Source organism: Pleionea sediminis (genome assembly GCF_007570825.1).
In the GTDB taxonomy this organism is placed as follows: domain Bacteria; phylum Pseudomonadota; class Gammaproteobacteria; order Enterobacterales; family Kangiellaceae; genus Pleionea; species Pleionea sediminis.
On the sequence record NZ_SUNB01000004.1, the window covers coordinates 115,344 to 230,686 of the forward strand.

The following is a 115,343-nucleotide window of genomic DNA, read 5'->3' on the forward strand; positions in this document are numbered from 1 at the left end:
AAAACTTCGTGGTGTTCGAGCTGAGCCTTTACATGCGGGAAAAGTTAATATTCATTTTTCGAACTTATCTATGTCAGAAAAATTCAAATTAATCTCTGCAGTGGAGAATATTGAAGTCATTCCTCAGATTAAAGCTCGTGTTGTTATTAATGAGCGCACAGGAACTATAGTTGCAGGTGGCCAGGTAAAGATTTCTGATGTCACTATTTCACATGGCGATTTAAAGCTCGTAGTCAATACGAAATATCAAGTATCTCAGCCTTTCTTTATTGGCCGTGCAAATAATGGTGTAAATACTCAGGTAATTCCTGATACTGAAATTGAAGTTAAAGAAAAAATAGCTTCTTCTGTCGATGTTGAGAATGGTGCGAATGTCTCAAAGTTGGTCGAGAGTCTTCAGTCTCTCGAAGTGTCTACACGCGATATTATTATTATCTTACAAAGTATTAAACGTGCTGGTGCATTGCACGCCGAACTAATCGTTGAATAAGGAGTTGCAATGGAAATTAATGAGATAACAGCATCGGTTTCGAAAGCATTAACTGCCTTGGAACATATGCAAAGAACGACAGCTTTAAATATTCAAAATGCGGGAAATGATCTTGCTGTTTCACGGAGTTTTGATATTTCCGAAATCTTGTCGGCGGTGAACTCAGCCGAATCCGCAAAGTCTGCAACTGACGTTATGAACATTGTGGAGTCGCGTACCGTTACGACCAATCAAACAGTTCAGTTAGATCAAGAAGTCGTTACTTCTAGTCAGGTTTCTGGAAGATATACGACTTTGATCGAAAGTTATAACCGTCACCTGGCGTTGTACCAGTTGGCATTGGGCAAAGGTAAGTAAGATGGCTGAGTCGATTAGTGAAATTGCCAAATTGGGCATGAATTACCAGATGCTCGTATCTGAAATGGCTTCCAAAAAGATCGCGATGGCTAATGTCCCTGTTTCTCCAGAAGTGGCAAATTCGTCTGAGTTTAAAGCATTGTTGGGTGCATCGGAATCAAATACGGATTCTATGAAAACCAAACAAGTTCATGAGCCAGATAATCCAATGGCTGATGATAAGGGCATGGTAACTTATTTAGATATCGATGTTGCTTCTGAGTTTGTGAAGATGACTTTAGCAAAGCGGGCATATGAAGCCAATATTCGTATTTACAATAATGCGTCCAATATGAAGTCGAAAGCATTAGAAATAGGAAAGTAAAATGATAGAGCCGATCAGCGCGATAAGTGCAATAGGAAATTTAGTTGAGACGTCTAGTGTAACAACTGAAAATAATGTTGGTGAGCTATTCATCGAAAAGTTGAGTGAAGTTGATGAAACGATCAATGCTGCAGAAAGCAATCTCAACGCACTGGCATCGGGTGAAAGTATTTCAACGCATGAGCTTATGCTGTCAATGGAAAAGGCCAAGATGCAACTTGGAATGATAGTTGAAGTAAGAAATAAGCTCGTTGAGGCTTATCAAGAAATCACGAGAATTCAAATTTAGGAAGCTTCATGAGTACTAAAAACGTTACATTAATAAGCTTAATAGCTGCTTTGATTTTGGGCACTGTGTTTGCTTATTGGTATTTTCTGTCCGATCAAAAAGAAACATTAGTGTCTTCGTTGTCTGAAAAACAACAAGAAAGTGTTATTCGCTTTTTAGACAGTCAAGGTGTCGGCTATTCGAGTAATGAAAATGGTGAGATTCTAGTCGATCCTTCCATCATTCCTCTTTTACGAATGGAACTGGCCGAAAAAGGTGTTATTCAATCGGATCGTGTTGGCTTTGAAATCTTTACCGAGTCAGATTATGGAATGACCGAATTTGCACAAAAAGTTAATTTTCAGCGAGCTCTACAAGGCGAACTAGAGAAATCGATTATTACTATTGAAGGAGTTACTTCAGCACGAGTCCATATTGTATTGCCCAAAAAGGGAACTCTATTTAATAAAGATCAAAATGCAGCTGCTTCTGTACTGGTTCACTTAGAACCTGGATTTGCTTTGAATCGATCATCCATTAATGGAATTCAATATTTGGTTTCAAGTGCGGTTGATGAGTTATCTAAAGAAGATGTTACTGTGGTAAATAAAGAAGGAAAAGTTTTATCACAATCCGATGCATTAATGATGGATGAAGATGCCGACAGCTCTTTGAAAGGCGAAATAGAAGAGCTACTGTCACAATGGTTTGACAAAGACTCATTCAAAGTATCTCTTAATGTAGTGACGAATATCGATAAGAGAGAGAAATCAGTTGAGACGGTGTCTCCAGATGGAAAGGTATTTGTTACTTATGCAAAAGAATCTAAATCCGGTGGTTCTGCAAAGGTAAAAGGTGATGCTAACTCGACAACAGAGAAAAAGTATACCTATAGCAAAGAAATTGAAAAAATTGAATTTGCGCGTGGAAAGATTGAACGCATTAACTGCGCAATTATTATTAATGACTCTTTATCTGAAAATCAAAAGCAAGCGATATTTGATTTGGTTGCGGCAGCAATAGGCTATCAAGAAGAGCGAGGAGATACGCTCAAAATTAGTACATCGATTAAAGATATCATGCCTGAGCAACCGCCAAAGTCTGAGCCGGTTTTTGAGACGACCAGCGATAACAATACGCTAGTAATGGAGACTGATACTCCACCGCAAGAGATTCGTTCAGTCGGAATGGAAACGACTGAAGCATTAATTAATGAATATCAAAATTACTTAGTCGCTGTTGTTGCTGCAATTGTAATTATGATTCTGATTATTCTTGGTCAACTTATTGCCGGATTCAGAAGGTCTCGGAATGAGCAAAAAGCAACTTCAGAGTTAAAGAAATGGTTAGAGAGTGCATCATGACTCCAATTACGACACAGAGGTTGAAGGCTATTATTGCTGCTCGCTTATATTTAGGTGATGCAGTGGAGCAAAGTGAGATTGAAAGGCTTTTGAACGAAGAGGAGCTAGGTCATTTCAACATGGTGTTGGCCAACAATGAATTAACTCAATCTCTACGAACTATGAGTATGAAATCAATTTTAGACCTTGTGTCAACAAGCAGTAACAATACGAATTTATCTAATGAAAAAGTAACATCTAATATTTATGAATTATCGGATGTTAAAAGCTCAGACAGTCAGCTAGCTTCAAACACGCTAGAACTCATTAGTCAAATACGAGCAAGGTAAGGCTTAGCATATGTCATCTAATGGTAAACGCATTCTAGATATACCTGGTATGTCAAATGAAGTTTCTATTTCTGAAAAGGAAGCGGTAACTTCAGCGCCAGTGAGAAGTGAACTTGAACTTTTAAAAGAGAAGTTTGAGTCGGAACTGGCGTTAGCTAAGAAAAAGGCATTTGATGAGGGCTATTCTTCAGGAATAGAAGAAGGTAAGAAGCTCGGTGTTGAAGAGTTTCTAGCGAATAATGAATTAGAAGAATCAAATGTTATAAGCAGTTATCAAGAAAAATCGTCTGCTTTGACTGAGGCAATCAGTCAACTCACCGAATATTCATCATCGTTAAAAACTACTATTGAAACTATCAGCCAGTCATCGGATGAACGGGCTATCGCCATCGTTAGTCGTATTATTAAAGATTTGTATCTTGAAAAAGTCTACTCAGAAGAAGCTTTAAAAACTATGGTTGAAGGTGTTGGTAAAGATTTTGGTTTAGAAGGTTCAAGTGTCGTTTTATGCGGGAAAGGCGTGATAGAAAAGGTTGACGATACATCAAAGCTCTTTCAATTAGACTCTCGATTAGGCGAATTTGATATTGAAATTAAGACCGAACACCAGAGCTTTTTAATTAATTATGAAAAGTATCTCAAAGAGTTAGTTCGGATTTTAGGCGGTTAATGATCATGACTAATCTTGACGCTAAATTATCAAACTTACAATTGGTCCGGGAAATTGGTCGAGTTGAGCGATTCGTGGGCACTATTATTGAAGTTTCTGGTCTTTTCGCTAGCGTCGGGGATTTTTGTTCCATTTTAACTAAAAGTGGCCAGCAAATTAATGCTGAAGTGGTAGCGTTTAGAGACAATAAATTGCAACTGATGCCCTATAGTAGAGTAACTGGAATTTCCTTTGGTGATGAGGTTATAAAACATCTGACTCGAGCTGATATACCTGTTTCTGATGGTTTATTAGGCCGAGTTGTTGATCCGTTTATGACGCCTTTGGATAATATTGGCAAAATAGAAGCCGATGACAGAGTACCACTATTTCCAGAAGCCAGTAATCCACTCAACAAGAGTCGAGTTACAAAGCAGTTGCGGACCTCGGTGACCTTACTTGATAGTGCTTTGCCCATCGGTGAAGGACAGCGTGTAGGTATTTTTGCAGGTAGCGGTGTTGGAAAAAGTACGCTGTTTAAAGTTTTAGCGCAAAAAATGGAAGCGGATATACGTATTGTTGTCATGATTGGCGAGCGAGGAAGAGAAGTCGCCGAACTCGTAGAGGATTTCAAAAAATCTGGCGCGATGGATTCTACTATCATTATTGCCGCAAGTGCGGACCAACCCGCCTTAACGCGTTCTCATGCTCTGTTCGCTGCGACTTCAATTGCAGAGTATTTTGCGGCAAAAGATAAAAAAGTTCTTTTACTTGCTGATTCGATCACACGTCATGCATTGGCACAACGTGAAGTGGGATTAGCTGTTGGTGAACCACCTGCACTCCGTGGCTTTCCCCCTTCTGTTTTTGCACAGCTTCCATCGCTTGTAGAACGAGCTGGTAATTTCGAAAAGGGCAGCATTACCGCTATCTACACTGTTTTAGTAGAGGGCGACGATTTAGAAGAACCGGTTTCAGATAATATGCGTGCAATTTTGGATGGCCATATTGTTTTATCAAGAAAACTATCTGATAAAGGTATTTATCCGTCAATTGATATTTTGAAAAGTCGTAGTCGAACTATGGAAAATATGTTCGATAAATTGCAGTCTGGTCAGGCCGAAAAGGTACGTACCATCGTTTCGAATTATGAATCCGTTAAGGATTATATTGAAATTAGTGGTTATAAAACCGGTGTTGATGAAAGCTTAGATAGAAAAGTAAAGGATTATAATAGTTACATCGAGTGGATGACGAAAAACGACGGGTTTTATGAAGGCAACGTAGAGGTGTTGCGATGAGCAAGCTTCAAGAGTTCTTAGAACAGAGTCGAGTTGCTAAAAGTGCTCTTCAATCATTTGACCTTGAAGAGAAACGACTTATGTCACGGCTTTCTGAATTAGAACAGAAATATCAAGAAACCCTGAAGCGACAAGAAAACTCAATGAAAAAGCTAGACGAATTATCTCAATCGATACTTGATGCTGACAGGCAACGCAGTGCATCAGAGATGCAAGCGCTGCAGCTATTATATTCCGATCAATTAACCCACTATCACGACTTAAAACATCAAGTTGGCGAGCTAAACAATCATATTGAAGCTACGAAAACAAATTATGTATCCAACCGAAAAAAAATTGATACTTACTTTGATAAGAAGCGAATCACAGATCGTAAAATTACGCTGCTTCGTGATGAGAAATTTCAGTTAGATAACAGTGCAGCTTTTAATAAAGGTAATGCCAATGTCTGATTTATTATTGTTGCTTCAATCCGGAGCGAGCCAATCAAATACACTGCTAAAGAATGATTTTTCAAATAATGAACAATCGTCGTTTGATTTTTCGAAACTATTTAGTAGTGATTCAAGTGACCTTCAGTCTAACTTTGATCGTGCAAAGCAAGAAGCTGTTGACAGAGAGAAACAGGATGTGGTCACGACAGAGTTGTTTTTGAATGGTCGCAATACGGTTCAAGAAAGTAAAGATAATACTCTAGAGGAAGATATTCAATTTATAGAACAAGTTCGAACTGCTAAAAAGCTAGATCTTTCAAAAAGCTCATTTGAATCATTTATGAATTCAAACTCTACAGAACGTAGATTTTGTGAGAATGTTGAGGCATCATTATCGCCGAAAGTATTAACGATACCTGAAGTATATTACGCATCAATTGCTAGCGGTAAGATGGTATTTTCGAGTCAAGATTATGCATTAAACTTAAACGAAAAGAATACAAGCATTGTAGAAAATGCGGTGAGGTCTGAGCTTGTAAAGGGGAATGCATCTTTTGGACTGAAACAGGGGCCTTCCGTCGTAAACCGAGTAATTAAAAGTGACTTACAGCAGTCTTTAAACAATATTTCTTCTAATGTATATCAATCAAGTACTAACGATGTTTATGCAAAGGATGACGAGCGGCAGCGCTGGGTTCAAAATAACAGTACGCATTACAATATCGATGAGTATCAACGCAGAAACTTAATGATTTTAGAAAATAATCAGCAACTCAAGCTTTACTATAGAGATTATGGCTTTAAAGGCGATTTAAACCAATTAAAGTCAGATCTAACAAATTATTTTTTTAAACAGTCTCCCATTATGTCCATTAAAGTCAATGGCCAAGATATTTTGTAGGTGAAATTATGGAAATCGAAGCAATAGGTCGCCCCAATTCTACGACTGGGAATCAACAACAAACATCCTCTATTTCACAAGAAGAATTTATCGAGCTCTTCTTGGCACAATTGTCTTTCCAGGATCCTTTAGAGCCAATGGATAACAGTGAATTCTTAGCCCAGTTAGCTCAGTTTTCCAGTATTGCACAAATGGCAGAAAATGGAGAAGTACTTGAGAGCATCGCATATATTAATAATGCATCTCAAGGTGCGTCGTTGTTAGACAAAACCGTCGAAGTTCAAACGCCGTCGGGTTTATTATCAATGCAAGTTACAGCTGTGAACTTTACTCAAAGCGGCCTTCGAGTTGAAGGAACAACGTTAAGTGATGGCAGTATTGTTCGAGATATCAAGTTTTCACAGATCGTGAAGATAAATAATAACTAGGAGTGACTATGTTACAATCATTTTTCAATGGCCTCTCTGGCATGATTACTTTTTCTCACGGTCTTGATTCTGTGAGTAATAATATCGCAAATATGAACACACTGGGTTATCGCGGTTCAGATACTTTCTACAGCGCTCTGAACAGCGGCAATAGCTTTGCCGGTGTTAGAGCTGGTGGAGACTTTGTCAACACTACGGCAGGTGAAATTAGTGAAACAGGTAATGCAACGGACTTAGCCGTTCAAGGTAATGGATACTTCATTTTACGTAACGAAGGCGAAGTGTTTTTTACTCGAGCGGGTAATTTTAATTTTGACGACGATGGATTTCTAGTTGATCGAGCTACAGGTTATCGAGTGGCGGCTTTGGATGAGTTTGGCAATCTTACTGATATAAACATCGATGGTATGCGCCAATTAATGCCAGAAGTAACAACGCAAGTTAACTTCAGCGGTGATTTATCACGTGCGAGTCAGACTGGTGAAGCAACTGTCACCGTATTCAATTCTTTAGGTGAAGAATTAGAGTTAACGTTCGATTTCACTAACAATACTGCGAATACGCCTGGCAGTTGGTTAGTTTCAATTAAAGATGAGAACGACGTTGAGGTGGGAACGGGTGAAATACGTTTTAATGATGATGGAAGCCCACAAGCATCCTTCAATCAATTCGATATTACCATTCCCGGCTTAAATAATGGAACAGCGAATACCCCATTGGATCTAACCTTATATTTTGGTGAAGAAGGGACTTTAGCAGCAACAACTTCACTTAGTACAACGACCACAACTTCCAGTATTAATGCTAACATCGAAGATGGACGCGGCGTCGAAGGCTTAGTAGCGCTTAGTTTTAATGATAAAGGTGAAATGAACTTACTTTATTCAAATGGTGATACCGAAACGCCTTACCGAATAGCTCTTGCTACCTTTAATAATGAATCGTCCTTAATATATTCTGAAGGCAGCTTATATAAGGCACCTTCAAATATTGATGTCGAATATGGCCATGCTGATGATGGAGCATTTGGTACAATCGCAGGCGAGAGCCTAGAAAGTTCAAACGTAGATTTAGTCAGAGAATTTGCTGAGATGATAATCATTCAGCGAGGTTATCAAGCAAGTTCCAGAGCGATGAATATCGCTAATCAATTGGTCGAACAATTGTATGACAATACGAGAGGTTAGGTGTGTCTAAACCTTTCGTAAATTATTTGGCATTCAAAAAGTGCTCTATTGAATCGAGTGCTCTGGATTCAAAGAGTTATTTAATTGAATGGGCGGCTAATTGGTTCCGCAAAGATGTATCAGAATATATTAATACTGATTCTCTAAGCTTAACCTCACTAGAAAATATCCAAAGTAACTTGCACTTAATTAAGTGTGGCGACTGTGTCGTTGGCAGTATCAACGTAGATCAACTGCTTCATGTGGCTTTGGGTGACGAAGTGGTTTTATCAGAGCCTGACCAAGATGAGTTTGTTAAAAGAGTTTTGAGTCAGTTGGTTAGCTCATGTTTTTATGACGGAAACGTGAATGAAAGTATTGAACTATTATCTGTGGATGACTCTACTTGCGAATTGCTCAAAGATATTCAAATGACGACTCTATTATTCAATCAAGAGTTTGTATTGGGATTATGGGGTCAACGGTTTAGTTATGAGCATTCGAGTTTTGTCGAGTCATTAAATAAACTACCAGCTGATATGGGGCTTGATAATTCAAGAACAGTCGCATGTAACATTAAAAATGTGTTTGTTAAAGCATCGAGCCTGTCAAACTTAAAAAAAGATGACGTAGTTTGGACAAATGCTAAGTTAACTGATCGGTTCGCATTGATGATAGGCGAACACGTTATTGCTGACGGATACCTTGCTCGTATGGGTGAGAAAAAATCTGTCGTATTAAAGTAGGTGATAAGTATGGATAAAATTGAATTAAAAGAAGTTTCTGAAAACGATTTTGAGAAAAGCTTGGATAATGCCGCTGATTTAACCGATGAGATTCTTAATGACTTGGAAGTATCAATTGATGTATTAATCGGAGCAAAAAACATTAAAGTCTCAGAGCTCAAAGACCTCAAAATCGGTAATGTTTTAAAGTTGGATACAAAAGTTAGTGAGCCGGTGAAGTTAGTTTACAACGGAAAAATATTCGCAGTTGGAGAGTTGGTTACTGATGGCGAACATATTGGTATAAAAATATTACAGAGTGCATCTGAGTAATCAAATGGAAGAATTAGACCTTCGAGCTACAGAGCCTGCATTTGGGGCAACTTGGTTTATCGTTGTTGGGCTTTTGCTTGCGATATTTATTTATTTGAAGTTTGCTAATAAAGAGCTTCTTCAGAGATTTATTGCAAATAATAAGAAAGATGAACGATATGATATGCAAACTGTTAGTCAGCTTCATGATGCAAAGGTGATTAAAGTAACTGTCGAAGGGAAAGAAACCTTTATATATTCAGACTCTAAAACCTCATTTGAAATGAAGTTTAAAAATGCTGTTAATCAAAAGGAAATTGAGGTTGTAGATAGCGCTACGAATGAGGATAAAGACAATGTCTGATCCAATGCAGATACTTATTCTTGTTACAAGCTTATCGTTTATACCGCTTTTGGTTGTAGCAGCAACAACATTTACTCGGTTCGTTATTGTTTTTTCAATGCTTCGGTTCGCTCTTGGATTGCAGCAAACGCCTCCGAATTTGGTTATTATCACGCTTTCTGTTTTTCTCAGTATTTTCGTTATGAAAGATCCGTTAAATGAGCTTTATTCCGAAACGATAACGCCTTACATTGCGAAAGAACTGTCTGCCGAAGATGCTTTTCAAAAGGGTTCTCTTACCTTAACCAAGTTTATGGTCACACAAACGAAAGAGGAAGATCTTGCGCTCTTTGTAAAGTTGTCTGATTCGCAAATGCCAAAGACCGTTGAAGAAGTGGAGTTTACTCAAATTATTCCCGCGTTTCTCTTAAGCGAATTGAGAACAGCATTTAAAATCGGTTTTATGATCTTTTTACCGTTTTTGTTGGTTGATTTAGTTGTTTCGAGTGTTCTTATGTCACTTGGTATGATTATGTTACCGCCGGTCACAATCTCATTACCCATTAAAATTATGTTATTTGTATTAATCGATGGATGGAACCTGGTTGTTCAGTCTCTAATTAGTAGTGTGCGTTTTTAGATCATGGTAGAGGAACAACTCTGGATTCAGTTCGAAGAAGCACCAACAAATGAAAATATGACTTTGTTGTATCAGTTTTATAAAGAATGGGTCGATCAAGAAGCGAAGAATCTATTTTTTGCCCTAGGGTTATCAAATGTTGAACTTGATGATGTTTTACAGATCGCCCGAGTTGCCATAATTGATGCCATCAATAAATTCGATATTCATCGCTCAAGTCAATTTAAGATGTATGCGCGAATAAGAATTAAGGGTGAGATTATTAACAAACTCCAAGCTTACTCCGAAGAACAAGCCATGCTCCGCTCAGTCATCAAGCAATCGAAATCTGAGATGATAAAGGGCAAAGAAAATGACTTATTTAACTCAATCATCAAGGTCGTCATTGCCCACACTCAAAATATCTTGTACTACGATTATTTCAATCAAATTAAGCAGGCTAATCCACGTGTGGAGTGGGCAAAAGAGGCGGAGGAACTTCAACTTGCCTTAGAGCGTGGCTTGAATAAACTGACCAACAATGAGCGATCAGTGATTGAACTCATTTACTTTTACGGCTTAGCCTATAACTCGATTGCTGACAATTTAGGTATGACAAAAAGTCGGGTCTCTCAGTTGGCCAAATCAGGCTTACAAAAGCTCGAGCAATATTTTTCAGTCGTCATTCCCGAATATACTTCCTTTTAATACAGCTTTTCTTTAATCGAGTATTTTTCCATATAAATACTGTGTTTAGAAATTTCTAACTTTCTCTCAAAATCTATTATTCTAAGCAAATCTCATTAAGAGAATTGAGAATATCCTCAATAGTTGGAGATATTGTCAGCCTGACAGGCATAACCCACTGAAATATTTGGATAAAGATACCTGTGACTTTTCTTGCTTAATTTTCAAAATATCCTATCTAAACCTGACTTTAGCCAATTTTCTGCTATATAAAAGATATATAAAAAAATACTTTGGGACTTTGACTTCAAGAATGGGAACAAAAACGTCGGTCAGTTGTGGTGAGCAACTAAACATTCAGCACGTTGAGGGTTTAAAAGATCGTTTAATTAAAGCTCTCGATAAAGAACCCGAGTACTGCACTCTAAACGTCAGCAAAGTAGAGAAAGTCGACTCTGCCGGGCTCCAACTCCTCTATGCTTTTTTAAAAGAGTCAGACAAGAGAAAAATTAATATTCATTGGCAAAACCCAAGCGAAGCTTTCCTTACGAGTGTTGCATTATTGGGCTTATCTGAAGAGTTAAAGTTACAAGACTGATTGGAGATAATTAATGACTAAGATTTTAGCCGTAGATGACTCGAGCTCTATGAGACAGATGGTTACTTTTACTCTTAAAAGTGCAGGTTTCGATGTGGATGAAGCTTCGGATGGTCAAGAAGCTCTTCAGGCTGCAAAGTCTTGCAAGTACGATGTTGTTATTTCCGATGTCAATATGCCGAACATGGATGGAATTACGCTCGTCAAAAACCTACGCCAGTTGCCTGATTACAAATTTACACCAATATTAATGTTAACGACTGAATCAACGGGCGATAAAAAGTCGGAAGGCAAGCAGGCTGGAGCAACAGGATGGATCGTAAAGCCTTTTAATCCTGATCAACTTCTGACAACCGTTAAGCGTGTAATGGGTTAATAGCAATAAATGATGGAATGAATTATGAGTATCGATATTAGCCAATTTCATCAGGTTTTCTTTGAAGAAAGTATGGAAGGCCTCGATGTTATGGAACAGTCATTGTTAGAGCTCGACCCAGAGAGTGTCGACTCGGAATCAATCAATACCATATTTCGTGCTGCACATTCCATCAAAGGAGGGAGCGCTACATTCAAGTTTGACGAAGTTGCTTCATTCACTCATATATTGGAAACGTTACTGGATGAAATGAGGAATGGTGATCGTCCCGTGACGGCACAAGCGGTTGATCTCCTGTTGAAGTCGGTTGACTGCTTAAGATCGATGTTTAACCTGCTGCAGAACGAAGAGCCTATCGACGATAATCTCTACCAAGATATAGCCAAACAATTACAAGCAATGACAGAGCAAAGCGGCAATGACGTGCAAATTCAGAGTGACAACTCAGAACAGTCTACTATTGATTCATCCAGTAGTGAGTTAAGTCGAGACAGCGAATTGAATTGTTGGTCCATTAAATTTGTACCTGAGCCACAAATATTGCGCACGGGTAATGAGCCGATTCGTATGTTTCGTGAATTGGAAACGTTAGGAGAGTTATCGGTTAAAGCTAAAGTAGAAAAAGTGCCCGGTATTCTTGAACTTGAAGAGGACGCTTGTTTTCTTAGTTGGGACTTAATGCTTCAAACAGAAAGCTCGAAGGAGATAATTGAAGAAATCTTTGAATGGGTACTTGATGAATGTACTCTGTCGATTGAACAAATCTCTCAGTCTGTTTCGTCCTCCAAAGATGAGGCACCCACACCTACTATTCAACAAATGACGAAGCCTTCATTAGACAAATTTGAAGATAGCAGACCCTTTAAGGATGATGAATCCATAGCAGTAAAATCAGATACTGCCCAAATAAAATCAACCTCTACAACTATTGTTAAAACTGAGGATGGGCAAAATGATAAACCGGGTAAGCCGGTAAATTCAGCTGCCAGTTCAATTCGAGTCAGTATTAATAAAGTTGATAATCTCATTAATCAAGTGGGTGAATTAGTTATTACTCAGTCAATGCTCGGTCAGATGGGTGAAACATTTAATGAGTCTATGATCGATCGATTAAAAGAAGGTTTGAGTCAACTGGAGCAAAATACGAGAGAGTTGCAAGAAAGTGTTATGCAGATTCGAATGTTGCCAATTAGTTTTGTATTTAGTCGCTTTCCTAGAATGATGCGAGATTTAAGTGGTCGTTTAAATAAAAAAATTGAACTCGTCATAAAAGGCGAGTCAACTGAACTCGACAAAACAGTCATGGAGCAAATCGGCGACCCGCTGGTTCACTTGGTTCGAAATTCTGCGGATCATGGCATTGAAATGCCTGAGAAAAGAGTTGCTGTTGGCAAACCTGAATTCGGGACCGTTACTTTAGATGCTTATCACGAAGGCGGGAATATTGTTATAAGAATCGAAGATGATGGCGCGGGTATCAATACTGAACGAATCAGGGAAAAAGCACTACAAAGAGGCATTATCCATCAAGATGCTGAGCTCAGTAAAGATCAGATTAATCACTTAATATTTGAGCCCGGTTTTTCTACGGCTGATGTGATTTCTGATGTATCAGGGCGTGGTGTGGGTATGGATGTTGTTAAGAAAAATATCATTTCATTGGGCGGAACAGTTGATATTGAATCAGAGTATGGTGTAGGAAGTTCATTCATCATACGGTTGCCATTAACATTAGCGATTCTCGATGGCCAATTAGTTCGAGTTGGTGATCAGATTTACATTGTTCCGTTGACCTCCATTATTGAATCGATGCAGTTGAAAACCAAAGATCTTGTTAGCGTTGCTGGTAATATGGAAGTTTTTAAATTAAGAGATGAGCATATTCCTCTAGTTCGATTGTATGAGAGTTTCAACATTAAAGCTGATTCCCAGAATGATCAGACCTCAACCGTCGTCGTCGTTGAAGGCGGAGGAACAAAAATTGGCTTGATGGTAGATGAGTTACTATCACAGCAGCAAGTCGTTATTAAAAGTCTTGAGTCGAACTTCGTCGCTATAGAGGGAATTTCTGGCGCAACTATTCTAGGTGATGGAAAAGTCGCATTAATCTTAGATGTCTCAGGAATGGTAAGTCGAAGTACCAGAGCAAAATCTAAAAGAGGTGTGAAGGCCGCATGAGTCAACAGTTACAACCCCTCGAGACTGAAGATTTGACAGAAACAGACGATGTTTTCCATACACAGTCTGATTCGGATAATCAGTTTTTAAGTTTTGAGCTCGATCAAGAATATTATTGCGTCGATATTTTATCGGTTTCTGAAATTCGAGGTTGGTCGACGCCTACAATATTACCGAATTCTTTGGAATATATAAAAGGAGTTATCAATATACGAGGCAACATTATTCCGGTAATCGACCTTCGAATTAAATTGGGGTTAGAACCCCAAGAGTACAATAAAGAAACTGTCGTTATAATTCTCAATGTTATGCAAAAGTCAAATCAAAAAACTATAGGGATTGTTGTCGATTCTGTATCGGACGTTTTTAATTGCTCTGATGATGATATTAAACCTCCTCCAGAAACCATGCAAAACATTAACACTGCTTTCATACGCGGTTTATGCGATACCAATGAGTTGGTAACCGTAGTGTTGGATGTTGAAAAGTTACTCGATTTAAATCCTGTACAAGAATACTACCAGAGCTTATGAAGGTCGCTATGATCAAGTCATTAGATAATCATCAATATTTATCATTCCTCATCGAAGAAGAAGAGTATTGCGTGAATATACTTACGGTTCAAGAAATAAGAGGTTGGGAAAAGACTAAACCGATTCCTAACTCACCCAGTTATGTTAAAGGTGTTGTAAACCTGAGAGGCAATGTTATACCTATCGTTGATTTAAGGCTCAGATTTGGTGTGCAACAGCAAGAGTATACGGCAACAACGGTAGTTATTTACTTGCGAGTCCAAACAAGCAGTAAGCAACAAGTTATCGGTGTGGTCGTTGATGCCGTTTCTGAAGTTTATACCATCGAGCCGAATGAATTAAAACCTTGTCCAGAGTTTATCGGTGCAGTCGATGTCCAGTATTTGGATGCGATTGCTGTCGTAAATGAAAGCATGGTTGCAGTCATTAATATGGATAAAGTTTTTGATATTCGAGAACTCCAACAACTCGCAGTAGCTTAATTAAAATATTCCAGGAGACATCAATGTTAGCAAGTTTATTTGGAAATACAGCACAAAAAGACAAAGGCAATTACATCGATGATATGAAAGCTGCTTTAGTTGATTTAACAACGGTTAAATTAATGATCGCTGATCTCGATGGTAATATTTTATATTGTAACGCTTCGGTTGAAGAAATGCTGCGAGAACATGAAAAAACCATTCAACAAGCTCTACCCTCGTTTGATGTCAGTCGTATCGTTGGTAGTAATTTTGACTCTTATCATAAAAATCCTTCACATCAACGCTCGATATTATCCAATCCCGATCGATTGCCCTATCAGAGTGAAATTACTGTCGCAGGATTAAGTTTCCGATTAACTGCATTTGCATTAAGAGATGGACAAGGTGCTCATATCGGCAATGCCGTTCAGTGGGAAGATATTACTGAAGAGAAGAAGAACCAGATCGCGATTGGTCGGCTAACCTCTACGGTCGATAATGCGACGGTGAATATAATGATGGCTGATAATGACTTCAATATTACTTATATGAACCCATCTCTTATCAAAATGTTAAAAGTTCGAGAACATGCCTTGCAGTCTGTGTTTCCAGGATTCAGCGTAGATAATTTGATTGGTCGAAGTATCGATGTGTTTCATAAAAATCCAGCGCATCAAAGAGGGATTTTGTCAGATACTTCAAGGCTTCCTTTTAGCTCTAAAATTAATGTGGCCGGAATAGAGTTTAAACTAACCGCCTTTGCGCTAAATGATAAACATGGCAATCGATTAGGTAGTTGTGTCCAGTGGGAAGATTTAATGTCGGATCCCGATTTTGCAAATTTCAAAGGTCAAATTGATGCAATGGGAAAATCGACAGCTGTTATCGAGTTCAATATGGATGGTACGATAATAGAGGCTAACGATAACTTCTTAAATGCCATGGGGTACTCGCTCGATGAAATAAAAGGTCGTCATCACAGTATGTTTGTTGAAGATGAGTATAGAACTAGCCATGAATACAAAATGTTTTGGGAGCAACTCAATCGAGGACAATACGCAACTGGTGAATATAAACGTATAGGCAAAGGTGGTAAAGAGGTGTGGATACAAGCATCTTATAATCCTATTTTGGATATGCATGGAACTGCATTTAAAGTAGTCAAGTACGCTAGCGATGTGACGCCTAGAAAAAGAGCCGTTGAATTAATAAAAGAATCCTTAAAGTCTTTATCGGAAGGTGACCTAACGAATACGATTAGTGAGAATGTCGATGAAGATTTTATCGAGTTGAAAGAAGCGATGAATCAAACATTGGATAATTTGCAAACTATGGTGTCATCGATTGTTGAAGCTTCTGGAAACATTTCTAGCTCAGCAAAAGAAATTTCTCAAGGAAATGCTGACTTAAGTCAAAGAACCGAAGAGCAAGCATCAAGTCTTGAAGAAACAGCTTCAAGTATGGAAGAGCTAACGACAACAGTGCAGAAAAACGCTGAATCGTCAAAAGAAGCGAATCAGCTATCTATCACTGCAAAGAATTTAGCAGAAGAGGGAGGTGAGGTTGTTGGTCAAACGGTTAATGCTATGACGGAGATTGAAGCTGCTTCGAAAAAAATATCCGACATCATTGGTGTTATTGATGAGATTGCTTTCCAAACAAATTTATTGGCCTTAAATGCATCTGTTGAGGCGGCTCGAGCCGGTGACCAAGGTCGAGGTTTTGCGGTCGTTGCTTCTGAGGTCAGAAATCTGGCGCAACGAAGCGCTGGCGCCGCTAAAGAAATTAAAGAGTTAATCAAAGATAGTGTGACCAAGGTTGCTGATGGTTCTCGATTAGTTGATCAATCAGGTAAGACTCTGGCATCCATTATCGAAGCTGTCTCTAACGTGTCCAGTATCACAAGTAGTATCGATAATGCATCGCAGGAGCAAGCTTCAGGGATAATGCAAGTTAATGAAGCTGTGACACAAATGGATGAAATGACGCAGCAAAACGCGGCCCTTGTTGAGCAGGCTGCTGCATCAGCAGAGTCTCTAGAAGAGTTGGCTGCAAATCTGCTGGAACGGATGTCATTCTTTAATACTGGCAGTGAGGAAGTTACAAGTCGACCCATTAAATCTCCCATGAAGCGAGGAAGTGCAGCAAAACGACCCGCAAAGCCTATTCTCGACGATGATGATGAATGGGAAGAGTTTTAACTTCATAGGTCTGTAGTAATGACTAAGGAGTTTTCCTTTACTCGTAACGACTTTCAACAAGTGCGCAAAATTGTCGGTCAAACGGCGGGTATCAATCTCGGCGAACACAAGTACGAAATGGTGTATGGTCGTTTGGCGCGTCGATTAAGATCGACCGGGATTAAAAAGGTCAGTGATTATCTGGCCTTTATGCAGGATGATCCTGAAGAAAATATTCAGTTCATTAATGCAATAACAACTAACCTCACCTATTTTTTCAGAGAAAGCCATCACTTTGATTTTTTGAGCAGCACAGTGATCGATTCAGTTGTAAAAACGCACTCGAATGACAAGCGGGTGAGGATTTGGAGTGCTGGCTGCAGTACTGGCGAAGAGCCCTACAGTATCGCATGGTCAATGAGGCTTTTTCGGAAAAAATACGAAAGTTGGGACTTTAAAATATTAGCGACCGACTTAGATACAGCGGTTCTCAATACTGCGCGACAGGGAATTTATGGCGAAGAACGAATACAGAAATTGGATAAATCAATCATTAGTAAGCTGTTTTCTTCAGTGGGCTCAGGTCGATATCAAGTTAAAAGTCAATTTAGAAAAGATATTTTTTATAAAAAATTAAATCTAATGAATAGTAACTGGCCAATGAAAGGTAAGTTTGATGTGATCTTTTGTCGCAATGTATTAATTTACTTTGATCGCCCAACTCAGCAAAAGCTAATTGAAAAGTTTCGGCAAAATCTGCATCAAAATGGTTATTTGATTTTAGGACACTCAGAATCTATTGGAAGCCAGTTGAAAAACTTTCAACCCATTGGACGAACCATATTTCAAAAGCGGTAACTGAATGAGAAGCATGAACACACAAGATGTCCCAGAGGTTTTGCCAGGATTTGAAAATATAAATCGTTACTTTGATAAAGTTAATCAAAAGTTTTCCGCAAAAATAAAGCCTGGAGAATACTATGTGACGCGTAATGAAGAGTTAATTGTAACGGTTCTTGGTTCCTGTGTGTCTGCTTGTATTAGAGATAAAGTGAATCTTATTGGTGGGATGAACCATTTTATGTTACCTATTACTCCAGATATTGCAAAAACACCGATAAGCGTTACCAGTCAAACGGCTCGCTACGGTAATTTTGCTATGGAGTTTTTAATAAACAATATCATTAGAAATGGTGGTGAACGTCGTTTTCTCGAAGTTAAATTGTTTGGTGGATCTCGTATCATTCGACAGATGTCAGATATTGGTCAGAAAAATATCGAGTTTATTCAGCAGTACGTAAAATCAGAAGCTTTGAAAGTTTTGGCTAAAGACTTGGGAGGCACAAGCCCACGTAAAGTTGTTTACGACCCTATTTCTGGAATGGTTCGTATCAAGCGATTAAAAAATCTTCATAACGATACGATTGTCGAACGTGAAACAACTTACCTACACAATATAGAAAAAACCTCTAATCAAGGTGATGTGGAGCTATTTGATTAATGAAAAAAATCAGAGTTCTTATTGTCGATGATTCTGCCTTAATTCGATTGTTATTATCCGAAATATTATCGCAAGATAAAAGCATTAATATTGTGGGAACTGCGAGTGATCCTTATGAAGCTCGAGAAAAAATAAAAAAAACACATCCTGATGTCATTACGCTTGATGTCGAGATGCCTCGCATGGATGGTTTAACATTTTTATCCAATTTAATGCGATTAAGGCCCATGCCTGTGGTTATGATTTCTACCTTAACTCAAAAAGGGGCTGATGTAACTTTAAGAGCATTAGAGTTAGGCGCTTTCGATTTTGTCTGTAAACCATCGACACAGATCAAAGAAACACTAACGGAGTACAGTCAGGAGATTATAGAAAAAGTTAAAGCCGCAGCTCACTCCAATATCTCTTCAGCTGCATTGACTATTCCCAATAAACCTACAGCCGCGATTAAACAACAGAGTCAACAATTTGAGTTAATTGCGATAGGCGCTTCTACTGGTGGAACAGAGGCAATTAAAAACGTTGTTAGTGCGTTACCGACGGGACTACCGCCCATTGTAATCGCTCAACATATTCCTGATGTTTTTTCTACGTCTTACGCAAAGCGACTCGACTCCCTAACAGAGTTAACTGTTTTGGAAGTAAGGTCTACTCAAGAGCTTAAGCAGAGCCACGTATACATAGCGCCAGGTGACGACCACTTGCTGGTAACTAAACGGCAGGGGAAACTTTTTGGTTCGATAGAGAAAACTGAACTGGTTAATCGTCATCGACCCAGTGTCGACGTGCTTTTCGATTCTGTGGTAAAAGCGACTGGGAAAAAAACCTTGGGAATCATACTGACAGGAATGGGAGCTGATGGAGCTGCTGGTTTAAAAAATATAAAATTAGCAGGTGGTATTACTCTCGCGCAAGATGAAGCATCCAGTGTTGTTTGGGGTATGCCGGGAGCGGCAGTAAAAATGGATGCCGCTACCAAAGTATTACCCTTACAAAAAATTCCGCAAGCAATCGTGCGCTTTATATCAAGCGACTAAAACAATTTTATTAACTTTCTGTCGGTAATCCAGCTTTGAACCAACTAACGTATCCCCCATCAACGGAAATGCAATGCTGAAATCCCATTTCTCCTAATGATTGAGCAGCGAGAGCAGAGCGTCCTCCAGACTGGCAATACAAATATATAGTTTCTTCGTTTAAACCATTTGGGAATTTTTCCTGAACGGCAGGGTGCCCAGATATTTGAAATTCGAGTACACCACGTGGAATATTGATCGCACCTGGTATGTGTCCTTGGGCGTATTCCCCAGGTTCTCGAACATCGATAACCAGTTTATTTTCCAGTCCGCGTTCATTGAGCTCGTTCATATTAATTTCTTTAACTTTTGACTTTGCCTGCTTAACAAGATCTTGAGCTGTTTTCATATTTTCACCAATAATCAATAGGTTACAAGGGTTGTTTAAACTAAAATGTTAAATTAATTATACGTTAATAGAGAGATATAATTCTACAAATTGTCTTGTATTTTAGCACTTTCTAATATAAAATTTATTTAAATTAGAAATGTCTAATGTAGCATAGAGACAAGAATTCGATGAAAGATAAAATCATACATTTTTCAATCAATCGCGCCAAACAAGTTTATTGGTTAATTGCTTTGGTCACTTTCAGTTTGACGGCATTTATTCCTCTTATTCAAATTGATACTGACCCTGAGAATATGTTGCCAAACGATCAGCCGGATCGTGTTTTTCATAACTCGGTAAAAGAAGAATTTAGACTACACGACATGATTGTTGTCGGTGTGGTTAATGAAAACAGTATTTACAACCCTGAATCACTTAAAGCGATAGATCAGCTCACTCAATATATTTTGACCATTGAAGGGGTGATTCAGCCAGATTTAATGTCATTAAGTGTGGTTGATAACATCACACAAGTGGATAGGGGAACCATTCGTTTTGATTGGTTAATGAAAAACCCGCCAGAATCGAAAGAAAAAGCGCTGCAAATAAAATCGGATGTTAAAAGGTTACCGCTTTTATTAGATACATTGGTGTCTAACGATGATAAAGCTGCGTCGATCTATGTTCCAATACAGGATAAAGATGAAAGTTACCGCATTTCTCAAGAAATAAATTCTTATCTCCAAACAATAAATAGTCAAGATGCGTTTCATATTACAGGATTACCTGTGGCCGAAGATACCTTTGGATTTGAAATGTTCGTACAAATGGGTATTTCTGCGCCTATGGCGGCGGCGATGATTTTTATTTTGATGTTTTTATTCTTTCGGAATTTAACTTTTGTAATCGCACCGATGATTGTGGCGATGGCAACAGTACTTGCCACTATGGGACTATTAATTGCTTTTGGTTTCACCGTTCATATTATGAGTTCAATGATTGCAATTTTTTTGATGCCAATTGCCGTCGTCGATTCCGTTCATATTATGTCGGAATTTGCCGACCGCTATAAACCCGGGTTAGAAGTAAAAAAAGTCATAGAGGAGGTTGTCGGGCATTTATTTCGTCCCATGTTATTTACCTCTATTACGTCAACAGTGGGATTTCTATCGTTAAGTCTGACACCAATACCTCCGGTACAAATATTCGGTGCGTTTGTTGGATTTGGAATTTTGCTAGCGTTCATCTGGACAATTTTGTTTATGCCTGCCTACATTTCAAGGATGTCAGAAAAGCAGTTATTGGCGCTACAAACTCAAATACACAAACATGAATCGGCTGATACACGCTTAAGTCGCACTCTCAAACGGTTAGGAAGATTTTCAGTCGGCTTCTCTAAGTCTATAGTATTACTTTTTATTGGCGTTGTGATTGTCAGTTGGTATGGCATTCAAAAGATAGAAATTAATGATAATCCGGTTCGTTGGTTCAAAGAAGAACATCGTATTCGAGTTGCCGATAAGGTTTTGAACGAACACTTTGCGGGGACCTACAATGCGTTTCTGGTTCTTTCAATGAAAGATCCTGAGTCTCAGAAATCACAGTTAACCCAAATTTTAAAAGAACAAATAACAAACTTATCAGAATCGAAAGAAAAAGATGAGTTGGTAGAAAAGCTCAGTTCGGATGTTAGTATCCAAGAATTGGTCATTGACATTGACAACGCTCTGTTTGAAGCAAATGCTGCCGATCAAAAAATTTACGAAAACCTATTATTATTGATAGAAAAATATCAGTCCAATATCAACTATTTTACGCAGCCTGAAACTTTAGAATATGTTGAATCTTTGCAAGAACATCTAATGCAAACCGGATTGATTGGTAAAGTAAACTCATTAACCGACCTGATTAAAACAGTAAACAGACAGCTATACAGCGGCCAAGCAATAGACTTTCGCTTACCTGATTCACAGAATGGAATTGCTCAAGCTTTGATACAGTTTCAATCATCTCATCGCCCACAGGATCTTTGGCATCTGGTGACTCCCGATTATCAGAAAACGGTTTTATGGTTACAGCTTACTAGTGGCGATAATCAAGCAATGAACCAAGTCATGACCGAGGTCGATCAATTTATTGAACAAAAGCCGTTACCTGAACAAATGGAATTTCGTTGGGCAGGAAAGACCTATATCAATGTCGTTTGGCAAGAAGCCATGGTTTCTGGGATGTTAGATAGTTTAATCGGCGCGTTTATTGTTGTTTTGGTTATGATGATTATTCTATTTCGTTCAATCAGTTTTGGTGTTTTGGCCATGCTGCCATTATCGATAACGATTACTTTTATCTATGGTGTCATTGGTTGGATCGGTAAAGATTATGATATGCCAATTGCGGTATTGTCTGCTCTAACACTTGGTTTATCAGTTGATTTTGCGATTCACTTTATTGAACGCGCACGAGCGTTATTTGATCAAACGGGTGATTTTAAACAGATGATAGGATTAATGTTTGATGAACCTGGACGGGCAATTTCACGTAATGCGATTGTTATCGCAGTAGGATTTACACCTTTACTATTGGCACCCTTGGTTCCATACATTACCGTTGGTGTCTTTCTCGCAACCATTATGGCAGCTTCTGCGTTAGTCACATTATTAATGTTACCGGCAGCGATGAATTTGCTAAAAGCCTTTATTTTTAAACCTTAATTGACGAGGAATAACAATGAAGTATTTTGATTCAAAAATTTTAAAACCGGTGCAACGATTGTTTAAAGTGGTTGTAATTGGTTTAAGTTTACTAGGGTGGTCATTTGCGATTGCTGAGCCAAAAGACGTCTCTGAGATTATTGAGAAAGCAAATTTAGCCTCCTATTATGCTGGTGCTGATGGTCGAACTGATGCACGAATGAAAATCGTCGATAGTCAGGATAGAGCGCAATATAGACAGTTTGTGATTGTACGAAAAGATAACTCCGATGGGGGCGAGCAACAGTATCTGGTTGTTTTTTCAAGACCTGCTGATGTTCGTGACACCGTATTTCTGGTTCATAAAAAGCCGACAAGTGATGATGATCGGTGGTTATATTTACCTGGACTTGATTTAGTAAAACGAATATCGGCCGGTGATAAACGTACCAGCTTTGTTGGTTCCCATTTTTTCTATGAAGATGTATCAGGTCGCTCTCCACAACTGGATAAGCATGAGTTAGTTAAAGAAGATAACGACTATTTCTATTTAAAACATTTTCCGAAGCAACCGGAAACGGTTGAGTTTAGTTTTTACGAATCGAAAATTAGTAAGTCAACGTATTTACCGATGCGAGTTACTTATTTTGATACAAATAAACAACCATTGCGCACCATGGAGGTTAATGAGGTTGAGACGGTAGAAGGATATCCAACGGTTACCGAGTCTAAAATCACGGACCATAAATTAAACGGATATACCATAATGCAATTTCGATTCATGAATTATGACTTATCCATTCCTGAATCTGTGTTTACCGAGCGCAGTCTACGTAATCCTCCAGAAGAATGGCTAAAGCGGACAAATCAATGAAGCTACCATTGATATCCTTTTCCTTCGTCGGTTTTCTGTTGCTAGCTTCACTGTCCATTCAGAGTCGAGAACAGCAGGAGGTTAATTCAGAGGAGTGGGGTGAGAATGATTGGGGAGACACTTGGGAAGCCGATAAGAGCACTAATTTACACGGCTTTGCTGAGTTAGCGACGTCACAGCTTATTGCAAGTTCAAATAACGAGAACAGTCAGCCACTGGAAGAAGTTCGATTGCAATTATCATGGGATGATAAAATCGGTTCCGTTGATGTCGCGGTAATTGCCGATGTTTGGCACGATCAAGTGATTGACGATACCAACGGCGATTTTCGCGAAGCAAATTTTGCTTGGACTATGGGTGAATCTACGGATGTAAAGATTGGTCGGCAAATATTAACCTGGGGTGTTGGTGACCTGATCTTTATTAACGATTTATTCCCCAAAGACTGGGTATCGTTTTTAACAGGGCGAGATGATGAATATTTAAAATCACCATCGGATGCCTTACGAATGATTTGGTATGGAGATTCATTGAACTTGGACTTGGTGTTGGTTCCAGAGTTTGAGTCAGATAAGTATTTAAATGGCGAAAAGCTCAGTTTCTATATACCGTCTCTGGGTATTGGAAAACCGGACTCACCTTTCAGTGCTGTCCGACCAACTCATTCGGATTATGAAGTCTCTCTGCGATTGTTTGGGACGGTTGATGGAACTGAGTGGGGTATTTATAGCTATCGTGGTTTTTATAAAAGTCCAGAAACGTTTAGTGAATCAGGTCAGCTAACTTTTTCTCGCCTAAATGTTATTGGTGCCAGTTTACGTCAGTCGATATTTTCGGGAATTGGTAAGTTTGAAATTGGACACTATGAAAGTATCGACGACAACAAGGGCACGCTATCGAATATACCTAACAGTCAGTGGCGATTGCTTTTGGGTTATGAGCAAGAGTTAATTAAAAACTTGTCAGGTGCATTTCAATTCTACGTCGAGAAAACGGAGAATTATGATGCACTAATATCGAATAGTTTAGCGCCAGACATTGAGCCCAACGAATGGCATAAAGTTTTAACTTCACGACTAACTTTTCAAGCACTACAACAAAATTTAGTTTCATCTTTTTTTGTGTTTTATTCACCCGATGATTCAGATTGGCATGTTCGAATGAAATCGGATTATCGAATAAACGATGCCTGGAAAATTTCGGGAGGCATTTACTGGTTCGAAGGCGAAGATGAATTTACCTTCTGGTCTCAGTTTCAGGAAAACTCTTCAGCATGGATACGACTAAGATATCAATTTTAATGCATGAGTTAATTGAGGAGTCTACAATGATTCATAAACAACGATTATCACTTGAAAAAACGCTCGATGCCTTTGCGGGCTTCATGGTACTTGTGTCTGTTTCTTTAACAGTTTGGGTACATCCCAACTTCATTTGGTTTACCGTTTTTATTGGCGCAAATTTATTGCAACAATCTTTCACGGGCTTTTGTCCTGCTAGCATTATAATGCATCGAGTATTTCACATTAAATCTGAACGAGAGCTGCTGGAAAAAGAATTTAGAGCCACTCAGTCGGCTCCGCAATAAATTCCATGTAAGGTATTTATAATGACTGAGGCAGGGCCATCGGCGAGAGAGTAAAAAATTGTTTGCGACTCTCGTCGAGTCACCACGAGTCGATCATTTCTTAAAATAGCTAAATGTTGTGAGAGAGCCGATTGGGAAATCTTAATTTGTTCATTGATATCGGTGACAGAGAGCTCTTTTTCATTGAGTAAGCATAATATTTGCAAGCGAGTTTCATTGCTCAGTGCTTTCAGTAAACGACTGGCTTCACTAGCATGTTGCTTTAGCTGCGTCATCTTTTCCATTGGTTTTTACCAATAACTTCTATAATTAATCTTTTGCGGTATCTGTTAATAGTTTACCATAATATTATAATTTAACTAATTTAGTTTGAGCTAATATTTTATTGGGAGCCTAACGTTAACTATGCGCTATCACATAGAATCTTTTCATCATCGGCCAACAGGTACTTTGAGCCATATTCTTGTTTGCGCCCATTCAAAACAGTGCGCAATTATTGATCCTTGCTATGACTTCGATATATTCAGTGGTCGGATTGGCACTGATTCAGCCGATAAGCTGGTTCGATACGTACAGGGCAATAACCTGGAATGTCAGTGGATTCTTGAAACACACGCTCATGCTGATCATTTGACGAGTGCACAATGGATTAAGAAGCAAGTTGGCGGAAAAATTGCTATAGGTGAGGGGATACAAAAGGTACAACTTCATTTTAGAGAAGTCTTTGGGCTGAGCGACTCATTTCCCACTGATGGTCGTCAATTTGATTATCTGTTCAAAGATCAAGAGGAATTTGTACTTGGGGAACTATCAATCAAAGTTATCGCCACACCGGGACATACAAACGACAGTGTAAGTTATCAAGTTGAAGATAGCGTGTTTGTTGGTGATACCGTATTTGCCCCTCATCGTGGCAGTGCACGTTGTGATTTTCCTGGCGGCGATGCAGCAACGCTCTATCAATCGATTCAAAAAATATTTGATATCGGGGAAAGTACGCATTTGTATTTGTGCCACGATTATCCTGGTGAGAATGAGCCACCAGTCATTTGTGTCACGGTAGCTGATCAAATAGAAAGCAATGTTCAAATATCGAGATACGTTTCATTGGAGGAATACGTTAAAAAGAGAACGCAAAGAGATTCGGGTCTTGCAATTCCTAAGCTTTTATACCCTTCAATTCAAGTTAATATTAATGCAGGTCATTTACCTGAGCCAAATAATGACGGACGTCAGTATTTGAAAATACCGATTAAATTTTAAACTAATTGTATATTTCAAAAGTTGGGTGACATTCATTTTTTTATAGCTTTTCGCTCTTTAAAGTGAAAGTGTGGCGTTCAATAAGGCTATTACTGTCAATAATTTACGTTGAAAAATTGCTAAATTTAACGGCAGGACTTAAACTTAAGGAGTAATGTCCTTTTCATATTCTAATTAATCTAATTTTCAGGTCGGAACCTAGAATATATGCTAACGAGTCACGAATTTATGGTCGCTAATAAAAAGCGGCGTAAGAACGACAATAATCAAAAAAATAAAAAACAGCATCAAGGTGGCAATGAGTTTTTCTCTCAAGGCCAGTACGATGACAATCGTGGAAATCGTCAACCAGGCCATAATAAAAACAGAAATACCCAAAGTGGTCAGGGACAACAACAGCAATTCCAAAAACCGCAGCATCAACAAGAGTATGATAATGGTTACGTTCCAGAAGTTGAGGAAGGTAAAGTGTATGAAGGTATCGTACAAAACTATTATCGAGAAAAAGGTTATGGTTTTATTCGTTGTGAAAGTTTCAAAGTCCCCGCTTTTTTTCACTATTCAGAAATTCAATTAGATGGATTTAAATATCTTATTAAGCAGCAAAAAGTTGAATTTAAAGCTCGTGTTTCTGATGAAGGTAAACTTCAAGCTTACGAAGTTAATCCAACCGAATTAGCGCCTACCCAAAAACGCCAAATTTTCAACAAAGATAAATCTGATAAAAAAGATTAGCGCTCAGTAAAGTAGTAGAGCGCCTTCCAATATCTGGACTTTCAAGTTAAAACTTATTATATTTGGCTAACCAAATATAATAAGTTTTAACTTGTGGAACACCATACTTTTTTTAAATGCTTATCAGAACCTGTAAGATTAAGAATCTTAGTCTTGTTGCATCATTTTAATGATTCATGTGTTTGTGAACTCGTAGAAGCTCTTAATCTGCCACAAAGTGTTGTTTCACGGCATCTCGCTTATCTTAAAAAGCATGAACTTATAATTGCTTATCGCTCATCTCAATGGATGTATTACCATTTAAATATTAAACATAAGTTATACAAAACTCTGGTTTTTTATTTAGATGAATTTGGTAAATCAGAATTTAAACACGATATTATCGCAATGAAACAAGTTGTACCTATTTGTGAATAAAAAAACTTGAGGATGACAAATGAAAATTCGAGTCGGTATTAATGGTTTTGGAAGAATGGGGCGATTAACTTTTCGTGCCGCTTGGGGAAATGATTTATTCGATGTTGTTGCCATTAATGATCCAGCCGGAAATGCGGAAACTTTATCGCATTTATTAAATTTTGACTCCGTTCATGGCACTTGGCACAAGAATGCGACTTTTAATGGGCAGACGATGATCGTAGACGATCACAAGATTAGTTGTACGCAAAATAAGCGTATTGAAGAAACGGATTGGTCACAATGCGACCTGGTTATAGAAGCTTCTGGTGTTATGAAAACAACTGAGTTGCTTAATCAATATTTTGCGCAAGGTGTAAAAAAAGTTGTTGTAACGGCTCCAGTCAAAGAAGAAGGCGTTTTAAATATCGTTATGGGCGTCAATGATGACCTGTACGATGGTACGCAGAAAATAATTACTGCTGCGTCGTGTACGACAAATTGTTTGGCACCGGTTGTAAAAGTTATTCAAGAAAAACTCGGAATTCGTCACGGATCGATGACAACTATTCATGACATTACGAATACCCAAACGATATTGGATGCACCGCATAAAGACCTTCGTCGAGCGAGGGCGTGCGGCATGAGTTTAATTCCAACGACGACTGGAAGTGCCACAGCCATTACGCACATATTTCCCGAATTAAAAGGTAAGCTGAATGGACATGCCGTGCGCGTTCCTTTAGCGAATGCATCGATAACCGATTGCGTTTTTGAAGTGGAAAACAAGACGACCAGTGAGCAAGTTAATCAATGGTTAAAAGAGGCTTCTGAAAAAGAGTTAAAGGGTATTTTGGGTTATGAAGAGCGCCCACTGGTATCGATTGATTATCGAACCGATCCAAGAAGTGCGGTTGTTGACGCGCTTTCAACCATGGTAATCAATGATACACAAGTGAAATTATATCTTTGGTACGATAATGAATGGGGCTACGCCAATAGAACGGCAGAATTAGTCTTAAAAGTCATCCGACAAGGAATTTAATGAACAATGGCTGTTAGCAGTGCGATTAAACAGTATTTAATCGTTACTTTTAATTACTGGGCGTTTACTCTTACTGACGGCGCTCTAAGAATGCTGGTTGTCTTGCATTTTCATAACTTAGGTTACAGCGCACTCGAAGTGGCTATGCTGTTTTTATTTTACGAGTTTTTTGGTGTAGTTACTAATCTGCTAGGAGGCTATCTAGGCGCTCGTATTGGTTTAAATAAAACCATGAATATCGGCCTTTTTCTACAGATTGTCGCTTTATCAATGTTGCTCGTTCCGACAGAGTATCTAGTCGTTATATGGGTTATGTCAGCTCAAGCCGTTTCTGGAATTGCGAAAGATCTAAATAAGATGAGTGCTAAAAGTGCGATTAAAACATTTGTTAGCCCTGAAGAGTCAAAACACTCATCCAAATTATATCGCTGGGTCGCTGCTTTAACTGGATCTAAAAATGCACTCAAAGGTGTCGGTTTTTTTCTCGGTGGGTTTTTGTTAACTACCTTGGGTTTTCATAACGCAATCAGCATTATGGCAATCATGCTTTTTATTATCTGGATATTGAGTTTAGTACTGTTAAAGAAGGACTTAGGCAAAGCAAAGTCAAAACCGAAGTTTAAACAATTGTTCTCAAAAAGCCGAGCTATCAATGTCTTGTCAGCGGCACGCTTTTTCTTATTTGCTTCTCGTGATGTTTGGTTTGTGGTTGCTTTGCCTGTTTATTTTTCCACGCAATTGAATTGGTCACATACTGAAATCGGAAGTTTCTTTGCCGTATGGATTATTGGATATGGTATCGTCCAAGCATTGGCGCCCAAAATAACCCATCGAAGATTAGAAGTAAGTAACGAATTTGACTCTGATAAAAAGGCTTTTCTGTGGGTATTACCGCTAATGATAATTCCTGGATCGCTTGCATTTATCTTGAATACTCAGCCGTCTTCTTCTTGGGTTTTAACAATAGGACTAATTACTTTTGCCATTTTCTTTGCGATTAATTCAGCATTGCACAGCTTTTTAATTGTTCATCACGCAAGCGACGAGGGCATCTCGTTAGATGTTGGTTTTTATTACATGGCCAATGCGGCAGGTCGATTGATAGGCACGGTTCTTTCAGGAATTGCCTATCAAGTCTACGGTTTAACGGCGTGTCTATGGATCTCTTTTGCTTTCTTACTAGCGACAATGATCATTACACTCGACTTACCTTCTAGCAAGTCTGAAGTCAAGTGCAACTAGGTGTTATCTATTCTTCTTTGGGCCAAACGTAAGCAACGATAGTGCATTCAATTGATTGATTATCGTTCACATATTTTGATTTCATAGAAATGATAGCAGGATCTTTCTCGGTTGATTCGCTCGCAATAGATTCCTTCAGTTCTCTAATGCATTCATCCTCTGCAAGCTTCTTACTGGCATAATCATTAATTAACACTTGTTTGGATAGATTGCGTTTTGTACCACCTTTATACTCATGATACACTGATTTTCCAGCGTCAATTGAATCTCTAATCGCATTATCGGGTACAACTTTAAATTGTACACAGCCGGCTAAACTAAATGACAATAGTATTAAACCAATCACTCTCATTTGAGTCACTCCTTATTTCATATTAGATGGGGCAAGAGATAATGGTCTCCACAAGGAATCTCATTCTCCATCTTGGCACCGCTTATTTTAGCTCATTATTCGATAGAAATAATGATAAATCCATCTAGGAAAAGTCAAATTCATTACAACCTTTCAATCTAACATATTGGATGGCTCTGGCTTGATCAACGAAAAACGTCAAATCACATTTCCAAATTGAAATCTTTCCGCCAGAACAGCCAATATCATCCGACCACACAGCCTTAACACAGTCTATAGGTGAGCGATAGGTTTGTAACCTTGAGCATATATACAAACTATTTCCGTCTTCCATTTTAACTTTTCTGTCCGGCGAAATAGGCGTGCTTACAATGCACTCCGATATATTACGTCCTTCCTATTTAGCTTCTTTTTTCAGACGCGGCTTTTTGATTGTTAAATGGTTTGCTTCCAACCATTAAACTACAGCCTGTAGTTAAGCTTATGCTAGCCAGTATTATAATATATCTTTTTATAATTTTAATTCTCTTGAATATTACTAGAACATGGCGGTACTTCGCTGGGTTAAGTCGACTTGTATAGATGTTTTGACTCGTACAAAACTATAAATATAAGTTGCCGAAAAACCGCGCTATTCCTGATTTATTATTCGTTAAATTTGTGAGAATATCAATTTGCTATGATGTGAATATTTCCCATGACTACATCTAATTAATCTAATTTGATTAAGTATTTATTCATGGGATGCATATTTTACAAAAAGGGAGCTTGTTTTTTAGTCAGGTTTTTATCGTGTAAAATAACGTATAAAGATTATTAAAGTTATTAGTTGTATATGTGAGTATAGATAATCTTATTGCATGTCTTCCATGAGCATATCTAAATAATCATTTATATGAATGCGTCCATTAAACTCTTGTGAAAATTGTAACTTTAACTGTTCAAAGAACTGTCGCATATAAGAATGTTGTTCTTCTTTTTCTGGTAACTGAATGTCACCCGCAATGATACGCGCAATATAATTAGCTTGCGTAGTGACAACTGGTGGCACAGGACCAATAGGTTGAAGATAGCCGCAGAAATACAGGTGGTTGTGATCCATGTTGGATATGAACTTATAGTTTCGATTCACATCAAACTCTAAATCTTTTAGAAAAGGTAAACTAACTTTATAACCGGTCGAGAAAATAATATGATCAAATTTTTCATGGCTATCGTCAGTAAAGGTAGTTTCATAATTCTCTAATTTTTTAATTGCGGGGCGAAACCGAATCATTCCGCTCGCTGTTTTATCAAAGATATCTTGAGAAATGGGTAAACGACCGTCTAATAATCTTTGAGATGGGGAAGGGATTCCATAGCTTTCTTGTTTTCCGTTTATTAATTTGATCACGAACTCAAGATATCGGCTTTGAAGTTTTCTCGGAAATTTCTTAATAATATTTAAATAAATAGCACTGTAAGGTTTGCCCATTAAAAACTTTGGAATGATAAAAGGCATATTTCTCACAGAAACTTTAACATCATTAGCGACATTTGCTAAATCACAGGCAATCTGAATGGCCGAACTGCCTGAGCCAACGACAAGAACCTTTTGGTCTTTGAACGGAGCCGGAGCACGATATTCTGACGAATGTATATAATTTCCCATATAACTCTTAACGTATTCTTGAGGAATGTATCCATTAGAGTAAAAGCCTGCACAGACGATAACATGTTCGAAAATTTGTTCAGTTTCATCATTCGTTGATACACACCAGCTTCCGTTCTCTAACTTCTGTAATGATTTAACTTCAGTGTTAAACTTGATATGTTGGTATAAACCGAACTCATCACTTGTTTCTTGTAAGTAGTTAAAGTAACCACTTCTATGGGCAAAATGGCGACCTTTAATATCAACTTTTCGAAAAGGGTAAACCATCACTTTATTTGAGTGATTTAAAGTACAGTTTTGGTATACAGAAGGATTATCTAAATCAGGGCTATAATTCCAGATTCCACCGACACAGTTGCTTTTTTCAAAACACACAAAGTCAATGTTGTATTTTTTTAGCATGACACAGCATGCAAGGCCGGAAACACCTGCTCCAATGACACATACTTTCAAAGAGTTTCTCCAGCCATCTAAGTTGATAATCCAATAGAAAAATAATTACTGTACTTTTTCGAATCCGCCTCGTTTACTACCCGCGGCCAAACGCTCTCCATAGAGTTGCTTAAAACTCTCGTGTAAAGGACGATTATTGTAAGTAGACACCCATGCTCGTAATAAATGGCGCTTTTCATCGCCTTCTTGATCAACGTAACTATCTCTCGAATGATAAATAACATGATTGTTGACCATCATTAAATCACCGGGCTCAAGACGGAACTTAATATGAAAATCCTCTTGAGATGCTAATTTTTGAATACGGTCGATGCCGTCGATAGCTTTAGGTTCAAGAGTTTTTCCAATCGCATCGTAGGTCGCCTTAATATAACTGCCCAGTAAAAAGCTCGAGAAATATCCTGACTCTTGGGTAAAAACAGGGATATCAATAAGGTGATTCATTCCGTCAGGCTTTAATGGTGTTTGATGATTTATCTTAAAGCATTGCTTTAGCGCCGCTAACTCCTCAGGAAAGTCTTTCTGCATTGCTTCGAAAATAGCTATTGAACTGACCACTCGACTATCACCACCTTGTTTAGCATTGTGTAAACACAAAAGCCCTGCCATATCACTTAGATCAGTATGAAATTCAAGATGAGCATTCGTTTGGTAAGGTCGATTATTGGTTTGCTTCTGAGTTTGATTATCTTTAATACCTTTGTTAATGACGTCATCGATCGTGACATTAACATCTTTAACATGAGAGATAAAATCACCAATATTGTTTTGGTAAAGTATATGACCAAAATAGGTTAAGAAATTCAAGTAAGTAGCTTCTGTCTTATCGATATCTTTCATTATCGGAAAGTTTTTTAGTATCACGACGCCGCAACCATTTTCTATTTTATTTGTAATGGCATCTACTTTTAACTGTAACTCCGAGTCCAAAGAAGGCATTTTATTTTCTAAATTAAAACTACCAATCTCCAAAAGCTGATCGTAAAATCGATGAGGTAATTCAGCGTAAATATCATTTTTGTTGAATTTACGTGCTTGCCAGGATTTGTTCATGATTTTTCCTAGTCTTAGTTAATGGGGAAAATTCCAGTTGCATCACCATAGAATGCACCATCATTAAACATAAAATCACCAGAAAAAAACAAATTACCTTTTTTGATTTTTTTTGACGTTAGTTCAAGAGTGAACTTGATATCTCTTGATGAAATCATTTTACGATAATGCATCATGTTTTGAGTGATATAGATCTCTTTCGTTTTTTCTTCTAGGTTATAGTCAAGATGAATTAATATAATTGCAGATTGTTGAAAGAGTATTTGTGCGGCAACAGCAGATAGGTGAAAGCTATTGTCGGTACTTGGGTAATAGTCTGTTACACGAAAGTCAATTTCAATAAAGCCAGATTTGTGTTTGACTGAATTTAATTTAAAAAAATCTTGGCGAAAACCATCGGTCAAATAAGAAGAAGTTAGCTTTGAAAATCGGTTTTCTGGAATTATTTCAAGTGACGGACAAGATAGCTGCTCGTCAAGCAACTTAGCAGTTGTGTCTAACATGATATGACCTGTTTTATTATTATTATTTACAGCGCAATATCATCAAATTTTTTAAAATGATATTAAGCAAAAGTCTGGACCAACCAGTTTTCCAGTTTATTGTTGTTCTGTCAATAAAGAGTTCTACTCTATGATTTAAATGAGATATTGAAAATTGTAGAAATAGAACATCCAGCAAAGTATTAAGCGTATGCTTAATACTTAAGTTAGTAGAAGCGACAATGTAAAAACATCAATTAAAAAGAAGCAGAAGCTACTAATTACAATTAATTAGTAGCTTCATTTAATGTATTAATTATTTAAAGTTGTCTGAGTTAACAGTCGTGAGTTTCTTTTATTTTGACAACATTACTTTTTTTAGGTGGGAAGGTGGGTTCAAAGTCACCCAGCTCAATTGCCTCATTAATCTTATTTAATAAGTCGACATCCATCACACCATAGATCTCATGGAAGCTATTGATCACAAAATAAACGCTTTGGTAAATATCAATCCGATAGGGCGTTCTTAATGCGGTCATTAAGTCAAATGGTTTTCTTTCTGGTTTTGCGTTTTCCAGGCTATAGGGCGTTTCCCCGATAGATGATAAGATACCGGCTCCATAAATACGTAATCCTTCAGTTTTTTGAATTAAACCAAACTCTACCGTAAACCAAAACAATCGAGCGAGGTATACACGTTCTTTTTTAGACGCATGTAAGCCCAGTTTTCCATAGTTCTCAACAAACTTTGCAAACACAGGATCGGTCAGAAGTGGACAATGACCAAAAATTTCATGAAAAATATCCGGCTCTTGTAAGTAATCCAATTCTTCTGGTGTACGAATAAAGGTCGCTGCAGGAAATCGTTTCGAAGCTAATAACTCGAAAAATTCATCAAACGGAATGAGTGCAGGTACTGCAGCAACTTCCCAACCGGTTGCTTTTTTAAGCGCGCGATTCACGTCAGGTAATTGCGGAATTGAATCGCGACTTAAACCGAGAATATCCAGACCTTGCATATATTCATCGCAAGCTCTATTTTTGATAACCTCCATTTGTCGGTCGTATAGTGTCTTCCAGGTTTGATCTTCGATTGGTGTGTAATCAATAAAACCTGAATCATTCGGTGTTTTTGCAACGTATGCTGTACTCATTGATTAAACCTCCGCAAACTCTTGTTGGTGCAACCATTCTGCCTGCTTGGGTGCGCGTTTTGTTTTAGACCAATCTTCTAACATTTCCCATTTTACTGCATCGAGTTTTGCCATCATTTCGTCACTGGCAGTTACCGTTGTTAACTCAAGACGATGACCATTAGGGTCAAAAAAGTAAATCGATTGAATAATTTCGTGGTTGGTTGGCCCGACAACTTCAATACCTTGTGTTTCAAGAGCGCGTTTGGCATTGAAAAGAGCTTCTCTATCGGATACCTGAAGGGCGATATGTTGAACCCATTCAGGTGTGTTTTCGTCGCGTCCCATTTCGGGTGAGTTGGGCAATTCAAAGAAAGCTAAGATATTACCTTGTCCGGCATCAAGAAAGACATGCATATAAGGGTCCGGTTCTTTAGTTGACGGCACGCGATCTTCAGCAATTGCCAAAATAAAGTCCATGTTGAGGACTTTGTTGTAGAACTCCACGGTTTCTTTGGCGTCTTTACAGCGATAGGCAACATGATGAATTTTTTCTATGGATATAGTCATAATTACAAGACACCACGTTTTTGCTGATCGCGTTCAATTGACTCGAACAGTGCCTGAAAATTTCCCTCACCAAAGCCTTGATTGTTTTGGCGCTGAATTATTTCAATAAAAATGGGACCGAAAAGATTTTTCGTAAATATTTGAAGTAGGTAAGAGTTTTCATCACCATCGACTAATACTTGATGATCTTGAATTCGTTGGTGATCTTCGGTCACATTGGGAACACGGTCAAAAATGGTTTCATAATAATCATCGTGTATATCTAGCGTATCGATGACTGAGTGATCAATTTTATCGAGAGAGTCGAGAATATCATCGGTTTCAAAAGCAATATGCTGTACGCCCGGCCCATTATATTCGCGAAGATACTCATCAATTTGATTGCGATCGTCTCCTTTACCTTCATTAATAGGAATGCAAAAACTGCCATCAGGAGAACGTAGAGCATAAGATAATAGGGCGGTTTCTTTGCCTTTAATATCAAAATAACGCACTTCGGTAAAACCAAAGACCTTTTTATAAAACTCTGACCATTGTTCCATGGTTCCTTTGTATACGTTGTTGGTTAGATGATCGATTCGTTTAAAGCCTTTATCTTCGACAACAACAGCTTCATCCAGTGTTTCAAAATCGTCGGAATAGATGGAACCCTTGGCACCAAACTTATCAATGAAGTAGATTATCGAATCACCAATGCCGTAAATGGCAGGATATGGGAGATCTTTGTCACTATCGCTTACCGATTTAGCGCCACGTTCGACGGCAATATTCAATGCGTTAGTTGCATCGTCAACTCGCCAGCCCATTGAACAAATGGCAGGACCGTGAGATTTTGCGAAGGCCGCAGAGAAGCCCTGCTTTTCTTCGTTGAGTAAAAAGTGAATGTCATGTTGATTGTAGTAATAGATATCTTTGGTTTTGTGCTTTTTTAATTTGGAAAAGCCAAAAGCGGTAAATACATTGTGCATAAAGTCTGAGTCGGGACTGGCAAATTCAGTAAATTCAATGCCTCTTAGCCCTAAATAATTTTCCGTAGTCATAGCCTTCTACCTTTTGCAGAATATCGTTATGTTATCTTTAACAAGAAAGGTATCGGTTACAGGGATGCTTTATATTGATTTGGATCAACCAAGTGTTGTGAAAGAGCACAGACCAGTCTCTCTCACCAGAATTTCACCATGTTTTGGACCGAATATTCGTTAAATCAGTGAGATACAAAGGTATTATCATCTGTTTTCTACTCAAAAGCTCTCCGCCGAGAGTGGTAAGTTCATTGACGTGATTAGCCAATTTTTGTGTTTGCTGACGCGTCTAACCGAGAATTCTACCCTCTGTCTTCAATGGTTAGACAACGCGCCAAATAAAACCTTTATAGGTAAACCGTAGAACCTTTAGCAGGAACCTCGACGTTCAAGTTTAATGTTTGCTTTAATTTGGATTGTAAGACTTGGAGAGCATTACTCTCACCATGCACTAGAAATATCGGTGGCTTATTTTGAAAATGACTGGCCCATTTAACGAGTTGGGTTTGGCCGGCATGAGCAGAAAATCCACCGAGCGTATGGATTTGGGCTTTCACGGCAATCATTTGTCCAAAAAGTTTAATACGGTCGACGCCATTAACCAGTATGCGTCCCAAAGTGCCATGCGCCTGATAACCGACAAACACCAGGTGATTGCTGGAGTCCCATAAACGATGTTTCAAATGGTGACGAATTCGACCACCTGTACACATTCCGCTACCGGCGATAATTAAGCACAAGTGTTTCTCTTCATTGATTGCAATTGAATCTTCAACGTTACTAATAATATTTAAATTCGGTAAAAAATTAATTAAGTTGCTGTTCTGCATTTCCTTCATACAGGCAACGTCTAAAGGATCAAACTGAGACTGATTTTGCGCATAAAATTCAGTGACCGACTTTGCCATTGGGCTATCTAAATAAACTTTCCAGTGTTTGAGCAATCCTTCAGCATGAAGTTGTCCCAATTTAAATATCAATTCTTGAGTGCGACCAACAGCAAATGCAGGCACCAGAATATTGCCCCCTTGACGTTCAGCTTGCTTAATAATGTCTCGCAACTCCTGCAACGTTTGATCGCTGTCCTTATGATCGCGATCGCCGTAGGTGCCTTCCATCAGTACCCAATCGGCATTATGAATAACATCCGGATCACGCATTAACACGGTATCGTCATTACCCAGGTCGCCAGAAAAAACTAAAGTGCGATCGCCATCATCGTCGTGTAATATCAATGAAACAATCGCTGAGCCTAGAATATGCCCGGCATTATCAAAACGAAACGTAAACGCTGAATTAATGGGGTGAGTTTGATAGTAGGGTATCGCATCACATAAAGACAATGTCTTGTGAACATCATCCATATCATATTCTGGTGTCAGCAATGTCTCACCAGCTCTTATTCTTCGCTTGTTTTCGTTCTCGATATCTCTCAAATATAACTTGCAAGAATCTTCCAATAAAATTCTCAATAAGCCGAGAGTCCCTGCCGTACAATAAATTGGACCCTTAAATCCTGCAGCAACTAAACGCGGTAATTGGCCTGAGTGATCCAAATGCGCGTGAGACAAAATGACTGCATCAATCTCGCTTGGTTCAAATGGGAAAGGTTCACTGGGGTCATAATCATTATCTCTCCGATCTTGTTTCATCCCACAGTCAAGTAAAATGTTCTTACCTTTGTGCGCGACGCGGTGGCAAGATCCGGTAACTTCTTTCGCTGCACCAAAAAGCGTTAAATGCGTAGTAGGAATTGAGTAGACCATCAGTAAGCTCCAAATACAGATCTTTGGTATCGAGGGTTGTGGTATTAGCGAAAACAGACACCAAACCTGCTAAAACATCTTTTGTTAATTAATCGTTCAATAAATATAAGCTTTATTTAATATCAAACACGACTTCGCATATTGAAATATGATTCGACTTAATAATAGCAAATATCCAAAGAGTCATAAGACTTAAAATTAAGTCTGTTATTATCCCTTATATTACATTATCTTATTCCATTAGTGCTTTAAATAATCTCTTAATTAATGGTAACTTTTTAGGGCAATTCATTTTGAATGAGATGCATCATCAAACGCTTGGCTTAACTACAGCAGAAGCAGAAAAGCGATTAGCCAAATACGGACCTAATGAGCTACCAAAGCCGTCGCCTCCTGGACTAATTTTTTTATTCTTAAAGCAGTTTAAAAGTCCTTTTATTTATGTCTTGTTAATCGCTGCGATAGTGTCCTTTGCGCTAGCTCAAACACTCAATGGAATTTTTATTCTTGCGGTATTGTTGTTAAATGCGTCGATAGGTTGTGTTCAGGAGTTCTCCGCAGAAAAGGCAGCACAAGCACTCAATGCCTTAGTCCCTCAACAATCGAATGTCATTCGCGATGGTCACGTATTAAAACTAAACTCTAGCGACATCGTGGTGGGTGATATTGTTTCTCTTGCCTCTGGCGATGCTATTCCTGCAGATGGTCAATTGCAGACAAGTGACAATTTGTCCGTTAATGAATCATTGTTGACCGGAGAGTCCATTGAGGTTGAAAAAAATACAGAACCGAAGGGATCTGAGAGAGCTTTGTCTAACTCAGATAGGCAGCAAGTCACAAAGAATGATAACTCAAAACAAACAACTACCAATCGATGCTATGCCGCGACGTCGGTCGTTCGTGGTCGTGGGCTGCTTGAAATAACCCATACCGGCCAACATACTGAAATCGGTAAAATTGCTACTGCAGTTACAAGTTCTGGTATGGCAAAGCCGCCACTACTTCAACGGATCGAACGTTTTACATTGCGCGTTACTTTTTTTACTTTAGCCGTAATTGCACTCATTTTTATTATTACGTTGAGTCGTGGCGAAGCATTATCTCAGGTTTTTTTCTTAGGCGTCGCCTTAGCGGTTTCGGCGATCCCAGAAGGTTTACCGGCTGCGATTACCGTGGCATTAGCTATTGGCATGCGACGTATGGCAAGACAAAATGTCATTGTGCGCTCTTTACTCGCTGTGGAAAGCCTTGGCTCTTGTACCTACATAGCATCCGATAAAACAGGTACATTGACAGTTAATGATATGACGATTCAATCGATTGTATTGCCTGGCGGTAATAAGTTTTCAGTAACTGGCGAGGGCTTTGATTTAGATGGTTCGATAGATTCAGAAAGTAGCAAACAATCGTCTTCTGATGCTGACTGGAAAACCATTAATCTTTTATGCCAAGTTGGTGTATTGAGTAATGAAGCTGAGCTTTACTTAAAAGACAATGAGTGGCATGCGGAAGGCGATCAAGTCGATATTGCTTTCTTAATCCTTTATAACAAACTCGGTCAATCACATATCGAATTTGAGCAAAGTTCAAAGCTAATATCCCGAATTCCTTATGAGTCAGCCAAAGCTTATAGTGCCGCGCTTCATCAATTAAGTGATGGATATTGTTTGTCAGTAAAGGGGAGTGCAGAAAAAGTTCTTTCAATGTCTAAATTATCTGACACAGAAGATGAAGAAATAAAACAACAAGTTCATGACTTGGCAGAGCAAGGTTATCGAGTTTTGGCGTTAGCAACAAAACAGCTATCGAAGCGTCCGGATGAGATAGATCAAGAACTCGATCAGTTAAACTTCTTAGGTATTGTCGGAATTATTGATCCAGAAAGGAAAGAAGCTTTAGCCGCTGTAGAAGCCTGTCACGAAGCCGGCATTCAAGTTGCAATGGTAACAGGCGACCATCCTGTTACTGCTCAGGCAATTGCTAAAAAATTGCACATTCAAAGTCACGATGAGAAGGTTGTCACTGGTGATCAGATACAAAATCTAAAACTTTCTGACCCAGAAGCTCTAGCCAAAGCGATTAGAACAACGCATACATTTGCACGTGTTAAACCGCTTGAGAAACAAATCATCGTTGAAGAATTGCAAAAGCAAGGTCACTTTGTCGCTGTAACCGGCGATGGTGTTAATGATGCTCCAGCTTTGAAAACTGCACATGTTGGCATTGCCATGGGCAAACGCGGAACTGATGTTGCTCGAGAAAGTTCTGATCTGATCTTAACGGACGACAATTTTTCTTCCATCGTTAAGGGAATCATCCAGGGACGCATTGTTTACGCCAATATTCGAAAAGTCGTGTTCCTTTTAATATCAACCGGAGCGGCAGAAATTTTACTTTTTATTTTGAGTTTGCTGGCCGGCTTACCGCTTCCTCTGTTTCCAATTCAGTTACTTTGGCTTAACTTAGTTACGAACGGTGTACAAGATGTTGCACTTGCTTTTGAACCTGCTGAAGGTGATGAACTCAAGCGAAAACCAAGAGATCCTAAAGAATCGATATTTAATCGAATAATGATTGAACGAGTCGTTGTTAATGCTCTATTTATGGGATCAATAGCCTTCCTGCTGTTTTCATTAAGCTTATCTTATGGTTTGTCTGAAAATGAAGCTCGAAATTTAACGTTATTGCTTATGGTGTTATTCGAAAACATACACGCATTGAATAGCCGCTCTGAGACTCAATCTTTATTCCGGATGCCTTTTTTTAGTAACCCGTTACTCATTGCCGGAATTCTAATTTCTCAAAGTATTCATATACTGTCACTTTACTCAGAAACAATGCAAAAATTACTGGGCGTTATGCCCGTTACTTTAAATGAGTGGATGACTTTGGCGTCCATTGCCTTAGTGTTGTTTGCCGTTGACGAATTACACAAGTGGTTTCACAGACGTAAAACATCGATTCTTTAAGAGAGCCAATTTAAAAGAATTTCGACATTGTTTATTCCTTGCTAATGACATTGCTGGAAATTCAAGCACCTTAAAATCCTACGATAAAGATTACTCCGAATTTTTATGCGTTCTAACTCGCGATTAACACGCGTCTTGTCCACAAACACATTTTATCTAGTGTCTATACAACCGAATAATTTTTGATTATCAATCATACAGATAAGAATGATCATTAATCAGTTAATAGGAAATATTTGTGACATATTACCAATATCTCATTATCGGTATAAACAATTTGCGCATCTCGTTGGACTATTAAGAATAAGTAATTTGTGAATTGATTAATTAAATTTTCTTTTTGGAATTTAATCTGCGTAAAATTTATACAAAGGATAATTAATGACTGCTTTAATCACCGCTCAAGGTCTGGGATTTTTTGATTCTTCTTTAAACATCATTGGACAAAATGGTGTTCTTGGCAACGGAAGCCTGGGCCAAAATGGCGAACAACTTTATGTCAATGCGGCGACGGGAAATTTACTGGTGCAACGACAAGATGAAATCTTGGTTGGTCAGGGATTAGATACTCGCGTTGTTCGCACCTACAACAGCAAAGGTTTGTTCAACGACGATAACAAAGACAATTGGCGTCTTAACCTCGAAAAGTCTCTTTCGTTTAGTGGTGTGAACAATCAAGCGGGCGGCACGATTACTCGTCTGGGCGGCGACGGCAGTCAAACAGTCTATACCTACAATGAAGATAAGGGTCACTATGAATCGACGGCGGGTAGCGGTGCCCACGACAGCATTCGTTGGGACGATGAAAACGAGCAATGGATTTGGCAGAACGGCAGCTCACAAGTTGAAGAAGTTTACGGTGCCGATGGTCGCATCCAAGCCATGCGTGATCCCGATGGCAACACCACCACTTATGGTTACACCGATGCATTAATTACCACCATTACACAATCCGATGGTCAAGTTACCACATTAAATTACGACGGCGATGAATTACAGTCCATTGAAACTTTAAAAGACGGTCAGGTGAAAAGTCGCGTCAGTTACGATTATGACGATGCCGGACGATTAGACACCGTCACCGTGGATATCACGTCAAGTATTGACAACGAAACTCAATCATACGAAACGTCTTACACCTATTTCGATAACAATAATATTAAAAGTATCACTCAGAGTGATGGCTCACAGGTGTCGTTCACTTACGTTGAACGCGACGGTCAGTTTTTTGTGAAAACCGTAACCGACGGTGAAAACAATACAACCACTTACAATTATTACAACGATGCCGATGGTGATGGTAATTGGACTCGCAACAGCAATGACAACGGTCGTTATACCGAAGTTATTAATCCTGACGGTGAAGCCACACGAGTGTATTACGATCCGCAAGGCTATTTAACGCGTGTTGAAAGTCCCGCGGTTGACGGTCAAACCTTAGTCACTCGTTACGGTTACGATGGCGATGGCAATTTAATCTGGACCGTTAATCCCGATAATATTCAAACCGATTTTGATTATGATGCTAACGGCAATCAAATTTTAAGTCGTGATGGAGAAGGGAACACCGTCCGCCGTGATTTTTCGGAAGATAATAAACTCATTCGCGAGACGGTTTATCGGGTGGCCGATCCGGATGCGATGAATCAAGGTGAGGCTCCTAGCGATGGCGTCAGTACCTATTTTGTGTACGACGATGAAGGTCATTTACGTTTTACCGTCAACACCGAAGGCGGTGTAAGTGAAAAACGCTACACCACTCTGGGTCAGGTCGAACAGCAATGGGTATTTACTCAATCGACTTTCAACGGAGCGCTTTCGTTAGATAATGTGAGTAACCTTGAAGCGTTAACCACTTGGTCAGACAACCTGACCAATAAATCGAACAGTCAATTAACCACCTTTGAATACACGGCGTTTGGTCAACTGGAACGCACAACCACCTGGCATAAAGTCAAAGCCGACGGTAGTGGGGATGACTCGGATGTTAAACACTACGCCACGACACAATTTGTTTATGATCGTCATGGCCAGCTGTTAAAACAAATCACACCGCGCGGTGTGGCGACCGCGCAAGAAGGCGATTTTGAAACCAGTTACGTCTACGACGGTCTGGGCCGCGTGCGGCAAACCATCGATGCCAAAGGCAATGCGTTTACCACCGAGTACGATGACGCCAACTCCACCGTGATGAGTCATAACGGTTTGGGCATGATCACCAGCAGCGTGTACGACAATGCCGGTCGCTTACTCAGTGTCACTCAGCGCGGTAACGAAAACCGTTTACTAGGACAAACCACCTATTCTTACGACGCCAACGGTCGCATCACCTCCGAAACCGATGCGCACGGTTTCCGCACCTATTTTTTCTACGACACCGTTGGCCGCAAAAAATATTCTGTCGATCGCTTTGGCGCGGTGACCGAATGGCGTTATAACAATCGGTCACAGGTGGAAGAAAAAATCCATTATGCGAATACCGTTAGCGACACCTCGAGCTGGTTTGATAACGACACGCTCACCGTAACACTCACGACCGAAGCCTTTGAAGCGGCCGAGACGGGATTTAAACCGGCGGCCGATGCCGAACTCGACCGTAAAGTGATTAATACGTACGATAATGCGGGGCGTTTAATCAGCACCTTTGATGGTGCGATGACTACCACGCAAACTTACGACGGTGCTGGCCAACTGATTAAAGTTGAGCAAAGTGGCGCCGACGGGTCGCGTGTTAATCGCATGTTTTTCGATGACAACGGGCGAGAGTTAGGCACGCTCGATGCCGAAGGGTATTTAATTCAAAACCGGTACGATGCGGCCGGCCAACTCACTCAACAAATCCGTTACCACCAGGCGACCGACGAGAGCTTACGAGCTGAAGGCAATTGGGATGAATTACTGTCGAGCATCGAATCGGCGGCGGAATACGACAGTAACCAAAACATTCATCGCTTTAATTTCTACAACAATTCCGGTCAATTGGTGGGTACCGTTAACGGTGAAGGTTATTTAACGGAGCACCAGTACAACAAAGACGGTCAGAAAATAAAAACCATCGCTTACGCTGAGCGAGTAACCGTTGATGACAATACCACTTGGCAAACTCTGTCCATCACCGACAGTGAACAAGACCAGGTCAGCGAATGGGTGTACAACGCCTTAGGCCAGGTGATTGAAACCATTGATCCACAAAATAATGTCAAGCGCATGACGTATGACACCGCGGGTAACCTGGTTAAAGTCGAGCTTGCCGAAAAAACCGGTACCGGTGAAGTGCGTTATCAGTACAACCGTTACGACGAAGCGGGACGCGTGATTGGTAAACTCGATTCGAACGTCTCAACGGCATTGGGCGGTGAGGCCACCGTTACTGATATTGACAATGCGTTACTCACCGAAGGCACCAAAACGGTTTACGATAATGGCGGCCGCTTAACGCAAACGATAAACGCTTTTGGCGACAAAACCTGGTTCTTCTACAACGACCGCGGTCAATTGACGTATACCGTCAATGCTGAAGGCGGTGTGACTCAAAACGACTACAACGCCTTCGGTGATATTGAAAAATCACGTCAATACGTTAATACCATCGATACGACCAATTTACAGGGCGGTCACGACAGTGAAATGAAAGCCTTGGCAGAGCAAGGCGTTTTAAGTATTGATAACACGCTCGATACGGTTACCGAATTTACCTTCAACCGTCGCGGTTTATTGCGAGACACCTTACGTCAAATTATTAACTCCCAAGGTCAAGTGGATAACTGGCAAACGCGCAATGTGTACAACACCTGGGGCGAATTAAAAACCAAGCACAGCGACATTGATGAGACCAGTAATATTGAATCGGGTAATCACGTTCTGACGCAATCGTTCGACTACGATAAGCGCGGATTAAAAACCAAAACCACCGCCGATGTGGGCGGCATTAATCGCTCTACCGAAATCAAATACGATGCCTTTGGTCGTGCTGAAACTTTCATTGATGCACTGGGGAATGAAACCACCACCACTTACGACAAACTCGGCCGTGAAATCGTTGTGACCAATGCCTTGGATCACTCCGTCTCCACCACCTACGATGCGTTCGATCGGGTATTGACGAAAACCGATGCGAACAACACGACGACCCGTTATTCTTATGACGATGCCGCGCGCACCATGACGGTGACTTATCCGGGCGGCGTGCAAACGGTCACCACCACCAATGAATTTGGTGAAACGGTTAAAGTCATTAATGGTGAAGGGGAAGTCACGCAATACGAGTACGACGATAATGGTCAGCTGTTAAAAACCATTAACGCCTTAGGTCACGAAACGGAAAGTCAATACGACAAAGGCCGGCTTAAATTCAGCATTGATGCCGACGGGCGGAAAACGGAATACACCTACGACAAAGTGGGACGCGTATTCCAACAGATTGTTGATCCGGACAATCTGCGTATCATTTCTGAAAACTATTACGACGGCAAAGGGCAGACCGTTTGGACGAAAGACGCTGAAGGCGTTTATACCAAAACCGAATTCGATACGCTGGGTCAAGTCAAACGAGTGATTGTTGATCCGTCGCAAATTGATGCGTCGGTCTTTAAAACCGGCGATGCCGAAGCGCAAAAGCAAGCCTATGAAACCATTGGCGCGAATGAAGTCGCGCATTTAAATTTAGTGACTGAATATGCGTATGATGCGCAAGGCAATCAAGTCACGGTGACGGAAGGCGCCAGCAGTGATAATCCCAAAGTGACTCAATATGAGTACGATGCGCTAGGTCAACTTAAATTGAAAACCGTTGATCCAGAAGGTATACATTCAACAACATCCTACCATTATGATGAGCAAGGGAATCTTCTCAGTCAAAAAGACGCTCATAATAAGAAAAGCTACTTCGTCTACGATGAATTAAACCGAGTTATTTATACAGTTAATAAAAAAGGTTTCGTTACCGAAAAGATTTATAATGACAACGGTCAACTTATTGAAGAACGTCTCTATGACAACCCTATCAATGAAATGCAAGAGCGCCGTCCTGTCAATACGTTGGATTACATCACACGGGAAGCTATTGAGGCACAATTACAAACGGCTGAAAGAATTAATATCCAGGAAAATTTTGACGATAGCAACCTGAACGATTTCATTATCGACGGGAATAATGTATTCGCTGTAGAAAATGGAAAACTTGTATTCCATCACAACACAACCACGACTGAACCAGAATCTTTTAAAAGCAAAGAACCTCTTCAGTTCGCGCACGAGTTAACAACATCTTTCGAGATAACCGTCGGTGATGATACTCAAAACACCTATTTTTATGGCGGGCTTTTTAATAATCCAGAATCGACTGAGTCTGGTATGCACCGACAAAGTGTACTTATTGAATATGGTCAAATTAAATTAGTCAGCATTTTTGGAAATCAATTTGATACCAAAACGGTGGGGCGCATAGAAGCAAATTCAACCTATATCATTGAATTTGATACGTCATCTGATTTTTCAACTTTATACATCCATAAAAAGGGTGAGCCGAGAGATGGACAGCAAAGTTTAACAGTTGGTGTCGATGATGAAGAATGGGGAGATACTTACTTCGAAATACTATCTAATCCAGGTGTGCGTTCTTATGCTCCGATTGAGATAGATAACCTCTCAATTCAATCATCTAAAAATTACAGTCAGACGCAATACATTTATAACTCAAGAGGCCAAAAACAATTTATTGTGAATGCCGAAGGGTATGCTATTGAAAATGTGTTTGATGTTAACGGCAAAGTGATAGCGACTCATAACTATCAGGATAAGAATGCTATCCAGTCTTTAGTATGGGACGAGAATAGTGGCTTCAAATCTAACTCTAATCGCATTGAAAAAATATCTGGTGGAGAAGGATGGCAAGATATTGTGTTATCTGAAAACACAATTGAGAATGGTTCTGGAAGCTTGCGTTTCAGAGCTCCTAATGGCACTGAGAGCAACCGTTTTATTTCTGGTTTGACAACCAACAGTGATGGTTCATACGAGGACATTCAGTTTGGTCTTCAAATTAACGGAGACTCGCTGAGTGTTTTTGAATCCGGTTCTAATGTGCATACATCGAATATAGAGTTTAGTGACTCAACTGAATTTCAAATTCTGATAGAAGGTGATTTGGTAATTTACCAGTACAGAAACCTTGGACAGCAAACATTCACAACCTTCTACACATCTTCTCCGACAGACGTAAATAGCTTTGCGAATTATCGTGCGGGGGTTGCTATATTCAACGAGGGAGTAGTGCTTGAAGATATTGTGTTTAGTGATCATACCGATACTATTAGCACTCAATACTTCTATGATGAACTTGGTAGAAAAGTTTATACCATCGATGCGGGTGGATATTTAAGTCAATCTATCTTTGATAACTCAGGAAACGTCATTGAAACGCGTTCATATGATATTAATATACCCAACTATATAAATAGCAAAGAGCTTATCGATGCGTTTATTGGTTCAAACCAACAAGGAAGCGTTAGTAGTTTTGAACAACTGGAATCATTATCTTTTGTCAGTGGTACTTCATTCAGTTATCAGCTTCCTCAACTACTGGGAGGAACAGAAACCTCTGGCCCTATTAGCTATGCGATATCTGGATTGCCGGCTAGTATAGCGTTTGATTCTTTTTCGCATCGTCTCACTGGGCAGCCTTCAACAGCACACGAGGGACACTACGCACTAACAATATCCGCGTTTGATACAGCTGGAAACTCAACGACAAAAACTGTTTCATTAATTATAAAAAGTCCTGAGACGGAAGATTTCAACTACCATAAAAATCAATTTTTATATGATGCTTCTGGAAGACAACGCTTTAGTGTCAATTCACAAGGTAATATTACTGAGTCTATTTACAATGATCGCGGACAAGTTACCGAGACTAAAAAATATCGAAATCTGGCTCGATTCAATCTAATCGACAGCTTGAAAGCAGAGAACAAGCCACTAACCGCAGAATCTCTACAAGAAAAACTGAACTCTATGAGAGGGAGAGTCAAACTTTCAGTAAGCGCCTATGCTGTTTTTGATAGTGCGGGAAGAGAGCGTTTTAAAATAAATCACTTAGGTCATGTTACCGAAAATATTTTCGATAAATTAGGCCGAGTTATTAAAACAACCGTTTACGAACAACCCATTTCGAATATTTCATCAAACGCGAAAACAGAATCGTCTATTAAGTCGGCCCTCGACTCAACAGGAGCAAGAAGTAGCTACTTTATCTATGACTCGAAAGGGCAACTTAGGTATACCGTCGATGCCAAAAAGTACGTATCCGAGAGCATATACGATGCTAAAGGCAACGTCACAGACTCTATTGATTATGATAATGCTTACACAGGCTCACTTAACTTAAATGACCTAACTGAAGATAACTTTGCGCAAATTTATAACTTACAAAGTTTATCCGCGAATGACCGTCACAGCCGAACTGTATATGATGACCTAGGTAATGTCGAAAGGGTTTATGATGCCGAAAATAAACAACTTTTCGATCTTTATACCTACGACGCAAACAATAATGTTTTAACCCACACAAATAAAAAAGGTCACACCTGGGAATATGCCTATGACAGACTTGGCAATTTAATTGAAGAATTGTCACCCGAGGACAGATTTTATGTGACTTCCTCTATGGGATATTCGCAAGAAGCAAACACTCGGCTTATAAAACGCATGACTTTTGATGCATTCGGAAACGTACTAACAAAGTCTGAAGGCTATGTTGACGCTGAGTTTATACAAGATCTTGGCGTTTATAATGCTGACACGAGTGAAATGCGCACGACAACTTATCAATACGATGAATTGGGTCGTCAAACATCCGTCATACACCCTGCCATTCGCAAGTCTAATGGTACTTACAAGAGTTTATTTACAGAAACAACCTATGATGCTTTTGGCAATGCTGTGGTTAATAAAGACGCTGCTGGCAATTACAGTTACCGTGTTTATGATTCTATGAGTCGAGAGCGTTTTGCGGTAGATTCCGAAGGGTTTGTCACTGAGTATCTTTACAATGCACTCGGTAATCAAAGTGATGTTATACGCTACTCTAAACGTCTCAGTGATTTTGAAAGTCGTGAGGGTAAAGCCTACTCAGAAGAAGAGTTAGTGGCTTACTTTGAAACCAACGTAGACAATAATAAGCGTACGATCAGAAAGTCTTACGATTCGCTTAACCGCTTGATTAATATTTCGCAGCCTGAGGTGCTAGTTTTTGATCCAGCGACAGGAGAGGAGACATTACAAACACCGCAAACAAAGTATATTTATAATGCTTTTGGCGACCTTATAAAAGAAGGTATTTATCTCGGTAATAACGAGTGGAGTGAAACTCATTATTTCTACAATAAGCTTGGACAGAAAACTGGAATCGTCAACGCCTTAGGCCACTATACGGAAACTCAATTTAACGAGTTTGGTGACGTCGAACGTACCATTGAATATGCGAAAACCGTTAACTTTGATAGTGAAGGAAACCCTCAAGTCGATAACAACGGTAAACCGATTGTTGAGCTTAACCGTGTTGGCCAAGATAACTTTTCTGCTTCTTTAGGTACCGACCGCATAAAGTCATTTGAATATAATGCACTGGGTCAAGTTACCAAAGAGTTTGTCGAGACAATAGAATACAGCTCGGCCAATATTAATTTGGAAGTCCCGAATAAGTTTACGCAATCTAAAGCTTTGATAAAGGAAACGGGATACGATGAGTTAGGCAATATTCTGACCGTTAAACAAGGCGATAGTGTCCTAAAAACTGAATATAACGTTCTCGGACATGCCATTGCTGGTTCAGAACAAGCGATTGAACGCCTTACTGGAACTGAAGTCGTCGACATTAAAGGCAATCAAGGTGTTAGAAATTCTGGTATCGATCCCGATCTGGGATTAAGAGATTCGGAAGCGAGCGAGTCAAAAAAGGGTGCTTATACATCGTTTCATACTGATGTATTTGGCAATGTGTTATCAGAACGCCGTTATTTTTATGGCATTAGTGAAAGTGGTAATGTAACTAAAAGTAATCAGGATATTACTACTCTGTATCGTTACGACGTTCTTGGCAATAAAACGAGCGAGACAGATGGCGAAGGCCATACCACACGTTATTTACATGACGACCTTGGTCGAGTTATTGAAATACAAAAACTCTATAAAAATGCTCAGGAAACTAAAACCTACCTGTCAAAAACAACCTATGCGTACGATCGTAACGGTCAACAATTGCATACCGAAATCCACCTTGATAATAACGGTGACCGAAGCTCAGTTGGAACCTCTTATGATAATCAGTTGGATTTTTCTGCGACAGAAAACCAAATAAGTGCAGTTGCTTACAATGCGTTTGGAGAGGTCATCGCAAAAGGTGACAGAAAGTACGATCCTGATTCAGAAGAATCATATGAAGCATACGTTGCTAGTTTAGAAGAACACTTTGAATACGATGCTAATGGACGACTTAAAAGATCTGTTGCCGGTGATAATGAACATAATACGGGTACCATAACAACCGATTATTTTTACGATTTAAATGGAATGACACTCAAAGAGGTGACCAGCGATAAAGGCGAGAAAACTTATGAGTATGATATTTTAGGTCGTAAGCAAAAAGAAGTTCTACACGGTTATATTAAAACGTTTAATTTGGATGAAGGCCAGGATCCTTTCGAAGTAAAGCCAGAAATTAGCTACCAATACGATCGTTGGGGCAATGTTATTCAGAGAACGGATGCGGAAAATAATATCTATCGTTATGAATACAATCACCAAAATCAGTTAACAAAGGAATTTAAGCCGCTTGCCAAAGCCTACGATAAAGATGGCGCGGCGATCTTAGATGATGACGGTTTATTCCGTGCAGTGACTGAAAACTTTTACGATTTACAAGGACGATTGATTGCGACTTCCGAGCGCACACAACTTGGTTGGAACACTCGCTATAAAATATACAATTCATACAATCAAGTCATTACAGAAGTGGATGCCGAGAAAGCGCAAACTCACTACGCTTACGATGTGTTGGGTCGAATGATCGCCAAGGAAAATGCACTTGGTTATGTTCAAACCTTTGAATACGATAAAAACGATCAGCTCGTTAAGATGGGTGATATTCGCGTTAAAACAATTGATGGACAGGAAGAAGCTTATAATCAGGAGCTGGTAAAGTACGATTACAATGCGCTAGGCAATCAAACCAAAGCTCAGTTTTCACACAGTTTGGATGCTTTTGGCAATGTCATTTGGGCAACAACTTATACCGATTATGATGTCCGCGGTAATGTTATCAAGAAACAAAGTGCCGAGGTAACTAATAATATCGACGGTGACTCGATGATTGAGGGAACAACGGTTTATTCACACTTCGATTCCAAAGGCCGTAAAGATTGGGAAAGAAATGGATTGTGGGGAACAGATGCATCGACTCCTGCCAATCCCGGCAATACGAACTTAAATGAGCATCGTTGGACTTATGACTACTTTGGTCGAGCGGTAACTTACAACAATTTAGGCGGTACGGACTTTACCTATGTCTACAATGACAAAGGACAAATGATTCGTAAAGTCAGAACCAGCGAGAAAGACGTTACTCGCATTGATGTAAATAATAATGAGGTGTACGCTCATGGTATTGAGTACACCTATTATGATAATGGATCGCTAAAATCCATTATCGATAAAGATACCAAAAATTACAGTTACTATGGTTACAATAAAAATGGCCAGCGTGACTATGAACGTACCGAAGGATTTGATGCGCAAAATAAGCGATTCGATTTAGAAACGATAACAAAGTATGACTCGTTAGGTCGATTCGAACAGGTTCAAACCATTGATCGCTTGCAAACCGTTACTTATACAAGTCCTATCGATGGCACTTCGCGAACGACTAATGTCGTTAAGATGCGCGTTGACTACAAATACGACGAAGTTGGTAATCGTCGTGCCATGCAAGTTGCGAGTAAATTTGCTTATAATGCGGAAGATCCCGTTAATGCCGCTCCAATTGCACAATCGAATAGCCAAAGTTATACAATTAATGAGCCATTGAATGGTCTTTTTTCTACGGGCAATAATCCTCACATTATCGGTAATAATATTTTTAACGATGAAGATATTAGTCAAGGTTATTCGCTCACGTATTCAGCTGAAGTGGCTTACGGTCGTTGGGTAAGAGAACAGACTGATCCAAATGATCCAAGAGAACCACAAAGAGAGTACGAAGAATTTGACGAACTTAGAGGTTTCGTATGGCGTGAAATCGGTTATAAAGCGATTCCCGACTGGATGCGATTGGAAGTTAACAACAATCGATTTGAGTTACACATCGATGATATGCCTGAAGGTACCTCTAGTTATGGAGGTCTCGGGAGTCGTATCGGCAATCCTACCGATCAGGGGTCAACGGAAAATCCAGGACAATTTAAAATTCGACTCAATGCTCAAGATCGTTTTGGTCGTCGAGGCTATAGTTATTTTTTCGTTAATGTAAACCCTTATCAAAATAAACGCCCGAGTGTTAATCCAATTCAAGATATTTCCTTGTATGAAGGAACGTCAGATTCTTTTGATTTAGCAACTCAGTTCAGCGATGTTGAAAACGATGCTTTGACTTTTTCTGCTCAAGCATTCAATAGTTCAGGACAGTTGGTTGAGTTACCCAATTGGATAACTTTGAGTTCTACAGGTGAATTGCAAATCGTTAATGCAAAAGCATTAAACAATCAAGACAGAAGTGTTCGCATAAAAATTACGGCCACTGAAACAAGTACTAGTGAAAGTTATTCCGTTAGTGACGAATTTGTTGTTAATGTTATTGCTCAAAATGACGCGCCAGAGATAGACGAGGGAATTACCGATCAGTCAAATATTCATGCTGAAATTGGTGAGTTTTTTGAGTTTTATATTCCCGAGGATGCATTTAAAGATGTTAATGGTGACGATTTAGAATATGAGATTTCAGGGTTACCACTAAACCTTCAATTTAATGCTGAAACGAAACGTATTTACGGAACACCTACCTTAGCAGAAGAGGGACTGTATAACGTTAAGGTCACTGTAAAAGATCCGTCCGGTTTATCGGCAACGGATGAGTTTTTTATAAGCGTTAATAATACGCCTTTAGCGCAAGGGACACTCAATGATCGCTCTTATGAGGCCACACGAGAGTTTCACTTTAATATCCGAACTCCGTTTAGCGATCCCAATGGAGACACGCTTGTTTATGAAGCTAAACAACGCGTTGAATTTGATATACCTATTGATGACGATGGTGAAATCGAGCCATTTGATGATCGCTTTACTCCATTAAACCAACCGTTAAATTTTCCAAACAACGAAAGTGGCTCTTTCATAACGGATATTCCAGATTGGATGGAGTTTGATCAACAGTCAGGCGTATTCTCTGGAAGTGCGCCAACATCTGCCGCTGGCGAGACGTTTAATATACGTGTTCGAGCATTCGATGGTTATCGAACATCGCCATGGCGTGAGTTTGAATTTTCAATTACGCCTTATGTGAATCAGCGACCAACGGCCGGCAATTTATCGAATAAAATCATCGATGAAGGCGATGCACTGAATTATCAAATTAATAAAAGTCTCTTTAACGACGCGGATGGCGATACGTTAACTTACAGCGTCTATCAGATCGTCAACGGACAACAACGTCCAATTCCAAGTTGGATGACACAATCGGAAAACAGCGATCGCATTCTATTAGGAGGTTCTTTAACAGGTATTACGCACGATCAAAATTATCGACTGCGTGTTGTTGCTACAGAAGTTGGGACCGACGAATCCTATTCGGTTGCCAAAGACTTTACGATTACAGTGATTGCCGATAACGACGCTCCCATTGTGAGTAATCCTCCAACTGCGCCCTACACGGTACTGGCCGATGAAACAAGAATTCTTAATTTACCGGATGATTTATTTACCGATCCAAATAGCGATGCATTAACCATTACTGTCGATAATAAACCCAGCTGGATTACTTTTGATGCTGCCAATATGAGACTCACAGCAAACGCTCCTGCGTCTCAAGTGGGTGCTCATACGGTAACATTACGCGCAACAGATCCAGAAGGCGCTTTCGTTACACAAACCATCAACATCAACGTTAATCGCTTACCAATCGTCACAGGATCTTGGCCGACGTCACAAACCCGTGAAGTGGAACGTTTCTACTCCTTTAATGTAGCCAATTTATTTTCTGATCCCGATGGTCATGCACTGACGTTTTCTGCGCAAGAACAAGTGACGATAGACATTCCAGGTGATGATTTTGAAGATGACCCTCGATTTGGTGAACCGGTTCGTGAAACAAATTTCCCTTCCGGTCCTGGAGAAACAGTCACTTTCTATCGTGATCTGCCTGATTGGTTAAATATAACGGAAACCGGTGTTATCAGCGGAACACCGCCGACGAATCTTGAAAATACAAGTTTAACGATTCGTGTTGCGGTTAACGATGGATTTTCGACTATTTATCGAGAATACGATCTAAACCTAACACCTTATATTAATCAGCGTCCAACCGCAGGCAACCTAGGTAACCGAACGATAGGCGAAGGTGACACACTTAATTATCAAATTAATAAAAATCTATTTAATGACGCCGATGGCGATACGTTAACTTACAGCGTTTATCACATCGTTAATGGACAGCAGCGCGCTATTCCGGGATGGATGACTCAATCGGAAAATAGCGATCGCATTTTATTAGGAGGTTCTTTAGCAGGGATCACGCAGGATCAAAGTTATCGACTTCGCGTTGTCGCAACTGAAGTAGGCACCGACGAAACTTATTCGGTTTCTGAAGACTTTTATATCAATGTGATTGCTGATAATGATGCGCCTATCGTAAGTAACGCTCCATCAGCGCCTTATACGGTACTGGCCGATGAAACACGAGTTATTAATTTACCGGATGATTTATTTACCGATCCAAATAGCGATGCGTTAACGATTACTGTCGATAATAAACCCAGCTGGATCACTTTTGATGCTGCCAATATGAGACTCACAGCAAACGCTCCTTCGTCTCAAGTGGGTGCCCATACGGTAACATTACGTGCAACGGATCCAGAAGGCGCCTTCGTTACACAAACCATTAACATCAACGTTAATCGCTTACCAATCGTCACAGGATCTTGGCCGACGTCACAAACCCGTGAAGTGGAACGTTTCTACTCCTTTAATGTAGCCAATTTATTTTCTGATCCCGATGGTCATGCACTGACGTTTTCTGCGCAAGAAAAAGCCGAGATAGAAATTCCCGGTGATGATTTTGAAGACGACCCGCGCTATGGTGAACCGGTTCGAGAGCCAAGTTTTCCTTCCGGTCCCGGCGAAACGGTAACTTTTTATCGTGACCTACCAAGTTGGTTAACGATGACGGAAGCAGGTGTGTTAAGTGGAACACCTCCAACGGGTACTCAAAACTCGACGCTTACGATTCGCGTTCAAGTGAGTGATGGTTACTCTATGGTTCAACGCGAGTTTGATCTCAATCTAACACCCTATGTTAATCAGCGACCAACGGCTGGCAACTTATCGAATAGAACGATCGGTGAAGGCGATGCGCTGAATTATCAAATCAATAAAAGTCTCTTTAACGATGCCGATGGTGATGCGCTGACTTATAACGTGTACCACATTGTTAATGGACAGCAGCGAGCTATTCCTGGCTGGATGACGCAATCCGAAAATGGTGATCGCATCTTATTGGGCGGTTCATTGACCGGTATTACGCAAGATCAAAGCTATCGAATACGCGTTGTTGCCACCGAAGTTGGCACCGACGAAACTTATTCGGTCGCGGAAGATTTTTATATTAATGTCACTGCCGATAATGATGCGCCGGTTGTGAATACTGCACCTGCATCCAGTTATACAGCACAAGTCGGACAATTCTTTGATCTGGATTTGCCGCAAGATACCTTTACCGATGTGAATGGCGATTCACTTTCATACACGGTTGATGGCAAGCCTTCATGGTTGAATTTTAATGCCGATCAATTGCGTTTTACTGGTACGCCATCCGCGGGCCAACTTGGCACCTACACGTTAATTCTGCGGGCGACCGATCCTGACGGTGCTTCAGTTTCGCACAGCTTTGATATTCATGTGAATCGTGCACCAATACAGTCAGGTAATTGGCCATCGACTCGCTCTACCCAAGTTCAAAGATCCTTTGCCTTTAATTTGGGCGCAGCATTCAGTGATCCGGACGGTCACAGTTTAAGTTTCTCTGCTCAAGAGGAAGTCACTGTCGAAATACCCGTCGATGATCTAGACAACGAAAGAGATTATGGCGAACCAATGGAACCGCAGTTTCCATCAGGTCCAGGCGAGACCTTTACTTTCTATCGTGATTTACCGAGTTGGTTAAATTTAAGTGCTGGAGGCGTACTCAGTGGAACGCCGCCAACGAATGTTCAAAACACAACGATAACGGTTCGTTTACAAGTAACGGATGGTTACTCAACCATTGCTCGTTCATTCGATTTAAATTTAACGCCTTACGTTAATGTGGGTCCTGTGGTTAGCCGTCCACTTGCTGATCAAGGTGTGCAAGAAACTCGAAGTGGCACTTATACCTTCCCATCGAATGCATTCACCGACAGCGATGGACATTCACTCAGTTACTCAGCTCGACTAACTAACGGCAATGCATTGCCCAGTTGGATGACGTTTAATGCATCGACACGTACGTTCTCGTTTGCACCAGGTTATGGTAATCAAGGCAGCTACGACATTCGTGTCACCGCGAATGACGGCAATGGTGGAACGGTTGACGATGTTTTCCGTTTAAATGTGACTGAAGGACCGAATCGTGCGCCTTACATAAACAGTGCATTACCCAATCAAACGGCACAAGAAAGTGTGTTGCGCAGTTTCAATTTTTCCAGCACAGCTTTCCGCGATCCCGATGGTCATTCACTAACTTACAGTGCGAGATTATCCAATGGATCATCGTTACCAAGCTGGATTGGTTTTAATGCGAGCACACGGCAATTTACAGTGAATCCAGCCTACGGTCACCAAGGTAATTACGACATTCGCGTGACGGCCAGTGATGGTCGCGGTGGCTCTGTATCAGATGTATTCCGCTTAACTGTAGCAAAAGGTCCTAATAGAAATCCTGTTGCTGGCAATATACCAACACAATCGATTAATGAAGGACAAGCGCTTAACTACACGTTAGCCTCCAGCTTGTTTACCGATCCTGATGGTGATGCGTTAAGTTATACCGCTTATCGAATTGTCAACGGTCAACAACAAGACTTACCCAGTTGGCTGTCGTTTAATTCGTCAACACGAACTTTCAGTGGTACACGTACCGGTATAACCCGGGACGAAAATTATGTGATCCGAGTGGTTGCTCAAGAAACGTCGACATCACAACGTTACTCGGCGTCTGATGATTTTACGTTAAGAGTGTTTGCCAACAATGATGCGCCAGTCGTCAATAATTCTCCTGCGTCCAGTTATACGGCGCGAGTAGGGCAAGCGTTTAATTTGGATTTACCACAAGATACGTTCACCGATGTCAATGGCGATGCGTTAACGTATTCGGTCACGGGTAAACCCTCATGGTTAAGTTTTACTGCGAACCAATTGCGATTTACGGGCACGCCATCCGCAAGCCATGTCGGTTCATCGACCATTACCTTGCGTGCGACCGATCCCGATGGTGCTTACGTAACAAAAAGCTTTGTGCTTCACGTTAATCGTCCGCCAGAATTAACGGGCAGCTGGCCTTCAACACGCGCTACACAAGTGCAGCGTTCGTTCGCATTTAACCTGGGCTCTGCTTTTAGTGATCCGGACGGTCATACTTTAAGTTTCTCTGCGCAAGAGGAAGTCACTGTCGAAATACCTGTTGATGACTTAGACAACGAAAGAGAGTATGGCGAACCAATGGAACCGCAGTTTCCATCAGGGCCGGGAGAAACCGTTACTTTCTATCGTGATTTACCCAGTTGGTTAAACTTGAGTGCCGGAGGTGTACTCAGCGGTACGCCGCCAACGAATGTTCAAAACACAACGATAACTGTTCGCTTACAAGTAACCGATGGTTATTCAACCATTGCAAGATCGTTCGATTTGAATTTAACACCTTACGTAAATGTGGGTCCGGTCGTAAGTCGATCGCTTGCCGATCAAAGTGTGCAGGAAACTCGAACTGGTACTTATACCTTCCCATCGAACGCATTTACCGACAGCGATGGTCACTCACTCAGTTATTCGGCACGCTTGAATAACGGTAGTGCGTTACCCAGTTGGATCAGCTTTAATGCATCGACCCGAACATTCTCCTTTGCACCGGGCTACGGTAATCAAGGCAGTTATGACATTCGCGTTACTGCGAATGATGGCAATGGCGGTACCGTAGCGGATGTTTTCCGACTAAGCGTTTCGCAAGGTCCAAATCGTGCACCATACGTTAACAGCGCATTACCCAATCAATCGGCACAAGAAAGTATCAGTCGAAGCTTTAGTTTCTCCAGCACGGCTTTCCGCGATCCCGATGGTAATCCGTTAACCTACAGTGCTCGCTTATCCAATGGGTCATCATTACCAAGTTGGATCAATTTTAATGCGAGCACGCGACAATTTACGGTGAATCCAGCGTATGGTCATCAGGGTAGTTACGATATTCGAGTGACGGCTAGCGATGGTCGCGGAGGATCTGTAGCTGATGTGTTCCGTTTAACGGTCGCAAAAGGTCCTAATAGAAATCCGGTTGCTGGCAACATACCAACACAATCGATTAATGAAGGGCAGACGCTTAACTACACGTTAGCCTCCAGCTTGTTTACCGATCCCGATGGCGATGCGTTATCGTATTCGGCTTATCGAATTGTCAACGGACAACAACAATCGTTGCCTAGTTGGTTGTCATTTAATGCGTCGACACGAACTTTCAGTGGCACGCGCACAGGCATCACTCGTGACGAAACTTATACCATTCGAGTCATCGCACGTGAAACATCAACATCGCAACGATACTCAGCGTCTGATGATTTTACGTTACGTGTATTTGCCAACAATGATGCGCCGGTTGTCAATAATCCTCCGGCGTCCAGTTATACAGCACGAGTAGGGCAAGCGTTTAATTTGGATTTGCCGCAAAACACATTTACTGATGCCAATGGTGACGCATTAACGTATTCGGTCACGGGTAAACCTTCGTGGTTAAGTTTTACTGCGAGCCAATTGCGCTTTAGCGGTACACCGTCGGCAAGCCAAGTAGGATCATCGACGATCACACTTCGCGCCACAGATCCCGATGGCGCCTACGTAACAAAAAGCTTTGTGCTTCACGTTAATCGTCCGCCAGAATTAACGGGCAGCTGGCCATCGACGCGATCTACACAAGTACAGCGTTCGTTCGCCTTTAACTTGGGTTCTGCGTTTAGTGATCCAGATGGACACGCTTTAAGTTTCACAGCTAAAGAAGTGGTGACCGTAGAAATTCCTGGTGATGACTTTGAAGAAGATCCACGATTTGGTGAACCGATGGAACCGAGTTTCCCATCGGCGACCGGCGAAACCGTTACCTTCCTTCGTGACTTACCGAGTTGGTTAAACTTAAGTGCGGGCGGCGTGTTGAGTGGTACTCCACCAACGAATGTACAGAACACCACGATGACCATTCAGTTACTGGTCTCCGATGGTTATTCGTCAATATTCAGAGCCTTTAATTTAAGTCTACGTCCATATCAAAATGTAGCGCCGGTAGTGAGTCGTGCGTTAGCCGATCAAAGTGTTCAAGAAACACAAAGTAGCACTTATACCTTCCCATCGAGTGCATTTACCGACAGCGATGGTCACTCACTCAGCTATTCGGCACGCTTGAATAATGGAAGTGCGTTACCCAGTTGGATCAGCTTTAATGCATCGACACGTACGTTCTCGTTTGCGCCGGGTTATGGTAATCAAGGCAGTTACGACATTCGCGTTACTGCGAATGATGGCAATGGTGGTACGGTTGCCGATGTTTTCCGGTTAAGTGTTTCACAAGGACCGAATCGTCCACCTTACGTAAACAGTCCATTACCCAATCAGTCCGCTCAAGAAAATGTGAGTCGCAGCTTTAGTTTCTCCAGCACCGCATTCCGTGATCCTGATGGCAATCCGTTAACTTACAGCGCGAGTCTATCGAACGGCTCTCGGCTACCAAGCTGGATTACTTTTAATGCGAGCACGCGTCAATTTACGGTAAATCCCGCGTATGGCAATCGAGGTAATTACGATATTCGCGTGACGGCGAATGATGGTCGCGGCAGTACCATTTTTGATGTCTTTAGGTTATCTGTTGCACCGGGGGCAAATCGTTCTCCAATTGTCAGTTCAGCGATACCGAATCGAAGTGCACAGAAAACGGTTTATTGGAGTTACACGGTTTCGAGTAATACCTTTACCGATCCCGATGGCGATAGCTTAACCTATTCAGCACAATACAAAACGCCTGGTCGTTGGATCGATCTTGGTGATTTTGGAGAGCGTGTTTGGGTAGATGGATTTTGGAGCAATGAATTACCGTCTTGGTTAAGTTTTAATGCGTCAACTCGTAGATTTACCGGAACGCCGCCCAGTAGTGCGCCTTCCAGTATTGAATTAAGAGTTGTCGCTAGAGATCCATCAAATGCTGCAGCTTACGAAGACTTTACATTGTCTATTGGTGCTGCACCGAATTCTGCACCTCGAGTAAACGCAGCAATACCCGATCGTGTCGGTTATCGTGGACAGTCATTTAATTATAGCTTTCCATCCAATACTTTTACTGACGCCAATGGAGATCGTTTAACTTACTCCGCGCGACAAAGTAATGGAAATGCGTTACCGAGTTGGCTTTCTTTTAATAGCCTTACTAGAACTTTTTCTGGTACTCCGCCGACAACGGGAACTTACTATATTTCAGTGACGGCTTCCGATGGCCGAGGCGGCTCAGTAACCGATACATTCCGATTAACAGTGAATCAACCGGTGAATCAACCGCCTGTTTTAAATCGCGAATTGCTCGATATGTTCGGCATGCAGCGTAATAATTTCTTATATCGGATACCCGACAATGCTTTTACGGATCCAAATGGGGACTCTTTAACCTATTCAGCGAAACAATCGAATGGTGCAGCCTTACCATCTTGGTTGAGCTTTAATGCTTCAACGCGAGTGTTCTCAGGAACGCCATACATCACTGGTACTTGGTATATTCGAATTACGGCGAGTGATGGCAAAGGAGGCAGTGCGTCCGATGTCGTTCAACTGCGAATCATTCGTAACTTTGAAGATCCAACAGGTCCATTCGAACCAGGTGGTCCACAAATACCATTCAACATCGCAAAGACTTCGACATTGCAGCGAACGTCAGCTTCGCCTGAAATGTTACGCAGTGCTACTTCGTTCCAACCAATGACGTTGTCGGCTTCATCGGTGTCATCAAAAGATGAAACTTTACAAACAACTCGAGATGTTAAACGCTTGGATCAAGTGAACAAAAGTTTGAGACGAATCGATACGCGATTTACAAGAATGAATTTGAGTTCAGTGCGTAAATCTTTCGACACGAATCGAACAAAAGTGAATGCTTCGGACACAGGAGATTTGGTATCACTGTCGAAAAAATTAGAAACTACTGCGAATAGAAATGACATGCGCGGTTTCTACAGCACATTAGATGAATTTTCGTCACGATTACCAACAGAATCTACCGATACGTCACTCGCGAAGAGCGCTGTTTCAATTCAACCTATGGCGAAAAGTTTGACCAGTAGCAGCGATCCGATGACCTACGCATCGACAGCTGCAGCAACCACTGACACTCCACGGTATGCAGTTGAATTTACTGAAACAGACACGATTGGTATCGAGCCTAACGATAATATCTGGGCGCGAAATCGATATGAAGAATATGAAGATCGATGGAACGACATCATTCCACAAACGGTGGGACAAGTTAAAAATTATTGGTATCAATACGATAAAGAAAATCGTGTCACACTGGCCGAAGGTATCCGAAGTTATAACAACGGTAACCATGAGGTTAAAATTACGAAAAACCAAGGTAGTTTACTGAAGTACGATGCTTTGGGTAATCAAGTGATGCGAGTGTTTGGCGCAGACGATGCATTCCGAGCTGAAAAATACGAGTACAACTCACGCGGTGAATTGCTGGGTGTTTATCAAGAGTATAAGGAAATTACCGGCAGTAATTACAAGCGTGAATTTAGCGACACCGATTGGCTGAATGAAAACATTCGCAATAATTATTACAGTGATGATTCTAAATGGCAGTTAAGTCAAAGTCGTACGTATGACGTTGCCGGACGAGTGGTTAATCAAGCAACATACTATACGGACGAGTCTTCAAAAGTTATCGGCGTAAGAGCTTATGGTGGACGAACCACATTATATGCCGACGCTTATGGAATTAAAAAAGAAGAGCAGGTTACAGCCTACGATCTCGATGGCCGTGTGAAAAAAGTTGTCAACAAAGGCTTCGATAAAAATTATTGGGGCGATGTCTTTGATCGAAATAACAACAGCGACAGTGTTGATAACAGTGAGGCTAAAACGAAAGTTGATGATGCACATTATTATGATTTATCACAGGTTCTGTACAACGCTGGTTCCTATGATAAAGCAGGTAATCTTTCAAGTTATCAATATGAAAAGCTCCGAAAAGGAGAAGGAGACGAAGAACATAAGTCGCAATATGTTTTAACTTACACTTATCAATACTCAAGTTTTGATAGTTATAAAGTTCGTCATGTAAAGGGTAAAGGTGACACAACCGATCACAAAGATGGCAATACTTTTATTACGTTTGATAAGAACGGTAATAAGAAATCCATTCGAGAAACTCATGCGACAAAATTAACTGACGATCAATATCGCTATTTCCGTTACAACGGCGAGGGTCAGATCGTCTATAAGATGTGGGGTGAATTGGAAGATGGCGAACTCGTTACTGATGAAGACGAGAGCAATGTACGCCATTACTTTTATGCTAATGGTAAACAGCTCGGTTCTATCGATGGTGATGGCGGTATTCATTTCGACGAACAAGCGGCTTATAAATTAGTTAGCCCTCAAGCGGCTTCAAGTAAAAGCAGTTATTCAGTCCGTGACGGCGATACGTTACGCTCGATTGCGCAAATGGTGTATGGCAGTTCCACTATGTGGTACGTCATCGCCGATGCCAATGGTTTATCCGATGACGCAGCAGTCTTGCAAAGTGGACAAACGCTTGTACTGCCATCTGTTAATAGTTCAGCAAATGATGCCGATGCCTTTAAACCCTACAATGCAGGTGAAATAGAGGGTTCATTACAGCCAGCTGTTCCACTTATTCCACCACCGAAAGATGATGGCTGTGGAATTATCGGCCAAATCATAATGATCGTCATCGTCGTTGTGGTTACCGCTTACCTAGGCCCAATTGCAGCTAATGCACTAGGTACTTTCGGTGGATACGCTGTTGCCGGATTTGTCGGTAGCGTTGCTAGCCAAGTCGCGGGTAATGCCATGGGAATTGTTGATGGCATAGATTTCAAGCAAGCCGCTGTTGCAGGACTTACAGCCGGAGCTGGAGCCGCTATATCTGAAGGTCTTCAGGGAATGAAAGCCTTTAAAGAGATGCAAACCGCAGCCAAGATGCTAGCGGCTGGTATCTCTGTACCAGTCGGTGTTGCTGCTAATAAGCTATTAGGTCAACCCGCCTCGTTCCAGTGGTCCAATGTTGCTATGGCGATGATTGGCGCCGGTCTAAATGCTGAAACTGATATATCGAGCCAGGTAAGCGACACATGGTGGGCGCCATTTGCGGAAGCCGGAATGAGTATTGTACGAAGTGGAATTACCCACACCATTCGGAAAGGTATTTACAAAGAGGGCAAATGGGATACCGCGAGTGTGGTGGCTGATGCCTTTGGTAATGCTTTTGGTAATTCGGCAGCGGGCTATTTAAAAGCGCAAGCCGTCCCTGCTGAAATTCGTAAGCTCGGTTCTTCAGCCATAGATGCTTATTGGCAAGCTGAAGTTAAAGGTGCTGACCCTGCGACTGCACGTCAGACAGCTATAGATACCGCCTATAAATCTGAACGCTTTAAAGGTGCTGCTGTTGATTTAATGTGGGAAGACAATTTCAATGACAATTGGGATAAATCGTTTGGCTTGTCATTCGATCAAAATTTATTTGATGTGTCGTTTGAGAGTTCTTCAGCCACAGATGTCGCTGATACCTCTGAAGTCTCTCAAGCAAACACAGAAGGAACCGTAGAAGGCAACACTTCAGTCGAAGAATCAAAGGAAGTTGAGGCGGTGCCGGTACCAGTACCAGCTGAGGATACTGTAAGTACGGATCCTATTAATCAACAGGTTGGTGCGGGAATATTAAGTAATGAACTTTCGATGGAGGACATACATCATCGAGTTCGTTCTTTGGCTGGATCAGAAAGATCTTCTAGTGAGATTCCTGAATATCTCCGTATTATTGATCAAGATGCTTATGATTACTTACAAGGTTCGTATGGTGGTAGAAAGAGTTATAAGGAATTTGAAGCACTAGAGAATCTACGAGGAGAGCTAAGAGATGCGAGAGCATTATCTGGAGAGGAAAGTGGTACTCTCTTAGTCAAATTTAATAAGGATGTCAGTAACTTCCAGAAACTAGATGATATTCTAAAAGTTACCGGTGGATATTTTAGTCCTGAAACTGCTGCAGACTTGATCGATCAAATTAACAGCGGCGCATCTACTATAAATGTAGCTAGAGCTCGTGGCGAGTCGGAGCTATATTATGATCACTTGAAGTCAAATGATTCCAACAGACAGTCATTATTTGATATTCGCAACTATCATAAAAATGCAACCGCAAGTACCATTGATTTAGCGGTAAGTCGGTATGATGCGAGTGTACTTCACAATGATGCAGCGCTACCAATGCAGCTAGACCTAAGCGACGAAGTAGGAGTCAATCGAGCTGTCGATAGCGCCATAAATACAGCATTTCTTGTTGCAGGAATAGGAGATATAGCATTATTACCATTAGCATTAATGAGAGCTCCTGCTACACAAGTAACTAGAGGATTTGTTAGTGGAGATCCTGGTGCATTGAGATCTATCGTGAAAGGAGCAAAAGCAGGAAATACGTCAAAAATCGGTGAACTCGAAATAATCAAAGAGCTTAGAGCTCGAGGACAAAATGTTCATGTTATAAATGACCAGTTACCTTTAAGAAAAGAGCAGGGCAGGTATCATGAATTTTTCTTTGGAGGAGAAAGACCGTTATCTCATGAATTAGCTGATGGAATAGCGGGAGAGGTAAAAACTCCGGTAGGAGTACCTTTAAAGGAAAATGCTGTGTTTAATCATGCAGACAAAGCTGCACATAAGCAACTTCAGCCAGATGGTGGAGTTTTGTTTTTCAATTTGAAACATACAGAAACTAATCAAGCTCAACTTGATTGGCTTCAAACAATACTAAGGACTGGCGATGGTATTGATCGTCCACTTCCTCAGAATGTAAATGTAGAATTTGTACAATAAAGGATAAATTTTTATGAGCTATGATGTTGCTATTTTTTTTAATTCGAGTGAATCGAAAATTAATAATGTTAAAGATCAGTTAGCGAATATATTTGGAATACCATTTGATTCAGATGAAGAGCCTGAGGCTCGAGTTTTTGGCCTTGAATTCTATTTGAGTAAGAGGAAAAGCTATCTAAAAGATGAAGAAGGAATGAAGTTTTCCGACTATAGTTTTCAATTAGAAATTACTTCTAGAATAGCTGGAACGGATATAATTCATCCAATTGGCTTTATGATTGCGGAAACGTTATCAGCAAATACAAATGATAGCGTTATGTTCTGCTTATCTTCAGTTGAAATTTTGGGAGCTGTTTTCAAAAATGGAAAAATAATAAATGACAAGATGTCAAATCTTAATGAGGTAATTGGTAATTCTCGTTGGAATTATTCTCGCAATAATTAACAGCTAGTATTTCCTAGGATCATTTAAGCCAAATAAAGTGTAATAACTAGTGTCTTAGACCTTATTTGGCTTTTTCTCAGTTCTAAAGCTCATCAATTGAATTTTTAGAAGAATTCTGGTAATAATTCACATCTTTTTATTATTGAGATTTTCGTCACAGTCTATATATTGTTGGCGGAAATCTCTTGATCAAAAGTATGAAAAATATGCAATTACTAAGATTACTTTCAATAGTTGGGCTTATTTTAGTCCTTTCTAGCTGTAAAAGTGACTCTTCCGATGGTTCTGAGCCGCCAATAGTCGAGGAAGGTGACTTTGATGTCATTTATGTCACGGTTAAGCTCGAGGGAATGCCTGAGTTATTCGCAACAACGGATACAGTAAATTCAAATAAAACTGAATTAAAAATTTATTTTGATATCAATGAAGATAATGTCATATCTAAAGGCGATTTGACGATCGATTTGCGTCCAATTCTTTTCACAACCAATGGCGATTATCGGCTTGAGGCAAATTTAACTCGAGTCTACTTGCAAGATGATATTGACGAAATCCTTGAAAAGGGACTTCAGTTTGAAGTTGCCGATAACGAGATAACTTTTATTGTTGGTAAGGCATGGAGTGAGCAATTAGAATATTTTTCTTCGAACACACAATTAAGCGCGCAAATTTTTTACTGGGATGAAAATGACGTACAATCGAGCGATTACCTGCCCGCATATCGTCGGTTTACTCAAGTCAATAATAATTTAATTATTAAAGATGATCTTCGAGATTATGAAGGTAATGCCTCAATAATTGATATTCAAGAAATACGAATCGATTATTTATAATATTGTTTTGAATTTAGTCTAAAAACCTGACCTCAAATAAATTCAAAATACTAATTTTTAGTATGAGAAGGATTTCATACAGAATATTTAACAGGGACAATTATTTATCTAATTTAAGGATCAACAATGAGAAGCAAACTTGTTGCAGGCGTTCTGCCTTTTGTATTTGCTATGGCGTCACAGTCTTCTATGGCTGGAATAGACTGCCAAATTCCGAAGCAAGCGTTGAATAATGATGTAAAAGTTGAAGTAAAACGCAGTTTTCCAACTTACCCAACATTTCCCTCTTTTCCAAATCCGGGTTGTGATTTTGACCCCCCCATTGAGCCTCCTATCGAACCACCAGGAGATAATGATGACGGAACTATTAGTTACTCTGGCGTGACCATTCATCAAAATATCTCTGGAGCACTTGATAAGCCTGTTATCCTTGTTGAAGGATTCGATCCGATGAATCAAACTTCGGCCACTGAACTTTATAATCAGATGCCATATTACCTTAAAGAAAACCTTCGTAATTCTGGTCGTGATGTTATAACCGTATCTTTTAATGATAATGGAGACAGTTTGCGCACTAATGCGAACCATTTAAAAACTCTAATTAACTGGGTAAACGCTCAAAAAGAAGGGAATCATAGTAATGCCGTTTTTGGCTTAAGTATGGGTGGTGTTGTATCACGAATTGCTCTTAAGGAAATGGAAAATGCAGGCGTCGATCATCAAACAGGACTGTATATTTCTTTTGACTCACCTCACCGTGGCGCTTATGTTCCTAGTGACATAAAGCCAACACTGAATCGTATGTTGGAAAAAATATCTAAATACGTTCCATCTTCTTCAGATAAGAATGAAGCAAAGAGAATGTTACGGAACTCCCTTAAGCTTGTGGATTCTCCCGCGGCACGTGAAATGTTGGTAACAAGTGGCTATTCAAGTCCATTTTATGCGTACCTAGATTCCTTAGGATATCCTAATAATACGGTGCGCGTTGCTTATTCCATGGGATCAGAAAGTGGTTACGACAATGGTCATAGCGATGATCCAACAAATGATCTAATGCGTTTTCGCATCGAAGTCTATCAATTTCAAAACTATCGATTTACGGTGGAAACAGGTGACTGTTATTTGCCCTGTGACCGTTTAAATGGGCATTACGTGAACAACGCAGGAAGTACAAGAGATGTGGTTAGATACATGGACGAACAAATTAGTCTTCATGATAAGGCATCTGTCATTGATTATGATCGATACGAAATTGATCGTAGGGACACGGGTTTTATACCCGTGTACAGTGCACTTGATATGAAACACATTGCATTAAGTACACCTTATTCAGACTCATTGCAAAAACATTCGCCTTTTGATGTAATCCATTTTATTAACAACCAAAACCTTCGTCATGATGAAACAGGTATTCGCTATGCTATAGGTAAAAGTATCAGTTCTATCACTAATTTACTGAATACCTATCATATTGATTCACCTATTATGCCTTCACGGGAAGATAAAGTAGCACCTTTGCCTAGCGTAGCTAATGTAGAATCACAATGGTTGATCTCTGGTACCAATACAATCAGTTGGTCACGAGTTCCAGGAGCAACTCATTATCAAATGTTTTTTAATAACTATACGTATCCGGTAAAAACATTGACCGCTACAACCACTCGAATTCAGGTGGGTTCGGATACTGAAGTAAAAGTGCGCGCTTGTAACGAAACTATGTGTAGCTATCCATCATCTACAACGGCTTATTACAGGCCTAATTCGACTCATTTCTAAAAACTCAAAAGAGCCGGTATATTACTGGCTCTTTAATTCATAGTACTTGCGACCAGAATTAAGTTGAATTCTGTTCTATACTAGACACTTTAATTCTCTCTATTTTTCAAACAAACGCTTAGTTGTTCTATGAATAAATTATCTATCACAATATTGTTTTTACTTACGATAACGGGTTGCAGTTATCAAATGAAGAACCTAACGTACGGAGATATGAAATCTGTACCCAAAGATCACGGCTTGGTCGTAATTGGTGTTAAATCAAATACCTATTTTCAAGAAGTTATTATTGCTGGGCCAAAAACGACGAAAATCGATCGAGCATTGTTAAAACAGGCTGATCCTTACATTCTCGTTTCTTTACCAGCAGGTAATTATGAGTTCAGTACAATTAATCTCAACAAAAATTTTTACATTAACTTAAATTTCAGCGAATCAACCGTGGATTGGACTTTCGATATCAAACCAGGTGTTATAACTTATGTTGGCGACTTTGTTGTAACCAGTCGAGCGAAATATCGCTATTATTCAAGGTTGGTAAACAATTCTTCGGCTGCGCTGCAGTATTTAGAAGAAAAGCACCCAAAAATACTTGAAGAAAACCAGCTGGTTTATGCCGGTACCGATAAAGATTACTTTTTTCCCTACATTTCCAAGTTAAAAGGAGATGCTAAGTGAAACAGTTTATTTTAATTCTTATCGTTTCGTTATTCTTTGCGTTGCCAAGCTATTCAGGACAATACATTGCCAGCAAAGATATTTTCTCTTCTGCTAATTACCACTCATTTAAAATCAATCCAAAAGGGAACTTGATAGTCGGACAAATGAATTTAGATGGCTTTAATTCGTTAATTGTTTTCCGAGTCAGTGACTTAAATGCGATGGAAGTTTTTGCCATTCCTGAGCTTGGCAATACCATTAACGGATTTGATTGGATAGACGATGACTCTCTTTACGTGTCTTTTCGCTTAAAAGGCGATCTTAGACCGCTTCGTATTTTGAATCTAAAAGATGTGACGGGCGAGATCGATCTTGATTTATTTGACTTGCAATTAACTGGCTATATCGTCGACGCATTACCCAAACATTCGGATCGAATTCTTTTTGCTAAAAGTCATTATGATGGCGAGGGTTATTCGCTTTATAACCTCGACTTGACTCAGTTTGAGGATAAAAGTCGATCTAAGCAAGTTGCTTATGCGCGATCAATTGTTAACGAAGGACTAAGTCGACAATTCGGTGATGCTTATCGATTCGTTGTCGATGAGAACAAGGAGTTATCATTTGTTCATGAACTTTCAGATGATGAAAGTACCTTTCATTACTTTGATAAAGAAAGGAATGAGTGGCTCGAAATTTATTCTATAAGCAAGGAGTCCGAATCTTCGAAGTCAAATAATGATGAATACGAAAGTCTTGTCTATCGTCCATTAGCGGGTATTGACTCTGATAGAATTGCGGTATTAACGAATGTTGATAGAGATAAAACAGCGGTAGTTGTTTTTAATATCAACACAAAACAGTTCGAAGATGTACTTTATGAATCTGATTATTATGACATTAAGGGTGCTTCATGGAATTTCGAAGAAAATATGCTGGATTCTGTTTACTTTACTGAAAGAGGTATTCGACAAAGAAAATACTTTGCCAGTAAAAATAAGGCCAGTCACCAATATTTGAAATCAAAAATCAAACGGAACTCCATCTTTATTATCGATAGTTCGACAGATAAACGCCATAAAATTGTGTTTGCGAGAGATGCGACCCATCCGGGTGAGTACTTTTACTTTAATTCACAAACAAAAGAAATGAAGATGTTGCAAAGTTCAATGCCAGCATTGTATGAGCATCAATTTATTGATGGGCAGTATATTTCAGAAAAAAATACCAACAACGATTTGGTTGAAGGCTTCTTGTATTTACCAGAGTCAAAATCGAAAAAACCGCCGTTAATTGTAATGCCTCATGGTGGGCCGGTGGGCGTACAGGATGTAAACGACTTTAATCGTGGAGTTCAATTTTTAGTGAACCGTGGCTATGCCGTACTAAAAGTCAATTTTCGTGGCTCGGCCGGTTACGGTAAAGCATTTAAAAATGCTGGACGAGGAGAGTGGGGTAAAGGTATTGAAGAAGATATCGAACTCATATTAAATAAAGTTCTGAACAGAGCGTTAGTAGATCCTGATAAACTATGTATTTACGGTCAAAGCTATGGAGGTTACTCTGCACTAGTTTCAGCCATTCACAATCCTAACCAATATCAATGCGCAATTGCCGGATTTCCCGTTACGGACTTGCCGTTAGTTTTCTCAGCGACGAACATCAAACAGATAAAAAGCGTACAAAAAGCCATTGAAAAAGTGGTTGGCAAAATTGAAGATAATTATGAAAGTCTGATTAAACGTTCTCCAGTATACAATGCAGACAGGTTAAATGTTCCAGTGCTCTTACTTGGCGGTATTAGAGATGATATCGCAACGTTTGAGCACACACGACGTATGAAATATATGCTCGATCATTTTAATAAGGACGTGAGAATGTATGCTTATAACACCAGTCACGGTCATGAGTTTTGGTTTGGCGATCGTCATCACTATATTGTGTTAACTGAATTTCTCGATGACAAACTTGGCATTAAAAGAACGCTTAATGACAATGAGAAGAAACTCTATGCCGAAGATTATTTCTTTTTAGGTGGTATGCATCGACAAGGTTTATACGTCGAAAAAAGTAAAGAAAAAGCTCAATATTTCTTTAAAAAAGCAGCCCGACTGGGTAGCTTAGAGGCAAGAAAAGAGCTACGAAAAATGGGCATTTACGATTTTAATGAGTAGAAATAAGGAATTTTAGCGTTGCAAACAGTACTTTGAGAAGTTTAGCGCAGAGACAAACGACATTATTAACGAATTTAATCCACGTAGTTATTTAGCAACCTAAATGTTTTTTTAAATCATTGTTTAGTGGATAAGGTTTTTCTATTGGTAATAGCTTTTGCGCTTCTTCTAATTGACTGTTCTGAATTAACAAACTAATTTTATGTGCTTGCTCAGTGATATCCGAAATGTGTGTTATCCATTCGTTTACGTATAAAGGTACAGCTTCATTACTGAGCCCAATTTGAATAGAACGATGACTCAGCGGTTGTAAATGTAAATCACGTTCTGGATCCCATTGAATACGAACTGGTGTTTTTCGCTTTAGAGCCAACCACTCTTCCTTATCGTCAAAGTCATTAGCTTTATGACTGAGCAAGCTGTTTTCCAATGCCCATTCAAATCCCTCTCGAGTAATATCAATAGCTAAAATCCGGCTTTGTCCGCTATCCTTAAAACCCCAGCCTGCACGATACATCATCCATAAAAATGATGGTTTAATCCAGGTCATTCGCTCCATTTTAAATGGCGGAGAAACATGCGTACCTTGTGCCAAAGCAGACTCTGCTATGGCATTGTTATAAGCTTGGTACACTCGAATACAGTCTTTGTCGTGTACCGCACGGATTTGTCGTTCTGGAAAAGACATAGTAATAATGATTGTTGCTAATTTTTGAGTTAATATTCCACTGATTATAGGTATAAAATATGTAAACTTGTATACTAAACTCAAACAGACATTATATTCTGTAGTTTTTATCCATTATCTAAGGGAAGCATTATTCTAATGGAAACAAAATTATTAAAGATATTGTTAAAGCCGCGCTCAAAAACAAGAGTAAAGCAGTTAATCAATTACATTAAGAAAAACATTGATCAGCCAAAATTCGAGATGGCTCAAAAAGGTTATTTCTGGGATTCGGTGTTCTATGAGTCGGATCAGGAGAATGATTATTTATTAATCGTTCTGAAATCTAGCGATTTTTCAAATATCATGCTCGATGATTCTCAGTTAGTAGAAACCGAGTTTCGTGCTTTTTACAATCAATTCAGAAAAGATTGTTGGCACCCATCAGGTTATAAAGATCTCGAAGTTTTGGCCTGTTTCAATCAAGCCATGGAGTTTGGTATAAACTAAAAAATTAAAAAGGAATGTTTTTCATGCAACTCAAGCTTAGGCCTAGTTATTTGACGATCTTTCTAGTTAGTATTTTTACTCAGATAAATATTTGGTGTGATGAGGACAGTCAAAATGAGCGAGAAATAGCGAAACAAGAATATTCATCCAGTACGCTTTTTGAATTGTGGCAAAAATATCTTCAAGACAAATCTTTTCTCGACAGGTTTTACAAGAACTTAAAAAAGCCATATATTATTGATTCTTCTCAACAGAGCGATAATGAAGTTACTATTATTTATTTTTCAAAAGGAAGTCCGAATACCGACTTTATTATGCTTTCAGGAGGCCCCGATTTTTTTGGCTAACGTTTTAAAGAAATAGGCAATAGTAATTATTTCTATTGTATTCAAAATGTGCCGTCAGACGCGTGGTTTAACTTTGGATTTAACGAATTTAAAAAGGTGCCAATCTCGTCTGGCCTGAATAAAACGTTTATGGAACATATTTATGACGGCGCTTTCATTGGTCCTGACGCTCCGTTAAGTAATACGACGGTTAAACAGCAAAAACAGCCCAGCGGTGAATTGCACAAATTTGATATAAAAAGTGACTACTTAAAAGAATCTCGAGAACTTATCGTCTATCAGCCAGCAAACTATAATCCAGATATACAACACAATTTAATCATTCAACTTGATGGTGAAAAATTTTCGCGCCCCTCTAAATATGGAAGTCCATGGCAAGGTTGGACGCCCATGCCAACAATAATTGATAATTTAATTCAGCAAGAAGGCATTTCGCCCACTATTGTAATAATGGTGCCTAATAAAGGCGATCGTTCTAAAAATATGCTTGATGATAAATTCGGTGATTTTTTAGCATTAGACGTCATTCGTTGGGCAAGACTGCGATTTAACATTGGCAGTTCAGATAAAGTCATTATTTCCGGGCCCAGTCGAGCTGCATATGCTGCTGCGAATACCGCATTACGCTATTCTACGATTTTTGGTGGTGTTCTATCCCAATCGGGCTCATTTTATTACACAAAGGAAAGTAATGAAAACTGGCCAATTTATCCTGAGTTTGAAGGTGTGCTATTAAAGCATATTAAAGACAAAGAGACTTTGCCTGTAAGATTTTATCTCGATGTCGGCCTATATGATTTAGGGCTTGGACGAGTAGGTATTAACCGGCAACTTCGCGATATATTGTCTCTTAAAGGGTACTCGGTAAGTTATTATGAATATAAAGGAGGGCATGGACATTTGAATTGGCGTCACACGTTAGCTCGAGGAGTTAAAGCACTACTTGGTAAACCGACTGAGTAAGGGGCCTTTAGAAGTAACGAGTTTCTCGGAAATTGTTTCATACAATAAGCATTCCCGATGTTGGACGGTCATAGTTCTTAAATCATAGGAAAAACAAAATATTCTCAAAGAGCAATGGAGATTGAGATATGAAGCGTCATATACAGGTATATATGACGCTTTTTTCATAGAAGTATTAGATACTAAATCAGTACAAATTATTTAATTTTAGACAGTATCGCCATAGCAGTATCACTAATTTTTTTATCAATTTCTTCATCGCTAAAATATCGAATGCTTTGCACATCGACCATAATTCCACCTTGTTCCAATGGAATAAATAACTTTCTTCGGTCTTTAAAAGCATCTTGTCCATTTAATGAAATTTTCTCGCCATTTTTTTCAAAGTGTTGTTGCCAACGTTTTAATCCATCTTTTCCTAAATAATAGGCATAAAACTTACCTCGGCGTTCATCGTTAAACATGCAACTCACGCTATCTTCTTGAGGTCGCTTATTCTCAGAGGGAACTTGATTAATTTCTATGTTGGGAATGGCCCATGCAAATTTACCTTGAAACAATTCATAGGGTTTAGTTGCAATGCTAGCTTCACAGACATCTAAATTGGGTCCACCAACCAAGCTGGCATTTGCGGACTGAACATTGGAGTTCGCTGCAATCTTTTCTAATCGACCGAGCACTTTTTTAGCGATCCAAACATTGGCCTCCATGGTCGATTTATCATTATAGGGAATTTGCGTAGTCACCATCACTAAACGATCGCCAGTCTTCACAATAAGTTGATCTCGCCCCTGATAGGTTGCTTTCCATGAGACTTCTCCGAGGCCGAACTCTTCTTCGACTTCCGGTGTAAACTCTCCTTTAACCTGTTGAATTTGAACCAATCCAAAAGGAGTCGCCTGATCAACCGAACGCCATTTACAACCAATAAAAGGAGTTATTGGACTATGGTTCGGTAATTGCCGACTGAAACCTTGTTGCGCCACATATTGATCCGTGGGAAGACCAATTTCATTGAGTTCCGACTCGGTTAATAATTGACAGGGATCGAGATCGATTGTTTCCGGAATTTTCTGTAACGCAATCGTAGGAGCTTCGATTTCAGTATTTTTAACTGTTTGAGGTTTTTGCGTGTTTTCTTTCGGCACAGGCGTTGTAGTATTCGATTGACTTGAATCGTCTTCACACCCAAAAAGAAACACCAAAGCAAAAAACCACAAAGCGGTATTTCGTTGTATCATCCTCATTATCATTATAATTCTCCAATACTGTTGAAAGTTGTCTTAACTCAGTTAATAAAACTTAAATTCATATTCATTTATATTAATGAATGCTATCGACACAATTGCGAGACAAACCCATCACCGTCATTATCTACGTCACCCACAGTGGTCGCATCGCAATCTTCGTCAATGCCTTTAGCGTCGCAAATTTCAAGGTTTCCTGGAAAACGATTAGGATCTCGATCATCACAGTCATCACCACCACACTTAAGCGCATGGTGCCCGTCGCCATCTTTATCTTCGCAAGGACGCTTACAAGACGCTTCGCGATTTAAACATTGCCAACCACGCTCACAAGGATTCACGCCAGCTTGGCATACACCAAACTCTTTAATAATTTCGCCTTTTCTGTTGCGTTGACGCGTAACATGACAAGTTTCTTCGCCGTTACAATAAACGCCATCATTACAATCGGAAGCCGTTCGACAACCTTCATAAATGATCTCATTTTTTGCATTTATCGATAAGACCGTCAAAATGGCTGATGCGAGAATAATCGATTGAATAATAAATTTGAATTTCCACATATTTAAACTCCTTTAACCGTCATTACCGTCGCAATTAGCGTCAATTCCATCACCAGCGACATCTGCGGCACCAGGATATATTTGAATATTTTGATCATCGCAGTCATTTCCTCGAGCCGCATAACCTGATTCTACATGACATGCTTTAATTCGTTGATTAGGATCACCCCAACCATCACCATCGGCATCAAGAAATAGATCAGCTGTTACACCTTCATCAATATCACCATTACAGTTGTTATCGATACCATCACAGGCTTCAACTTGACCCGGCTTAACGCTGGCGTCCATATCATTACAGTCATAGGTACCGCGCCACTGATCATTTTGCGATCGTATGTTTGTTCTGGCTCGGGCGTTACTGGACTGTCTGATAATCTGCATATCTTTGGCTTTCGCACGATGCTCTTTTAAAATATCCATATAGCGTCGATAGTCCAAACGGTGTTTGTTCAGTTGTTTACGGAGTTTGTTTTTCTCGGCGATGGAGATAGTGGCATTATTTTTAATTTGATCTTGATTAATGGTGGCAGAGGGAGGCTTTATGGGTTCAGCGGCTTGTACGTTGAAAAAACCGAAATTGGTTATTATCAGTGATAAAACAACTAAGTACTTTCTAATCAACATGGTCACTTGTCTCCTTTGTGCTTTCTAGTTGATACGCCTAAGTAATATTTATTTTTCTTTTGGATTAGTCGATACATTCATCCATCGAGAAATTCGCCTCATCGTTAGACTTGATTGTGCGTTAGACAGTGTACATTTTTTCAGTAAACTTGCAAAATCCAGCCACGATCTGAGCGCCGTCTTTAAGAATTCCAATAAATTCTCCGGATGCAAAATCTCGTTATAAGTTATTTGCTAAGTGGTAAGCAATATTTTTAATTTTTGCTATATTTTACAAAGACTTCTACCACGCAACGAAAGGTCATTAACAACCTTTGACAAACTAACGAGAGACTTCGTAATCATTAAAAACCTTTAACTAGCAAAAGGGGGCCTTGTGGATTCTACAACCGAAACGACCTATTTGGTCGTCTACTCAGGTGAAATATAGCAGGGATATCATGAAGAAGACGTGATTAACACGCTGGCAAAACTCTTAAAACAAGACCCATCAAAATTACCGACATCCGGCTCTGACAAATCCATTATTCTTAAACGCACACCTGATAAGCTGCTCGCTGAAAAGGTGGTTCATAAACTCGATAACGAATGAGCTCTCCGTTAATTTGTCTTACGGTAGCATGTCATTCGATCATTTCAATTATAATGCCAATTCTAAAGATACCTTTTTTGAATCAACTTTAGTAAGTGAAGTGAGTGAATCAATTAAATTAGTCACAGGAATTACCGCCTGGCACTTAAATGTGGATTCTTCACCTTGATTAGCAAATGCTCCAGTATCTTCGTTCAATACAATATGGTCGAGCGTTTACAGCCAAGCGACCATTCAATTGTCAGAACATTTACAGAGCGCACTCGGCGTTCAACTTAACAAACCCGAAGCCGACCAATGGTCACTTAAATTGTCACATACCGAAGCTTTTCGAGCCGCGTTTGGTGTTGAAACTAATTTTGACTTAATATTAAGAAACCCGGATGGAAGTATACGTGGTGGTCTTAGAGGCAATCCAAATCTCAATCCAGAAACGGTTAGAACAAATGAAATTACGTTTCGATACCAGGACACTAAAACCCTCTTTGAAACCACTTTTTACGACAGTACCATGGTCAACTTAATTGGCCGCGAGCGAGCACCCGATAATGTGTTGGATTTTGTTAATTCCGGATCGTTATCGCTGCAAGGCATAGAAAGTGAGTTTAAACATGAATTTAACGATTCCTGGTGGCTACAAGGTAATTTTACAAAACAACAAAATAAGTCGGGAGATGGTATTGAATCATTTACACTCGTTCCAGAATCGATGGCTAAACTAGGCGTCGTTTATAAGTCGCTCAAGGGAAATTGGCGTTTAGGTGTTTTCGATACCTATATAGGAAGTGCTCCTGAAACATCCATTCGCAATCCTTCTGTTGATGTGGTAAATCCACCGGCAGATTCACATCATCTCGTATCACTTAATATTTCAAATCGTCTCCAAACTTCACTTTCGGACAGTCCGGTTATCTTGGAGCTCTATGTCTATAACGCTTTGGATGAAACCATCTATTATCCAGAAATCGCAGGTCGTCAAATAAATACTTTGCCGGCGCGTTCTGATCGAGCCGCCTATTTTGGTGTCAGCTTCAATTTCTAGCGATTCTTCACCGGTCTTTAAGTTTGTCCTGCCCAGAATAAGTCGTGAGTCGACTTTAACCTAGGAGAACAATTCTGAATAAAATGATTGCTTACTCCAAAAATACGGTCTTATTAACCAGTATCGCATTCCATAATGTGAGCTGATCCCAATTAAATACTCAGATCTGGCGATATAATGGCTATACTTACTGGAATAACTTATGTAATTGATTACTTTAGAAAATACATTAATGAACGACATAGTCAGACATTTAAAACGATCGTTTTATTTTTTCTTCTTGCTGCAAATAGCGCTAGTTACCAGTCCTTTGTTAGCAGAAAAAGAAATGCCACAACCTGTAGCACTCGACTTTGTTACCTTTGACAATCACTGGTGGACGGGTTGGCGTGATTTAACCAAGCAACAAAAAACAGAGTGGCTCGAAAAGATTGAGGTCGGATACCAAGAAGCCATTCAAAAGATACCTAAAACAAATCAAACTCTCGAAAAAATCAACTCTACACTCAATCTTATTCAATCACTGCACAAATTACTGGAATTTGAAAAAAGCGCAATTAAAGTAGATGAATATAATGAATTTACCTTAAGTGAATGGCTAGAATTTTATAAAAGCTCGAAACGATTGAGTGATAGCGCCAAACGACTGGAAGCAGAAATTAAACAACGCGTCGAAGCAATAGAAGCCTTGAAAGAAGAACTAAATGCGCTCGTTGTTCAACACCGGCAACTTAAAGCTTTTTCTGATAAGTCGGTTAACAATATTCTATCGGCGTATGCGTCTCAACTTAACTTAATTTATTTACAACAAAAGCAAAACATTGCTCAAAAGCAACTGGGTGATACCAAAGTGGCATTAAAGGCGACCATGTCACGACTAGAAAACAATATTGAACTTCTTTCAAGCACGGCTGTATTCGAGAAGCAGCAAAATGTTAAAAAGGTCAAACTCCAACAGCAACTAAGTCGCATCAAACAGATTATGGGCGTATTGCAGAGACAAACCTGGTCATCACTCAATGGTGAGAAAGAAGTCGTTTATCAGCTGTCCTATCATGAAGAAAAGCTTAAAAAAGCAATTATTGAAGCCGAACAGCTTAGCATTGATGTTTTACTAACCATTAGCAAACTTTTACAAGAAAAAGAAGTCCCGCAAAATATTTTTTGGCATGAAGACGTAAAAACATTAAAAGGTGATTATGAATTATTAACCTCACAGTTTTCCGCCTATCGAGAGCAAGTTATTGCCAGTGGTGAAGCAGCCAATGAAATGGTGTTTGAAAAAACACAGCGTTCCGTTTGGCAATATTTGGAATCCAATCAAAAATTAACAAATCAATTCAAAGCGCAACTCGATGAAGTTGAATTTTTCATACTGGCGTATCGTCAGTTTCTCTCACTAAAAAAGGGGTGGACCTCTGAAGTTGATCTCGGATGGAAGCTTTGGAGTACTAAAGCGAAAAGTCGTTGGGAAAGCTTTTTAAATTTCACAATATTCACGATTAACGATTACCCCGTTACATTATCCGATTTAATTAGCGCAATCATTGTGCTCATGTTTGCGATCATTATTTCGTCGTTGCTCAAGCGATTATTAAGAAGAATTGGTCGCAAGCGTGCGATTAGTGAATCCACATTATTTAATGTCGCTCGTGTACTACATTACGTAATTATTGCGACGGCTATTCTAATTGCACTATCCATTCTTGGTATCGACTCATCTAAGATTGCTCTTGTTGCCGGTGCATTATCTGTCGGTATTGGTTTTGGCCTACAAGCAATTTTTAATAACTTTGTGTCAGGTTTAATCTTACTCTTTGAAAGGCCATTAAGGGTAGGGGACTTGGTTGAGTTAGAGTCAGGTGTGCGCGGTCGGATTAAAGCCATTAACGTACGATCCACCCAGTTAAAAACACGTGACAATATTGATTTGCTAGTGCCCAATTCTGAATTTGTTAATTTCAAAGTCATTAATTACACTTTTTCCGATCCATTACGGAGAATTCATATTCCATTTAGAACATCATTGGATAGTGATAAAGAATACGTAAAAGAGATTGTAATTAAAACAGCAATGAATATTAGTTATACGCAAAAGAACAAACAGCATACTCCTGAGCTTTGGCTCAAACGCATTGGGGAGTTCAGTTTGGAGTTTGAGCTCATCGTTTGGGTTAACGCTAATAAACTGCACGATAATGATGGCATCGAATGCCAGTATCTTTGGGAAGTCGACTCTGCTCTACGTGAAGCAGGTATTGAAATTCCCGTGCCAAAACAAACAATAACACTCAATGATAATAAACACTATAAAGAAAAAGACCGTTAAACGAGAGTTTCTTAACTTAATAAAAAATACACACCGACAAAAAATATTTATTAAGTCTAACTTGTAGAAGAATCAACACTCTCTGAGCTAAGAAGCCTGAGTTGATGGCTCAGTGTGAAGCAATAAGGTCTAATATTATGATACAAATATTTCATCTGCATCAATCATTCAAGTGGATACTGCGAACATGCTACAACAATCTATTCGCAGTATTTCACTCACATCGAACGATGTATAAAACTCATTTATAAATTGAAATTACGAATTTGGAAATTCATCTTCAACGAACGAGTTTACGTCAAAAACCAACTGATCACCGACGTGTGTATTATCTTCACGTAACAACATTAATTTGTAAGAAATAGCCCACAAAGCGCCGGATTTTTCTGGCGGAGTGACTAATTGTTTTAAAATACTGTCTTGACGAAACTCCTCAACACTGGTGGTGCTTTCCCAACCTAACTCAACGCTCACGGTCGCAGAAACTTTTCCACCAGTACCCAGAAAACTAACACCACTTTCTGCAGTTACTGAAATTCCCGTTGTGTGCGAAAAAGATTCCGTTTGAGTTTGTGATACACCAGTAGTGACTGTTTTACTGACCGTTTGATTAATTGATGTTTGATTGTGATTAAACAATTCACGACGATAAGCAATTTGACGCTCTACCTGATAGAAAGGTGAGTTGTGTACTTTCCAAGAAGTAGAAAAGGCATCGTCTTTTACCGCAGTAAACGGAACGGTTACTATACGATCAATCGTTTTACCAGAATAAGCTGGTGGTATATTGTTGCTGGTTAACGTTGGAGCTTGCGGATCCGCTTGCTGTACAACAGGGAACGGAAGATAGAGTGTATTAATTTCTGGCGCATCGGTTGGTTCACGATAAGCGTTATTAGCAACGAATGTATTAACGGCAAACTCACCACATTCGGCATCGATTTTTTTAGGATTTGTTAAAATTTCAAATGTATCAATATCGTGATCAGCACCAGAACCATGGTCGGCCCAGATCTCAGCGCCTATCACACCACGTGAGGTTAAATCTTTTCTGACACACATAATATCATTCTGGGAAGGATTATCGTAACCATTAACAAACACATCACCTAATGCAACGTAACCTTCTGGAGCAATCGGTCTCCAGCATGAACCATCACGATCAGCACCAGAACCATGGTCAGCCCAAATTAATTCATAGCTTTTTGGTGGCTTAAGTGCATCGGTACCATCAACCGCTTTAACACACATAGCGGCTTCAACGCCATTGATATTACTGTAACCTTTGACACCCACACTACCCAGTGCATGAAAACCTTTCGGTGGGTTAGGATGCCAATATGCACCATCACGATCAGCACCACTTCCTTTGTCGTTCCAGCGTAAATCGAAACTATCCGTAAATGTTAAAATTAAATCACCAAATTGCTTTTGCGTTATCATAATTATCTCCAATGAATCGTTAATAATGTATTACGATTAATAAAACTCCCTTTGAGCTATCTCGTTAGCAACATTAGAGGTACTAGAGAAAGTCAAGGTGAAGATTAAAACTAGTTTATGTTTCGCAAGTGTCTATGATGAAGAAGAGATAAAACCGCTATTATCTCGAGATAATCTCTAATGCGTGTTATCGCTCATTTTTATTTAATGATTTTTTAACCGTAAGTTCATAGGGTTTTAACAATCGACTGGTTAAAAACATAGAGGTAATAACAGAGAGGGCAAAAAATACAATCCCAATGTGCACTTTCACCGTAGCCAACCCGGTAAATTTTATGGTTGACGCTATGATGGATATCACAAACACATCAGCCATTGACCATTTTCCGATGTAAAGTAATCTATTAGCAAATACCCGATGTTCATCAGAACCAAGTTCGCACGACATCGCCCGGAGCGAATACCAAAATTTCAGTAACGGCATAACAAGACTAAAGGCAAACAGTATTGCCGCTAAAAAAAATTCCTTTTGTGAAGTTAAAACCCAAATGCCGCCAAGAATTGAAAAACTATCTTTGAAGACCAGTAGTTTCTGAAGCGTAAATAATGGCAAGCTAATCCCCAGAAGATAAGACATCAATGAAAAAATGAGTAACACTTTGAGGTAGGTGGTGGGTAAAACTTTCTGTCGGTTCATCAAAAGTTCCTGAACAATAAGTAATCGTATCAATGAAGAAAATTTCGGTCATTTGCGAATCGAATGATTAGACAAATAGTAACGTCTAAAGTACTTATTAGTGCCTTATTGGCTTCAACCTAAATATTCGCATAATCTCAATCCTATGACTAAACTTAATTTACCAAAATATCCAAGAATTCAAAGAGATTGCGGGCAGATGGAGAATTTGTGTTAACAATGAAGCCAGGCGAGTGGACAGCAAAACATCTCGTTTGCTCACTGTTATTGTGTGCTTTCCTCGACCTATCGGCAGAGGACTCCGGTAATTCCACCGTCGATGATGACAGCCTGATGAATATGACGCTGGACCAATTACTTACGATTAAGGTCACCAGTGTCACCAAAACTCAGGTCAAGGTCAAAGATGCACCCGCAGTCATTTCAATTGTTACCTCAGAGGACATTGAGAATTACCAGTTTTCGTCGGTGGCTGAGTTACTAGGCTCTCAGCCAGGTTTTGATTCGCTTGATCATCTTGGCTTTTATAATGTTGGTGTACGCGGTGTTAGTCCCGGACTCGCCGGCAACAGCCTGGGCATTAAAGCGATGATTGACGAGCAAGATATGGCATTTCGCACCACAGCTAGCAGCCAATTAGGGCCTGAATTTATACCGGATATTATGATTAATCGTGTGGAAGCGATTAGAGGGCCTTTATCAGTGATTTACGGTGCAAATGCGTTTTTGGGTACCATCAATGTTGTCCCTAAAACTTGGCGCCATTTCGAGCGTCAAGAACGCGCTTTTCAAATGAAGCACTCGGCCGTCTATGAAGACAGTCAGCTCGGATATCGTTCTCAATTTTCTTTCGGTGACGTATTCGACAACGGTGGATTTGCTGCAGCACTTGCCATTAGTGGATTTGATCACCCCAAGCGAAACTTACCACAAACCTCGCCACGCTTTGATATTTTTGCAGCGGGCGATAATACCCATTCGCAGATACAAGAAAACAAGGATGTGTCGTTATATGCTAATACGGATTTTGAAACAGCCGTTGGACTGTTTAAGCTGGATACCAGTTATCAGTCATTCCGTAAAAGTGCGCAATTTCACCCTGATTCGGAACCGTTATTTCCTGGAATTATCGCCCAAGACAATCGGATGGTGCGTTTAAGACACAGTTATGAACTCAATGAGCAGTGGCAAATAAAATCCAGCCTAGCATTAAACTCTGGCCAGTCCGGAAACGAAACCCGAAACTATGATCCATTTAGAATCGGAATTAACTACGCTTATCGTGATTATAGTTTTGATTACACAACGTCTTCATTGACCTTTGTATATTCCGGTATTGCTCGATTCAATTGGCTGCTTGGTGTTGACTACGCATTCGATGATGAAGAGCTTCCAACACTCATTCTCATTGACTCCGGTGGGGATCGTGAAGAACGCAATGCAGGTCGAAATATCGAAGTCGATAATTTAGGTCTGTTTACACAATTGGATTATTCGTTCGAAGAAAATTCATCCTTTGTTGCTGGAGTGCGGGTCGATGATTACAGTATTTACGATGAGCAAGTTAGCTATCGTGTCGGCTTGGTTCACGATTATTCAAACTCAACAGTGCTTAAGCTATTGCGCGGCCGATCGTTTCAAGCTCCATCCATTATGTTGATGTTTGGTGGTGAGCATCCTCGATTATTAGGGCCGGCAGATAACAGCCAACTCAAACCACAGCGCGCTGTTACTAATGAGTTAAGTATCAGTCACCAATTCGATCAAAGTATGCAAACGGAAGCAACGCTGTTCAACACCAAAATTGAAAACTTTGCTGAATACGACATCATTGCGTCAAATCCTGTCGCTTCGAATAGAGCACAAATCAGTACTCGAGGATTCGAACTCGCTTTAAAGTTTTCATTTCTTGAGCCACAGCTTAAAGGTTATTTTCAATACACTTGGCATGATACGAAAGTTTCCTCGGGTCAATCGTTTGGAATTGATATTTCCAATGAACCTCGATTATTTGCCGAATACCTGATGAGCGCTGGAATTTATTATCAGTGGTCGGCAATTCCACTTTCTGGATTTTTAAGTTTGGAACGAATCGGAGATCGCATTGCAGATAATTCGAATCTGCCTTTTTTGCCATTGGGTAATCAAACCGAATATGTATTGCCTGCTTACACCGTGAGTAACGTTGGTCTCTCGTGGGAATTACCCTGGTTTAAAGCGCGTACAAGCTGGATAAAATTTAAAATCGATAATATTTTCGATAAAGAGTTTATCGAACCTGGTTTCAGTGGTATTGATGTTCCTGGTAAAGGTCGAACATTGACGCTGACGTATCAACAGAGCTTTTGAGGTTACGGCAACATGATTCAACAAGCCTCACACATAATTCGCATGACGTTTTTGTTATTGCTGATTTTTAGTTGTTCAGTAAGTGATGACATTCGATTTGAAGAAAATGAACGTCAATACGTTTACTTTATGGTGACTCATGGCCCGACAACCGACGTCGGATTTTGGGGCGATGTTTTTGAGGGTACGCAAGAGAAAGCCGACGAATTAAATGTTGATGTAATCCCTTTGCATCCAATTATCGAGTCGTCTGGTGAGTTATTGAATGCTCAAATGGAACAAGCAATATTGGCCGACCCACCAGGAATTCTAGCGACCATTTGGGGAGACGGAATGCCCGAAGTTGTGCAAGCCGCCAACTCAGCCTCAATTCCTGTCGCGGCCATTAATGTTTATCCTGATCCTGAATTTTTCGGTCCCGGCAAAGCCGAGTTTTTATTTTACTCCGGTCAAAATGATTCAATAGTCGGTATTGATGGAAGCAATGCTATCATCTGCGCCAGTGAAGGAGAAAGACTCATTAATGGCCTGTGTAACGGCATCTCACCGGAGTCGATTTACGATTCTATCGTAGAAAGCGAACAGATCGCAGTTGTTTGTATAATTCATCAACAAAGTGGGGGAGTTATCAGTCGATGTAACGCAGCACAGAATTTATTCATTAATGATTATGGCCACTCACAAAATGACTTTTATACGATATCCTGGGATGAATCGGTTCCTGGTTCCAGTGTCGAGGCGATAGAAACTTTTTTTAATCAGTCGGCAATTGCCAATTACCATCGTTTATTTATCATGGCGAATGGTCCGGTGACTATCGATGCGTACAACACTGCAACCATTCCCCAAGTCACCCGTGATAAAGCAACCATCGGTACCTTTAATACCAGTAGTTCGATTTGTACCGCCTTGCTTGAGGGTGAAGTTGCTTACGCTTCGAGTCAGGGGCAAGATTTTCAAGGTAAAATGGCGCTGGACTATCTCCACTATTATATTTTACATGGCGATTTACCCCCTGAAGGTGTCGCACCTGATGGTTCAACAGATGAACGTTGGACAGTTTCTCCTGACGGCTATCCTTGGTACAAAACTGGACCAACGCTGTATTACGATGCTTGTCCATAGCTCTTTGCGAAAGCTCAATAGGCCCACGCATAATTTTAATTAACTAAATTGGCTTTAAAATCGATAGCGGATCCCAATGGCGCCATCGATGTCAAAATTATCTTCATTATCGTCATTAAAGTCGTAGTTCGGAACCGCTTGAATAAACGCCTCTAAATTTCGATCGAGACTAAAACTCAATCCAACCGGTAATCGAACACCAACTCGATCATCAACGGTCTTGTTGCGCAGTGCTCGGTCCTCATAAAAAGCACCAAAATCAATATATAACAGAAGTGATTTTCGGCTGTTATAAAAGTTTTCTAAACGAACATCGAAAGCAAATGCATCACCGTTAATAAACATCGTGTATTGACTGAACTGAAGTGTCGCGCCTAAATCCAAATCGTAAGCAATTCCCAAATCAACGCCAGCTCGAGATGATTTGGCAGACACTTGCGAAGTTAAAGCAATCATAGAAAGTAATGCAATCAGAGTGATTCGTTTCATTGAGACTATCCTATTTAATAAATTTTCAGAGTTTTAAGCTTATACATTGAAGATTCATTCATGCGCAGAGCTCATCGCTATCACACTAATAATTGAATTCATTTTTTACCGTTTTATGCTGGGAGTATTATTGATAAATCACAGTTAATTTACTTCCGATTACTTCTCAAAGTTCAAGCCGTCATTGTTTAACTCTCGTTCACATCTAGAGTTTAGGACTTAGAATAAAAAATAACTTGAGAAATCACTTTAAGTAGCAATATTTGCAATAATATCATTAGCTTACAGCACTTTTCTAAAGTTAATCCCTACCATAGATTAGCTTAAGTAAAATTGAGACCCAGCTACGAAATAATAAGTATGTACTATACTGACTCTCAGATCAGTCACCGAAAGTGGTTGTTATTTTTCATCTCATGGAAGCTAGGGAAGATATGGCGTCAGATACGCAGATTCGGTTAAAACGTTTTTATCTCAGTGCACTGTTAATTTTAGCTGCTGCTTCAACAGCTTCATTGCTGGTTACGTTATACATCTTGTCACTGAGCGATAGTGATGCTTACCGAATTAATATTGCTGGTAAACAAAGAATGTTATCTCAAAAGATAGCTTTGCACAGCTCGACATCGAACACTGATAAAGGCCTCGGCATATTAACATCAGCTATCAATACCTTTGAAAAAAACCACTCTGAACTTACTGGGACAAATTCACAGTTTGGAGCATTGTCGGATAAGTTATCAAACCAGTATTTTTCTGGAACACCCTCTCTGGATCAAAGAGTAAAGTCGTACGTAAAAGACGCTAGATTAATAAGCCAATCAAATTTTCAAGGAAATTCCAATGAGATTTTCACACCGACTCGAACCGAGAGCCTGCTCAAAGATCTCGATGCCATTGTTGCTCAAATGGAACTTGAAGCCTCGCAAAAACTTGAGACTTTATCGTTTGTCTTATGGTTGGTTTGGCTGGCAACATTATTGATCTTATCGGCACAAGGTCTATTGATCTTTCGTCCAATGGAAAAATCCATCAAAAAGTCCTACAAAAAAGTTAAAAAGCAAATCGAAATTGCTAAAGAAGAACGAAGAAAGGCCGAGAAAATATTACGCGAAAAACAAGTGCTCGTATCTAACTTAAGCCATGAATTACGTACTCCCGTTAATATCATCAGCGCATGTTTTAAACAATTAAAAGACCAATTCAATGGCGAATCCAAAATAATGATCGACTATGCGTTTAGTGCGACAGAACGAATGAACGTTTTGTTGTCTCAGTTTTTTGATATTCAGGAAATTGATAATGATAACTTGAAGCTGAATATCGAGCCTCAATCATTAAAGAAAGTGTTGTTGCCTGTTATCAACTATTTTATACAAGTCTCTAACAGTAAATCCATTGGATACGAAGTTGAGGGATTTTCTGACATTTCTCACTATCAAGTTGAACTGGATTATTATCGAGTTCAGGAAATTCTATTTAGCATTTTAGACAATGCTTTTAAATTTACTCAGCAAGGTAAAGTGCGATTGTCATTTGAAGCAGAGGTAACCGAAGAATGTTTAGAATTGAGCTGCGTAGTAAAGGATACCGGTGTGGGGATTGAATCAGATGAGCAACCAAGAGTTTTTGAGCGTTTTTATCGCTCCGATAAACATTTGGTTCATAATGAAGATGGCTTGGGCATTGGTTTGTATCTGACTCAACAGTTAGTCGATAAAATGGAAGGTACAATCAATGTAAGCTCAGTTCCCAATAGTGGAACAGAAGTTGTTGTTCAAATTTCATTTTCCAGAGTCTGTTCAAATGAAACAGCCGAAGGGGAAAACTCTGAGGAAAGATTAGATAATGCGATCGATCAATCAGCCCATCCTCTAAAAGCCTTAGTCGTTGATGATAATGCCGTTAACACCATGATATTAAAAACTATGTTAGAGGATCTTGATTTTCATGTTGCCACCGCTGCTGATGGCCAACTTGCGATTGAAGCTTGCAGGAGCATAAACTTTGACATTGTATTCATGGATCTCAAAATGCCAAAAGTTGACGGTTATTCAGCCACCAAAGCTTTGCGTAATGAACTGAAAATAACCAATCCAATTATTGCGGTTAGTGCTAATTCTACACAACCGGATAAAGACGATGCTTTTAGAGCAGGTGTTGATTATTTTATTAGTAAGCCAATCGATAAAGATATCGTACAAAGCGTGGTGCATACCTATCTCAAGGTTGCCGTTTGAGGCATCAAGCTTCCGATAAATCAATGAATCGAGTTAATTAACTCAGTCCTAATCTAATGTGTAATAAAATAGTTATCCGTTGCTGAAGAGCAACCTAAACGTCCTTATTTTTTTCCTTAAGTCGTCGTGTAAATTAAATATAGCTCTTCAGAGATTTTCTCGATACCTAATTAAGTTAATCGGCATCGTGAATCGATTCACAAATCAAAACGAATCTCAACGACCATGTCTCAATTTTAATCAGAGTTTATGTGAATACGATTAGGCTCTGAATACTATCAATTAAAATAAAAAACAATAGAGAAATATAATGTATCGACGAGCAATCACCAAAAGCGTTGCTAATTGGAAACGTTATTCAAATAATATTTACGGTTTCATTTTTCAAAATAACGCAAATTCATTTAAGAACTCATTACGTCATAAGATCGCTGTTAACAGAGTTGTGACTGACAAGGCTGGTTGGCGCAATACACCACGCTACTTAATTTATATCGTGATTGCTTCCGGTGCCATCTCTCTAAATAGTGTTGCTGAAACAATTTCAGTCGGTGCTGGTAGCATTTCTGATCAAGCGAATCCCGAAGGCTTTCGCTGTGTTAATGATTACGGATCTTGGATCAGTAACGCAGGAATTGTCGATCCAGCCATCGATGGATGTGATCCACAGCAGGGTCCTATCGGCAGTCCTAAAGCACTTTATCCAAATTTAACAGGCCCTGCAGCGAATAAGCCGACAGGAACCCATCGTTGGTGGGGATCCGTCTCCTTTTATGGTGAGATGCCTATCGGTGATAATTCGCGTTCAGGTTACATTACCCCAGATCCAATTGCTGCAAGAATCACAAACCGTGGTTTTCGAATGGCCAGTATTCCTGCTGGAATGGCATTTAAGAATGGCATTGCCGATACTTATGATGTTCCGGCGCCGTTTGATGAAGTATTCGATGGTCTTGCTATTGCTAACTCTCAGTATTCAAGTCTTGAGGCAAAACTTTTCGATTATTCTGACGGCAGTATGACCGTAGAGTGGCAACATTCTGAACAACCTGTAATGCGAGCAACGTTTGTGCATGGTTCGCCTTACGTTTTTATTGATACGCTACAAGGCGAATTAATAATTCGCAGTCGTTCAGCCGATGGTCCAGAAAAAGGAATCTATCATCAATCGAGTAATCAAATTGGATTGTGGACCGACGTCGCTGGCAATCGAAATCACTTTCTTGTCGTCGGTCACGGCGCAACACAATTTAAAAATGTCAGTAGTAACAATATTTCCATTGTGAACAACAGCGGCCGAGTTACTATCGCATTAATACCCATGGACAGCGACAATGGCGAAATAACGCCTTCAAGTGAAAAAATTAATCGTTTTGCAGAGCATGCGACAAATACGATTGATCAAGTTAACGTTAATTATGATCTCAATTCAACGACGCAACAAGTTTCTGTTCGCCATGAGTACTTAATGAACGGTCAAGCGGTTGAAACCTTTATCGGCTTGATGCCATTACACTGGAAAAATAGTGTAGTCTCAATCAATAGTCAGGATAGGGTTCGCAGTGCCCGCGGTTACATTAAGTTTTCATCGTTGAATGCATTTGAATATCAACTTTCTTTCGTTGGTGTTTTACCAACAATGCCAATGCTTAATCAAAGTTACGACCGAACAAAGCTCGTTCAACTTATTGGAGATTTTGTTGCGAGAGGTCCAGGATACTGGAATACAAAAAGCGACACTTATTGGGCTGGAAAAAATTACGGAAAAGTCGCCGAAGTTGCGGCTTTGGCAGACCAACTCGGATTAGATCAAGAACGTGTGGCATTGATTGAATGGCTAAAATCGGAATTGGAAGATTGGTTTACTGCAACAACAAATGGTCAACCTAATTCCAGTAAATATTTTTCCTACAACGAAGATTGGAATACGTTATTAGGCTACGATGAAAGTTTTGGTGCTCAGCAACAGCTAAACGATCATCACTTTCATTACGGTTACTTTGTCCGTGCTGCAGCAGAAATATGTCGTACCGACAAAAGTTGGTGTGCTCCCAGTGCCTGGGGTGGAATGGTTGAACTATTAATTAGAGACTATGCGGCGTTACGCGACGATCCCATGTTTCCTTACGTAAGAAACTTCGATCCTGCCAATGGATTTAGTTGGGCGTCGGGACATGCAAACTTTGTGTTGGGAAACAACAACGAGTCAACTTCAGAAGCTGCGAATGCATACGGCGCGATTATTCTTTACGGGATGATCACGAATAATAATGAATTAACCGAACACGGTATTTATTTGCATACCTTATCTGCAGCAACTTATTGGGAATATTGGAATAATATCGATCGATTTCACGGTAAGGACATTCCGTTTGATAACTTCTCTCCAGAATATAACAAAATGACGACCTCAATTATTTGGGGAAGTGGTCATGTATTTTCAACCTGGTTTAGTGGCAAGTATGCCCACATACTCGGAATACAGGGCTTACCCTTAAATCCATTAGTAATGCATATTGGATTACACGCCGACTATCTCTCAGATTATGTCGCGTTGGGCTTAAGTGAATCGTTTAACGGTAAACCTTCTGGTTTGGGTAATGATCAATGGCGTGATGTCTGGTGGAATATTTTGGCAATGACCAATCCAGAGGCCGCTATTGCTGACTTTAATACAATGAACTTTCAGTACGACGTCGAAGCAGGCGAAACCATTGCTCATACCTACCATTGGCTTCACACACTCAACGTATTAGGACATATTAAAACAGGTAAAGGCAACATCACTGCAAGCTCACCAATAGCGCAAGTTTACGAAAAAAATGGCGCGCGTACCTACGTCGCTTACAATTTTAAAGAAACACCAGAAGTGGTTTCATTTTCTGACGGTACTCAATTGACGATTGCAGCAAACAGTTTTGGTATTCGTGGTCACGGCGCACCAGGTGATAGTGGCGATGATGACGATAACTCGGATAATGACGATTCCAATGACAATGGTTCTGACGATGATAGTTCAGATGATAATAATGACGATCCAGCGAGCTGTAATGAGTTTTGTTTTATCGAACAAGGCAGCTCGCTATTAGTCAAAGCCTCCGTTGGCCAACAAGTTGATATTCACTACATTGTGAACAATGGAGTTCAACAAAACATTAGAATGGAACGTACTAATGAAACCTCTTTAAAGCTCATCGAAAATTTAACAGAAGGGGACGTTATTGATTATTTTTTTACGGTTATTGATGCAACGGGCGCTCGGGACACCCAATGGCAACGTTATATCTTTAATGCCGATTCCAACAACGACGGAGGACAAGATTCCGACAACGATTCTGACAATGGAAACAATAATGATGATTCCGATGACAATCAAGATAATGACCAAGGAGGTGACAATGATGATACCAGTGATAACGGTGAATGTGAGACTTACTGCATTAGTGAATCGGGTAATACTATGATCATTACAGCAAATACTGGAGAACGTGTTGATTTACATTATCGTGTAAATAACGGCACACAAATGAATGTTCGGATGACGACGACCAACGGGCAGCATCAATATCGTATTCCCAATTTGAATTCGGGTGATTCGGTGAGTTATTTTTTCACCGTAATTAATGCATCAGGCGCTTACGATACCGAAAACTTTCAACACACATTTGGAGAATCTCAAGCGGCAAGATTACCGATTGTTGATGCAACCGCCAGTAGCCAACGACAACCGGCTAGAGATGCAATCGATGGTAATCGCTCAACCCGATGGGAAAGTAATCATGTTAATCGTGGCCAATGGATTACCCTTGATCTGGGACAGCAGCAACAATTGAATAACATTATGATTCATTGGGAAGCCGCTAACGCCAGACAATATGAAATCTGGGTGTCGCAAAATGGGGTAGACTGGTGGTTGGCAACACAACGATCACAAGGTGATTTTGGCGACCGAACGGATACGCTTTCGATTGAGCAACGTGTGCGTTATTTTTCCATTGTGATGAAAGAACGCAGTCACGGAAATTATTGGGGCTACTCCATTTACCAGGTAGAAGCATTCGGCCAATAATAAGTAATTAGGTTAAATAAAAAAGAGCGCAATTATGCGCTCTTTTTCTTAGTAAAATTAGTGTAAATGGTGATTCATATTTAATGAGGGCATAATCACATCAGGCACCACCGGATCGTGCGCTTCGCGCGGCGCTAATTGCCAACCGTTACCTAATTGTCCGGCTGAACAGTGACGACCTTGACGGACACAATGTTCGGTCCAGGCTTCAATAATTTCTGGATGCCAAGACAACATCCAGTCGGCATGAAAAGAATAGCCGCCCGGAGTGTTTTCATCGACGTCATAACTGTCCGACGCTAACCGCCAGAATCGACTGTCTCCCACTGGATAAGCGTTGTCTGCAGTGACCTCATAGACCACTTCAAATTGTACTTGCGGTAAAGCGACAGGATGTGAAGCAGGGCAATGCAGTCCGTGCTCTTCGGACCAAGTAGGATAGGCCATATGATCTTTATGATTTGTGGAGACTAGATTTTCTCCATCCCAACAAGGCGGAAAGAAAACCATTCCACGTACCCAGTCGCCCACTTCACATCGTGGAATGTGCGGGACAAAATCATCAACACTGGTAATCGTCCAAGATTCACAGCGCCAACGGATCGTATTTAAGTCTTGAATATTATCGGGTGATGATTGAGCATTGCCTGAAATCATTCTTAAACCACTGGGCATAGTTGCAATAGATGAACTGTCATCGACAGCACTTTTGTAATAGACATTCGGTGCTTCATCGCCTTGGAAAGGCAACACCAACTCATAGGGACGCTCTTCATTATCGGTAGGATATAACATGGCAGGCATCCAATATCCTGAACGGTTTAAAAAACTACCTTCGCAAGTGCCTTCGCCCGTGCTCGCTAAACTATCTATAGTTGTTAAATAATTGGTGCTGTTGTTTCCAAGATACATATGAAGATGAGCTGCATCTTGTTCACCCGGATGTACTAACGCGTCATCGTAATTTAAATGCGATACTTCACATTTAACTCGAAAACTTCCACCATCCGGATCATCGCCGGGAATTACATTCGTAAATGAAACAAAGTCTTCTGCTAACGCACTATCGAATACGCTCTCTATTTGCCAGCTAAATGTTGACTCGGTTGCCGGTTGTTCTTCAAGTCGAACTGAAAACTGGTGAACACCTGACGAAAGGTCACGAATATAAAAAGGTGATTCACATACCAGGTAAGGTTGCTGATCGAGTGAACATTCGTAAATTAATGATTCTGGATTGGCGTGAGTAAACTCGAATCTTGCTCCGGACTCAATGGTAACTGAACTTGGCGTAGAAACTAGGTTGACTTCTTCAGCATTGTTATCGGAAACTTCGACAGTAACTGTCACACTCATTGCGTTAGTACCGGCACCGTTTGAAACTATCAGTTCGTATGACGTCGTTTCGGTCGGTGTTAACTGTAAACGACTTTCTCCGAGAACATCGATGTCGCCAGGATTAACTCTGGCCGACGTGGCTTCTCCGCCCGATAATTGCCAAGATAACAAAATCGATTCGCCTGAGCTAATCGTTGTTGCAGATGATGAAAAGTCTGAAATAACCGGAGCGACTTCAGTATCATTGTTATTCGAATCATTATCAGAGTCATCTGAATTACCTGAGCATGCGCAAAGGAGTAACACAATAGTCGTAATAAAAAAGCGATGAAATATAGTTAACATGGGTCAGTCCTGATTGATGTATCTACTTCACTATATACAAAGTGCGCGCCAATAAATTAGCTGAAACGGTCATCTTTAAATTTGGAAGGCTCTTTGTATTTTTATTGCCAAGTAGTGTAATTGGAGCGTTTTTGTATCTCTACAAAATGCAGACAAGCGTTATTTTTTTGGGGATAGAATAAAGGCTGACATTTAAAGTGTGACGACTGCACGCTTTTAAAGCAGGCTTTAATAACGAGATGCACCTAAGCGATGCGATATACCTTTTGAATGTTACAGCATTCCAATAAAATTAAACCTAATATCTATTCAACTTTATTAGAACGCCACTCATAGATTTTTTACTCAATTACTCAACACAAGAGACGGGCTTTAACTTTTCAGGCCCACTGAAAAAGCAGCTCCAAATAACTTTATCGTCATAAACTGTTGGATGAATTATGAATTGTTTACCAGCGACGTCGCTTCCGGCTCGTTCATTTATTTCAGCAATGATAACCCCATCACTAACATTAACGTACCTCGTATAATCGCCGTTTAAGTTATCCGGCAATCCCAACTTTCCAGTATCCGCATTGTCAAAAGTACCTTCACTATGATAGATGGATTCAATAACCGGTTTTAATTGACTTGCCTTGTTATAAGCCTCATGAGTTTTTGACCGATAAACATAATCTTGGTAAGCAGGAATAGCCACTGCAGCAAGAATACCAATAAAAATAATAGCGGGAATCAAAGCACAGATCCAAGTTTTCACAGTGTTTGGTTTCGGCTTTTTACCAAATCGGTTTTCAAATTCTGAACCAGGAAAAAATAATAAATAAATAGCCAGTCCAAAGTTTATTAAGGGAACAAAATACAAAAGTATCCACCAGCCTGACTTATCCAAATCATGCAGTCGCCGTATTGCATAGATAACAGACGTCATGGTCCAAATAATTAAAAAAAAGAGTGTTAACAGTTGAAAAATCGTGAGGTAGTTTTCTTTTGACTGACCCATAGCTCTTAGAATTCCATTAGGCATCCCACCAAAAATAAAACTCAATAGCACTAGCATCAAAAAATTATACGCAAAATATCGCAAGCGTCCTATACGTTGCGACCAGGAGAAAAATTTAACCTCATCATAATCAGCAGACAATTCAATCACTTCCGATTCGCTGGCTCGATAGGGATTTGTATCAAAGGGATTTCCGTTACTCATCAAAGTAATCCTGCTAAATTGTTAAAAACGGTTTGTATAAGCGGATGTTTACAATAAATAATAGGACGATCTAGTCGCGAGCTCAATTAATGTATGAGTCTTGAGTTCAATCCTTCTACAGCCATCTATATCGCAAACTTAGTTGTGTTATGTTGATGACGAAATTATTATTAATAAAACGGCAAGTGGATTGTTCAGCTGTACCAATATTCATTGCTTATTAAATAACTTAGCGATAACAGAGCTATACATCGTTGGTGTTTACACGAATGAGTGTGTCAGTAGTGCAGTACGTGCCGCATCTGATCTGGGTTATGAAGTACATTTGATTTCTGACGCTACGGCAGCAATTACTCCAGAACTGCATCGAGCGACACGACTAACGACTAACGACTAAAGGTCGGTATGCATCGGTACAAACAACAACCAATGCAATAGGAGAAATAAAATCATACTGTTCTTCACATGCTGAAGATGAGCAATAATTTTCACGAGAACCTCCCTTTGCCGACAAATTTAAGAAGTTCTCTGTTTTGAACAAAACATAAACACTACCGATTCACGACTTAATACCCACCCATTAGAAACGACTACCACTTTTGTGCCCAGGCAAAAATTTCTATACACTGCCAGGTTGCTCAAAGTATTAGATAAGTTTTTAGAAGAATAGAGGTGGTTTTTTGAACGATTTATCGACAAATGAAAATGTCGCTACAGCAAAAAAAGGATGGTTTAACCGGTTTTTAGCGGCAGTAGAGTGGTTAGGTAATTTATTACCCCATCCCGTGACATTATTTGCTATGTTCGCCGCAGGCATTGTGCTGTTAAGCGGCTTACTAGGGTACTTCGACGTCAGTGTGGCCGATCCCCGACCTGAAGGAAGTCCCGGTCGGAGTGCCGATGGTCTTATAAAAGTCGTGTCGTTAATGAATGCAGAAGGACTGCAGCGTATTTTCACAGGACTGGTTACCAATTTTACCGGTTTTGCGCCGCTGGGTACCGTACTGGTCGCCATGTTGGGTGTTGCAGTCGCAGAACATTCAGGCTTGTTATCCGCTGCTATGCGCTCATTAGTCATGGGTGCTTCCAAGCGTATGGTAACTGTGACTATCGTTTTTGCCGGTATTGTTTCAAATACCGCATCTGAGTTGGGTTATGTCGTTCTTATTCCCTTGGCAGCTATGATTTTTCATTCGTTGGGCCGTCATCCTCTGGCCGGCCTGGCTGCTGCTTTTGCAGGTGTGTCAGGCGGATATAGCGCCAATATTTTTCTAGGAACCGTTGATCCATTGCTCTCGGGTTTTACCGAAAGCGCTGCGCATTTAATTGATCCGACCTACGTCGTCGGCCCAGAGGTTAACTGGTATTTTATGTTTGTCAGTACCTTTGTGATAGCGGCGGTAGGCGCACTTGTCACTGAAAAAATTGTTGAGCCGCGCCTGGGAGTCTACAACCCGAAAAATGCGTCAATTGAACTTGGTGACCAAAGAATGGACGCACCGTCACAGAAGGAAAAACGGGGTCTTAAAGCAGCCGGAGTGGCATTACTTGCGGTTGCTGCTGTTCTAAGTATTACTGTTATTCCTGCAGATATTCCGGGGTTTGGCGCATTATTGAACCCTGAAACAGGGGCCATTACGGGCTCGCCTTTCTTAAAGGGTATTGTTGTTATTATCTTTATTACCTTTGGTCTGGTTGGTTTTGTTTATGGACGGTTTGCCGGGACGATGCGTAACGATCGTGACGTGATCGATGCCATGGCAAAAAGCATTAGCAGCTTGGGTCTGTACATCACTTTAGTATTTTTTGCGGCTCAGTTTGTTGCCTTTTTTAAGTGGACAAATTTAGGAACCGTCCTTGCAGTTAAGGGAGCAGCGCTACTGCAGTCCTTAGGGTTAGATGGCCCTGGAGTGTTCGTACTTTTCATTCTTATGTGCGCAATCGTTAACTTAAGTTTAGGCAGTGCTTCAGCGCAATGGGCAATTACCGCGCCCATATTTGTTCCCATGTTAATGTTGATAGGTTTTGCGCCCGAAGTTATCCAGGCAGCTTATCGAATTGGTGATTCCGTATCGAACTTAATTACTCCCATGATGAGTTACTTTGGACTGATATTGGCCATGGCGGCAAGATATCAAAAAGACGTTGGAATAGGCACTATGATCGCGATGATGTTACCTTATTCGATGATCTTCTTTGTGGTTTGGGTTGCCTTTTTCTACATATGGGTTTTCCTCTTAGGCATGCCAGTGGGACCCGGAGCGGAAACCTATTATGCGCCTTAATTTTTTAAATCGGTTTCGTTATTTTTAACCATAACAAAAAACAATTTAGAACACCGTTTAACTACACAACTGGGTTCGTTGCCAAACAGCAACAAACCCAGTTCTAAATCGAGAGCTTTTCATTAAATAGAATTCTAGCCGTCTATTTAAAATTAATTTGATTAATTAATAGTCACGCATGCGAAAAAATGTGATAGTGTTCCTATAAATATTTGCCAAAATTATCTCACTAGAATAATATTCGACCAAGTCGATAAAAGGGCTCTACCAGGGAAATATTAATTATGAGACTCGCTGCATTAATTTTCTTTTCATTTATGTCAGCTGCTACGCTGTCTGATGAACCATACAACTTTACAGCTTCAGACAAAGGATTATCTTGCCGCTCATGTTCCTTTGAACAAATGGAACAAGTCATTCAAGACGAACATCCTTTCCGAATCATAGATAGAAATTTAGATGGCATTCCTGATCGCGGGGGAAGAGGGCCGTCAATAACACATAATTTCGTTTTACATTTTTTTGATCTTGAACGTGATAACTTTGTCCGCTATCAAGTGTTATATAAACCATTTCAAGGGGTTTTAGAGTACACAAGAATTACAGAAATAGCCGAACAGAAAGAAAACTTTAATGTATTGAAATCTTATATTCTCGGTTATCAAAATATGATTCGTACGACAGTGAATAATTTTTATACGACGAATCCAATAAGAAGTTATAACGCTAACAAATCAGTCGTTGGTGGAGAAGAGTCGCAATGTGCCAGTGATTCGACGCCTTATTCCGCGACCGACTCATTATTCGATACCGTGAGTGGTGCTTATGATCAAGATACTTTGATTGATTTACAACGTATTATTCAAGATGAAGATAATCGTTGGCACCAAAATAATACTCTTTTCCAACGCCTAAACTCGACTTCTCTTCCATTAGGATTAAATGGTTCTCGTATCGCAGACCAACATGAAGTACCAATGACCGTTCCTTTCCCAGATGGCATTGCCGTTTATGCGATACGTGGTCCTATGGATAACAGCGAAAATGTATTTACCCTCAGGTTAGATAGCAGCTATTTTCATGGTCAGCATAATGTTGCTCACTTAAATGGCACAATAGAATCGAACGTTACATTGAGTTTAGCGAACTTTTTTGAACAAACGCCTTCTGGTAAATTCACCTTGTCTAATTCAGTTCCACTGGTTATTGATCCATGTTTTTTCCGTCATCTAGAAGAAGCTCTTGAGACAATGGGCATCGAAATACAAGATGGTGATGGCAATACATCTGAAGGTGCATTTAACGGCAGCGGCACTTATCTTAGTCAGCAATGTGCGCATATTTCTTCAACCACACATTCGACCAATACGTTATTTGTACCGGTAACTCAACCTTGTAACAATCCAAGTAAGCCGACGTCGGTATGCATTTCAGTTGATTATATGCCGATTAGCGTCTTCGTCACTCGAGAAGAACTTTACGAGTTCTGTGGTCGACGTCAATAACAACTACACACAATATAAACTGGAGGCAAAAGCCTCCAGTTTTAAATTCTAAATACAACCATTCATAATTACCCGCAAGCGAATTTAATGCGGGTATTTTTTTTCTGTTTTAAATTCGATAAGGTATTGATAGGCTTGTGTTGTGGAGCTTGCTTCAAACTTCCAGTTTTTAATTTCATTCAGTGCGGAACGTACAAAAATATCTTCAGGATGTGAATCAAGAACTTTAATTTTATGCGCTGAACCATCTTCTTTAATGAACAACTCAAAATGAACCCAGCCGCTGATATTATTATAAGCCGCATATTTGGGATACTGAGGAAGTGTCACTTCCAGAGGAATGGCTTCAATTTTGGGATCGAGTTCAGGCATAGCACGGTAGGGGTATTCTGGCGTAGAAATACATCCTACCAAAAGAACCGATGTTAATATGCTAGTCGGAAGTCTCATACATCATCCGTGTAGTGCTTTTGGAAAGATTATAGCATGATGAACCTTGACTAAGCACTATGGGATTTAAGGCTCTTCAGCTAAATAGAATCACGTATTTGAAAGCTCAGTTTCAGTAAAGCTCTCGTAAAAAAAGCCACTCAAATTACGAGACAGCATCGTGTACATTTCTTTTTACCTCTAGCTAAAACAGCAGGTCATTGCGCAATGATTTTGTTGATACTAAATAACTTCTCTTGCTTTTTTAACTCAGTAGCGTATCAATGTTGGCAAGGATTCAAGCCTAATTGCAAACGTCACTGAGTTAAAATTAAAGAGCTAGGTTAATTAAAACATTTCGCCAACCTTCATTGATTGTTTAAAAGTTCAGCGAGAGTGACACCAACTTTGTGCGCACTCGCTGGGTTTTGGCCAGTAATGACTCGGCCATCAACAACAACTAATTCCTGCCACGGCTGTACTTTATTATATCTGGCCGAGCCACGCGTCAAAGCTTCTTCTAATAAGAACGGAATATCATTGATCGTTCCAAAATCAATTTCTTCTTCTCGAGTAAATCCCGTTACCGACTTACTGGACAATAATTTGTCACCTGACGATAAAGTGATAGGGAGAAGAGCGGCGGGACCATGACATACCGCAGCAATGATTCCTCCAGCTTCATAATGTTTGGCAGCAAGAGCCGCAAACTCTTTATTATTCGCAAGGTCACTCAACAAACCGAATCCACCCGGGTAAAAAATCGCGTCATAATCTTCAATATTGATATCGTTAACCCCAAGTGTTTTACTCAGTTGAGACGAAACACCGGGATCGCTGAGCACGCGGCGGTTAATGTCATCATTCTCGACATCAAGACCATAAAGTGGCACTTCACCACCTTTGATAGAGGCGATATCGTACTCGAGTCCATGCTGGCTCAATACATCGATAACATGCGTTAATTCGGGCGCATAGGTTCCATTGGGTTGATCGGTTTCTCCTAATGTTGCGTGATTGCTTACCGGAATTAATACTTTAGTCATTGTTCATTCTCCAATTTATGACTCAGGAAAGTCCCTGAAAACTGCGTTACATAGGTAACTGAAAAAAGGTTAAATTAATGAGTTTCATTAACAGGAGTTATGATACGATCGACAATTAAACTGAACAATGAACAAGTTTTTTAATAGAAATGTACAATATATTGAACAATAGAGTATAATCTTAGCTATCTCAATGACTTAAATACGATGAGCGTTTAACCATGCTAATAAAGCAGGAGCTAGTTTGGACTCTTCATTCGAGCAACTAAAAAGCATGGTTGTCTTTGCGGCGATTGTTGACCAAGGCAGTTTTTCGGCAGCCTCGAGGATGTTATCGATATCACGAGCTTCGGTGAGCTATCACATTAAAAAGCTGGAACAACAGCTTGGTCTCAAGCTACTTTACCGATCAACACGCTCAATCAGTCTAACCGATGCAGGAAGTCGTTATTATTTGCGGTGTCGAGCGGTCGTCGACCAAACAAACTTGGCGCAACAAGATATTGAAAGCTTTAAAAACGAGCCACAAGGTAATCTAAGAATTACATCACCCGTCGGTGTTGGGTCGGAAGTGATTACACCTATGGTGAGTACATTCAAGTCGTTATATCCAAAGATTAACGTTGAAATACTATTGACCGATAGCATCGTTAACCTGGTGGCCGATGGATTCGACATTGGGATACGCGGCGCGGCCAATGCATTAAAAGATTCGGAACTACAATCCATCAAACTGACACCGCAAACCATGTGTGTTTGTGCAAGTCCGTCTTATCTAAAAACGTATGGCAGACCAATGTCTCCTAAAGAACTAGATAATCACAATTGGATCATCTATACCTCGTCAAACCAAACGTTTTCAATGACACAAGGCCAACAGAAATACGACGTCAAAATGAAAGGTTCAATGGTCACCAACCATGCGCAAACGCGAACGCAATTTGTTCTCGATGGTCATGGGTTAGGCAAGTTGGCTATGTACGACGCTTATAAATATCTCGAAACCGGTCAGCTAGAACGAATACTTAGTGAATATGAGATGACAAAAGTGGACTTATACGCTGTTTTTCCAGCGGGAGCAGCACAACAGAGAAAATTAAGACTCTTCATTGATCATATTAAACAGTGCTTTTCTAAACTTCAAAAATTATAAGTTTAGCTCGTTAAAATATCATTTTAGAAATCATTTCTCTCAATTAATTTTTATCCTTGGTGATAATAAAGATCACCAAGGATAGTTTTATCATTAGAATAAAATGATTTCGTTCGTTAAGTATTGCATTGTAAAAATTGAATTAGATGGGTTGCCATTCGCATCGAAGCATTGAACTCCTACTCTTACACCATTATCATAAACCCAGCTATTACCCCAGCTTGAAACATTACAATAATTCGAATCGTAACCATAAGCGGTTACATTGACATGACTCGCTACACTTGAATAGTAAGATTTCATACCCGGTAATTCCAGTCGATAAGACCCTGTTCCATTATCATGTCGTTCAATTGGTAGCTGACTGTAACTGTACTGATAATAGCTCGCTGGATTTGTCGATGTATTCGCCCACACATAAGCCCCCCGCAACTGATCTTCAGCAACACTAATGCCATGTGTAACGCCTTTCATAAAGCTAAATGTAAAACGGCTGTCAGACGGATTACCGGAGTTATCGTAACAACTCACATTGCTGTACAAATCGTTGCCCGAAAAATACCAATTATTCACTTTACAATAATCACTATCGGTTCCATAAGCTGTAACATAAACCGTCCCGCCAATGGAGCCCGAAGAATTGATATTCATACCCGGCGCTTTGACTCGGTACTTACCCGTCGCCGAACGTGTAATGGTATTACTAACATCGGTTGAATTAGCTTGGTAAGTCGCCCATGGAGTATACGAACTCGCGGTTGGATTATTCGCCCATAAATAGGCATCCGAATAATAATCGCCTTTAGGTCCATCTTTATAATAGAGAACCGTAAATCGTCCATTCGTTAAATTTCCATTAGGTGCAAAACATCGGACGTTTACATTTTGACCACTCCCATTACTGTACCAACCCGCAACTTTACAACGATGATTGCCGCCATAAGCGGTAACATGAGCAATACCTCCAGTGCCCGTCATATTCTCAAAAAGCACACGATAACTTCCGGTACCGGTTCGCGTTATTTGCGTGTCACCATAGTATCGTACTCGGAAAGGTCGTTCGGACGTTCTTCGAAAACCACTCGAATTCGAATAAAAAGAACTCGCAGAATAAGCTTCGTTGATTGTAGAACTATGATTACCGGCCCATGCCCACGCTCTGACATAATCTGGCGAAGCATGTAGTTGAGAAGCAAAAGACATAGTTGCGAATAGGCCAACTAACAATTTTTTATATTTTATTTTATTCATTATGTGCCCTTATTTTTATATGAGTTGCGTGGCAAATATATCAATGCTAAAAAATTTCATATAGTGCAAAAACGGACAGATTTTTTTGCACCGATGGACATCTCGTATCATTATTAATGAAATCTAAGTAATAAACTAAATATAGGAAGGTTCAACATTCACTTCTGAGACGAATGCGCGATAAGTTGATTTATGCACAATCGTGATAAAGAAGGATTTATATAGATTTATGTGAAGCAATTCATTAATATTTCAGAAATTCGTCGGCACTCAAATACTTTCTGTACAACTCTGTCGATTAATTAACTAATAGGAAAATAATAATGAACTGGTTAGAAATATTTTTAGTATCTTTTTCAATCATAACTTTCGTAGTTGGATTTAAAAAGAAGAAGAGAGGGGTGATGGCTTTAGGAGCCTTAGTATTGATAGTCGGTCTAGCGGGGCCAAGCCTTATGGATGGATTTACAGCTGGTTTTTCGGATAGAAAATCTGAACTATCGAATTGATGAAATATTCTCAGATTTTCTCTCATGTTATCTAATGTTTTATACCGTCAGCCGTTTTAAATCATCTTCGAACAAGTAATACAATCAGTAGAGAAGGAGATAGAGCTCGCCTTTCTCCTTAAGCTAACGTTTTCTTTTGGAAGTAAACAAAGCAAATCACTTAAAAATACAAGCGCACCCTGTTTGGTATCAATCAATACTAAATCTTCTCGTTTTAAATAAATAACTCTAAGTAATATGGCCAACTGTTTTGAACGTAAACGGTAAAGAATATTTTTAATGAAGCTTATAGTAAGTGACAGTATTAATGAATAAGTTATCGGTAATAGTACACTTTATCGTTTATAGCTTCGTTTAAACTGATGCTAATTTTTTTTTATTAGCAACTCTAATCAACGTTTAATATAAAGAAATATCGATACTCTTTCTTATAAGTCTTGGCGATAAGTGTCAATGACTGTATTAGTTTGAGTTTATATTTTCGAAAGAGAAAATCTTCTTTAAATTAAATAGAGGCTTACAAAAAATTATAAGGTCGAGTTGTTTCGATTATTTAGCACTTAAAAAATGTAAATATTGCCAAATGAGAACTTTAATCAAAGATTTTGTTGAGTCGTTTTCTTGGATTGGTCAAAATTAGTTCTAACTAGCGATAAGACCATTATGCTTTGCAAACTCAACTACGGTAATTGATAGCATCATTCACTATGCACTTGGTGTTAATGAATTTTTGTATAAATATTTTCGAGTTAACCGCGCGCAAAAGTTATTAAGCTTGGTGATTTCACTTTGTCTTAACTATACAAGATGAGTCCTAATTCGCGCCTCGTTTATTGTTCACTTAAAAACTTGTTCGATTACGAGTGATTCGGTCAGCATTAAGAGAAAAAACTTATGTTAAAAAGAATTAGTGATTATACAACTGTCTTGTTAGTAACAATTATCGCTGGTTTTTCCCTCCCTGGTTGGTCCGGTCAATATGATAAAATTCATGCCAATGTCACTTTAACGGGTGATAACCAAATTCTCGAAGCTTATTTCAATGGCAATGCTTTAACTCTACCTAATAGGAACGCTTGGACGGTGGCTGACCAAATTCTCCTTGTTCCGCTGAACCCGGAGAAAAATGTGTTGGCTTTTCGAGTGAAAGACGTGGGCGGCCCAGCGTCTTTTATTGCCAATTTTAAAATGGGTGAGTTTGAATTTGGAAGTTCCGGCAATTGGCGTGTTAGTAAGACAGCGCCCCCAGCAAATTGGTCAAACGTTTCATTTTCAGATGACCATTGGGACTTTGCGACGTCTCATGGGTTTTATGGTTCAGGTCCTTGGGAAGATCGTGTGGATCATTTCAATCTAGATTCACCGGCGCAGTGGCTATGGTCGGAAAATAAAAATGCGCCAAATGAAACGGACAATGAAGTCTGGCTTCGATTTACGTTTACTGGTAACTCTTCTATTTCAGAAACAAATCGCGTTAGCTTTCCCATGTTTAACGAGTATTATCATTATAATGGTTTAACTTATGACTCCGGTGTTTCGTGTCCACCAGGAAAAGTTATGACAAAATTGGCAGTGGCGCACGATTGGGTGGTGAATGGATTAAGCTTCTATTGTTCAACCTTGTCTACCGGGGGCTCTCTGTCTAACGAAACCCGGCAAAACAATTTCACTCGGTCCAACTATCCTCTTTGGATTGGCTCAAGTCGAGGTAATATCGATGTTTTGCAATGTGCGCCAGGAACATTCATCACAGGTTTCAATGCGCGTATTGGCTCGTATCTGGATCAAATCGGATTGCAATGCTCCAGTTGGGACAGTGCACTTAATCCTTCTGTAGGTCCTATTGATAGCGAGTCAGCCGGAGGTGATGGTGGTAGTGTTGTTCAAGAAAGTTGTCCCGCGGGATATGCTGTTTCAAGTGCTCGCGTCCATGTTTCGAATCCTGCCAATCCAACCTATGTCAGTCATTTTGCTTTTGATTGCCGTTCGCTAGTCGATCCGATGGGTGAATTTTCTGTATCCCAATCCGATCAAGAAAGTTTTATTACCGCCGGTGATTCAAGTCAAGATGGATTAACTGATGTCGACTTTGAATTCTCATGTCCTGCTAATATGGTAGTGACTGATTTAGAGTATAAACATGATAACCGCAGTATCAATAGTGATGGTGTCGAAGCCATTGCTTTCTACTGTGGACATCTCCTCGCTGATGGTTCGATAATTAATAGTATTCGTCAAGACAAGATTCCGAATACGAACCACCCTGAATGGTTCGGAGTTACCGAATCCACCAATGCAAAAACCCAATATCTTTGTGAGACAGGAAATTTTGTGTCTGAAATTCTTGTCGAAGTTAATCCTTACGTTAGAGGTATATCAGCTGATTGTTCTACAGTGCAAATGGGGTTAGTCGGTCAGTCCGCTAATGCGTTGCGTAGTAGTAACATTCCTCCGTTACCTACCAGTAACGCACCAAATAAGAATACGCCGAACGGTAACAATAACAATGCAAATGACAGCGATCAAAATAACGTTCTCATTAACGTCGATGAGTTTTGCAGTCGTTGTGTCTTTGATGATTTTCTTTCCGATGATACGATTGATTTCACTGATATCTACAAGCGCATTATTTTAGATAATTCCCGTTATGATACGACAGAACTAAAGTATCCAATGACTAATAAAGAGCTCGCTAACGCTACCTTAATTAATCGCGAACCTGAGCTAAACGGAATTTACCAAAGACTTCAAAATATTTCGAATGCCTCGCGAGCCGTCAATAAGTTACAAACGGCACACGCAACACAGAAGTACATCGGCTTGGGCTGCTCTGAGGGATATGCACTGACGGGTGCCCGAATTAATATGACGGATGCTCAAGTACGAATACAGGACATTGAGTGGATCTGCAGCGGGTTTAATCCTAATAACCCGAATAATAATGAAAACTATGAACAAGCTAAAAATCTTGGCGAGTTAATTGAACAAATAGGGCAGGAAGCTAATGGATTAGCTTATCAGTTAAACTTGGGTGAGCTATTGCGCGATGAAGTGCAACAAGTTGTGTCGCTTAATTCCCTGCCAATTTCCAGTGTGCATGTGCTTGAGAAAACTTACGGAACGATTTTCGATGTTGATGGTGTTGAATCGAATTATTTGGACAAACTGGCTTTATTGTTTGAGATTGAATTAGGAAGCACCTCATATAGATCCATTATAGCTATAATTGAAGATGATACAGGTCGCAAACACTTAGCGCTTTTTACTGCTTTTAATGATTTGACTTGGGGAGACTTAGTCCCTCAAATGAATGAGTTCGCTGAAGGAGAACATCAGTTTACCAACAGTTTGGTAACCTGGATATTAAGTAATAATGGTGGGGTATCCCAGCCGATCACTATCAGTAATGGAGAAGCTCAACTAGGCCAGTTTTTACATTCGGAACTTTCTTTTCTTTATCAAACCGAAGATTACAATCTAGAGTTACTACAGGGCGTCAATATTGCTACAGCGTTAGAATTGGATAAGTTACCTAATGCATTAGAAAATAGTTTTGGTTTCGACTGGGATCAGCATACCGTTATTCTAGAAGGTAAAGTCGATATTGATCTTACTGACTTTTTACAAGGTGACTGGTCTAGCCCCAATAGCGTCTATTTTGAAGCAACGCTTCCATTTACAAACTTCAATGCCAGTAAACATCCATTTCCGGCTGATTTTTCGGCGTTGGAATTAGAGTCAGTTTCCTTGGGGATCGGTGTTACAGACGGTCAAATAAGTATGTCATTAGGCTCGATTGTCGATGCTAAGCTGGGCGGAACAGACCATCGTTTTAAATTTATGGGTGGAACTATTTATTCTGATGAAGTATCTGACTTCACTTTTTCTGCGCGGATGCTCAATACTTGGGATAAACCTTTTGGTTATTCCAATGTCACTTTAGAACAAGCGAATATATTTTTCCGGACTGATTCATCATTCACTCAGAAACAAGCAATGTTTACTGGAGAACTGTCTGTAGGCAGTGCGTATTACCTTGCTGGAGTTAATCTTGAGTCGAATGGTCAACGAAGCTCTGGTGAGCTGCAGTTAAGCGTTGAGCATCTTGATCGACAAAAATTGATTCAGCTTTTGTCGCATTTTGGAGCGACGGGTACTTGGCAACATTTACCAAATGATTTTGAATTAACACGAGCAACCTTGACCTTTGATGGTGATACCAACAACAATTTCATGGCCAGAGTTGCAGGAACATTAACAATTAATAACGACTTAGCGGTTGATGCAAGCTTTAAATTTACTCACTCAAGTTCTCAAGGCAATAAAGTGGAAGTCAGTTTGGGTGTAACGGATTTAAGTAGTGCTGAAGTCGCCAGTGTTCTATCATATTTAAGTGGTAGAGATTGGCAAAATACGATACCAAGAGAATTATTTAATATTGAAGCTTTGACGGTTAAGATGACTCTTGGGAATAATTCGTCATTGGTAGCAAATGCTCATACTGAATTTTGTTTATTTAAGCAAGAAACTACCGATTGCGAAAACTCATTTGTTACCTCAGTCCAGTTCTCAATGGTTAACAACCAAACTCAAGTGAGTTTAACCGGTAACTTACAAGGTGAAGTTCGTGTACCTTTGATCGATGTACCTTTGGTTAATCCTTCGATTCGATTGATTGCAGAAAATGGTTATCAAGATATCGATATTCGCTCAACTATTATTTTCAATGGTGCAAGCGTTCCTGTCGAATTAGAGTTCGAGTCAAGAGAGGGTGACATACAAGAAAAGTTCATCATTGGGCCGATTGATTCATTCCAAATTAACGATTTAGAGGCTCTATTTAAAGAGTCAAGTTTTGACAACCCATTGAATGAATACGAGAAACATAATATTTCCGTTAAGTTTACTGACACGACTTTAGAGCTTGAGAAGGAGAATGATCTTTATCGGCTTACGGCTTATTCAAGCGCAACTATCGATCATAATACAGCAACGGATATTGAGCTTGATGCAATGATTAGTGCAACAAAGCGAGGCAGTCAACCCTTTAGCGTATTCGTAGCTCTACATGAGACAGAAGTAAAGAAAGATTCCTTGTCCGATGATTTATCATTTGCCGACTTTGCTCCGGCTCTATCAAATCATTCGAGTGACCCAGGACAAGCTCACGGTATCACTTTAAGCTCAATTAAGTTTGAAAAATCCGCTCTGGTATTTAGTAATTCAAACATCAATCTCAATCAGTTGTCTTATCAAGCTCAAAACTTTCTCAAAACTCATTTTGATGGTCGAGCATTCCCAATTCCAAATGGCATTCACTTTATGGCTGATTTAGTTCTCGAACAGCCTAGCTTGGATACGTTTAATGAGCAAACGGCACGCTTTGGTATCGATAATCAACAAGGCTTATTTGTCGAGGTTGGAATTGATTTTACAACAGACAATACGCCCGAGTTTTCTTTAAAAGGAATTCTTCCAGAAGTTAGAAACTGCGATTTCTTCTCAGACAATTGTATTAATGGCTTACCTAAATGGTTAGTGCAAACTGAATTAACCTTGTTCATCGATGTAAAAGAGTCAGAACTCGACATAGGACTGCAAGGTGGTTTAGGCTTTTCGATCCACGATGATATTATGGAGCTCGTATTAAAAGGAGAGTTTGATGCGACTCCAACACGAATGGCTCTTGATTTTTGTGCTGAACTGGGAGTTTTTGACAATGATAATCCAAGTTTCCCAAGCTGTACTTTGCCTATCGGAGATTCATGCGGCAAAAGTACGAATGGCCAATGGCATACGCTCTTTGGCCAGGACTGGTTAGAATTTCAAGACATTTTGTTTGGCTTATCTTTCTCACCGACTAACATTACATTCGATGCTGCGGCAGGCGTCAAAGTTGATGGGAAAGACATGCTACTGCGTGAATTTGAGTTGAGCATTAATCCTGAAACTGGTATTCCAACAGGTTTTGTTATTGATGTCTTATCACAGTCATCATTGAGTACGGCAGACTTTGTCAGTTTGTCAGAGCGTTTTGCCCAAGGATCAGGAATGCCACACTTTTTAGCAAACTCTAGTAAGTTACCGGCGCTGTATCTACAACCGGAGCACGATGAATCATGCGGACAAGATTTATTGGCGCTTAAAGTGGATTTACGAGCGGGAAATTTCCCATCGATTAAAGCTGAAGGAAAACTCGCTTTTTCGATTGATGGTAACGAACAAAATGCGAGTCGTTTAGGCGAGCTACAGTTCGAGATGGACAGTCATCACCTACATTTTTACGGAGATTTAGAACTGGGTGGAAAGAAATTGTCCGAGACTCGTCTTGATTTAGATTCGTCAGGTTTAAACTTTGCCTCGCAACTTGAATTGCCGTTTACTGGACAATTTGTTCAAGTCGCAAAAGGACGAGCAGAATGTGATTTTACCGTAGCGAAACATGGTGCAGCTTGTTTCAACAATATTGTTTCTCAAGAAGCAACAAATGTATATAACTGTGGCGTTGAAGAACTGTCCGGTCTTGCAAAATGTGCAACTCATCCAAGTAATCTTTATTGGACAGGTTGGGGACCATTTAAAAAACCGCATTGCCGAAATATTAAATCATGCGATACAGATATTGATGTTGCTGTATGTCGCGATAACTTTGAAGAAGCTGTTAAACAATGCGATGAGTATTTAACGGTTGATGAGAGTCAAGGACTAACACTTTTAGCAAAAGTCGATGCAGTCATTGCGGTAAATGGACTTCAGTCAGAAGTAAAAGGCTCGGCAGAAGGTGACGTATGTATTGGCGCTACTTGCTACTATGCGCGTGGAGATATCGATGTTGGGCTAGACCCGCGCCACTTTAAAGTCAACTTCGGTAAAGTGGGTGTCGTCAAAGAACAGAATCATAGTTTCACATCACCGACTGAAGATAAAATGAAAGAAAGTTACCCATTTGTTAATGAAAACATAACTTATCGCGGTAACTTGATTGATTTCGATGCGAGTGGTGAAGGGGATTCTGTCGTTATTAGAGATACGGATCAAAGTAGCTCGACACGATTTAATAATTTAGAAGTTTTGTACTCGAGTCGAAATGAACCGCTGCCCATTATATCTGGAGAGACAGATATTGAGTTTATTGATAATGACGCTGATGTTTTAAGAGCTGATCGCATTCAATTTGCTGACTTTTTTGGTGATGGCCAAACGGATGTGTTGGTGGAGTATCAAGATACTAGTGGAAATTATCGTTGGTTACTTGCTCAAAATGGCTCTCAATCTTGGGAAGATGTCACTCCTGACTCTCTTATTTCGATAGGATTGCAAGGGGAGTTCGCTAGGATACAAATTGATGAAGAGAGTCTCAGTCCAACTTTAGTCGTTAAAGGGATTTTAGCAGGTGATTTTGATGGTGATACTATGGCAGAAATACTGATTGTTGCCACTACAACGTCGGGCGTTAACCACTGGTATCAATGTAACATTGGTATTTCGGGAGAATGTCGTTTAGTTAATTCATCGAATATTAGTTACGAATATCACCAACTGCAGATTGGCTACTTTAACAATGATACAAAACTAGATTTGTTCTACAACGAATCAGGCAATGACAATAATGGTCGTTGGGTTGCGCTTTTATCCAGCGATAAAGGCGAAATGGTAAGAAAGGTTCTTAAGTCAAAAACCTTTTCCGATCTTAAAGAGGATGCTAAGGCCGATTCCATCCTTAATTCGACTCCGGGTTTGTACGATCGAGCGTTGAGTCGCGGCTTGCACTTAGGTGATTTTGATGGTGATGGCTTGACTGACGTACTAACCGCTCGAACTCGAGACAGTAATGGTCAATGGGTTTGGAACATTGCTTACGCGAGTAGCGACTATAATAAAGCTCAAGTTTATCGTGACTGGAATAATCCTGATCGACTGTTCGTGAGTGACATCGATGGCAATGGTCTTGCAGATGCCGTCATTGCTCAAGATAATGATGGTAACGCTGATTACATATGGCGAGTATTTTATGGTGGTGATGCTAATGATAAAAAAGGTGGCAAAAATCGCCGAAACAATTCTGAAGACGGGGATTATCAGAATGATTCGTTAGATACTTTAATTACTTCGATTAATATCAGTACCGACTTGGTTCACAGTGGTGCTATTCAAAAGCCAAGTGCCGCTGAGCGCAAGCAAAAGGAGAATATCCAATGATTTACTTGACTCATATCAAACGAACACAGACCGAGTTGAGTTTCTATATTAGTCGCTTGCTTCAAGTTATTTATCGGCAATCAATGACTAAATTAGTTTTAATGACTTCACTTCTTATGACGTTGTCCGTCGCTAGTGACGATGAAAGTGTGGTGCAAAAGAACTTTAAAGCTAAACTAACTACAAGTCAGTTTAATGCGATATGGAGTAAGCGAGAATTTAATGATACTAATTCAGATAGTGAGGTTGGATTTTACCTTTATCCTAAAATTGCCAAGAAGAATATTGTTAAAGATGAAGTCATTAGAGCATTGGTTAACTCCGCAGAAAACTGGGATGAAATCGATTCAGGCTATCAATATATTTTAGAGTTATCCACTGCATTAGGTTTAGATGTTCGAGCAGACGCAGACGGAAACATTATTGATATTATTCCTTATTCTAATTATTGGCTTGATAATCCTCTAAATTTGGATATCGACGTGCTCAATGCCCAATACCAAGCTCTCGACTGGGATAAAAAGATCGATACAATCTTGAGTATGAACGCGAATTATCGAGGTAAAATAGTTCGAGTTTATTATTGTGGTGACAGTGAAGGATGTCCAAAAGGTGTAAGTGGTTGGTATCACCCTAATAAAAATTTGCTGCTCGACGATAACGAGCTAGATATACCCCCAAGAGATAACAAGAAGGATCTGCGCTTGCACGTTTATGCGATAGGTGCCGGGAACTGTACGGTCATTGAATGCCCGGATTCGAATGAAGCAATTGTTGCTGATTGTGGCTCGACAGGCGATGCTAGATATCCTAAGACGATGTTTCCAACAAATAGTAGCCAAGTTTTGTCGCCTCCTGCTGGTTCAACGGAACGCCCAATACCTTATGAAATCAATTTCTTTTTGAGCAAACTCTACGAAGTACTGAAAGATAAAAGTGAAGTAACGATTGTTCTTAGTCATTCTGATATCGATCATTACAATTACTTTGAGTTCTTTACTCACAATTTTTTCGGTAGTGATATATTAAGTAACTTAAAAGCCTTATATGTTGGCGGTCAATTTAATCAATACAATTCTGATATTGATATCCCTGCAACAATTCATGGTCACTTTGGTGATGACGCAGCGAATAAGGTGTATGCAATGGGAGAAGTTTTGGGTCAGCCATATACCCACGTAGAAAAGTATATCGATCGAGATGCTTCTGGAAGAGCAATTAGACGGAATATTAGGCGATGGACTGCGCAGCCAATTTATTCGCTCGATGAAACGCAAAATGGAGTACTTAAGACAGAACCTCCAAGTTGTGGCGCGGCGACGGTTGATATTCTTGCCGTGAATGCTGAAGAAGAGGAGTGGAAGATTAAAAACGGATCCGATCCTCGCTCTAATCAAAGAAGCCTCGTTTTACGTGTCAGTTATCAGGGTAAATCAATCATATTACCCGGTGATGCGACAGAAACGGCATTACGTAAAACGTTAACTAACGGGATTGGACAATCAACTATTGTGGTTGCACCACATCATGGCTCTGCTGAAAAGAAATCTCATCTAGAGGAATGGATCGAGAAAGTTAACCCAGAATATTTAGTATTTAGTAGCGGAAAATCGAAACACGGTCATCCGAATCTAACAACGTATAATCGTTACAATCATAGTGGTTCACAATTGCTCGACGCTGATGAACATAAATTTTTTGTTTACAACGGACATAACGCTTCTTCCCAAACAGTAACTTCGAATAAGCAAATTTTTAGCACTTATTTTGATGGAAGCGTTGTTTTTACTATTAATGGTACTGGTAGTTCAGCAAATCGAGTAGAAGCAGATTGCTATGGCCCATTTCTAAACTTAGATAAGCCAGATGACGATGAGCCCGAATTTAGTCACTGGTGTAGTCCGTTAAAGAGATGAGGGCACTGTTTACCGAAACCATCCTTGTAATAAAGAGATGAGTAAATACTAATAATTTAGCTGTCTATCCTTAACGATAGGCAGCTTTAATTTGAATCGTTTCTGAGAATATTCTATTTCTTTATGAGTATATTAAGTCTCAGCGAACTAATTTTCATTTACATGTCAATGCTCAAGATAATTTCAGAGAAGTCTTACAGCTAATCTTAAGCTAAATTGTTACTCTTAAACCTCGATAAAATGCCGTTAAACTATCGAGATGTAATACGATTGCTGAGTTGTAAAAACAGTAACGAAATTATTACAGAATTGAGTTATGGATAATTGTATTTTTGAGCCTAAGTGAAAACGTTGGTACTGCTGCTGCACGTTGCAGTTTTTCATTGTCGCCCTTTAACGCATCTTCCATATTAAAGACTAATTTAGGAGGCTAACAATGAGCAACTTTACAGGAATATTGATTACCCTAGCAGTGCTGGCAGTTCTGTTTTGTAGTGGGGAAGTAAGCTCCAAAGCACCACCGTACGAATTGAGAAAGACAACGGATGGCTACCAGATTGAAGGATTACCGCGTGAACTGATAAGCGAATTTAGGAATCTGACTGAACGCGAAAAAATAGCTGTATCACTAATCGATCCCCAATACGGAAAAACAAAAATATTTGGTGTCGGTACCGTATTGGGAGAAAACTCCTTGTCACTATCGACAAACAAACAGTTTCGTTATTCCCCCGACTTAAATAAAACATACCTTATATTAGAGTTGGCCTCACCACCAACTGGTGGAGGTGATTGTTCTGGATGCACCCTCACCAACAGTAACCTGCAAGCTGTATCGCCTCAAATTTGTTGGTGCTTTAGCAAGACACCTTCCGGCGATGGAGACAAAAACTGTGACGGCTCCCCTAAGCTTGTGCATTTTCCTTTGCCACCTGAATCTGTTTTTAATCTTCGTCAGGCAATGAACGATCATCAAAAAGCTTCCATCTACCTCGAATGCTATCCAACATCCGGTCCCGAAGATTGGGCAGAAGATTGCACACTCTTTAATGCCATTTGTGCAGGAGGTGGTGGAGGGGGGGTCGCAACTTGAAGGAGGAGGGTATGGTTGCTCAATTAAT

The 115,343-nt window shown here is 39.9% G+C and carries 82 protein-coding genes (1 of these 82 only partly in view); 60 read left to right on the top strand and 22 right to left on the bottom strand.

Features of this window, described 5'->3' with window-relative positions:
- From FAX86_RS15945 to FAX86_RS16070, 26 genes are all read left to right on the top strand, one after another.
- Positions 1 to 490 carry the end of a flagellar basal body P-ring protein FlgI gene (locus tag FAX86_RS15945; RefSeq protein WP_144394467.1) on the top strand. The gene continues 626 nt to the left of window position 1, outside the view, so 490 of the gene's 1,116 nt are visible here — the last part of the coding sequence; its start codon lies off the left edge, out of view; the stop codon is at positions 488 to 490.
- Between the two features lie 9 nt (positions 491 to 499).
- The gene (locus FAX86_RS15950; protein WP_144394468.1) at positions 500 to 847 is read left to right on the top strand and encodes a hypothetical protein; all 348 of its coding nucleotides are present in this window, start codon (positions 500 to 502) and stop codon (positions 845 to 847) included.
- A gap of 1 nt (position 848) precedes the next feature.
- Positions 849 to 1,211, top strand: coding sequence for a flagellar basal body rod protein FlgC (locus tag FAX86_RS15955; protein WP_144394469.1), 363 nt, complete (start codon positions 849 to 851; stop codon positions 1,209 to 1,211).
- A 1-nt stretch (position 1,212) separates the two neighbouring features.
- Positions 1,213 to 1,500 (top strand): flagellar hook-basal body complex protein FliE, encoded by a 288-nt coding sequence (gene fliE / locus FAX86_RS15960; RefSeq protein WP_144394470.1) that lies wholly within the window; start codon positions 1,213 to 1,215, stop codon positions 1,498 to 1,500.
- An 8-nt stretch (positions 1,501 to 1,508) separates the two neighbouring features.
- Positions 1,509 to 2,843, top strand: a complete 1,335-nt coding sequence (gene fliF, locus FAX86_RS15965) for a flagellar basal-body MS-ring/collar protein FliF (RefSeq protein ID WP_144394471.1) — start codon at positions 1,509 to 1,511, stop codon at positions 2,841 to 2,843.
- Positions 2,840 to 3,172, top strand: a complete 333-nt coding sequence (locus FAX86_RS15970; protein WP_144394472.1) for a hypothetical protein — start codon at positions 2,840 to 2,842, stop codon at positions 3,170 to 3,172. The genes fliF and FAX86_RS15970 overlap by 4 nt, the downstream gene beginning before the upstream one ends.
- Positions 3,173 to 3,182: 10 nt before the next feature.
- Positions 3,183 to 3,842, top strand: a complete 660-nt coding sequence (locus tag FAX86_RS15975) for a hypothetical protein (RefSeq protein ID WP_144394473.1) — start codon at positions 3,183 to 3,185, stop codon at positions 3,840 to 3,842.
- Positions 3,843 to 3,847: 5 nt separating this feature from the next.
- Positions 3,848 to 5,122 (top strand): FliI/YscN family ATPase, encoded by a 1,275-nt coding sequence (locus FAX86_RS15980; protein ID WP_164503620.1) that lies wholly within the window; start codon positions 3,848 to 3,850, stop codon positions 5,120 to 5,122.
- A complete protein-coding gene (locus tag FAX86_RS15985; protein ID WP_144394475.1) occupies positions 5,119 to 5,574 on the top strand; it encodes a hypothetical protein in 456 nt (151 codons plus the stop codon). Before FAX86_RS15980 ends, FAX86_RS15985 begins: the two co-directional genes overlap by 4 nt.
- Positions 5,567 to 6,457, top strand: coding sequence for an ADP-ribosyltransferase family protein (locus tag FAX86_RS15990; protein ID WP_144394476.1), 891 nt, complete (start codon positions 5,567 to 5,569; stop codon positions 6,455 to 6,457). Before FAX86_RS15985 ends, FAX86_RS15990 begins: the two co-directional genes overlap by 8 nt.
- 8 nt (positions 6,458 to 6,465) lie before the next feature.
- The gene (locus FAX86_RS15995) at positions 6,466 to 6,885 is read left to right on the top strand and encodes a flagellar hook assembly protein FlgD (RefSeq protein ID WP_144394477.1); all 420 of its coding nucleotides are present in this window, start codon (positions 6,466 to 6,468) and stop codon (positions 6,883 to 6,885) included.
- Between the two features lie 8 nt (positions 6,886 to 6,893).
- Positions 6,894 to 8,072: a flagellar basal-body rod protein FlgF gene (gene flgF / locus FAX86_RS16000; RefSeq protein ID WP_144394478.1), complete on the top strand. Its 1,179-nt coding sequence runs from the start codon at positions 6,894 to 6,896 to the stop codon at positions 8,070 to 8,072.
- 2 nt (positions 8,073 to 8,074) lie between these two features.
- A complete protein-coding gene (locus tag FAX86_RS16005) occupies positions 8,075 to 8,797 on the top strand; it encodes a hypothetical protein (protein WP_144394479.1) in 723 nt (240 codons plus the stop codon).
- A gap of 9 nt (positions 8,798 to 8,806) precedes the next feature.
- On the top strand, positions 8,807 to 9,109 hold the full coding sequence (locus tag FAX86_RS16010; RefSeq protein ID WP_144394480.1) for a FliM/FliN family flagellar motor switch protein: 303 nt from the start codon (positions 8,807 to 8,809) through the stop codon (positions 9,107 to 9,109).
- Between the two features lie 4 nt (positions 9,110 to 9,113).
- Positions 9,114 to 9,452, top strand: a complete 339-nt coding sequence (locus FAX86_RS16015) for a hypothetical protein (protein ID WP_144394481.1) — start codon at positions 9,114 to 9,116, stop codon at positions 9,450 to 9,452.
- Positions 9,445 to 10,071 (top strand): flagellar type III secretion system pore protein FliP, encoded by a 627-nt coding sequence (fliP, locus tag FAX86_RS16020; protein WP_164503621.1) that lies wholly within the window; start codon positions 9,445 to 9,447, stop codon positions 10,069 to 10,071. Before FAX86_RS16015 ends, fliP begins: the two co-directional genes overlap by 8 nt.
- Positions 10,072 to 10,074: 3 nt before the next feature.
- Positions 10,075 to 10,758, top strand: a complete 684-nt coding sequence (locus tag FAX86_RS16025; protein WP_144394482.1) for a sigma-70 family RNA polymerase sigma factor — start codon at positions 10,075 to 10,077, stop codon at positions 10,756 to 10,758.
- 292 nt (positions 10,759 to 11,050) lie between these two features.
- Positions 11,051 to 11,335 carry an STAS domain-containing protein gene (locus FAX86_RS16030; RefSeq protein WP_144394483.1) on the top strand — a complete coding sequence of 95 codons (285 nt, stop codon included), beginning with the start codon at positions 11,051 to 11,053 and terminating at the stop codon, positions 11,333 to 11,335.
- A gap of 13 nt (positions 11,336 to 11,348) precedes the next feature.
- Positions 11,349 to 11,711: a response regulator gene (locus tag FAX86_RS16035; RefSeq protein WP_144394484.1), complete on the top strand. Its 363-nt coding sequence runs from the start codon at positions 11,349 to 11,351 to the stop codon at positions 11,709 to 11,711.
- Between the two features lie 24 nt (positions 11,712 to 11,735).
- Positions 11,736 to 13,889 carry a chemotaxis protein CheA gene (locus tag FAX86_RS16040; protein ID WP_144394485.1) on the top strand — a complete coding sequence of 718 codons (2,154 nt, stop codon included), beginning with the start codon at positions 11,736 to 11,738 and terminating at the stop codon, positions 13,887 to 13,889.
- Complete coding sequence (locus tag FAX86_RS16045; protein ID WP_144394486.1) at positions 13,886 to 14,422, top strand: chemotaxis protein CheW; 537 nt, start codon at positions 13,886 to 13,888, stop codon at positions 14,420 to 14,422. Before FAX86_RS16040 ends, FAX86_RS16045 begins: the two co-directional genes overlap by 4 nt.
- Positions 14,423 to 14,430: 8 nt before the next feature.
- Positions 14,431 to 14,904 carry a chemotaxis protein CheW gene (locus tag FAX86_RS16050; RefSeq protein WP_205859227.1) on the top strand — a complete coding sequence of 158 codons (474 nt, stop codon included), beginning with the start codon at positions 14,431 to 14,433 and terminating at the stop codon, positions 14,902 to 14,904.
- Positions 14,905 to 14,927: 23 nt separating this feature from the next.
- A complete protein-coding gene (locus tag FAX86_RS22660) occupies positions 14,928 to 17,087 on the top strand; it encodes a methyl-accepting chemotaxis protein (protein WP_144394488.1) in 2,160 nt (719 codons plus the stop codon).
- Between the two features lie 18 nt (positions 17,088 to 17,105).
- Positions 17,106 to 17,924: a CheR family methyltransferase gene (locus tag FAX86_RS16060; RefSeq protein WP_144394489.1), complete on the top strand. Its 819-nt coding sequence runs from the start codon at positions 17,106 to 17,108 to the stop codon at positions 17,922 to 17,924.
- A gap of 13 nt (positions 17,925 to 17,937) precedes the next feature.
- Positions 17,938 to 18,567 (top strand): chemoreceptor glutamine deamidase CheD, encoded by a 630-nt coding sequence (gene cheD, locus FAX86_RS16065; RefSeq protein ID WP_144394490.1) that lies wholly within the window; start codon positions 17,938 to 17,940, stop codon positions 18,565 to 18,567.
- Positions 18,567 to 19,604 (top strand): protein-glutamate methylesterase/protein-glutamine glutaminase, encoded by a 1,038-nt coding sequence (locus tag FAX86_RS16070; protein ID WP_144394491.1) that lies wholly within the window; start codon positions 18,567 to 18,569, stop codon positions 19,602 to 19,604. The genes cheD and FAX86_RS16070 overlap by 1 nt, the downstream gene beginning before the upstream one ends.
- Before the next feature lie 10 nt (positions 19,605 to 19,614).
- On the opposite strand, the gene FAX86_RS16075 is transcribed toward FAX86_RS16070, so the two are convergent.
- Positions 19,615 to 19,992, bottom strand: coding sequence for a rhodanese-like domain-containing protein (locus tag FAX86_RS16075; protein WP_144394492.1), 378 nt, complete (start codon positions 19,990 to 19,992; stop codon positions 19,615 to 19,617).
- A gap of 170 nt (positions 19,993 to 20,162) precedes the next feature.
- Between FAX86_RS16075 and FAX86_RS16080 the strand changes: the two genes are divergently transcribed.
- From FAX86_RS16080 to FAX86_RS16095, 4 genes are read left to right on the top strand one after another with little or no spacing between them, the layout of a single operon-like run.
- The gene (locus tag FAX86_RS16080) at positions 20,163 to 22,685 is read left to right on the top strand and encodes an efflux RND transporter permease subunit (RefSeq protein ID WP_144394493.1); all 2,523 of its coding nucleotides are present in this window, start codon (positions 20,163 to 20,165) and stop codon (positions 22,683 to 22,685) included.
- A gap of 16 nt (positions 22,686 to 22,701) precedes the next feature.
- Positions 22,702 to 23,538 carry an outer membrane lipoprotein-sorting protein gene (locus FAX86_RS16085; protein WP_144394494.1) on the top strand — a complete coding sequence of 279 codons (837 nt, stop codon included), beginning with the start codon at positions 22,702 to 22,704 and terminating at the stop codon, positions 23,536 to 23,538.
- A complete protein-coding gene (locus FAX86_RS16090; RefSeq protein WP_144394495.1) occupies positions 23,535 to 24,839 on the top strand; it encodes a hypothetical protein in 1,305 nt (434 codons plus the stop codon). The genes FAX86_RS16085 and FAX86_RS16090 overlap by 4 nt, the downstream gene beginning before the upstream one ends.
- A 26-nt stretch (positions 24,840 to 24,865) precedes the next feature.
- On the top strand, positions 24,866 to 25,126 hold the full coding sequence (locus tag FAX86_RS16095; protein WP_144394496.1) for a YgaP family membrane protein: 261 nt from the start codon (positions 24,866 to 24,868) through the stop codon (positions 25,124 to 25,126).
- On the opposite strand, the gene FAX86_RS16100 is transcribed toward FAX86_RS16095, so the two are convergent.
- Positions 25,108 to 25,410: an ArsR/SmtB family transcription factor gene (locus FAX86_RS16100; protein ID WP_246128630.1), complete on the bottom strand. Its 303-nt coding sequence runs from the start codon at positions 25,408 to 25,410 to the stop codon at positions 25,108 to 25,110. The genes FAX86_RS16095 and FAX86_RS16100 overlap by 19 nt on opposite strands.
- Before the next feature lie 121 nt (positions 25,411 to 25,531).
- Here FAX86_RS16100 and FAX86_RS16105 point away from each other — a divergent pair, with 121 nt between their 5' ends.
- The 5 genes from FAX86_RS16105 (at position 25,532) to arsJ (ending at position 29,807) form a co-directional block, all read left to right on the top strand.
- Positions 25,532 to 26,389: an MBL fold metallo-hydrolase gene (locus tag FAX86_RS16105; RefSeq protein ID WP_144394497.1), complete on the top strand. Its 858-nt coding sequence runs from the start codon at positions 25,532 to 25,534 to the stop codon at positions 26,387 to 26,389.
- Positions 26,390 to 26,596: 207 nt separating this feature from the next.
- Positions 26,597 to 27,124, top strand: a complete 528-nt coding sequence (locus tag FAX86_RS22540) for a cold shock domain-containing protein (RefSeq protein WP_205859229.1) — start codon at positions 26,597 to 26,599, stop codon at positions 27,122 to 27,124.
- 93 nt (positions 27,125 to 27,217) lie between these two features.
- The gene (locus FAX86_RS22865) at positions 27,218 to 27,541 is read left to right on the top strand and encodes an ArsR/SmtB family transcription factor (protein WP_144394498.1); all 324 of its coding nucleotides are present in this window, start codon (positions 27,218 to 27,220) and stop codon (positions 27,539 to 27,541) included.
- Between the two features lie 19 nt (positions 27,542 to 27,560).
- Positions 27,561 to 28,565 (top strand): ArsJ-associated glyceraldehyde-3-phosphate dehydrogenase, encoded by a 1,005-nt coding sequence (locus FAX86_RS16120; RefSeq protein ID WP_144394499.1) that lies wholly within the window; start codon positions 27,561 to 27,563, stop codon positions 28,563 to 28,565.
- 6 nt (positions 28,566 to 28,571) lie between these two features.
- On the top strand, positions 28,572 to 29,807 hold the full coding sequence (arsJ, locus tag FAX86_RS16125) for an organoarsenical effux MFS transporter ArsJ (RefSeq protein ID WP_144394500.1): 1,236 nt from the start codon (positions 28,572 to 28,574) through the stop codon (positions 29,805 to 29,807).
- 7 nt (positions 29,808 to 29,814) lie between these two features.
- Here the strand turns inward: arsJ and FAX86_RS16130 are convergent, their stop codons facing one another.
- The 8 genes from FAX86_RS16130 to FAX86_RS16165 form a co-directional block, all read right to left on the bottom strand.
- Positions 29,815 to 30,159, bottom strand: coding sequence for a hypothetical protein (locus FAX86_RS16130; RefSeq protein WP_144394501.1), 345 nt, complete (start codon positions 30,157 to 30,159; stop codon positions 29,815 to 29,817).
- Positions 30,160 to 31,012: 853 nt separating this feature from the next.
- Positions 31,013 to 32,266 (bottom strand): flavin-containing monooxygenase, encoded by a 1,254-nt coding sequence (locus FAX86_RS16135; protein WP_164503622.1) that lies wholly within the window; start codon positions 32,264 to 32,266, stop codon positions 31,013 to 31,015.
- Between the two features lie 45 nt (positions 32,267 to 32,311).
- Positions 32,312 to 33,319 carry a TauD/TfdA family dioxygenase gene (locus FAX86_RS16140; RefSeq protein ID WP_144394503.1) on the bottom strand — a complete coding sequence of 336 codons (1,008 nt, stop codon included), beginning with the start codon at positions 33,317 to 33,319 and terminating at the stop codon, positions 32,312 to 32,314.
- Between the two features lie 14 nt (positions 33,320 to 33,333).
- Positions 33,334 to 33,822: a hypothetical protein gene (locus FAX86_RS16145; protein ID WP_144394504.1), complete on the bottom strand. Its 489-nt coding sequence runs from the start codon at positions 33,820 to 33,822 to the stop codon at positions 33,334 to 33,336.
- Positions 33,823 to 34,136: 314 nt separating this feature from the next.
- The gene (phhA, locus tag FAX86_RS16150; RefSeq protein ID WP_144394505.1) at positions 34,137 to 34,955 is read right to left on the bottom strand and encodes a phenylalanine 4-monooxygenase; all 819 of its coding nucleotides are present in this window, start codon (positions 34,953 to 34,955) and stop codon (positions 34,137 to 34,139) included.
- A 3-nt stretch (positions 34,956 to 34,958) separates the two neighbouring features.
- Positions 34,959 to 35,504 carry a VOC family protein gene (locus FAX86_RS16155; protein WP_205859230.1) on the bottom strand — a complete coding sequence of 182 codons (546 nt, stop codon included), beginning with the start codon at positions 35,502 to 35,504 and terminating at the stop codon, positions 34,959 to 34,961.
- A gap of 2 nt (positions 35,505 to 35,506) precedes the next feature.
- A complete protein-coding gene (gene hppD / locus FAX86_RS16160) occupies positions 35,507 to 36,544 on the bottom strand; it encodes a 4-hydroxyphenylpyruvate dioxygenase (RefSeq protein WP_144394506.1) in 1,038 nt (345 codons plus the stop codon).
- A 329-nt stretch (positions 36,545 to 36,873) separates the two neighbouring features.
- Positions 36,874 to 38,292: an MBL fold metallo-hydrolase RNA specificity domain-containing protein gene (locus tag FAX86_RS16165; RefSeq protein ID WP_144394507.1), complete on the bottom strand. Its 1,419-nt coding sequence runs from the start codon at positions 38,290 to 38,292 to the stop codon at positions 36,874 to 36,876.
- 302 nt (positions 38,293 to 38,594) lie between these two features.
- Between FAX86_RS16165 and FAX86_RS16170 the strand changes: the two genes are divergently transcribed.
- The 7 genes from FAX86_RS16170 (at position 38,595) to FAX86_RS16200 (ending at position 71,743) form a co-directional block, all read left to right on the top strand.
- Entirely contained in the window at positions 38,595 to 41,261 is a 2,667-nt protein-coding gene (locus FAX86_RS16170) for a cation-translocating P-type ATPase (RefSeq protein WP_144394604.1), read from the top strand.
- 381 nt (positions 41,262 to 41,642) lie between these two features.
- A complete protein-coding gene (locus FAX86_RS16175; RefSeq protein ID WP_144394508.1) occupies positions 41,643 to 65,852 on the top strand; it encodes a putative Ig domain-containing protein in 24,210 nt (8,069 codons plus the stop codon).
- A 13-nt stretch (positions 65,853 to 65,865) separates the two neighbouring features.
- A complete protein-coding gene (locus FAX86_RS16180; RefSeq protein WP_144394509.1) occupies positions 65,866 to 66,297 on the top strand; it encodes a hypothetical protein in 432 nt (143 codons plus the stop codon).
- Positions 66,298 to 66,503: 206 nt separating this feature from the next.
- A complete protein-coding gene (locus FAX86_RS16185; protein WP_144394510.1) occupies positions 66,504 to 67,130 on the top strand; it encodes a hypothetical protein in 627 nt (208 codons plus the stop codon).
- A 126-nt stretch (positions 67,131 to 67,256) separates the two neighbouring features.
- On the top strand, positions 67,257 to 68,909 hold the full coding sequence (locus FAX86_RS16190; RefSeq protein WP_144394511.1) for an esterase/lipase family protein: 1,653 nt from the start codon (positions 67,257 to 67,259) through the stop codon (positions 68,907 to 68,909).
- A 189-nt stretch (positions 68,910 to 69,098) separates the two neighbouring features.
- On the top strand, positions 69,099 to 69,587 hold the full coding sequence (locus tag FAX86_RS16195; protein ID WP_205859232.1) for a hypothetical protein: 489 nt from the start codon (positions 69,099 to 69,101) through the stop codon (positions 69,585 to 69,587).
- On the top strand, positions 69,584 to 71,743 hold the full coding sequence (locus tag FAX86_RS16200; protein WP_144394513.1) for an alpha/beta hydrolase family protein: 2,160 nt from the start codon (positions 69,584 to 69,586) through the stop codon (positions 71,741 to 71,743). The genes FAX86_RS16195 and FAX86_RS16200 overlap by 4 nt, the downstream gene beginning before the upstream one ends.
- Before the next feature lie 91 nt (positions 71,744 to 71,834).
- Here the strand turns inward: FAX86_RS16200 and FAX86_RS16205 are convergent, their stop codons facing one another.
- Positions 71,835 to 72,431: a DUF4291 domain-containing protein gene (locus FAX86_RS16205; RefSeq protein ID WP_144394514.1), complete on the bottom strand. Its 597-nt coding sequence runs from the start codon at positions 72,429 to 72,431 to the stop codon at positions 71,835 to 71,837.
- 138 nt (positions 72,432 to 72,569) lie between these two features.
- On the opposite strand from FAX86_RS16205, the gene FAX86_RS16210 reads away from it, so the two are divergent.
- The 3 genes from FAX86_RS16210 to FAX86_RS16220 all read left to right on the top strand — a co-directional run bounded on the left by FAX86_RS16210 (position 72,570) and on the right by FAX86_RS16220 (position 74,230).
- Entirely contained in the window at positions 72,570 to 72,920 is a 351-nt protein-coding gene (locus FAX86_RS16210; RefSeq protein ID WP_144394515.1) for a DUF6176 family protein, read from the top strand.
- 23 nt (positions 72,921 to 72,943) lie between these two features.
- Positions 72,944 to 73,267 carry a hypothetical protein gene (locus tag FAX86_RS16215; RefSeq protein WP_144394516.1) on the top strand — a complete coding sequence of 108 codons (324 nt, stop codon included), beginning with the start codon at positions 72,944 to 72,946 and terminating at the stop codon, positions 73,265 to 73,267.
- Positions 73,268 to 73,396: 129 nt separating this feature from the next.
- The gene (locus tag FAX86_RS16220; RefSeq protein ID WP_144394517.1) at positions 73,397 to 74,230 is read left to right on the top strand and encodes an alpha/beta hydrolase; all 834 of its coding nucleotides are present in this window, start codon (positions 73,397 to 73,399) and stop codon (positions 74,228 to 74,230) included.
- A gap of 197 nt (positions 74,231 to 74,427) precedes the next feature.
- Here FAX86_RS16220 and FAX86_RS16225 read toward each other — a convergent pair whose 3' ends face one another.
- The 3 genes from FAX86_RS16225 to FAX86_RS16235 form a co-directional block, all read right to left on the bottom strand.
- Positions 74,428 to 75,471, bottom strand: coding sequence for a DUF3558 domain-containing protein (locus FAX86_RS16225; protein ID WP_144394518.1), 1,044 nt, complete (start codon positions 75,469 to 75,471; stop codon positions 74,428 to 74,430).
- Between the two features lie 92 nt (positions 75,472 to 75,563).
- Entirely contained in the window at positions 75,564 to 76,040 is a 477-nt protein-coding gene (locus tag FAX86_RS16230; protein WP_144394519.1) for a MopE-related protein, read from the bottom strand.
- Between the two features lie 12 nt (positions 76,041 to 76,052).
- Positions 76,053 to 76,667, bottom strand: coding sequence for a putative metal-binding motif-containing protein (locus FAX86_RS16235; RefSeq protein ID WP_246128632.1), 615 nt, complete (start codon positions 76,665 to 76,667; stop codon positions 76,053 to 76,055).
- 451 nt (positions 76,668 to 77,118) lie between these two features.
- Here FAX86_RS16235 and FAX86_RS22250 point away from each other — a divergent pair, with 451 nt between their 5' ends.
- The 3 genes from FAX86_RS22250 to FAX86_RS16245 all read left to right on the top strand — a co-directional run bounded on the left by FAX86_RS22250 (position 77,119) and on the right by FAX86_RS16245 (position 80,630).
- Complete coding sequence (locus FAX86_RS22250; protein ID WP_164503624.1) at positions 77,119 to 77,259, top strand: hypothetical protein; 141 nt, start codon at positions 77,119 to 77,121, stop codon at positions 77,257 to 77,259.
- 238 nt (positions 77,260 to 77,497) lie between these two features.
- A complete protein-coding gene (locus FAX86_RS16240) occupies positions 77,498 to 78,301 on the top strand; it encodes a TonB-dependent receptor domain-containing protein (protein ID WP_164503625.1) in 804 nt (267 codons plus the stop codon).
- 232 nt (positions 78,302 to 78,533) lie between these two features.
- A complete protein-coding gene (locus FAX86_RS16245) occupies positions 78,534 to 80,630 on the top strand; it encodes a mechanosensitive ion channel domain-containing protein (protein WP_144394521.1) in 2,097 nt (698 codons plus the stop codon).
- Positions 80,631 to 80,888: 258 nt separating this feature from the next.
- Here FAX86_RS16245 and FAX86_RS16250 read toward each other — a convergent pair whose 3' ends face one another.
- A complete protein-coding gene (locus tag FAX86_RS16250; RefSeq protein WP_144394522.1) occupies positions 80,889 to 82,073 on the bottom strand; it encodes a Vps62-related protein in 1,185 nt (394 codons plus the stop codon).
- Positions 82,074 to 82,260: 187 nt separating this feature from the next.
- Complete coding sequence (locus FAX86_RS16255) at positions 82,261 to 82,770, bottom strand: paraquat-inducible protein A (RefSeq protein ID WP_144394523.1); 510 nt, start codon at positions 82,768 to 82,770, stop codon at positions 82,261 to 82,263.
- Positions 82,771 to 82,989: 219 nt separating this feature from the next.
- Here FAX86_RS16255 and FAX86_RS16260 point away from each other — a divergent pair, with 219 nt between their 5' ends.
- Positions 82,990 to 85,119, top strand: coding sequence for a TonB-dependent receptor plug domain-containing protein (locus tag FAX86_RS16260; protein ID WP_246128636.1), 2,130 nt, complete (start codon positions 82,990 to 82,992; stop codon positions 85,117 to 85,119).
- 12 nt (positions 85,120 to 85,131) lie between these two features.
- The gene (locus FAX86_RS16265) at positions 85,132 to 86,244 is read left to right on the top strand and encodes a type 1 periplasmic-binding domain-containing protein (protein WP_144394525.1); all 1,113 of its coding nucleotides are present in this window, start codon (positions 85,132 to 85,134) and stop codon (positions 86,242 to 86,244) included.
- A gap of 54 nt (positions 86,245 to 86,298) precedes the next feature.
- Here FAX86_RS16265 and FAX86_RS16270 read toward each other — a convergent pair whose 3' ends face one another.
- Entirely contained in the window at positions 86,299 to 86,733 is a 435-nt protein-coding gene (locus FAX86_RS16270; RefSeq protein ID WP_144394526.1) for a hypothetical protein, read from the bottom strand.
- Positions 86,734 to 87,167: 434 nt separating this feature from the next.
- On the opposite strand from FAX86_RS16270, the gene FAX86_RS16275 reads away from it, so the two are divergent.
- Together FAX86_RS16275 and FAX86_RS16280 are read left to right on the top strand one after the other, a co-directional pair.
- The gene (locus tag FAX86_RS16275; protein WP_164503626.1) at positions 87,168 to 88,973 is read left to right on the top strand and encodes a response regulator; all 1,806 of its coding nucleotides are present in this window, start codon (positions 87,168 to 87,170) and stop codon (positions 88,971 to 88,973) included.
- A 310-nt stretch (positions 88,974 to 89,283) separates the two neighbouring features.
- On the top strand, positions 89,284 to 93,042 hold the full coding sequence (locus tag FAX86_RS16280) for a glycosyl hydrolase (protein WP_144394528.1): 3,759 nt from the start codon (positions 89,284 to 89,286) through the stop codon (positions 93,040 to 93,042).
- Between the two features lie 57 nt (positions 93,043 to 93,099).
- Here FAX86_RS16280 and FAX86_RS16285 read toward each other — a convergent pair whose 3' ends face one another.
- Complete coding sequence (locus tag FAX86_RS16285; protein WP_144394529.1) at positions 93,100 to 94,725, bottom strand: DUF1996 domain-containing protein; 1,626 nt, start codon at positions 94,723 to 94,725, stop codon at positions 93,100 to 93,102.
- A 349-nt stretch (positions 94,726 to 95,074) separates the two neighbouring features.
- Positions 95,075 to 95,929, bottom strand: coding sequence for a DUF805 domain-containing protein (locus tag FAX86_RS16290; RefSeq protein WP_144394530.1), 855 nt, complete (start codon positions 95,927 to 95,929; stop codon positions 95,075 to 95,077).
- Between the two features lie 142 nt (positions 95,930 to 96,071).
- On the opposite strand from FAX86_RS16290, the gene FAX86_RS16295 reads away from it, so the two are divergent.
- The 3 genes from FAX86_RS16295 to FAX86_RS16305 all read left to right on the top strand — a co-directional run bounded on the left by FAX86_RS16295 (position 96,072) and on the right by FAX86_RS16305 (position 99,719).
- Positions 96,072 to 96,326: a cysteine hydrolase family protein gene (locus FAX86_RS16295; protein ID WP_144394531.1), complete on the top strand. Its 255-nt coding sequence runs from the start codon at positions 96,072 to 96,074 to the stop codon at positions 96,324 to 96,326.
- Between the two features lie 283 nt (positions 96,327 to 96,609).
- A complete protein-coding gene (locus FAX86_RS16300) occupies positions 96,610 to 98,214 on the top strand; it encodes an AbgT family transporter (RefSeq protein ID WP_144394532.1) in 1,605 nt (534 codons plus the stop codon).
- A gap of 284 nt (positions 98,215 to 98,498) precedes the next feature.
- Complete coding sequence (locus FAX86_RS16305; protein ID WP_144394533.1) at positions 98,499 to 99,719, top strand: hypothetical protein; 1,221 nt, start codon at positions 98,499 to 98,501, stop codon at positions 99,717 to 99,719.
- An 84-nt stretch (positions 99,720 to 99,803) separates the two neighbouring features.
- Here the strand turns inward: FAX86_RS16305 and FAX86_RS16310 are convergent, their stop codons facing one another.
- Both FAX86_RS16310 and FAX86_RS16315 read right to left on the bottom strand, forming a co-directional pair.
- Positions 99,804 to 100,169, bottom strand: coding sequence for an energy transducer TonB (locus tag FAX86_RS16310; RefSeq protein WP_144394534.1), 366 nt, complete (start codon positions 100,167 to 100,169; stop codon positions 99,804 to 99,806).
- 347 nt (positions 100,170 to 100,516) lie between these two features.
- Positions 100,517 to 101,194 (bottom strand): type 1 glutamine amidotransferase domain-containing protein, encoded by a 678-nt coding sequence (locus FAX86_RS16315; RefSeq protein WP_144394535.1) that lies wholly within the window; start codon positions 101,192 to 101,194, stop codon positions 100,517 to 100,519.
- Between the two features lie 244 nt (positions 101,195 to 101,438).
- On the opposite strand from FAX86_RS16315, the gene FAX86_RS16320 reads away from it, so the two are divergent.
- On the top strand, positions 101,439 to 102,347 hold the full coding sequence (locus tag FAX86_RS16320; RefSeq protein WP_144394536.1) for a LysR family transcriptional regulator: 909 nt from the start codon (positions 101,439 to 101,441) through the stop codon (positions 102,345 to 102,347).
- 93 nt (positions 102,348 to 102,440) lie between these two features.
- Here the strand turns inward: FAX86_RS16320 and FAX86_RS16325 are convergent, their stop codons facing one another.
- On the bottom strand, positions 102,441 to 103,598 hold the full coding sequence (locus tag FAX86_RS16325) for a hypothetical protein (protein ID WP_144394537.1): 1,158 nt from the start codon (positions 103,596 to 103,598) through the stop codon (positions 102,441 to 102,443).
- A gap of 323 nt (positions 103,599 to 103,921) precedes the next feature.
- Between FAX86_RS16325 and FAX86_RS16330 the strand changes: the two genes are divergently transcribed.
- The 4 genes from FAX86_RS16330 (at position 103,922) to FAX86_RS16345 (ending at position 115,315) form a co-directional block, all read left to right on the top strand.
- Positions 103,922 to 104,107 (top strand): hypothetical protein, encoded by a 186-nt coding sequence (locus tag FAX86_RS16330; RefSeq protein ID WP_144394538.1) that lies wholly within the window; start codon positions 103,922 to 103,924, stop codon positions 104,105 to 104,107.
- Positions 104,108 to 105,001: 894 nt separating this feature from the next.
- On the top strand, positions 105,002 to 112,306 hold the full coding sequence (locus tag FAX86_RS16335) for a VCBS repeat-containing protein (RefSeq protein ID WP_144394539.1): 7,305 nt from the start codon (positions 105,002 to 105,004) through the stop codon (positions 112,304 to 112,306).
- Complete coding sequence (locus tag FAX86_RS16340) at positions 112,303 to 114,222, top strand: ComEC/Rec2 family competence protein (RefSeq protein WP_144394540.1); 1,920 nt, start codon at positions 112,303 to 112,305, stop codon at positions 114,220 to 114,222. The genes FAX86_RS16335 and FAX86_RS16340 overlap by 4 nt, the downstream gene beginning before the upstream one ends.
- A gap of 436 nt (positions 114,223 to 114,658) precedes the next feature.
- Positions 114,659 to 115,315 carry a hypothetical protein gene (locus FAX86_RS16345; RefSeq protein WP_205859233.1) on the top strand — a complete coding sequence of 219 codons (657 nt, stop codon included), beginning with the start codon at positions 114,659 to 114,661 and terminating at the stop codon, positions 115,313 to 115,315.
- The last annotated feature ends 28 nt before the right edge of the window (positions 115,316 to 115,343 follow it).

What these genes read in the sequence shown, in the direction of transcription:
- FAX86_RS15955 (WP_144394469.1), top strand. Translation starts at nt 849, where the DNA reads ATGGCTGAGTCGATTAGTGAAATTGCCAAATTGGGCATGAATTACCAG.
- phhA (WP_144394505.1), bottom strand. Translation starts at nt 34,955, where the DNA reads ATGAGTACAGCATACGTTGCAAAAACACCGAATGATTCAGGTTTTATT.
- FAX86_RS16190 (WP_144394511.1), top strand. Translation starts at nt 67,257, where the DNA reads ATGAGAAGCAAACTTGTTGCAGGCGTTCTGCCTTTTGTATTTGCTATG.
- FAX86_RS16310 (WP_144394534.1), bottom strand. Translation starts at nt 100,169, where the DNA reads ATGAGACTTCCGACTAGCATATTAACATCGGTTCTTTTGGTAGGATGT.
- FAX86_RS16060 (WP_144394489.1), top strand. Translation starts at nt 17,106, where the DNA reads ATGACTAAGGAGTTTTCCTTTACTCGTAACGACTTTCAACAAGTGCGC.
- fliP (WP_164503621.1), top strand. Translation starts at nt 9,445, where the DNA reads ATGTCTGATCCAATGCAGATACTTATTCTTGTTACAAGCTTATCGTTT.
- FAX86_RS16130 (WP_144394501.1), bottom strand. Translation starts at nt 30,159, where the DNA reads ATGAGAGTGATTGGTTTAATACTATTGTCATTTAGTTTAGCCGGCTGT.
- FAX86_RS16120 (WP_144394499.1), top strand. Translation starts at nt 27,561, where the DNA reads ATGAAAATTCGAGTCGGTATTAATGGTTTTGGAAGAATGGGGCGATTA.
- FAX86_RS15980 (WP_164503620.1), top strand. Translation starts at nt 3,848, where the DNA reads ATGACTAATCTTGACGCTAAATTATCAAACTTACAATTGGTCCGGGAA.
- hppD (WP_144394506.1), bottom strand. Translation starts at nt 36,544, where the DNA reads ATGACTACGGAAAATTATTTAGGGCTAAGAGGCATTGAATTTACTGAA.
- FAX86_RS16305 (WP_144394533.1), top strand. Translation starts at nt 98,499, where the DNA reads ATGAGACTCGCTGCATTAATTTTCTTTTCATTTATGTCAGCTGCTACG.
- FAX86_RS16100 (WP_246128630.1), bottom strand. Translation starts at nt 25,410, where the DNA reads ATGGAAAAGATGACGCAGCTAAAGCAACATGCTAGTGAAGCCAGTCGT.
- FAX86_RS16270 (WP_144394526.1), bottom strand. Translation starts at nt 86,733, where the DNA reads ATGAAACGAATCACTCTGATTGCATTACTTTCTATGATTGCTTTAACT.
- FAX86_RS16140 (WP_144394503.1), bottom strand. Translation starts at nt 33,319, where the DNA reads ATGAACAAATCCTGGCAAGCACGTAAATTCAACAAAAATGATATTTAC.
- FAX86_RS16170 (WP_144394604.1), top strand. Translation starts at nt 38,595, where the DNA reads ATGCATCATCAAACGCTTGGCTTAACTACAGCAGAAGCAGAAAAGCGA.
- FAX86_RS16330 (WP_144394538.1), top strand. Translation starts at nt 103,922, where the DNA reads ATGAACTGGTTAGAAATATTTTTAGTATCTTTTTCAATCATAACTTTC.
- FAX86_RS16230 (WP_144394519.1), bottom strand. Translation starts at nt 76,040, where the DNA reads ATGTGGAAATTCAAATTTATTATTCAATCGATTATTCTCGCATCAGCC.
- FAX86_RS16025 (WP_144394482.1), top strand. Translation starts at nt 10,075, where the DNA reads ATGGTAGAGGAACAACTCTGGATTCAGTTCGAAGAAGCACCAACAAAT.
- FAX86_RS16235 (WP_246128632.1), bottom strand. Translation starts at nt 76,667, where the DNA reads ATGTTGATTAGAAAGTACTTAGTTGTTTTATCACTGATAATAACCAAT.
- FAX86_RS16250 (WP_144394522.1), bottom strand. Translation starts at nt 82,073, where the DNA reads ATGATAACGCAAAAGCAATTTGGTGATTTAATTTTAACATTTACGGAT.
- FAX86_RS16205 (WP_144394514.1), bottom strand. Translation starts at nt 72,431, where the DNA reads ATGTCTTTTCCAGAACGACAAATCCGTGCGGTACACGACAAAGACTGT.
- flgF (WP_144394478.1), top strand. Translation starts at nt 6,894, where the DNA reads ATGTTACAATCATTTTTCAATGGCCTCTCTGGCATGATTACTTTTTCT.
- FAX86_RS15995 (WP_144394477.1), top strand. Translation starts at nt 6,466, where the DNA reads ATGGAAATCGAAGCAATAGGTCGCCCCAATTCTACGACTGGGAATCAA.
- FAX86_RS16080 (WP_144394493.1), top strand. Translation starts at nt 20,163, where the DNA reads ATGAAAGATAAAATCATACATTTTTCAATCAATCGCGCCAAACAAGTT.
- FAX86_RS15975 (WP_144394473.1), top strand. Translation starts at nt 3,183, where the DNA reads ATGTCATCTAATGGTAAACGCATTCTAGATATACCTGGTATGTCAAAT.
- FAX86_RS16155 (WP_205859230.1), bottom strand. Translation starts at nt 35,504, where the DNA reads ATGACTATATCCATAGAAAAAATTCATCATGTTGCCTATCGCTGTAAA.
- FAX86_RS16340 (WP_144394540.1), top strand. Translation starts at nt 112,303, where the DNA reads ATGATTTACTTGACTCATATCAAACGAACACAGACCGAGTTGAGTTTC.
- FAX86_RS16165 (WP_144394507.1), bottom strand. Translation starts at nt 38,292, where the DNA reads ATGGTCTACTCAATTCCTACTACGCATTTAACGCTTTTTGGTGCAGCG.
- FAX86_RS16220 (WP_144394517.1), top strand. Translation starts at nt 73,397, where the DNA reads ATGGAACATATTTATGACGGCGCTTTCATTGGTCCTGACGCTCCGTTA.
- FAX86_RS16195 (WP_205859232.1), top strand. Translation starts at nt 69,099, where the DNA reads ATGAAGAACCTAACGTACGGAGATATGAAATCTGTACCCAAAGATCAC.
- fliF (WP_144394471.1), top strand. Translation starts at nt 1,509, where the DNA reads ATGAGTACTAAAAACGTTACATTAATAAGCTTAATAGCTGCTTTGATT.
- FAX86_RS16035 (WP_144394484.1), top strand. Translation starts at nt 11,349, where the DNA reads ATGACTAAGATTTTAGCCGTAGATGACTCGAGCTCTATGAGACAGATG.
- FAX86_RS16010 (WP_144394480.1), top strand. Translation starts at nt 8,807, where the DNA reads ATGGATAAAATTGAATTAAAAGAAGTTTCTGAAAACGATTTTGAGAAA.
- FAX86_RS16180 (WP_144394509.1), top strand. Translation starts at nt 65,866, where the DNA reads ATGAGCTATGATGTTGCTATTTTTTTTAATTCGAGTGAATCGAAAATT.
- FAX86_RS16215 (WP_144394516.1), top strand. Translation starts at nt 72,944, where the DNA reads ATGCAACTCAAGCTTAGGCCTAGTTATTTGACGATCTTTCTAGTTAGT.
- FAX86_RS16075 (WP_144394492.1), bottom strand. Translation starts at nt 19,992, where the DNA reads ATGAAAACAGCTCAAGATCTTGTTAAGCAGGCAAAGTCAAAAGTTAAA.
- FAX86_RS16040 (WP_144394485.1), top strand. Translation starts at nt 11,736, where the DNA reads ATGAGTATCGATATTAGCCAATTTCATCAGGTTTTCTTTGAAGAAAGT.
- FAX86_RS15970 (WP_144394472.1), top strand. Translation starts at nt 2,840, where the DNA reads ATGACTCCAATTACGACACAGAGGTTGAAGGCTATTATTGCTGCTCGC.
- FAX86_RS16335 (WP_144394539.1), top strand. Translation starts at nt 105,002, where the DNA reads ATGTTAAAAAGAATTAGTGATTATACAACTGTCTTGTTAGTAACAATT.
- FAX86_RS16175 (WP_144394508.1), top strand. Translation starts at nt 41,643, where the DNA reads ATGACTGCTTTAATCACCGCTCAAGGTCTGGGATTTTTTGATTCTTCT.
- FAX86_RS16105 (WP_144394497.1), top strand. Translation starts at nt 25,532, where the DNA reads ATGCGCTATCACATAGAATCTTTTCATCATCGGCCAACAGGTACTTTG.
- FAX86_RS22540 (WP_205859229.1), top strand. Translation starts at nt 26,597, where the DNA reads ATGCTAACGAGTCACGAATTTATGGTCGCTAATAAAAAGCGGCGTAAG.
- FAX86_RS16315 (WP_144394535.1), bottom strand. Translation starts at nt 101,194, where the DNA reads ATGACTAAAGTATTAATTCCGGTAAGCAATCACGCAACATTAGGAGAA.
- FAX86_RS16280 (WP_144394528.1), top strand. Translation starts at nt 89,284, where the DNA reads ATGTATCGACGAGCAATCACCAAAAGCGTTGCTAATTGGAAACGTTAT.
- FAX86_RS15985 (WP_144394475.1), top strand. Translation starts at nt 5,119, where the DNA reads ATGAGCAAGCTTCAAGAGTTCTTAGAACAGAGTCGAGTTGCTAAAAGT.
- FAX86_RS16260 (WP_246128636.1), top strand. Translation starts at nt 82,990, where the DNA reads ATGAAGCCAGGCGAGTGGACAGCAAAACATCTCGTTTGCTCACTGTTA.
- FAX86_RS16145 (WP_144394504.1), bottom strand. Translation starts at nt 33,822, where the DNA reads ATGTTAGACACAACTGCTAAGTTGCTTGACGAGCAGCTATCTTGTCCG.
- FAX86_RS16030 (WP_144394483.1), top strand. Translation starts at nt 11,051, where the DNA reads ATGGGAACAAAAACGTCGGTCAGTTGTGGTGAGCAACTAAACATTCAG.
- FAX86_RS16345 (WP_205859233.1), top strand. Translation starts at nt 114,659, where the DNA reads ATGAGCAACTTTACAGGAATATTGATTACCCTAGCAGTGCTGGCAGTT.
- fliE (WP_144394470.1), top strand. Translation starts at nt 1,213, where the DNA reads ATGATAGAGCCGATCAGCGCGATAAGTGCAATAGGAAATTTAGTTGAG.
- FAX86_RS16325 (WP_144394537.1), bottom strand. Translation starts at nt 103,598, where the DNA reads ATGAATAAAATAAAATATAAAAAATTGTTAGTTGGCCTATTCGCAACT.
- FAX86_RS16275 (WP_164503626.1), top strand. Translation starts at nt 87,168, where the DNA reads ATGGCGTCAGATACGCAGATTCGGTTAAAACGTTTTTATCTCAGTGCA.
- FAX86_RS22660 (WP_144394488.1), top strand. Translation starts at nt 14,928, where the DNA reads ATGTTAGCAAGTTTATTTGGAAATACAGCACAAAAAGACAAAGGCAAT.
- FAX86_RS16265 (WP_144394525.1), top strand. Translation starts at nt 85,132, where the DNA reads ATGATTCAACAAGCCTCACACATAATTCGCATGACGTTTTTGTTATTG.
- FAX86_RS16090 (WP_144394495.1), top strand. Translation starts at nt 23,535, where the DNA reads ATGAAGCTACCATTGATATCCTTTTCCTTCGTCGGTTTTCTGTTGCTA.
- FAX86_RS16095 (WP_144394496.1), top strand. Translation starts at nt 24,866, where the DNA reads ATGATTCATAAACAACGATTATCACTTGAAAAAACGCTCGATGCCTTT.
- FAX86_RS15950 (WP_144394468.1), top strand. Translation starts at nt 500, where the DNA reads ATGGAAATTAATGAGATAACAGCATCGGTTTCGAAAGCATTAACTGCC.
- FAX86_RS16050 (WP_205859227.1), top strand. Translation starts at nt 14,431, where the DNA reads ATGATCAAGTCATTAGATAATCATCAATATTTATCATTCCTCATCGAA.
- cheD (WP_144394490.1), top strand. Translation starts at nt 17,938, where the DNA reads ATGAACACACAAGATGTCCCAGAGGTTTTGCCAGGATTTGAAAATATA.
- FAX86_RS16070 (WP_144394491.1), top strand. Translation starts at nt 18,567, where the DNA reads ATGAAAAAAATCAGAGTTCTTATTGTCGATGATTCTGCCTTAATTCGA.
- FAX86_RS16210 (WP_144394515.1), top strand. Translation starts at nt 72,570, where the DNA reads ATGGAAACAAAATTATTAAAGATATTGTTAAAGCCGCGCTCAAAAACA.
- FAX86_RS16245 (WP_144394521.1), top strand. Translation starts at nt 78,534, where the DNA reads ATGAACGACATAGTCAGACATTTAAAACGATCGTTTTATTTTTTCTTC.
- FAX86_RS16290 (WP_144394530.1), bottom strand. Translation starts at nt 95,929, where the DNA reads ATGAGTAACGGAAATCCCTTTGATACAAATCCCTATCGAGCCAGCGAA.
- FAX86_RS16045 (WP_144394486.1), top strand. Translation starts at nt 13,886, where the DNA reads ATGAGTCAACAGTTACAACCCCTCGAGACTGAAGATTTGACAGAAACA.
- FAX86_RS16015 (WP_144394481.1), top strand. Translation starts at nt 9,114, where the DNA reads ATGGAAGAATTAGACCTTCGAGCTACAGAGCCTGCATTTGGGGCAACT.
- FAX86_RS15990 (WP_144394476.1), top strand. Translation starts at nt 5,567, where the DNA reads ATGTCTGATTTATTATTGTTGCTTCAATCCGGAGCGAGCCAATCAAAT.
- FAX86_RS16225 (WP_144394518.1), bottom strand. Translation starts at nt 75,471, where the DNA reads ATGATACAACGAAATACCGCTTTGTGGTTTTTTGCTTTGGTGTTTCTT.
- FAX86_RS16285 (WP_144394529.1), bottom strand. Translation starts at nt 94,725, where the DNA reads ATGTTAACTATATTTCATCGCTTTTTTATTACGACTATTGTGTTACTC.
- FAX86_RS16085 (WP_144394494.1), top strand. Translation starts at nt 22,702, where the DNA reads ATGAAGTATTTTGATTCAAAAATTTTAAAACCGGTGCAACGATTGTTT.
- FAX86_RS16255 (WP_144394523.1), bottom strand. Translation starts at nt 82,770, where the DNA reads ATGAACCGACAGAAAGTTTTACCCACCACCTACCTCAAAGTGTTACTC.
- FAX86_RS16185 (WP_144394510.1), top strand. Translation starts at nt 66,504, where the DNA reads ATGCAATTACTAAGATTACTTTCAATAGTTGGGCTTATTTTAGTCCTT.
- arsJ (WP_144394500.1), top strand. Translation starts at nt 28,572, where the DNA reads ATGGCTGTTAGCAGTGCGATTAAACAGTATTTAATCGTTACTTTTAAT.